95 protein-coding genes, 1 tRNA gene and 1 other RNA gene (2 of these 97 cut by a window edge) are annotated in these 115,343 nt (G+C 36.9%); 38 read left to right on the top strand and 59 right to left on the bottom strand.

The features are described from left to right. Positions 1 to 1,606 carry the 5' portion of an arginine--tRNA ligase gene (argS, locus tag AN34_RS12860; RefSeq protein ID WP_029286042.1) on the bottom strand. Its footprint begins 167 nt before the window's first position, so only the first 1,606 of its 1,773 coding nucleotides appear in the window; it begins with the start codon at positions 1,604 to 1,606; its stop codon lies beyond the left edge, outside the window. Between the two features lie 176 nt (positions 1,607 to 1,782). Between argS and AN34_RS12855 the strand changes: the two genes are divergently transcribed. From AN34_RS12855 to AN34_RS12845, 3 genes are all read left to right on the top strand, one after another. Further along, complete coding sequence (locus tag AN34_RS12855; RefSeq protein WP_029286040.1) at positions 1,783 to 3,234, top strand: arginine deiminase family protein; 1,452 nt, start codon at positions 1,783 to 1,785, stop codon at positions 3,232 to 3,234. Positions 3,235 to 3,425: 191 nt separating this feature from the next. Further along, on the top strand, positions 3,426 to 4,340 hold the full coding sequence (ctlX, locus tag AN34_RS12850; RefSeq protein WP_029286038.1) for a citrulline utilization hydrolase CtlX: 915 nt from the start codon (positions 3,426 to 3,428) through the stop codon (positions 4,338 to 4,340). Positions 4,341 to 4,443: 103 nt separating this feature from the next. Then, the gene (locus tag AN34_RS12845; RefSeq protein ID WP_029286036.1) at positions 4,444 to 5,022 is read left to right on the top strand and encodes an alkylphosphonate utilization protein; all 579 of its coding nucleotides are present in this window, start codon (positions 4,444 to 4,446) and stop codon (positions 5,020 to 5,022) included. Between the two features lie 409 nt (positions 5,023 to 5,431). Here the strand turns inward: AN34_RS12845 and AN34_RS12840 are convergent, their stop codons facing one another. Continuing rightward, a complete protein-coding gene (locus AN34_RS12840; protein ID WP_051666515.1) occupies positions 5,432 to 5,665 on the bottom strand; it encodes a hypothetical protein in 234 nt (77 codons plus the stop codon). A gap of 199 nt (positions 5,666 to 5,864) precedes the next feature. Here AN34_RS12840 and AN34_RS12835 point away from each other — a divergent pair, with 199 nt between their 5' ends. From AN34_RS12835 to AN34_RS12820, 5 genes are all read left to right on the top strand, one after another. Then, a complete protein-coding gene (locus tag AN34_RS12835; RefSeq protein WP_029286032.1) occupies positions 5,865 to 6,218 on the top strand; it encodes a hypothetical protein in 354 nt (117 codons plus the stop codon). Between the two features lie 424 nt (positions 6,219 to 6,642). After that, entirely contained in the window at positions 6,643 to 8,031 is a 1,389-nt protein-coding gene (locus AN34_RS12830) for an arginine decarboxylase (RefSeq protein WP_029286030.1), read from the top strand. 114 nt (positions 8,032 to 8,145) lie between these two features. Beyond that, positions 8,146 to 8,382: a DUF433 domain-containing protein gene (locus tag AN34_RS12825; protein ID WP_029286028.1), complete on the top strand. Its 237-nt coding sequence runs from the start codon at positions 8,146 to 8,148 to the stop codon at positions 8,380 to 8,382. Between the two features lie 130 nt (positions 8,383 to 8,512). Then, a complete protein-coding gene (locus AN34_RS22130) occupies positions 8,513 to 8,722 on the top strand; it encodes a DUF5615 family PIN-like protein (RefSeq protein ID WP_369818093.1) in 210 nt (69 codons plus the stop codon). A gap of 8 nt (positions 8,723 to 8,730) precedes the next feature. Further along, positions 8,731 to 9,627, top strand: a complete 897-nt coding sequence (locus AN34_RS12820) for a DUF72 domain-containing protein (protein ID WP_029286026.1) — start codon at positions 8,731 to 8,733, stop codon at positions 9,625 to 9,627. 39 nt (positions 9,628 to 9,666) lie between these two features. Here the strand turns inward: AN34_RS12820 and AN34_RS12815 are convergent, their stop codons facing one another. After that, positions 9,667 to 10,164, bottom strand: coding sequence for a DUF1579 domain-containing protein (locus AN34_RS12815; protein WP_029286023.1), 498 nt, complete (start codon positions 10,162 to 10,164; stop codon positions 9,667 to 9,669). 103 nt (positions 10,165 to 10,267) lie between these two features. On the opposite strand from AN34_RS12815, the gene AN34_RS12810 reads away from it, so the two are divergent. The 6 genes from AN34_RS12810 (at position 10,268) to AN34_RS12785 (ending at position 18,159) form a co-directional block, all read left to right on the top strand. Further along, positions 10,268 to 10,981, top strand: a complete 714-nt coding sequence (locus AN34_RS12810) for a 3'-5' exonuclease (protein WP_029286021.1) — start codon at positions 10,268 to 10,270, stop codon at positions 10,979 to 10,981. Continuing rightward, positions 10,981 to 12,684, top strand: coding sequence for an ABC transporter ATP-binding protein (locus AN34_RS12805; RefSeq protein WP_029286019.1), 1,704 nt, complete (start codon positions 10,981 to 10,983; stop codon positions 12,682 to 12,684). Before AN34_RS12810 ends, AN34_RS12805 begins: the two co-directional genes overlap by 1 nt. Positions 12,685 to 12,759: 75 nt before the next feature. Further along, on the top strand, positions 12,760 to 13,788 hold the full coding sequence (locus AN34_RS12800) for an exo-alpha-sialidase (protein ID WP_036677147.1): 1,029 nt from the start codon (positions 12,760 to 12,762) through the stop codon (positions 13,786 to 13,788). A gap of 105 nt (positions 13,789 to 13,893) precedes the next feature. Continuing rightward, on the top strand, positions 13,894 to 16,026 hold the full coding sequence (gene rnr / locus AN34_RS12795) for a ribonuclease R (RefSeq protein WP_029286014.1): 2,133 nt from the start codon (positions 13,894 to 13,896) through the stop codon (positions 16,024 to 16,026). A 6-nt stretch (positions 16,027 to 16,032) separates the two neighbouring features. Beyond that, the gene (locus tag AN34_RS12790; RefSeq protein WP_029286012.1) at positions 16,033 to 17,181 is read left to right on the top strand and encodes a carboxypeptidase-like regulatory domain-containing protein; all 1,149 of its coding nucleotides are present in this window, start codon (positions 16,033 to 16,035) and stop codon (positions 17,179 to 17,181) included. Positions 17,182 to 17,184: 3 nt separating this feature from the next. Further along, a complete protein-coding gene (locus AN34_RS12785) occupies positions 17,185 to 18,159 on the top strand; it encodes a polyprenyl synthetase family protein (protein ID WP_029286011.1) in 975 nt (324 codons plus the stop codon). A 50-nt stretch (positions 18,160 to 18,209) separates the two neighbouring features. Here AN34_RS12785 and AN34_RS12780 read toward each other — a convergent pair whose 3' ends face one another. The 5 genes from AN34_RS12780 to AN34_RS12760 all read right to left on the bottom strand — a co-directional run bounded on the left by AN34_RS12780 (position 18,210) and on the right by AN34_RS12760 (position 22,090). Further along, positions 18,210 to 19,016 carry a hypothetical protein gene (locus tag AN34_RS12780; RefSeq protein ID WP_029286010.1) on the bottom strand — a complete coding sequence of 269 codons (807 nt, stop codon included), beginning with the start codon at positions 19,014 to 19,016 and terminating at the stop codon, positions 18,210 to 18,212. 136 nt (positions 19,017 to 19,152) lie between these two features. Continuing rightward, positions 19,153 to 19,560, bottom strand: coding sequence for a 50S ribosomal protein L27 (rpmA, locus tag AN34_RS21435; RefSeq protein ID WP_082468395.1), 408 nt, complete (start codon positions 19,558 to 19,560; stop codon positions 19,153 to 19,155). 51 nt (positions 19,561 to 19,611) lie between these two features. Next, a complete protein-coding gene (gene rplU, locus AN34_RS12770) occupies positions 19,612 to 19,923 on the bottom strand; it encodes a 50S ribosomal protein L21 (RefSeq protein WP_029286008.1) in 312 nt (103 codons plus the stop codon). Positions 19,924 to 20,053: 130 nt separating this feature from the next. After that, the gene (locus AN34_RS12765; protein WP_029286007.1) at positions 20,054 to 20,554 is read right to left on the bottom strand and encodes a hypothetical protein; all 501 of its coding nucleotides are present in this window, start codon (positions 20,552 to 20,554) and stop codon (positions 20,054 to 20,056) included. Between the two features lie 159 nt (positions 20,555 to 20,713). After that, positions 20,714 to 22,090, bottom strand: coding sequence for a dicarboxylate/amino acid:cation symporter (locus AN34_RS12760; protein ID WP_029286006.1), 1,377 nt, complete (start codon positions 22,088 to 22,090; stop codon positions 20,714 to 20,716). A gap of 158 nt (positions 22,091 to 22,248) precedes the next feature. Between AN34_RS12760 and AN34_RS12755 the strand changes: the two genes are divergently transcribed. The 3 genes from AN34_RS12755 to AN34_RS12745 are packed head-to-tail and all read left to right on the top strand — an operon-like array spanning position 22,249 to position 23,934. After that, complete coding sequence (locus tag AN34_RS12755) at positions 22,249 to 22,746, top strand: RNA polymerase sigma factor (RefSeq protein ID WP_029286005.1); 498 nt, start codon at positions 22,249 to 22,251, stop codon at positions 22,744 to 22,746. After that, the gene (locus AN34_RS12750; protein WP_029286004.1) at positions 22,733 to 23,329 is read left to right on the top strand and encodes a hypothetical protein; all 597 of its coding nucleotides are present in this window, start codon (positions 22,733 to 22,735) and stop codon (positions 23,327 to 23,329) included. Before AN34_RS12755 ends, AN34_RS12750 begins: the two co-directional genes overlap by 14 nt. 35 nt (positions 23,330 to 23,364) lie before the next feature. Further along, a complete protein-coding gene (locus tag AN34_RS12745; RefSeq protein WP_029286003.1) occupies positions 23,365 to 23,934 on the top strand; it encodes a DUF922 domain-containing protein in 570 nt (189 codons plus the stop codon). On the opposite strand, the gene AN34_RS12740 is transcribed toward AN34_RS12745, so the two are convergent. The 13 genes from AN34_RS12740 to AN34_RS12680 form a co-directional block, all read right to left on the bottom strand. Continuing rightward, complete coding sequence (locus AN34_RS12740) at positions 23,914 to 24,297, bottom strand: diacylglycerol kinase family protein (protein ID WP_051666513.1); 384 nt, start codon at positions 24,295 to 24,297, stop codon at positions 23,914 to 23,916. The genes AN34_RS12745 and AN34_RS12740 overlap by 21 nt on opposite strands. 127 nt (positions 24,298 to 24,424) lie before the next feature. Next, a complete protein-coding gene (locus tag AN34_RS12735) occupies positions 24,425 to 26,335 on the bottom strand; it encodes a beta-N-acetylhexosaminidase (RefSeq protein WP_029286000.1) in 1,911 nt (636 codons plus the stop codon). Between the two features lie 143 nt (positions 26,336 to 26,478). After that, a complete protein-coding gene (gene trxB / locus AN34_RS12730) occupies positions 26,479 to 27,435 on the bottom strand; it encodes a thioredoxin-disulfide reductase (protein ID WP_029285998.1) in 957 nt (318 codons plus the stop codon). A gap of 164 nt (positions 27,436 to 27,599) precedes the next feature. After that, on the bottom strand, positions 27,600 to 27,989 hold the full coding sequence (locus AN34_RS12725) for a DUF3060 domain-containing protein (RefSeq protein ID WP_029285996.1): 390 nt from the start codon (positions 27,987 to 27,989) through the stop codon (positions 27,600 to 27,602). A gap of 57 nt (positions 27,990 to 28,046) precedes the next feature. After that, positions 28,047 to 29,675 carry an acyl-CoA carboxylase subunit beta gene (locus tag AN34_RS12720; protein ID WP_029285994.1) on the bottom strand — a complete coding sequence of 543 codons (1,629 nt, stop codon included), beginning with the start codon at positions 29,673 to 29,675 and terminating at the stop codon, positions 28,047 to 28,049. Positions 29,676 to 30,087: 412 nt separating this feature from the next. Beyond that, on the bottom strand, positions 30,088 to 30,549 hold the full coding sequence (locus tag AN34_RS12715) for a MaoC family dehydratase (RefSeq protein WP_029285992.1): 462 nt from the start codon (positions 30,547 to 30,549) through the stop codon (positions 30,088 to 30,090). 60 nt (positions 30,550 to 30,609) lie between these two features. Further along, positions 30,610 to 31,203, bottom strand: coding sequence for a TIGR00730 family Rossman fold protein (locus AN34_RS12710; protein WP_029285990.1), 594 nt, complete (start codon positions 31,201 to 31,203; stop codon positions 30,610 to 30,612). Positions 31,204 to 31,503: 300 nt separating this feature from the next. After that, positions 31,504 to 34,083: a TonB-dependent receptor gene (locus AN34_RS12705; RefSeq protein WP_029285988.1), complete on the bottom strand. Its 2,580-nt coding sequence runs from the start codon at positions 34,081 to 34,083 to the stop codon at positions 31,504 to 31,506. A 450-nt stretch (positions 34,084 to 34,533) separates the two neighbouring features. Continuing rightward, positions 34,534 to 36,003: an IMP dehydrogenase gene (gene guaB / locus AN34_RS12700; protein ID WP_029285986.1), complete on the bottom strand. Its 1,470-nt coding sequence runs from the start codon at positions 36,001 to 36,003 to the stop codon at positions 34,534 to 34,536. 622 nt (positions 36,004 to 36,625) lie between these two features. After that, positions 36,626 to 36,805: a hypothetical protein gene (locus AN34_RS12695; protein WP_029285984.1), complete on the bottom strand. Its 180-nt coding sequence runs from the start codon at positions 36,803 to 36,805 to the stop codon at positions 36,626 to 36,628. Positions 36,806 to 36,988: 183 nt separating this feature from the next. Continuing rightward, positions 36,989 to 37,573, bottom strand: coding sequence for a biliverdin-producing heme oxygenase (locus AN34_RS12690; RefSeq protein WP_051666511.1), 585 nt, complete (start codon positions 37,571 to 37,573; stop codon positions 36,989 to 36,991). Between the two features lie 79 nt (positions 37,574 to 37,652). Then, positions 37,653 to 38,072 (bottom strand): response regulator, encoded by a 420-nt coding sequence (locus AN34_RS12685; RefSeq protein WP_029285980.1) that lies wholly within the window; start codon positions 38,070 to 38,072, stop codon positions 37,653 to 37,655. Beyond that, a complete protein-coding gene (locus AN34_RS12680) occupies positions 38,072 to 40,288 on the bottom strand; it encodes an ATP-binding protein (protein WP_029285977.1) in 2,217 nt (738 codons plus the stop codon). The genes AN34_RS12685 and AN34_RS12680 overlap by 1 nt, the downstream gene beginning before the upstream one ends. 154 nt (positions 40,289 to 40,442) lie before the next feature. On the opposite strand from AN34_RS12680, the gene AN34_RS12675 reads away from it, so the two are divergent. After that, the gene (locus AN34_RS12675) at positions 40,443 to 40,817 is read left to right on the top strand and encodes a response regulator transcription factor (protein WP_029285975.1); all 375 of its coding nucleotides are present in this window, start codon (positions 40,443 to 40,445) and stop codon (positions 40,815 to 40,817) included. Between the two features lie 163 nt (positions 40,818 to 40,980). On the opposite strand, the gene AN34_RS21665 is transcribed toward AN34_RS12675, so the two are convergent. Together AN34_RS21665 and AN34_RS12670 are read right to left on the bottom strand one after the other, a co-directional pair. Further along, complete coding sequence (locus AN34_RS21665; protein WP_157263304.1) at positions 40,981 to 41,121, bottom strand: hypothetical protein; 141 nt, start codon at positions 41,119 to 41,121, stop codon at positions 40,981 to 40,983. A 19-nt stretch (positions 41,122 to 41,140) separates the two neighbouring features. Further along, on the bottom strand, positions 41,141 to 41,509 hold the full coding sequence (locus tag AN34_RS12670) for an STAS/SEC14 domain-containing protein (RefSeq protein ID WP_029285973.1): 369 nt from the start codon (positions 41,507 to 41,509) through the stop codon (positions 41,141 to 41,143). A 145-nt stretch (positions 41,510 to 41,654) separates the two neighbouring features. Between AN34_RS12670 and AN34_RS12665 the strand changes: the two genes are divergently transcribed. After that, positions 41,655 to 42,773: an alpha/beta hydrolase gene (locus AN34_RS12665; protein ID WP_029285971.1), complete on the top strand. Its 1,119-nt coding sequence runs from the start codon at positions 41,655 to 41,657 to the stop codon at positions 42,771 to 42,773. A gap of 68 nt (positions 42,774 to 42,841) precedes the next feature. Here AN34_RS12665 and AN34_RS12660 read toward each other — a convergent pair whose 3' ends face one another. Then, positions 42,842 to 43,612 carry a Ku protein gene (locus AN34_RS12660; protein ID WP_029285969.1) on the bottom strand — a complete coding sequence of 257 codons (771 nt, stop codon included), beginning with the start codon at positions 43,610 to 43,612 and terminating at the stop codon, positions 42,842 to 42,844. A 137-nt stretch (positions 43,613 to 43,749) separates the two neighbouring features. Here AN34_RS12660 and AN34_RS12655 point away from each other — a divergent pair, with 137 nt between their 5' ends. Next, positions 43,750 to 46,038, top strand: a complete 2,289-nt coding sequence (locus tag AN34_RS12655) for a glycosyltransferase family 4 protein (protein WP_029285967.1) — start codon at positions 43,750 to 43,752, stop codon at positions 46,036 to 46,038. A gap of 122 nt (positions 46,039 to 46,160) precedes the next feature. On the opposite strand, the gene AN34_RS12650 is transcribed toward AN34_RS12655, so the two are convergent. After that, the gene (locus AN34_RS12650) at positions 46,161 to 47,633 is read right to left on the bottom strand and encodes a glycoside hydrolase family 130 protein (protein ID WP_029285965.1); all 1,473 of its coding nucleotides are present in this window, start codon (positions 47,631 to 47,633) and stop codon (positions 46,161 to 46,163) included. Positions 47,634 to 47,784: 151 nt separating this feature from the next. On the opposite strand from AN34_RS12650, the gene AN34_RS12645 reads away from it, so the two are divergent. Beyond that, positions 47,785 to 48,957 (top strand): HAMP domain-containing sensor histidine kinase, encoded by a 1,173-nt coding sequence (locus AN34_RS12645; protein WP_029285963.1) that lies wholly within the window; start codon positions 47,785 to 47,787, stop codon positions 48,955 to 48,957. Here AN34_RS12645 and AN34_RS12640 read toward each other — a convergent pair. Continuing rightward, positions 48,950 to 50,041 carry a metallophosphoesterase gene (locus AN34_RS12640; protein WP_029285961.1) on the bottom strand — a complete coding sequence of 364 codons (1,092 nt, stop codon included), beginning with the start codon at positions 50,039 to 50,041 and terminating at the stop codon, positions 48,950 to 48,952. The genes AN34_RS12645 and AN34_RS12640 overlap by 8 nt on opposite strands. A 77-nt stretch (positions 50,042 to 50,118) precedes the next feature. On the opposite strand from AN34_RS12640, the gene AN34_RS12635 reads away from it, so the two are divergent. Both AN34_RS12635 and AN34_RS12630 read left to right on the top strand, forming a co-directional pair. Further along, positions 50,119 to 51,087 carry an alpha/beta hydrolase gene (locus AN34_RS12635; RefSeq protein WP_036677142.1) on the top strand — a complete coding sequence of 323 codons (969 nt, stop codon included), beginning with the start codon at positions 50,119 to 50,121 and terminating at the stop codon, positions 51,085 to 51,087. Positions 51,088 to 51,152: 65 nt separating this feature from the next. After that, a complete protein-coding gene (locus tag AN34_RS12630) occupies positions 51,153 to 52,355 on the top strand; it encodes a DUF763 domain-containing protein (RefSeq protein WP_029285957.1) in 1,203 nt (400 codons plus the stop codon). 228 nt (positions 52,356 to 52,583) lie between these two features. Here the strand turns inward: AN34_RS12630 and AN34_RS12625 are convergent, their stop codons facing one another. Then, positions 52,584 to 54,050, bottom strand: a complete 1,467-nt coding sequence (locus tag AN34_RS12625; protein WP_029285955.1) for a glutamate synthase subunit beta — start codon at positions 54,048 to 54,050, stop codon at positions 52,584 to 52,586. 3 nt (positions 54,051 to 54,053) lie between these two features. Continuing rightward, positions 54,054 to 58,553: a glutamate synthase large subunit gene (gene gltB, locus AN34_RS12620; RefSeq protein ID WP_029285953.1), complete on the bottom strand. Its 4,500-nt coding sequence runs from the start codon at positions 58,551 to 58,553 to the stop codon at positions 54,054 to 54,056. A gap of 671 nt (positions 58,554 to 59,224) precedes the next feature. Between gltB and ffs the strand changes: the two genes are divergently transcribed. Together ffs and fsa are read left to right on the top strand one after the other, a co-directional pair. Then, positions 59,225 to 59,324: signal recognition particle sRNA small type (gene ffs, locus AN34_RS21430), an RNA gene on the top strand. Positions 59,325 to 59,437: 113 nt separating this feature from the next. Beyond that, entirely contained in the window at positions 59,438 to 60,097 is a 660-nt protein-coding gene (gene fsa, locus AN34_RS12610) for a fructose-6-phosphate aldolase (protein ID WP_029285949.1), read from the top strand. A 287-nt stretch (positions 60,098 to 60,384) separates the two neighbouring features. Here the strand turns inward: fsa and AN34_RS12605 are convergent, their stop codons facing one another. Beyond that, a complete protein-coding gene (locus AN34_RS12605; RefSeq protein ID WP_029285947.1) occupies positions 60,385 to 60,891 on the bottom strand; it encodes an HAD-IIIA family hydrolase in 507 nt (168 codons plus the stop codon). A gap of 147 nt (positions 60,892 to 61,038) precedes the next feature. Beyond that, the gene (locus AN34_RS12600) at positions 61,039 to 62,376 is read right to left on the bottom strand and encodes a sugar MFS transporter (RefSeq protein ID WP_029285945.1); all 1,338 of its coding nucleotides are present in this window, start codon (positions 62,374 to 62,376) and stop codon (positions 61,039 to 61,041) included. A gap of 445 nt (positions 62,377 to 62,821) precedes the next feature. Between AN34_RS12600 and AN34_RS12595 the strand changes: the two genes are divergently transcribed. Then, positions 62,822 to 62,894, top strand: a tRNA-Lys gene (locus AN34_RS12595). A 247-nt stretch (positions 62,895 to 63,141) separates the two neighbouring features. Here AN34_RS12595 and AN34_RS12590 read toward each other — a convergent pair. Beyond that, positions 63,142 to 64,782: a hypothetical protein gene (locus AN34_RS12590; RefSeq protein ID WP_029285943.1), complete on the bottom strand. Its 1,641-nt coding sequence runs from the start codon at positions 64,780 to 64,782 to the stop codon at positions 63,142 to 63,144. Between the two features lie 440 nt (positions 64,783 to 65,222). On the opposite strand from AN34_RS12590, the gene AN34_RS12585 reads away from it, so the two are divergent. From AN34_RS12585 to AN34_RS12570, 4 genes are all read left to right on the top strand, one after another. After that, entirely contained in the window at positions 65,223 to 65,891 is a 669-nt protein-coding gene (locus AN34_RS12585; RefSeq protein ID WP_157263303.1) for a hypothetical protein, read from the top strand. A 1-nt stretch (position 65,892) separates the two neighbouring features. Further along, entirely contained in the window at positions 65,893 to 67,077 is a 1,185-nt protein-coding gene (locus AN34_RS12580; RefSeq protein ID WP_029285939.1) for a hypothetical protein, read from the top strand. 93 nt (positions 67,078 to 67,170) lie between these two features. After that, the gene (locus AN34_RS12575) at positions 67,171 to 69,399 is read left to right on the top strand and encodes a peptidase domain-containing ABC transporter (RefSeq protein ID WP_157263302.1); all 2,229 of its coding nucleotides are present in this window, start codon (positions 67,171 to 67,173) and stop codon (positions 69,397 to 69,399) included. Positions 69,400 to 69,409: 10 nt separating this feature from the next. Then, positions 69,410 to 70,726 (top strand): HlyD family secretion protein, encoded by a 1,317-nt coding sequence (locus tag AN34_RS12570; RefSeq protein WP_029285935.1) that lies wholly within the window; start codon positions 69,410 to 69,412, stop codon positions 70,724 to 70,726. Positions 70,727 to 71,462: 736 nt separating this feature from the next. Here AN34_RS12570 and AN34_RS12565 read toward each other — a convergent pair. Then, the gene (locus AN34_RS12565) at positions 71,463 to 72,104 is read right to left on the bottom strand and encodes a hypothetical protein (protein ID WP_029285933.1); all 642 of its coding nucleotides are present in this window, start codon (positions 72,102 to 72,104) and stop codon (positions 71,463 to 71,465) included. Between the two features lie 100 nt (positions 72,105 to 72,204). Continuing rightward, positions 72,205 to 73,596: an HNH endonuclease gene (locus AN34_RS12560; protein ID WP_029285931.1), complete on the bottom strand. Its 1,392-nt coding sequence runs from the start codon at positions 73,594 to 73,596 to the stop codon at positions 72,205 to 72,207. Positions 73,597 to 74,292: 696 nt separating this feature from the next. Here AN34_RS12560 and AN34_RS12555 point away from each other — a divergent pair. The 3 genes from AN34_RS12555 to AN34_RS12545 are packed head-to-tail and all read left to right on the top strand — an operon-like array spanning position 74,293 to position 77,136. After that, entirely contained in the window at positions 74,293 to 75,189 is an 897-nt protein-coding gene (locus AN34_RS12555) for a hypothetical protein (protein ID WP_029285929.1), read from the top strand. Continuing rightward, on the top strand, positions 75,176 to 75,808 hold the full coding sequence (locus AN34_RS12550; RefSeq protein ID WP_029285927.1) for a hypothetical protein: 633 nt from the start codon (positions 75,176 to 75,178) through the stop codon (positions 75,806 to 75,808). The genes AN34_RS12555 and AN34_RS12550 overlap by 14 nt, the downstream gene beginning before the upstream one ends. 47 nt (positions 75,809 to 75,855) lie before the next feature. After that, entirely contained in the window at positions 75,856 to 77,136 is a 1,281-nt protein-coding gene (locus AN34_RS12545; protein WP_029285925.1) for a hypothetical protein, read from the top strand. Between the two features lie 104 nt (positions 77,137 to 77,240). Here AN34_RS12545 and AN34_RS12540 read toward each other — a convergent pair whose 3' ends face one another. The 7 genes from AN34_RS12540 to fumC all read right to left on the bottom strand — a co-directional run bounded on the left by AN34_RS12540 (position 77,241) and on the right by fumC (position 85,659). Continuing rightward, a complete protein-coding gene (locus AN34_RS12540) occupies positions 77,241 to 77,699 on the bottom strand; it encodes a hypothetical protein (RefSeq protein WP_029285922.1) in 459 nt (152 codons plus the stop codon). Positions 77,700 to 78,211: 512 nt separating this feature from the next. After that, complete coding sequence (locus AN34_RS12535) at positions 78,212 to 78,958, bottom strand: succinate dehydrogenase/fumarate reductase iron-sulfur subunit (protein WP_029285920.1); 747 nt, start codon at positions 78,956 to 78,958, stop codon at positions 78,212 to 78,214. Between the two features lie 18 nt (positions 78,959 to 78,976). Continuing rightward, a complete protein-coding gene (locus AN34_RS12530) occupies positions 78,977 to 80,887 on the bottom strand; it encodes a fumarate reductase/succinate dehydrogenase flavoprotein subunit (RefSeq protein WP_029285918.1) in 1,911 nt (636 codons plus the stop codon). Next, complete coding sequence (locus tag AN34_RS12525; protein ID WP_036677138.1) at positions 80,884 to 81,552, bottom strand: succinate dehydrogenase cytochrome b subunit; 669 nt, start codon at positions 81,550 to 81,552, stop codon at positions 80,884 to 80,886. Before AN34_RS12525 ends, AN34_RS12530 begins: the two co-directional genes overlap by 4 nt. Positions 81,553 to 81,589: 37 nt before the next feature. After that, positions 81,590 to 83,020, bottom strand: coding sequence for an anion permease (locus AN34_RS12520; protein WP_029285914.1), 1,431 nt, complete (start codon positions 83,018 to 83,020; stop codon positions 81,590 to 81,592). Between the two features lie 9 nt (positions 83,021 to 83,029). Further along, complete coding sequence (locus tag AN34_RS12515) at positions 83,030 to 84,181, bottom strand: porin (RefSeq protein WP_051666509.1); 1,152 nt, start codon at positions 84,179 to 84,181, stop codon at positions 83,030 to 83,032. Positions 84,182 to 84,225: 44 nt separating this feature from the next. Continuing rightward, positions 84,226 to 85,659 (bottom strand): class II fumarate hydratase, encoded by a 1,434-nt coding sequence (gene fumC / locus AN34_RS12510; protein WP_051666507.1) that lies wholly within the window; start codon positions 85,657 to 85,659, stop codon positions 84,226 to 84,228. A gap of 169 nt (positions 85,660 to 85,828) precedes the next feature. On the opposite strand from fumC, the gene AN34_RS12505 reads away from it, so the two are divergent. Then, positions 85,829 to 86,224: a hypothetical protein gene (locus tag AN34_RS12505; protein WP_029285907.1), complete on the top strand. Its 396-nt coding sequence runs from the start codon at positions 85,829 to 85,831 to the stop codon at positions 86,222 to 86,224. Here AN34_RS12505 and AN34_RS12500 read toward each other — a convergent pair. The 4 genes from AN34_RS12500 to AN34_RS21660 all read right to left on the bottom strand — a co-directional run bounded on the left by AN34_RS12500 (position 86,201) and on the right by AN34_RS21660 (position 89,421). Next, on the bottom strand, positions 86,201 to 87,742 hold the full coding sequence (locus AN34_RS12500) for a L,D-transpeptidase family protein (protein ID WP_051666505.1): 1,542 nt from the start codon (positions 87,740 to 87,742) through the stop codon (positions 86,201 to 86,203). The genes AN34_RS12505 and AN34_RS12500 overlap by 24 nt on opposite strands. 109 nt (positions 87,743 to 87,851) lie before the next feature. Next, on the bottom strand, positions 87,852 to 88,664 hold the full coding sequence (locus AN34_RS12495; protein WP_029285903.1) for a hypothetical protein: 813 nt from the start codon (positions 88,662 to 88,664) through the stop codon (positions 87,852 to 87,854). Between the two features lie 151 nt (positions 88,665 to 88,815). Then, positions 88,816 to 89,190: a BON domain-containing protein gene (locus AN34_RS12490; RefSeq protein WP_197285515.1), complete on the bottom strand. Its 375-nt coding sequence runs from the start codon at positions 89,188 to 89,190 to the stop codon at positions 88,816 to 88,818. An 81-nt stretch (positions 89,191 to 89,271) separates the two neighbouring features. Continuing rightward, positions 89,272 to 89,421 carry a hypothetical protein gene (locus AN34_RS21660; protein ID WP_157263301.1) on the bottom strand — a complete coding sequence of 50 codons (150 nt, stop codon included), beginning with the start codon at positions 89,419 to 89,421 and terminating at the stop codon, positions 89,272 to 89,274. Between the two features lie 406 nt (positions 89,422 to 89,827). On the opposite strand from AN34_RS21660, the gene AN34_RS12485 reads away from it, so the two are divergent. Genes AN34_RS12485 through AN34_RS12480 form a run of 4 tightly spaced genes read left to right on the top strand, consistent with a single transcriptional unit; the run spans position 89,828 to position 92,073 of the window. After that, positions 89,828 to 90,739 (top strand): PAS domain S-box protein, encoded by a 912-nt coding sequence (locus tag AN34_RS12485; RefSeq protein WP_369818090.1) that lies wholly within the window; start codon positions 89,828 to 89,830, stop codon positions 90,737 to 90,739. Continuing rightward, a complete protein-coding gene (locus AN34_RS22125; RefSeq protein ID WP_369818092.1) occupies positions 90,711 to 91,028 on the top strand; it encodes a sensor histidine kinase in 318 nt (105 codons plus the stop codon). The genes AN34_RS12485 and AN34_RS22125 overlap by 29 nt, the downstream gene beginning before the upstream one ends. Next, on the top strand, positions 91,021 to 91,326 hold the full coding sequence (locus tag AN34_RS22120) for a response regulator transcription factor (protein WP_369818089.1): 306 nt from the start codon (positions 91,021 to 91,023) through the stop codon (positions 91,324 to 91,326). The genes AN34_RS22125 and AN34_RS22120 overlap by 8 nt, the downstream gene beginning before the upstream one ends. Before the next feature lie 3 nt (positions 91,327 to 91,329). Continuing rightward, positions 91,330 to 92,073, top strand: a complete 744-nt coding sequence (locus AN34_RS12480) for a Crp/Fnr family transcriptional regulator (RefSeq protein ID WP_369818088.1) — start codon at positions 91,330 to 91,332, stop codon at positions 92,071 to 92,073. A 78-nt stretch (positions 92,074 to 92,151) separates the two neighbouring features. Here AN34_RS12480 and AN34_RS12475 read toward each other — a convergent pair whose 3' ends face one another. The 15 genes from AN34_RS12475 to AN34_RS12405 all read right to left on the bottom strand — a co-directional run. Further along, positions 92,152 to 93,969, bottom strand: a complete 1,818-nt coding sequence (locus AN34_RS12475; RefSeq protein ID WP_051666503.1) for a hypothetical protein — start codon at positions 93,967 to 93,969, stop codon at positions 92,152 to 92,154. Positions 93,970 to 93,984: 15 nt separating this feature from the next. Then, positions 93,985 to 95,334, bottom strand: a complete 1,350-nt coding sequence (locus tag AN34_RS12470; protein WP_029285896.1) for a PKD domain-containing protein — start codon at positions 95,332 to 95,334, stop codon at positions 93,985 to 93,987. 83 nt (positions 95,335 to 95,417) lie between these two features. Beyond that, the gene (locus AN34_RS12465) at positions 95,418 to 95,831 is read right to left on the bottom strand and encodes a hypothetical protein (RefSeq protein ID WP_029285894.1); all 414 of its coding nucleotides are present in this window, start codon (positions 95,829 to 95,831) and stop codon (positions 95,418 to 95,420) included. Between the two features lie 38 nt (positions 95,832 to 95,869). Beyond that, positions 95,870 to 97,054, bottom strand: coding sequence for a type IX secretion system outer membrane channel protein PorV (gene porV, locus AN34_RS12460; RefSeq protein ID WP_029285892.1), 1,185 nt, complete (start codon positions 97,052 to 97,054; stop codon positions 95,870 to 95,872). A 558-nt stretch (positions 97,055 to 97,612) separates the two neighbouring features. Next, entirely contained in the window at positions 97,613 to 98,218 is a 606-nt protein-coding gene (locus AN34_RS12455; RefSeq protein WP_157263300.1) for a hypothetical protein, read from the bottom strand. Positions 98,219 to 98,314: 96 nt separating this feature from the next. After that, entirely contained in the window at positions 98,315 to 99,001 is a 687-nt protein-coding gene (locus tag AN34_RS12450) for a hypothetical protein (RefSeq protein WP_157263299.1), read from the bottom strand. Continuing rightward, positions 98,998 to 104,100 carry a fibronectin type III domain-containing protein gene (locus AN34_RS12445; RefSeq protein WP_197285514.1) on the bottom strand — a complete coding sequence of 1,701 codons (5,103 nt, stop codon included), beginning with the start codon at positions 104,098 to 104,100 and terminating at the stop codon, positions 98,998 to 99,000. Before AN34_RS12445 ends, AN34_RS12450 begins: the two co-directional genes overlap by 4 nt. A gap of 425 nt (positions 104,101 to 104,525) precedes the next feature. Continuing rightward, entirely contained in the window at positions 104,526 to 108,596 is a 4,071-nt protein-coding gene (locus AN34_RS12440) for a T9SS type A sorting domain-containing protein (RefSeq protein WP_029285884.1), read from the bottom strand. 5 nt (positions 108,597 to 108,601) lie between these two features. After that, the gene (locus tag AN34_RS12435) at positions 108,602 to 110,698 is read right to left on the bottom strand and encodes a hypothetical protein (protein ID WP_029285882.1); all 2,097 of its coding nucleotides are present in this window, start codon (positions 110,696 to 110,698) and stop codon (positions 108,602 to 108,604) included. A gap of 398 nt (positions 110,699 to 111,096) precedes the next feature. Then, positions 111,097 to 111,357 carry a hypothetical protein gene (locus AN34_RS12430; protein WP_029285879.1) on the bottom strand — a complete coding sequence of 87 codons (261 nt, stop codon included), beginning with the start codon at positions 111,355 to 111,357 and terminating at the stop codon, positions 111,097 to 111,099. Between the two features lies 1 nt (position 111,358). Continuing rightward, positions 111,359 to 111,883 (bottom strand): hypothetical protein, encoded by a 525-nt coding sequence (locus AN34_RS12425; RefSeq protein WP_029285877.1) that lies wholly within the window; start codon positions 111,881 to 111,883, stop codon positions 111,359 to 111,361. Between the two features lie 67 nt (positions 111,884 to 111,950). After that, positions 111,951 to 112,652: a hypothetical protein gene (locus AN34_RS12420; protein WP_029285875.1), complete on the bottom strand. Its 702-nt coding sequence runs from the start codon at positions 112,650 to 112,652 to the stop codon at positions 111,951 to 111,953. Positions 112,653 to 112,758: 106 nt separating this feature from the next. Continuing rightward, a complete protein-coding gene (locus AN34_RS12415) occupies positions 112,759 to 113,196 on the bottom strand; it encodes a hypothetical protein (protein WP_029285872.1) in 438 nt (145 codons plus the stop codon). A 120-nt stretch (positions 113,197 to 113,316) separates the two neighbouring features. Then, on the bottom strand, positions 113,317 to 113,757 hold the full coding sequence (locus AN34_RS12410; RefSeq protein ID WP_029285870.1) for a hypothetical protein: 441 nt from the start codon (positions 113,755 to 113,757) through the stop codon (positions 113,317 to 113,319). Positions 113,758 to 113,761: 4 nt separating this feature from the next. Continuing rightward, positions 113,762 to 115,343, bottom strand: partial view of a hypothetical protein gene (locus tag AN34_RS12405; protein WP_029285868.1) — the 3' portion only. It continues 347 nt past the right edge of the window; 1,582 of the gene's 1,929 nt are visible here — the last part of the coding sequence; the start codon falls outside the window, past its right edge — the gene reads right to left on this strand; its stop codon occupies positions 113,762 to 113,764.

Here is a 115,343-nt window from a genome sequence, read left to right as displayed (position 1 = left end):
AAAGATAGTTTGCCAAACTTGCCGGGCTATAAGCCTTGGCCGCAATGGCAATTTCTGATGGGTATTTAGCCAGTTGAAGAATCATTTCCAGCTCTACGTCTGATATTCCTGCAAACTGATCATTACCTACCGCAAACTGATAATCAGACTTTTTCAAAAGTGATTTTATTCTGGCATGCGTATACTGAATAAAAGGCCCGGTGTTACCTTGAAAATCGATACTTTCTGCAGGATTAAATAACAAACGTTTTTTAGGCTCTACCTTCAGCAAAAAATATTTCAAGGCTCCTAAACCGATATTTTTATACAGCTCTGCTTTATCTTCTTCAGGAAAATCATTTGTTTTACCGAGTTCTTCCGTTTTTTCCCGGGCAGTTGCAACCATGCTTTCAATTAATTCATCAGCATCTACCACTGTTCCTTCACGACTTTTCATCTTTCCGTTTGGTAAATCCACCATCCCGTAAGATAAATGGTATAAACCTTTAGCCCAGCTTTTTCCTAGTTTTTCAAGGATTAAAAATAACACTTTAAAATGGTAATCCTGCTCATTTCCCACCACATAAATCGACTCATCCATATGGAAATCATCATGTTTCATTTCGGCAGTTCCTAAATCCTGGGTAATGTAAACTGAAGTTCCATCAGCACGTAAAACCAGTTTTTCATCCAGGCCATCAGCAGTTAAATCAATCCAAACCGAACCATCTTCCTTTTTGAAGAAAACGCCTTTCGCCAAACCTTCATCAACAGTATCCTTACCCAGTAAATAAGTGTTACTTTCGTAATAAAACTTATCAAAATCTACACCCAGGTTTTTGTAAGTAACATTAAAACCTGCGTAAACCCATTCATTCATGGTTTTCCAAAGCGATACTACTGCTTCATCTCCTTGTTCCCAAGCGAGTAGCATTTGTTGGGCTTCCTTAATTAAAGGTGCATTTTTCTTTGCCACTTCTTCGGTTTCACCTTGAGCCTTTAATGCTTCGATTTCTTTTTTAAATTCCTTATCAAAAATCACATAGTATTTACCAACCAGGTGATCACCTTTTAAGCCTGAGCTTTCTGGTGTTTCTCCATTGCCCCATTTTTGCCAGGCCAGCATCGATTTACAAATATGAATTCCACGATCATTTACCAGGTTAACCTTTACCACATCATAACCGTAAGCCTTTAACAATTCGGAAACCGAATAGCCCAACAGATTATTACGAACATGGCCTAAATGAAGTGGTTTGTTGGTATTTGGAGAAGAATATTCTACCATTACCTTTTTGCCATTGGATGGGTAAACGCCAAAATCATCAGATAAAATTTCATAATTAAACTGATTTAAGAAATAACTTTCAGCGATACTTAAATTCAAAAAGCCTTTAACAACATTAAATTTGGTTACATTTTCAATATTTGCTACCAAATAATTACCAATTTCATTAGCGGTTTGCTCTGGCGATTTCTTAGAAAGCTTGGTAATTGGAAAAACGACTAGCGTTACCTGTCCTTCAAATTCTTTACGGGTTTCCTGTATATTGATCACACTTTCAGCAATTTCTTCCTGATAAAGCTCAAAAATAGCTTTCTGTGTTTCAGTAATAATAAAATTCATGCGGTAAAAATAGTTATTAAAGAGGAAAGCGAAAAGACCAAAGCGAAAAGACTAAAGCAGAAAGCGAAAAAAACAAGGCGATTAAAATAAAGATGAAGCTTACTCAATCTTGATACTCGATACTTACTACTTGTTACTATTCTAAAATTAAATAGCTTTGCATCAACTAAATATTCATGAGCGTAGAAAATCAAAATTTCGAAGTGAGCGTAAACACCGAAATCGGTCGGTTGCGTAAATTATTAATTCATAGTCCAGATAGTGGCCTGGGGAAAGTAGTTCCTTCAAAAGCGCAGGATTGGCTTTTTGAAGATATTGTGCATTTGGATACGATCCGTAAGGATGAATACGATTATTACATCAAGCTATTAATGTATTTCCTTGATCCTGAAAAAATAAAAGGAAAACTTGCTCATATAGATTCAGAAGAAGGCAATAGAAATTTCTATAAACCGAATCATCCCGATTTTCACAACTCTACAGCGGTCATTGAAATTCAGAATTTATTAAGTGAGATGCTGGAGAATGAATCAATCCGTAAAAAATTAGTGGCTGCCGTTTGTGCCATTGAAGGATGTACATATAAGGTTCAAATTGAATTGGGTAATACCGATCCGAAAGAGCTTGCCGAAATCTTTATTTCAGGAACTTTGGCGAATGATACTATGATTTTTGCACCCATTCCAAACTTAATTTTCACCAGAGATGTGGGTACTACAATCAATAATTATATTTTATTAAATAAGCCCGCTAAAAAAGCTCGTGTTCGTGAAACGCTTTTAATGCGTTATATCTTTTTCAATCACCCTTTGTTTGCCGATTATCAAAAGAATGTACTTGAAATCCCGGATGTGACCATGCACTTTTTGCGCCCGGGTGATGAACCAGCATTTAGCACAACATTGGAAGGTGGCGATGTCATGATGGTAAGCCCAAACCATGTGTTAATTGGTTGCAGCGAAAGAACTTCGGAACATGGTGCCAATGAGGCGATTAAATTATTGTTTGATCATGATGTGGTGGAGAAGGTAACGGTAGTTAAAATACCTAGCAAGCGCGATTATATGCACCTGGATACCGTTTTTACCCAAGTTAAACGCAACACCTGGGTGATCTTAAATTCTATTGCGCATTCGCCAAAATACAATCCGTACGAACCAATTAACTTTTTAAAAGAGCCTGAAGCATTAGAATCTACAACTGCCATTCAGTTTACTAAAGCAAATCCACAGGAGCCTAAGCATTTCGAACATGTAGAGGCTTTGTTAAATGACATCAGTCAGAATGATTTAAAAAGCACTGAACCAACCAAAATCATTTACAGTGGAAATAACCAGTTTCCATACGATTCCAGAGAACAATGGACAGATTCCTGTAATCTCCTGGCCATAAAAGAAGGTGTAGTTTTAGGTTACGACAGAAACGACAAAACCGTAGAGGCGTTTAAAGCAGCGGGATTTGATGTGGTTGATGTAAAAGATTTAATTCAGGACCTGGAAAGTGGCAAAGCTGATGCTGAAACCATTACAGATACTTTGATTTTGATGCCTTCAGCAGAATTATCACGTGCCCGTGGAGGTTTCCATTGCATGAGTTTACCCATTTTAAGAGACAATCTGGTTTATTAGTCATTGGTTTATTTGGATATTAGTGCACGGTATATAACCTTTGCGTAATAAAATTAATGGTTAGTCAATATTTTATTGACTAATGAACGATTTGACAAGTGAACTAATGTACTTATAACTATTGAATCAATAAACAATGAACGATTTGACTATTAAACTAATGTACTGATGACTATTGAACCAAATAACCAATGAACCAAATAACCAACCACCTTTTAATGATCCGCCCGGTTGACTTTAAATTCAACGAGCAAACAGCTGCAAATAACAAATTTCAGGAGGCATCAGTAGAAAGCGACGTTCAAAATCAGGCTTTAAAAGAATTTGATGGTTTTGTTGAATTGCTTAGAAAAAATGATGTTGATGTTACGGTTGTTGATGATACCTTAAATCCTGAAACTCCGGATTCTATTTTTCCAAACAACTGGGTTTCCTTTCATGAAGATGGTTCTGTATATCTATATCCAATGTTCTCCGAAAATCGCCGTTTGGAGCGCCGAAAAGATATTTTAGAGGGACTAAAAGAAAAGTTTGAAGTAAATCATATAAGCGACTTAAGTTTCTATGAAATGCAATACGCCTTTTTAGAAGGAACCGGAAGCATGGTGCTTGATCGCGTAAACAAGATTGCATATGCTTGCTTGAGTGTGCGCACCGACCAAGAAGTATTGGATAACTTTTGTATGTTAACTGGTTACGAAGCCGTTTCATTTCAAGCGGTAGACCGTACAAACTTCCCGATTTACCACACCAATGTGATGATGTGCATAGGTGATCGCTTTGCAGTCATCTGTCTGGATTCAATCAAGAATGAAGCAGAAAAGCTGGCTGTTATGCTTAAGCTCACAAACAGTGGGAAGACGATTATTGAAATTACCCTAGATCAAATGAATCACTTTGCAGGCAACATGTTGCAGGTAACCAACAAAAATAATGAAAGCCTACTTGTAATGTCTGAACAGGCATATTTATCCCTTCATGATGAACAGATTACCGCACTTAAACATTATTGTCGCTTAATTTATGTTCCAATTTACACCATAGAAAAAAATGGCGGTGGTAGCGCAAGGTGTATGTTAGCTGAGATTCATTTGCCCAAAAAGTAGAGAGCTATTCGGCAACAAGTGATTTTTATCATATTGGTTTGATAAACTCATCTCATATTATTCCAAATAGTTTTAGTACTTTCGCCGAAAATTTAGGTTCAATATGTCTTTAGCACAACAATTACAAACCCGTTCAGGTAACAAATGTGAATTATGCAATCAGGAAATTGCTTTGAGTGTTTACGAAGTTCCACCAACCAGCAATGCCAATAGTGATAACAGTATTTTGGTTTGTAAAACTTGCTTAGATCAGATTGAAAAAACAGAACAACTTGATGTAGCACATTGGAAAATCCTGACTGAAACCATGTGGTCTGAATTTCCTCCGGTACAGGTAGTAGCATGGAGAATGCTGAGCAGATTGAGAAATGAAGGCTGGGCATCAGACAGCCTGGATATTCTTTATCTTAATGAGGAAACACTTGATTGGGCTAAAAAAACCGGTGATCATGAATCAGATGGAACGGTAGAATTTCATCAGGATAGCAATGGCACCCGTCTATATGAAGGAGATACCGTTGTATTGGTTAAAACACTGGATGTAAAGGGTTCGACATTGAGCGCTAAATTAGGCACAGTAGTTAAAAATATCCGTTTGGTACATGATAATACTGAACAAATTGAAGGTAAAGTGGAAGGGCAAACGATTGTGATTTTAACTAAATACTTAAGAAAAGGTTAAGCTACTAAACATTGTGTAGGTTAATGCTATAATTATTCTTATTGAACTTCCTTTCCGCGAACATGCTGTGATCATTCTTTGGTAATAGTTTTGGCAAGATCATCTTAACTTAGGTTTTCACTTTTTAAGCGCCGAGCAATGACGATAAATCAACTGACGAAGTTTAATTGGCCTTCGCGGATGAAAACTTTGCCAGTTTAAAAGAGAAAGCGTTTTCTAGGATTAATAGTTTTATCTTCATTGAGATGAGGCACGACGAAGCAATCTCCTTTTGATATACTACATCATAGCTATATTTACACACACATTAGCGAAGTAGATAACTTTATAACTTCACAAGCAACAATGAGGTTGCCACAGCCAATATGGATCTGGCTAAACGATGACGGTTGGCTGTCTGCTATCTAAATTACCAAACTGGTGGTGCATAAAAATTTTGCAAATTTTCACAATTATATCCAAATTTAGTTAACAAAGAAACCGCATCGCTGATTTTATCTAAGCTCGAATCAATTCTTAAAATTTTATCAGAATCAGATAAATCTACACTCCAGGTTGCACCAGAGAGTAAATTGTTTAAATGTTGTGTAATTTTATTCAGTTCAACTCCTGTCTGAATATTAGTTTTAAAGATCGAGATCATAATTGGGACGATTACAAATAAGTATTACTTAAATATTGACTTATTACTTAATAGCGTAGACGATCTAAATTTAAAATTACTTTAAAAAAATTTAAAATAATATATTAAACACTGATTAATAGCTCATTAAAATTAAAGTCTGGACTTATCCAATGTAGCGTTAAGATAGAAGCATTCGTTTACTTAAGAAACTCAAAACATGAAATCTAAATTAATCTTTGTGAAAACACGTATCAGCCTGGTTTTAGTTATGATGCTGATATTAAATGCCTGTAAGAAAGATCAATTAACCGTAGATCATGAAAAAGAATTTGTAGAAGTTGGGTATGTTCGCCAATCAGGCAACTTTTACAACAATCCTTTCACGCTTACCTTAATGACAGATAATAAAGCCGATATTTTACCAGGTGGAGATATTGTTTCGAGAGGAACCTATAAAATTAATGGTAAAAACTTAACTGTAAAGGCAGATAATCAAACCTTTAAATTCGATATCCTGTCTGAAAATGAAATTAAGATAAAAGGATCTGAAACTATACTCAGGCTGCAATAGACAAAATAGTAAGATTCGCTATTCAAACGTTAATAGTAGCACAAACCTGATTAATTTAAACCTGATCTTAGTGAGCACGAATCCCGATTTTTCTATCAGGAGAAGTAAAACGGAGAGCAGGATAAACATTTAATTGAAACACTGGTTTTGCTTTTATAACCTAAAAAAATATTTTCCAGCGATTTATATGTTTAAATAATATACACAGATTACCATATTATGATCTGCTAAAATTGGAAATAGCTAAGTGAAATATTCCGCTTAATCAGATATAAACTACCCTCACCCGCCCTATCCATGTTCAAAAATGTGATGTGCTTACATACTGTGTAAAACTAATGCGTTTCTCTACAGTAAAAATATTTTTAATAAAGATTAATTCTCGATTTAAAATTACATTTTTGCAAAAATTATTTAAGATTAAATGCAGAGTTATTCAGAATTTCTCGATCTAAGCGTTGGCTTTCCACAAGAAGGCTTTGATGTAATAGATGATGAATTATATTTTCAGGATTTAAACCTGATGGAAATGATTGAAACTTATGGTACTCCCCTACGTTTCACCTATTTACCGCTGGTAAGTAAGAAGATTCAACAGGCGAAGATTCTTTTCCAGACTGCCATTTTAAAAAACAATTATCGTGGTGATTATAAATACTGCTATTGCACAAAAAGCTCACACTTTAAGCATATTGTAGAAGAGGCATTAAAGAATAACATTCACCTGGAAACTTCTTCAGCTTTTGATATGCCAATGGTTGATGCTTTAGAGAAAAAAGGACATTTAACCAAGGATACTACGATTATATGTAATGGTTTCAAAACCTATCAATACAAGCAATATATTATTGATATGTTGCATGACGGATATACCAACATTATCCCGGTATTAGATAACAAAGAAGAATTTAATCTTTTTGACGATGAAGTTGACATCGAGACACCATGTAATTTAGGGATCCGGATTGCAGCAGAAGAGCAACCAGATTCACAGTTCTATACCTCTCGTTTAGGTGTACGTATGGAAGATATTATTGATTTCTATAACAATAAAATCGTTCACAATCCAAACTTCCGTGTTAAGTTATTGCACTTCTTTATTAATTCTGGGATCACTGATTCACCTTATTATTGGAATGAGTTAGAGAAATATGTAACACTTTATTGTAAGTTCAAAAAAATAAATCCTGATTTAGATACCCTTGATATTGGTGGTGGAATGCCATTTAAAGATTCACTGGTTTTCGATTTCGATTACGAATATATGGTAAATGAAATTGTAAAGAGGATTAAAGAAATTTGTGCTATACATGATGTGATGGAACCAGACATCATTACAGAATTTGGAAAATATACGGTTGCTGAAGCTTCAGGAATTTTGTACAAAGTTTTAGGTAGAAAACAACAAAATGATCGTGAACGTTGGTTAATGTTAGATGGTTCTTTCATCACCAACTTACCTGATGTTTGGGCATTAAACCAAAAGTACATTTTATTGCCAATTAACAACTGGGATGCAGAATATGAGCGGGTTAATTTAGGAGGTATCACCTGCGACGGTCAGGATTACTATAACCAGGAAGCACATATGAACAGTGTGTTTATGCCTAAAACCCGTAAGGTGCAGTATTTAGGCTTCTTCCATACTGGTGCTTACCAGGAAGTATTAAGTGGCTATGGAGGTATCCATCATTGCTTGCTACCAAGTCCGAAACATGTATTGATCCGCCGAAACCGGGATGAAAGCTTTAATTTTGAAGTTTTTGGCGAGGAACAAAATAGTAAGCAGGTTTTGAAGATTCTAGGTTACTAATAAGTTTGAAGTTTTTCGTTTGGAATTCTAAGTTCCAGACCACTAAAAATATGAGAAGCGCTAAGTATTTACTTAGTGCTTTTTTTATGGATTAATTTTTGTTATATTTAGTTTATGAAAAGTCAGGAAAGTAAATTAATTGAAAGAATTACGATCATCCCTGGACTAATGGGCGGTAAGCCTACAATTAGAGGCAATCGATTTACTGTAATTGATATACTCGAACTTTTGTCATCAGGTATGACTAATGAACAAATCTTAGAAGAGCATCCCATCCTCGAAAACGAAGACATTACAGCTGCATTGCTGTTTAGCGCTAAACAAATACGGGATGAATACAGCTACGAATGATTGGGAATTTTGGCTGGATGAAAATATTTCTCCCATAATTTCAAAATGGTTAATGGATGAAATCAGTATCAAGTGTACATCATTTCATTTACTTTAATATAATCAGACTCCTGAACTAACAACCTATCACCTGGCCCGTAAAAAAAAGAAAATTATTATTATTTCGAAAGACAGTGATTTTAGAGAATTAGTAGCATGGAAAGGCACTCCTCCAAAATTAATTTCACTAGAATTTGGTAATTGTTCAAACAAAGAATTATGGTTTAAGCTTAAGGCTAAAATTTATGATGCTATTGATCAGTTAATCTTTGGAGATTTGGATATATTTGACATAAATTAAATTTAGATATGCAATTTGGTAAAGTAGACGAACCCACCACTATAGATTATACCCTCCCAGCTGATGCTCCCGAAACAGCGGCGATCTTGAAGGCAAATAAATCGAAGCAGGATTTTAAGGCTTACGTAGGTTGTGCCAAATGGAATAAAGCAGATTTAAAAGGTTTTTATCCAAAGGGAACAAAAGATGAGTTAACCTATTATTCTACCCAATTCAATTCCATTGAATTAAACGCCACCTTTTATGGTATGCCAAGCAGTGAGCAAGTCGTTACCTGGACACAAAAAACGCCGGCTGATTTTAAGTTTTTTCCAAAATTGACCAATACCATCAGCCATTTTAAAAGGTTAATCAATGTTAAAGAACCTGTAGAGCAATATTGTGACGCTATCAGCAATTTTGAAGACAAGTTAGGAATGGCATTTCTTCAACTTCACGATAACTTTAAACCTAAAGATTTTGAGAGATTAAAAATCGTAATCAGAGAATTTCCAAAGGTAATTCCTTTAGGTGTAGAAGTGAGAAATTCAGAATGGTTTTCTAATCCCTCCATTGCCAATGAATTTGCTAAATTATTTGAAGATAATGGTATCGCGAATATTATTGTTGATACAGCAGGACGCAGAGATATGCTTCATATGCGTTTGACTACACCAACGGCTTTTATCAGGTTTGTAGGGGCGAATGTAGATGAAATTGATAAAAAACGTTTGGATGACTGGATAGAAAGAATTGTAGAATGGAAAAAACAAGGATTGGAAAATCTGTACTTTTTTGTTCACCAAAATGTAGAACTATCATCTCCATTATTCTCTGCCTACTTTACAGAAAAATTAAATAAGGCACTTGGAACTGACTTGAAAATTCCGGTAATGGCTAATCAAACTTCGCCTTCACTATTCTAAATCTTAAAACCCTCGTATTTTTCATCAAAACTGCGAGGGTTATATACGTTTATAAACCGCTTCAATTGCTTTCGTTTCTTCCTCTCCTGGCATGATATTGTAAGCTGAAAAAATGATTTCGTCAGCATTGATAATTTCAAGTTCGGTACGCCAGCCAAATAATTGATCCCCATATTCCGGATTTCCGTAAGCACCAAGTATGGAAAATCCTTTTTCTGTAGCTTCGCCCGTAGCGTGCATCATTTGTGTACCCATGTGAAAACTATCTATCCAGCTAAAGGTAAATTTCTGATATGGGATATCGAAACCAATAATCATTTTTCCTATTAAAGGTTTTCCTTCCAAACTACTTTGATAATCATATGAAATGAAACGGCCATCTAAGATTGATGTGATTTCTGCTGTTGATAGGCATTCATCAACTAAAACATCTTTTTCAAACCATGTTTTTGTGATTCCTGTCCAATTACCAACTAAATTTTGAAGTTTTTGATGAGCTCCATCTGCCAGAGATTGCTCTAATTTATGTTGTGCCATACTCAAACTTAAATAATATTGCTGAATATTGAATGATAATTGTAAATTGTAATGGATGACATAACGACCATTTATCAGAATAAGATTATTCAACATTAACTCCATGCTCAAAACACTAGATTTAAGTCAAGTGATCATACTTGATATAGAAACCGTTCCACAATACCAATCTTATGATGATGTTCCGCCGCATATGCAGGAGCTCTGGGAAAATAAAACCAGTCATCAGAGAAAACCAGATCAAAGCGCCGCTGATTTTTATGAAAGAGCAGGAATTTTAGCTGAATTTGGAAAGATTATTTGCATTAGCCTTGGAATTTTTAGCTTTCAAAATAAATCCTATTCCTTACGACTCAAGTCCTTTGCAGGTGACAATGAAAAAGAAATTCTCGAACAATTTTCCTTATTAATTGAAAAACAGTCTGCTTCCCTTAAGTTTTGTGCGCATAATGGAAAGGAGTTTGATTATCCTTATATCTGTAGACGACTTTTAGTAAACAGCCTTGAAATCCCAGTACAATTGGATATATCCGGTAAAAAGCCATGGGAAGTGAATCATTTAGATACAATGGAAATGTGGAAATTTGGCGATTACAAACACTTTACCTCCTTAAATTTGTTGGCTACTATATTGAATATCCCAACCCCTAAAGATGATATCGATGGCAGTCAGGTAAGACAGGTGTATTACGAAGAAAAAAATCTAGATCGGATAGTAGCTTACTGTCAAAAAGATGTGGTAACCACAGCTCAAGTTCTTTTAAAATTTAAAGGGATGGATATTATTCCGGATGAAAATATTACTATTGTATCTTGATGCTAAACGTTGAAAATTTAACTATTGATTTTTATAACCAGGATGAAAAAAACTGGTTCAGGGCCGTTAAAACCATAAGTTTTAAGGTAAAAAAAGGAACTGTATTAGGCATTGTAGGAGAATCCGGTTCAGGTAAATCCGTTACCTCATTTTCCATAATGCGGCTGCATGATGAAAAATCAGCCAAAATTATCGGTGATATTGATTTTGATCAGATCAGCTTGCTCAATTTAAGTTCAAACGAAATCCGCCAGATTAGAGGCAACCAGATTTCGATGATTTTTCAGGAACCAATGACTTCATTGAATCCGGTATTTACCTGTGGCGAACAGGTTGCAGAGGCCATTATTTTGCATCAAAAAGTAAATAAGATCACTGCTAAACAACTTACTATAAATCTCTTTAATGAAGTTCAGCTTCCCAGGCCTGAGAAGATTTTCGACAGCTATCCACATCAAATCTCTGGCGGCCAAAAACAAAGAGTAATGATTGCAATGGCTTTGAGCTGTAATCCAAAATTACTGATTGCCGATGAACCTACCACAGCACTAGATGTAACTGTACAAAAAACCATTCTCCAATTGCTATTAAAGCTTAAAAAAGAACGAGACATGGCCATGATTTTCATCTCGCATGATTTAGGCGTGGTAAATGAAATTGCAGATGAAGTTGCGGTGATGTATAAAGGTGAAATTGTAGAGCAAGGGCCAGCAGAAATGATATTTAAAAACCCTCAACATCCTTATACGAAAGGCTTATTAGCCTGTCGCCCGTCACCTGCCCTACAGTTAAAAAAGCTTCCGGTGGTTGCAGATTTTATGACCGGCCAACTTGATGATGCAAATGCACATTTACAAACTTCAAATCAGTTAACCGAAAAAGAAATCAATATACGCAGAGCAAGCCTATATATTCAAAAACCTTTGCTTGAGATAAAAGAGCTTTGTACCTGGTATCCAATACATAATGGTTTATTCGGTAAAGCCACAGATTACGTAAAAGCAGTTGATGAAATCAGCTTCGATGTTTTTCCGGGTGAAACTGTGGGGTTAGTTGGGGAATCTGGCTGCGGCAAAACAACACTTGGACGAACCATTCTAAGGTTAATTCAGCCAACTTCAGGCCAAATTATCTTTAACGGAATGGACATTACAAACATCAGCAAATCCGAATTAAGAAAGTTGCGTAAAGATATTCAAATCGTATTTCAAGATCCTTATGCCTCACTAAACCCGAAATTAAGTATCGGGCAATCCATTCTGGAACCGCTACAAGTGCATAAACTTTATGAAAATAATGCCGCCCGAAAACAGAAGGTTTTGGAATTATTAAATAAAGTTGGACTAAAGGAAGAACACTTTAATCGTTATCCACACGAATTTAGCGGAGGTCAGCGACAACGTGTAGTGATTGCCAGAGCATTGGCTTTAGAACCTAAATTTATTATCTGTGATGAATCTGTTTCTGCACTTGATGTATCGGTACAGGCACAAGTTTTAAATCTGATCAGAGATTTACAACGGGAATTTGGATTAACTTACATTTTTATCTCACATGATCTTGCGGTAGTAAAACACATTTCCGATCGGATTCTGGTCATGAATAAAGGCAAAATAGAAGAAGAAGGATTTCCAGAACAGATTTTCTATGCCCCAAAGGCAGCATACACCAAAAAATTGATTGACGCCATTCCAGGAAATTAAATTTGATCAAATTAAAGTATTCGGAGGTGCTGAATTCAGTTCAGCTTCTGCTATGAAATTAATGTTACCACCACTATGTTAAAATACATCTTTATTGCACTATGTTTTGTAAGTATAACGGCAAGGGCACAAAAAGTTCAAATTATTGATTCAACTGCTATTTTCATTGATGCACCTTTTGAAGCCTGTCACGCTTCAACCCTTGTTGAATTAAGCAACGGAAAAATTATGGCTGCGTGGTTCGGCGGAAAGCATGAAGGTGATCCATATGTGAAAATTTGGATATCAACTAAGACGGGAAAAAACTGGAGTAAACCTGTCCCTGTTGCAGATGGAAAAATGAATGATTCCGTTAGCTTTGCCTGCTGGAATCCGGTGCTGTTTAAAGCAAAAAATGGCCTTTTAACTTTACATTACAAAGTTGGCCCAAATCCAAGAGCATGGTGGGCCATGTACAAAACTTCGAAAGATGATGGGAAAACGTGGTCTGATGCTGTCAGGCTAGCCAATGGTTACTTTGGCCCCATTAAAAATAAGCCTGTACAACTTAGCGATGCAACCATTCTTTATCCGTCCAGCACCGAAAGTTTAGATGAAAAAACCTGGAAAGTTCATTTAGAAAAATCAGATGATCAAAATAATAACTGGAGGAAAATTGAAATAGATTGCGATACTTTTGGTGTGATTCAGCCATCAATCCTTAATTACCCAAATGGAAAACTGCAGCTATTATGTAGAAGCCGGCAAAATGTAATTACAGAAAGCTGGTCGGAAGATAATGGAGAAACATGGTCTAAGATCCAAGCCACTCAACTTCCTAATCCTAATTCTGGTAGTGATGCTGTCACTTCGAAAGATGGAAGACAACTACTTATTTATAACCCTCTAAGTGCAGGTAAAAACTGGTGGGAAGGCCGATCAGTCTTAAAGCTGGCCATTTCTAATGACGGTAAAAAATGGAAGGATATTCATACTTTCGAAAACCACCTCACAGGTGAATATAGTTATCCAGCTATCATTCAGGATAAAAATGGAAAAGTACATGTAAGCTATACGGATAAGCGAAAGAAAATCACATATATGGCAATTAAGATCCTAAATTGAGTATCAAAAACAAAGTTAAACGCTATAGCTTTTAACAATTTACAGCTCAAAAATGACCGCTTAAGCATCTTTTCTGTATCTTCGATAAATTCAGTTTTTTAAAATATGGCAAAGAAAAAATCAGCAAATATAAAATTGGTTCTGAATCAATTGGTTAGTGATGTTTTTGAAAAGAATAATAATCAGCTCCTTAATTATAAACAAGTTTCAGCAAAGTTAAACCTTAATGATCAGGAATCCAGGGAGACCATTCTGGAAATTTTGAAAGAAGGAAAAGGCACCGGTGTTTTTCTTGAACCAGAAAAAGGAAAATTCAGGCTTAAAGATCTTCAAAACTTTATTATTGGTACGGTAGACATGACCGCTGATGGTTCAGCCTATATTGTACCTGAAGATGAATTTGAAAAAGACATTTTTGTAGCACCTAAAAAACTTAAAAATGCCTTACACGGCGATACGGTGAAGGCTTATGTTTTCGCTAAAAAAAGCGGTCGTAAAAATGATGGAGAGGTTGTCGAAATTATTAAACGGGCTAAATCTGATTTTACAGGTGTGATTAAAATTTCAGATCGCTTTGCTTTTGTAATTGCTGATGATAAGAAAATGATGCACGATATTTTTGTGCCACTCGCAGATATTCTCGAAGCTAAAAATGGCCAGCGGGTATTAGTATCTTTATCTGATTGGCCAGAAAGTGCTAAAAATCCGATTGGTATTGTAAAACATGTATTAGGCAACCAAGGTGAGAATAATACGGAAATGAATGCCATTCTTGCCCAATATGGCTTTCCACTAGAATTTCCGCCACAAGTGGAAAAAGAAGCAAACGCCATACCTGAGGAAATTCCTGCTGCTGAAATTGCAAAACGGAAAGACTTTAGAAATATACTCACCTTCACCATTGATCCGGCTGATGCCAAGGATTTTGATGATGCCATTTCTTACCAGAAACTGCCAAATGGCAACCATGAAATTGGTGTACACATTGCTGATGTTTCGCATTATGTAATTCAGGGAACTGATTTGGATAAAGAAGCTTATAGTCGTGCAACGTCTGTTTATTTGGTTGATCGTGTGATTCCGATGTTGCCTGAACGTTTGAGTAATGGTGTATGTTCCCTTCGTCCGAATGAAGATAAATTATGCTTCGCTGCCGTTTTTGAATTGGACGAACAAGCAAACATTCAAAATGAATGGTATGGCAGAACAGTAATTCATTCGGATAGACGATTCAGCTACGAAGAAGCCCAGGAAGTGATTGAAAATAAGGCTGGTGATCATGCCGAAGAAATCCTTAAGCTTAACGAACTGGCTTACATCCTACGCGATCGGAAGTTTAAAAATGGTGCCATCAGTTTTGAAAGCACAGAAGTTAAATTTAAACTGGATGAATCAGGAAAACCAATCGGCGTTTATGTGAAAGAGCGTAAAGATGCGCACAAGCTGATTGAAGATTACATGCTTTTAGCTAATAGAAAAGTAGCCGAATATGTAGCAAAAAAACAAAAGGGAGAGAAAAAACTGACCTTTGTTTACCGTGTGCACGATTCTCCAAATATGGAAACCTTAAATACTTTCGCCACTTTTGCATCCCGGTTCGGCTATAAAATTAATACCAAATCTGATAAAGAAATTGCAAAATCTCTTAATCACTTAATGGCTGATGTGGAGGGTAAAAAAGAGCAAAATATCTTAACTTCTCTAGCTATCCGCTCCATGGCAAAAGCCATCTACTCTACAAAAAAAACCAGTCATTATGGATTGGCTTTCGAATATTATACGCATTTCACCTCGCCTATCAGACGTTATCCTGATGTGATGTCGCACAGACTGTTGCAAACTTATTTGGATGGTGGAAAATCTGCAGATGCAGAATTTTATGAAGTGGCCTGCGTACATTCATCTGCCATGGAAAAAAGAGCAGCTGATGCTGAAAGAGCTTCTATAAAATACAAACAGGCAGAATATCTTGAAGATAATATTGGTACAGAATACAAAGGAATTATTTCCGGCGTTACCGAATGGGGAATGTACGTAGAGATTGAAGAAAATAAATGTGAAGGTATGATTCGCTTACGTGATATTTCTGACGATTTTTATGTTTTGGATGAGAAAAATTACTGTATTGTAGGTCAACGTAAAAAGAAAAAATACCAGCTTGGAGATGAAGTAATGATTCGTGTAAAAAAGGTGGACCTGGCCAAACGTCAGATTGATTTTACGCTTATTGCTGATTAGTCTTTTATGAAAATAAAGCTTCTCATTATTTTTTTCTTTCTGACTTCTAATATACTCCTTGCACAGACGATTAAGGGTAAAATCATAGACGAGGATGCTCATAACGTGATTGCCTACGTAACCATTCAGGTCGATGAGAATCATAAAACCATTAGTAATGAAAATGGGGAGTTTGAACTTTTAGTTAATTCATTACCTTGCGAACTTTACATTTCGCATATCAGCTATCAGTCGGTTAAAATTAAGGCATCTGATCAGTTTTTACTTCTAAAGTTAAAGCCTATTGCTCAAAATTTGAATGAAGTAGTTGTTGGTAATTACGCGCTTTCAATCATGAAGAGCACCTATGACAAAGCTTTAATTAATGTAGAAGAGTCATTTTTTGCAAAAGCTTTTTTACGACAAATCGCTTACGAAACAGATAGGCCAACTTATTTGAATGAGATATTTTTTAATGCAGATTGGAAATGTTATGGGCTTTTGAAATGGCTACCTACAGAAAGTAGATTTCTACAAAATGATAGTCATGTTTCTTACACAAATATTAGTGTTTCCGCATTCGAACTTTCTGGTTTTCTTGCAAATAATCATGTCATGAAACCCCTCTCTTCAAAATTAGACTCATTGTATTCCTTTAAAATTAAAAGCACTTATCAGCTGGATGGAAGCGAGGTTGCAATCATCAGCTGTCAGCTTAAAGTTAAAACAGAAAAACCATATTTTGATGGCGATTATTATATCAATACAGATACCTATCAAGTGCTTAAGCTTGATGGAAAGATTAAAAACTTTAGTTTAACCAGTAATGGTATACTTCGCGCAAAAGCCAAGGAAATTAATTTGATGTCACAATATCACCTAAATAACGATCGAAAAAATGTATTAGACTTCTCAGTATTTAACATAAAAAGTAAGATGACCGTTCTAGGGATTGGGACAAAAGAACTGGAGTTATACAACACCCTATATATGATTGATTATAACAACAGTTACAACAATAATCTAAAAGCACTCCAAAGCAAAACCAATGACGTAAAAACAACACAAAATATGGTTTATAATTCCGATTTTTGGAAGTCAAATCTCATCATCAAGAGAACAATAAAAGAAGAAGAGGCAATAAAAAATTTAGAGAAGTCCTCAATAATAAAATAGTGCATGCATACAACAGAGCAATTACAACAAATTTTAGAAACAGCAATACAAAATTTAAAGTTCCCTGATCATCCCAAACAGCTTTATGATCCAATCACCTACATTATTAATCTTGGTGGTAAACGCATTCGTCCGCTATTGGTTTTAATGGGCACTGAGTTATTTGGAAAAGATGCACATGATTCCATTCATGCAGCAATGGCCATTGAGGTTTTCCACAACTTTACACTTGTGCATGATGACATTATGGACAATGCGCCTTTACGCAGGGGAAAAGCAACCGTACATGAAAAATGGAGCACCAACACGGCAATTTTAAGCGGAGATGTGATGATGGTTGAAGCCAATAAAAATCTGGCTAAGGTTAATCCCATTTTCTTAAAAGATGTTCTGGACACTTTCAACGCGACAGCTCAGGGTGTTTGCGAAGGGCAGCAGCTCGACATGGAATTTGAAAGTCGAGATGATGTTAGTATTGAAGAGTATATCAATATGATCAGATTAAAAACAGCTGTTTTATTGGGTGGTGCATTAAAATTAGGTGCCATTATCGCTGGTGCATCAGAGAAAGATGCTGATCTCATTTATCAGTTCGGCGAAAATATCGGTATCGCATTTCAGCTACAGGATGATATTTTAGATGTATATGCAGATCCAGAAAAATTTGGTAAGCAGGTTGGTGGAGATATTATCGCCAATAAAAAGACATTTTTATTATTAAAAGCTTTCGAATTAGCTGATGGCGAAATAAGAGAGTCATTAGACACCTGGACTGGCTATAAAGATTTTGACAATAAAGAAAAAGTCGAAACGGTAAGATTAGTTTATGACACACTGGATATTCAAAATATCGCAAAAGAAAGCATGAATAAATATTTAGAAAAAGCACTCTATTTATTTAATCAAATTAACGTTGGTGATGCACAAAAATCAAACTTGTTAACTTTAACGAATCAGTTAATGGCAAGAGAATATTAAAAGAGCTGGTTCCAAATACGGAACCAGCTTTATCATGTTGTTTTTCGGGATTAAGATTTTACAAGTTTATATTTTATCCAGAAATCTGAGGACTTTGATCCAGAAGCCCCACCTTCAAATCCTTCAGGCGGCCTTTGCCCGCCAGCACCTCGACCTCCTCCCATGCCACCTTTTTCTCCTCTACCTCCTGGTCTACCCTCGCCCATTGGTTTGTTACCATCTTTCTTGAAACCTGATTGACCGGGCTGGTTAATTTTCACATTATACACCAGCGGTTTCTTAAAATCTAAACTTACCTGTAATTGCGCTAAAGGAATACTTAATTCATAAATGAGATCTCTATTAGGATGTATACTCATCCCAGTTGTAATTCCACTTTGATTAATGGCTGGTAAATTACCATCAGCTATATTTTTAAATCCCGATATCCTAATACTTTTATTCATTGAATTAGGATCATGAATTTCACTGCTTTCATTCGGCCATGGTTTATCTTTTCCTTCAGTATCTTTAGGTATCGGAGGTTTATCCATCAAAGGAAAAATTAATTTTATCCCGTCCTTTTTCTTCCCCTCAGTGTTGATATTCAAGGTAATTCCACCACGTAAAATACTAAAAGTTGTTTGGGGATCTAAAGATTCTATAATGATATAAAGATTTTGATCATCGTTGGCCAGCGCAAAAGCGAGTTTGGTGGCATCATTATATTGATTAAGGGGTTCATTCCATTCGCTTGATACTCCGTCAGCCTTAAAGGTTTTATTCATCCGGATATTTTCTTCTACCTCTTGGGCGCTTAGCGAATAACAGCAAAAAATAAAGGAAAAGAGCAATAAGGTAATTAACTTAACATTCATCGTATATAATTTACTGGCTAATTTACACTGATGCTTTGTTAAAATGTGTTATTTAACAGCGTTTAACATTGTTAAATGGCTTAAACGCAAAAAGTCCCGATTTTCATCGAGACTTTTTTTATAAGTGGTGTACTAATTATTCTGCTGGTGCAGCTTCTTCAGTAGCTTCTTCTTTTTTTGCAGATGCTTTTTTAGCTTTTGCCGGAGCTGGAACAGCTTCAACTTCTACTGCAGCAACTTCTTTTTTTGCTAATGGTTTTTTAGCTAATGCTTCTTCAATTTCTACATCTGATATAGGAAGAATAGAAACATAAGATTTGTTATCTTGTTTTTTTCTAAAAACAACTGTACCATCAATCAAAGCGAATAATGTATGGTCTTTTCCTAAACCAACATTTTTATCTGGATGGTGTTTTGTACCACGTTGACGTACTAAAATGTTTCCAGCGATCGCTAACTGACCACCGAAAATTTTAATACCTAAACGCTTACTATGCGATTCACGTCCGTTTTTCGAACTACCGGCTCCTTTTTTGTGTGCCATGATTTTATATTTTGTAACTCGCTAAAAGCGAATTATTGGGTTAACAATTAATTATAACGTGATATCAGAGATCTGAATCTTTGTGAAAAACTGACGGTGACCGTTTTTCTTTTTATAACCTTTTCTACGTTTTTTGTGGAAAACGATTACTTTATCACCTTTTAAATGAGATACGATCTTAGCTGAAACAACAGCACCTTTAACCGCAGGAGCACCTACAGTAATTGCACCACCATTATCAACCAACAATACATTATCAAATTCAATACTAGCGCCTTCATCTCCTTGCAATCTGTGTACAAAAAGGTGCTGGTCTTTAGCAACTTTAAATTGCTGCCCTGCTATATTTACTATTGCGTACATTGTTTAAATATTAGTTTTTTAATTTTTATTTAACGAGGTGCAAATATAGAATAAATTCAATTAACACACAAACACATATCAAAAATATTTTCAATTTAATAAACAGGAAAATATTTTTACTTACGCTCTCTTATTTACCAGATCTTCTTTCTGCCTGTAATAATGTTTCCTGAATGATCTTTCTCATTTGAACGGCTGCATCCAATAGCTTCGGATTACCATCAAAATCACCATAAACAGTTACATGTTTTGATTTCTCTTTGTAATTAAAGGTTATATCGTAACGAGGAATAGAAATAGATTTATTGCTCTTTTTACCAATGGTATCTGGAAAATTCCACAAACCTATTTCATTTGCCTTCCGGTGCATATACAAAATATCATCACTCTTTAAAAAAAACTTTTTAGTGATCACAGAATCTTTATTATTTACATAACGATACACTCCTGTTTTAGAATCATACGTATTTTCTAATGGATCTTTTACGCCATAACTAAATTGCATCGACACAAAATCATCCTTACGGAAAGGTGCATTTTGGATAATGGGCTTATAATAGATATAACAGTAAATGATCATCGGAACGATGATGGTAATGGCTAAGAATATTTTTTTTCCTCTACTTGACACAATATGAATGATTGAATGAATGAATTATTGAATTATAAATGGATTGAGTGAATGTATACAGGATTTCAAAACGCTGCAAAGTTTGCATTTTTTTTCTGAAAGATCTGCTCATTCCAAAATCATTTAATAACTATTAATAAATAAAAGTGGACTCCCGACTTAAGAGTCCTTCAACTCCCCTTCCCACTTGCTTACTACCGCTGTGGCAATACTATTTCCAACAACATTGGTTGCAGAACGTCCCATATCTAACAAAGGATCAATACCAATCAGCAATGCTAAACCTGCCTCCGGAATATTAAAACTGGCGATGGTACCTGCGATAACCACGAGTGAAGCTCTTGGTACACCAGCAATTCCTTTACTGGTTAACATCAATATTAATAACATGGAAATTTGTTGCTCGAAACCTAAATGTATTCCATAGGCCTGAGCAATAAACAAGGAAGCAAAGGTCATGTACATCATTGAACCATCCAGATTAAACGAATAACCTAATGGAAGTACAAAACTTACAATCTTATCTTTACAGCCGAAACGTTCTAACAACAACATCGTTTTTGGATATGCGGCCTCACTGCTAGCCGTACTAAAAGCCAGAATTGCAGGTTCTTTCATATCATTAACCAACCTAAACACCCGCTTTTTCAGGATTAGAAATCCTATAAAGATCAAAACCGCCCATAGTAGCGCCAATCCAAAATAAAATTCTCCAATAAATATAGCATAGGTATTTAACACATTTAAGCCTTGCTTGGCAACAATAGCAGTCATGGCACCAAAAACAGCAAGCGGAGCGAAATTCATCACATACCCGGTCATCTTCAAAATGACATGTGCAATAGCATCAAAGGCTTTAATCACCACCTGACCTAAATCGCCTATGGCTGCTGTAGCTACACCAAAGAATAACGAGAATACAACAATCTGTAAAATTTCATTAGTCGCCATAGATTCTGCAATGCTTTTTGGAAACACATGTGCAATAAAATCTTTTACACTCATCGAAGCTTTTTGAATACCTGTATTTACCAATTCATCAGGTAAAGTAAGTTTCATATGTTTACCCGGCTCAAACAGGTTAACCAGAATTAGTCCTAACACAAGCGACATTAACGACATGGCCATAAACCAACCCAATGTTTTACCGCCAATACGCCCTACAGCTTTTATATCACCAACTTTTGCTACACCAACCACAAGTGTAGTAAATACGAGTGGTGCCACGATCATCTTAATAAGGCGAAGAAAGATATCGCTCAACAAAGTAAAATACTCCAGTTTTTTCTCGCGAATTTCTTCGTTATCCCTTTTAATATTTACATTAAGCTTCCGTTCAGCCCTAAGCTGTGTATAAGCTGAAGATGAAGTATCGTTAGTTTTAGCGATATTAACTTCTATACTTTTAACCTTGGCATCTGCATTTAGAATATTTTGATTGTAAACATCAATAGAGTTAACGTTTAAAATGTATCCTAAGCCAATACCGGCAATCAGCGCAATAAAAATAAAAAGCGTGAGTTTGTTTTTCTTCATGAATAAAAAAGTTTGTGGCTTTATTAATTTGGTAAAACTACGATATTTAGGTGGTGTAACAAATTTTGATTTTCTACACTGGTAAAAAGCGCATTATTTTTACCTTCGTTGTAACATTATCACCTAAATTAAATCTAAAAACCATTACACGCCCTTAAATGGAACAAAAAGACAAACTATTTAAAGAAATCTTTGATTCTAATTCCAAAAAAATATTCCATTTGTGTTATGGTTATACTGGAGATACTGATGCGGCAAATGATCTTCTACAGGAAACATTCTTAAAAGTATGGCAGAATTTAGATAAGTTCAGAAATAAATCTTTAATCTCTACCTGGATTTACAGAATTGCCGTAAATACTTGCCTCACCTATTTAAGATCAGAAAAAAGGCAGGCTAAAGATGAACTAACAGATAATATTATTGAAAATAAAATCGAAGAATTTTCTGAGAAAAATGAGCAGGTTGCACTTTTATATAAATGCATTTCGAAACTCGAAGAAAACGATCGTTTGATTATTACAATGGTACTTGATGAATTGCCCTATCATGAAATTGCTGATATATCTGGCATTAGCGAAGGCAATCTTCGGGTAAAAATTCACCGCATTAAACAAAAATTAACAGAACTATACAACCAATATGCAAGCGTTTGATCAAATACAGGAGTTGTGGCAAAAGCACGAGGTAGAAGTTAAGTTTTCTGCTGATGAAATGTTGCAACAAGCTAAGAAAGAAGTAAATGGCTTAAAGTTAAAATCAGCTTTGAACATACTGGGCATGGCTGCCTCATTTATTGCCATTGTAGCATTATGGATTTTCTTTCATTTCAATTCATGGACAACGCATGTTGGCATTAGCATCACCATTATTACCATAGGTGTTTATACGATTATTCTTTACAGAGATTACCGGTTAATTGCCCGAACAGATTTTACAGCTCACCCGAATGAATATCTAAATAATTTAAAAACTTATCAAATTAATCGCTACAAGCTATACAACACCTTATATTGGTTTTATACCGTAGCACTTTCGATGGGGATTATATTTTATTTTATAGAAATTCTAAGTCTTTTTAGCTTGCTTCAAAAAGTAATTGCAATAGGCTTAACATTTCTTTGGATTTTATTTTGCTCAACCATTTTAAGAAAGGCCGTAATTAAAAGAGAAAAAGAAAGAATTGCATTACTAATTGAAAAATTCGAAAGGATTAGTCAGCAAATTTCTACACCATAAAATTTTAGGCACGGTTTTTTAGTGGTTAAATTTAAATGAAAAAACTGCTGATACCTATTATTTTTTTTCTGGCATTGCCACTTACATTTGGATTTAGACAGGATTCAATAACGCCTGTTCAAATAAACTGGGAAACTTACTACAAAGCAAAGGCTGATGAGCGCTCTCCATTTTTTGCCTTAACTGCAATGACATGGCAGTACAGCTATGAATCTACAGTGTATAGAAACCGGGTAGTTATTAAGCTTAAAAATGAAATAACTATCGATAAAAATCGTTCCTGGGTAAAGTTGGATAAAATTAAAAACCCTCAGGTTAGTGCAGACTTGTTACACCATGAACAAGGACATGTAAACATTCAATACATTTTGCTCTCCGAAGCAGAAAGGGTATTAAAAAACAGAACTTATTCTGTTAAAAATTATAAAGCGCAAATTTCGCAGTTGGCCAACGAAGTAAGTAGTTATTTTGACACCATGCAGCGTAATTATGATGAAGAAACGGAACACGGCAGTAATCATAAAATGCAGGCCCGCTGGGATCAGATTATTCAGGATAAAACAGAAGAATCCAGAGCAGCAAGTTTAGCTGATGCAGGAAAGTAGCTTTGGAATAAATATAATTCCACCAATAATCACTGCTAAAAATACGGTTACCAATACAGCTCCAGCTGCTATATCTTTAACAATTTTAATCTTAGGATGATATGACGGAGAAACTACATCAGCAAGTTTTTCGATAGCTGCATTAATCATTTCGGTAACGATAACGGCACCAATCAGGAGTAAAATTACCATCCATTCAAATGCTGAAAGATGAAGAAACCATGATAGCCCAATGGCTATAGTTGCAGCGATGAAATGCAAACGTCCATTATGATCATGAATAAAAAAAAACTTCAATCCACTAAAAGCATATTTAAAGCTTTTTAATCTATTTGTAATCGAAAATTTATTTTTTCCTTCCATGGAACATCAAAGGTACGATGATTACTTTTCGTTTAATAGAATAGATCTCCAATTAAAAGATTTTAAGCCTTGACAACTTGATCATAAAATAGCTGGTCGAGTTGCCAAAGCTTAAAATACAACTAATTTATTTTTTGGCTTCTGCTTTTACTTCAGGCGCTCCATTGTTTAATAATGTTTCAGTTACAACACTCCTTTTACCGCTAGGTGCAATTACTATAGTTTTTAACACTCTTTTCTCTCCCTTCGGAACCATTACTTTAACCGGTAAGGTATATAGAAATGCATTTTCAGACGGACGTGAAGAATCTAATGAATAGTAAATTTTACCTCCAATGATAGGCACTTTCAAATCGATGACAAAATCGCCACCATTAAGTGTTTTTTCACTTTGACCAATAGGTGTTGGTACCCAAAAATTAACGCCCATTTTATCTAAGCGGGCCAGGTGAACAGGTAAACGATCTTCTGAAAAGTTTTTTAAATCTTTGCGTTCGACCGGAGTCCATGCAATTTCAGAAAGTGCCATTAAACGTGGAAAAGCATGGTTTTCAATTTTGTTAGTGGTCTTAATATATTCTGTCCACATATTGGCTTGAACACCTTTAACATATTTTCTTTGATCAGCAGTTAAAACTTGTGGAATCGGGTCATAGCCATAAATTTTTTGGTAAGGCGCTAAGCCACCAATTGTTACGGGTTCATCAGGTGATTCAGATTGTTGATGATCAATATATAATCCCATTGAGCCTGGTGTCATAATCACATCATGATTTTGCTGGGCGGCAGCAATTCCACCAGCCTCTCCTCTCCAGCTCATTACTGTTGCGTTTGGCGCCAAACCACCTTCCAGAATTTCATCCCAACCAATGATAGAACGACCTTTTTCATTTACATGTTTTTCTATCGTCTGAATGAAATAACTTTGTAATTCATGCTCATCTTTCAAACCTTTTTCTTTCATCAAAGCCTGGCAAAATGGAGATTCTTTCCAATAGGTTTTAGGTGCCTCATCTCCTCCGATATGAATGTATTTAGAAGGAAATATAGCAATCACCTCATCCAAAACATCATTGAGCATATTAAATGTATTTTGTGAAGGAACAAAAATATCGTCAAAAACACCCCAGGTTTGCTGTACTTGCTTTCCTTTTCTAGATCCGGCCCATGCGGTTTTATCACTTATAAATGTATCTCGGTCAGGAAAACAGCTTAAGGAAGGATAAGCGGCAATCGCTGCAGATGCGTGGCCAGGTAACTCAATTTCCGGAATAACCGTAATGTAACGCTCGGCTGCATATTTTACAATTTCCTTCGCTTCATCCTGTGTATAAAAACCTTTAACCTCCGTCAGGTAATTTCCTGTTCCCGGATAACGACCAATGATTGAACCATTTCTAACAGCGCCTACTGAAGTTAACTTTGGATATTTTTTAATTTCCAGTCTCCATCCCTGATCATCTGTTAAATGCCAATGAAAAGTATTTATTTTATAATAGGCCAACTGATCAATATATTTTTTAATAAATGATATTGGAAAAAAATGACGAGATACGTCGAGCATTGTTCCGCGATAGCTGAAACGTGGATAGTCATTAATGGTAACCGCGGGTATCATGATTTTATCACCCGTCTTTTCGGGCATCATTTGCATCATAGATTGAACCGCATAAAATAAGCCTGCACCTCTACCTGTAATAACAATCTGATTAGAATTTACTTTGATAGTATATCCTTCATCAGGTAACTTATCTGCACCTGCCGAAGTTAAAAGTATACTTTTTTGATTAGGCTGACTGATTGTAGCTTCTCTAAGTGCAAAACCAGCTCTGCTTACGATGAATGCATTTAACAAATCATTTATCCTTGCTCCATCAATACTCTGATTGATAAGAATTGTTGTTTTATCTAGGATAAAATTTCCATTGGCTTTTGTAACGGAGACCGGTGCTGGAATGATCCCAAGGTTTGGATCGCTTTGTGCAAAGGCACTTATACTCATCAATACTCCAATAAAAACGTGTACAGCTTTGTTCATGTGTAAGTTTATTTTAAATAAAATTTTCATTAAATTAATCTAAGATATAAATAACAGAAAGATTCTTCATCACACTTTTTTGTTACGAACAAAAAAGAGAAACCTGATTGGGGTTTCTCTTCTTAAAATATTTATGAATAATCTTATGCTTCAACCGGATGTTCCTTTGCAGCCAGATATCTTTCGGCATCCAAAGCAGCCATACAACCAGAACCTGCAGCGGTAACCGCTTGCCTGTAATACATGTCCTGAACATCACCACAAGCAAAAACGCCTTCAACATTGGTTAAAGTAGATCCAGGTTTGGTTAATAAGTAACCTGTTTCATCCATATCCAATTGATCTTTAAAAATATCAGTGTTTGGTTTGTGTCCAATGGCTACGAAAAAACCTTCCACAGCAATTTCAGAAACTTCATTTGACTGATTATTGATTACTTTTACTGCGGTAACATTTTTACCATTTCCAAGAATTTCCTGAGTTTCGGTATTGTAATGAACCACAATATTAGGCGTTGCCAACACACGGCTCACCATTGCTTTAGATGCACGGAATTCATCTCTACGAACCAACAAGTGAACCGTTTTACAAAGCTTAGCTAAATATGTTGCCTCTTCTGCTGCTGTATCTCCGGCACCTACAATGGCAACATCTTGTCCTTTAAAGAAAAATCCATCGCAAACCGCACAGGCAGATACACCAAAACCATTATATTGTTGTTCACTCGGTAAGCCTAACCATTTTGCTGTTGCACCAGTAGCAATAATTACCGTGTCTGCCGTAATTATTTTGATCTCATCTACCACAATTTTATGAGGAGTTGATGAAAAGTCTACAGAACTGATATAACCAAAACGGATATCCGTACCAAAACGTTCTGCTTGCTTGCGGAAATCTTCCATCATTTCCGGCCCCATAATTCCTTGAGGATAACCTGGGAAATTTTCTACATCAGTGGTTTGCGTTAACTGACCACCCGCCTGCATACCAGTATACATAATTGGTTTTAAATCAGCTCTGGCAGCGTATATTGCTGCAGTATATCCTGCAGGACCAGAACCAATGATTAAACACTGAACGTGCTCGTTTTCTTGTGACATTATAGTGTGTGTTTGAAATTCTTAAACTAAAAAGCAAATTTAATGCTTTAAACATTTGTTAACAAATGTACATTGTCAACATAGTTTACTTATTAACATGCATTACAATTTAAAGGTCAAGACTTAGTATTTAAAAGTTTAAATCCCTGGTTTATAAGTTTTGACTATTTTACCATAGTTACATAGCTTGCTGCGCCTGATACGCTTGAAATTGCTTTACGATTCTTATTCGGACTGGAAGTATAAGTTACACTTGAATCAGCTCCCTGAATGCGAATCACTTTAACTCCCTGTGCTTTAACCTTGATCCCCGCTCCTGTTACCTTGATGCTGTTGCAGTTTCCGGTAATGACTACGTTGATACTACTGCCTTCAATATTAATATTTTCATTTCCGGTAGCTTCTATTGTTCTGTTTAGACTACTGCCTACAACACTAATAGTTTCACCGGTTTCCTGCGTTCCTACTTTTGAATTTTGAGCTTTTGTAATTATAGGCGTGACGAATAAAATGGTTAACGCAAATAAAGCAATCATTCTTTTTAAGTTTCTCATATCTGGTAAGTTTAAGTTTCTGAGCGAACAAAGATTATAACAGTGCGTATTTATACTTTAAGTTTGAATGATGCCTACATTAAATTTCCTGGTTATTGGTGATTGATTCGCGGCCTCGATGCCCATAGAAATTACTTTTCTGGTTTCCAGTGGATCAATAATACCATCTACCCATAGTCTTGATGCAGCATAGTAAGGTGTAGTCTGGCTATCGTATTTATCGGTAATTTCTTTCAATAGTTCCGCTTCTTTTTCTGGCGTAATCACTTCACCTTTAGCTTTTAAAGATGCTTCCTGAATCTGCAATAAAGTTTTCGCTGCCTGTGCGCCGCCCATTACGGCAATTTTAGCGGTTGGCCAGGCGTAAATTAATCTCGGATCATATGCTTTCCCACACATGGCATAGTTACCTGCACCATAGGAGTTACCAATTACAATGGTAAATTTCGGCACGACAGAATTAGCAACTGCATTAACCATTTTTGCACCATCTTTAATAATCCCACCATGTTCAGACCTGCTTCCAACCATAAAGCCGGTTACATCCTGTAAAAACACCAGGGGAATTTTCTTTTGATTACAATTCATGATAAACCGTGCAGCCTTATCCGCACTATCAGAATAAATCACACCACCGAATTGCATTTCCCCCTTTTTCGATTTGACTACCTTGCGTTGATTAGCAACAATGCCTACTGCCCAACCATCTATACGACCTAAACCACAAACGATACTTTGGCCATATCCTGCTTTATATTCTTCAAATTCAGAATTGTCAACCAAGCGGTTAATGATATCCATTATTTCGTATTGTTTATCTCTGTTTTCCGGGATAATGCCATAAAGCTCTGTTTCACTTTCTTTGGGTTTAGCAGATTTAATCCGGTCAAAGCCTGCATTTTGAGGCGCTCCTAACATGCTCATGATGTTCCGGATACTGTCTAGACAAGCTTGATCATTAAGATGCTTGTAATCGGTAACACCTGATATTTCACAGTGCGTAGTTGCTCCTCCCAAAGTTTCATTATCAACATCCTCTCCTATTGCAGATTTTACCAGATAGGAACCTGCTAAAAACACCGAACCGGTTTTATCAACAATCATGGCTTCATCACTCATGATGGGTAAATATGCTCCTCCAGCAACACAGGCTCCCATGATGGCAGAGATTTGTACGATTCCTTCTGCAGACATCATTGCGTTATTGCGGAACATTCTTCCGAAATGCTCCTTATCAGGAAAAATTTCATCCTGCATGGGCAGATAAACACCAGCGCTATCTACCAAATAAATCACTGGTAAGCGATTTTCCATGGCAATTTCCTGTGCCCTCAAATTCTTTTTGGCTGTCATTGGAAACCAGGCTCCGGCTTTTACCGTAGCATCGTTTGCTATGATCATACACTGCCTGCCGCTTACATAACCAATGCCACAAATTACACCAGCAGAAGGACAGCCACCCTGATCGGCATACATACCATCTGCCGTAAAGGCACCAACTTCTAAAAAATCGGCATCTTTATCTATCAGAAAATCAATCCTTTCACGAGCCAATAACTTTCCTTTTTCTTTTTGCCTGGCCGCATTTTTTTCGCCACCACCCAGATAGATTTTTTTCAGTTTAGTCTTCAGCTCGTAAACCAACTGCTTGTTTACATCTTCGTTCTTGTTGAATTCGATATCCATGCAGGCAATTTAAATCTTATTTTGCAATAAAGCATGGCGACCGAATTGGTTTCTGGTCTATACTGATTTTTTACTATTGAGGATACACAAAAAAGAATTTTAATGGGAATAAATAACTTCAGCCTGTGAAAGTTATTGTTAATTATTTCTTATTGCAATCCCTATCTTTGACGAAAGAAAAACAAAGAATATAGTTTAATAAAGAAATATTAAAATTACTTTATGCTACAATAAAAATTGTAAATCTGCTATGGTAATTTTTAAATATGCTAACGACCGAACGTTGTATTCTTTACGAAAACATCCCTTCTCTTTGAGATTGAAGCAAATAAATAAAGGGAATTATATACTATTAATAATTTGAGTAATAATCATTTGATAAATGCATTACAAATAGTTTAAGCTATTAAAGTTAGCTTACAAAGTGATACAAGAACACCACTTCACCTGTAAATGCAGGTTTCTTTTGGTTTTCAATTTCCATTTCTATTGCCATATGTACTTTAGTTACACCACGTAAATTCACAATAGATGCCAGTTTAGCTTTAAGCCTGATGTTGCTATTTACTAAAACGGGTTGTGCAAACCTTAAACTTTCAATGCCATAGTTAATTTCCATTTTAAGGTTTTGAATATCTACAATTTCTTTCCATAAATATGGGATCAATGAAAGGGTTAAATAACCATGTGCTATGGTAGAACCAAAAGGCCCTTCATTTTTTGCCTTTTCCTCGTTTATATGAATCCATTGATAATCAAGCGTAGCATTGGCAAACTGATTAATTTGCTCCTGTGTAATGGTGTGCCACGAAGAAACACCAAGTTCTTTACCTAAATGTTGTTCAAATTCTGCGTGAGAAGTAATGATTTGCATTTTTATAAATTATTTTATTGCTAAATTTTAATTGATTAACATTTTAAACTTAAAGCCCTATTAAATAAGGTCTCTTTCTTTGTACCAAACTTCATCGGGTACAGCAGAGAAATGATCCATTTTATCAATTAATATATTGGCATCAGCCTCATTAAAAACCAAATCCCGATTAGCAGGTTTTAAAAATTTGCTTTGCACCATCAATTCCATTTGTGCAAAAAGAGGATCGTAAAATCCGCCTACATTCAATACTCCTATAGGCTTATTATGCAAGCCAAGCTGCAACCAGGTAAGTACTTCGAAAAATTCTTCAAGGGTACCAAAACCTCCAGGAAGGATCACAAAACCATCACTCAGATCGGCCATCTTCTGCTTACGCTGATGCATATTTTCGGTTATGATCATTTCGGTAATCCCCTTATGCCCTACCTCTTTATCCATCAGAAATTGAGGAATTACACCAGTTACCTGTCCACCCAATTCTAATACATCATTGGCTAAAAGCCCCATTACACCTACACTTCCACCACCATATACCAGTTTGATATCTTCTTCAACCAATATTTCTGCCAACTTTTTAATGGCATTACGTAAATGTATATCACCATTAAAGTTTGAGCCACAGTATACACAAACCGCTTTAAGCTTATTCATTTGAATCAAAATTTTACCGAAGTTAAGAATTTTCTTATCGCTCAGTAAATTTTTATTCTACACAATGCTGTTACAGGTATATTTAAACTTACTCTTGGTAGTTGATATGCTCCTTATTACCATATAGGTGGAATTTAAGATCAATATAAGATCTGGTGTGATATGCAGGGTAGTTCCGAGTATATACTAATATTCTTTCGTGGTAAAGGTTCACGTAAAATCTTTACTTAATAGATATTTATTAAAAAAAGCGTCGAAAAAAAATCGACGCTCCTAACCAAATATAAAGAGAAAAAAAAATTAGAAACTATACCGGAAAGTTGCTCCATAAGTTCTTGGATCTCCAAGCACCCCGGCATATAAACCCGAATTACCAGCCGCGGCTTGTAATTGTTCATAATAATTTTTGTTGGTTAAATTTCTGCTCCACACAAAAACAGAGAATTTATCAGACTTAAACCCAAGCCTCGCATTTAATAGCGCATATCCCTGAACATTTAAAACACTGGATGGGGTTGGGTTTGATGAATAAGTAGAACGGTAACTGGCATCACCTGCGATAAAGTACCGCCCAGGTTTAGTGGCTAAATTACCTGGCGTACTAAATTCTGCACCGCCAGAAACATTCCACTTTGATATTCCGGGCAATCTACCACCTGAAGCATCCTTAAATGCTACCTGCGTGGCCACACCATTAACCAATTCGGTATGACCAGTTTCTTCCAATGGAAGCGGCGCATTGGTGAAAGTAATATATTTACCATCCAAATAAGCCAATGCTGCATTTAGTGTCAAAAATCTTTCCAGCTGGTAAGTTCCGTCAACCTCCAACCCCTTTACTTTAACTTTCTCGGCATTGGCTAAATATCCCCTGTTTACGCCTAATTGTGGCGATTGCACATTGGTTTGATAATCTTTAATATCAGTATTGAAAGCTGTAACATTTAATATGGCACCTTTAAAAGGTTTTGTTTTCAATCCTAACTCATAATGCTCCACATACTCTGGTTTTACTACGGCTAAAGATAAATCTGCCTGTCCATTCGCTGTAGTTGGCAATCCCCCAACATTAACTCCAACAGGCTTGTAAGCAGTAGAAAAGGTTCCGTAAATATTCAATTTGGGATTTGGCCTATATGATAAGGTGAGGTTTCCAGATAAATTATTATTGTTGGTACTGATATTGAACTGTTGATTACTATATACGGCAGCTTTAAGGGCCAATAATGCAGCGTCGTTAGTTTGTAAACCGCCATAAGTATTTCTATCATAATCTACATCTTTTTTATCATATGTAAATCTTAATCCTGGCAAAACATGTAAATTTTTAACCACTTCCCAATCTACTTGACCAAAAACTGCTGCACTTAAGGATTTAATGGTGGAATTTGTTTTAATACCAAAACCATCCAACAATCCTGGTGTAGCATATAAAGCCTGAGCGCCAGTATTAGCCGTTTGTACAAATCTCCACTGATCTTTACCCACCTCTTCTGTTTGACCCAGCCCCTGAAGGTTTTGACCCAATAAAAATACACCGATTACGCCACTTAACTTTTCATTGATATTGCCCGCATATCGAATTTCCTGCGAATACTGGTCGTGACGGGAATTCCCCTGAGATTTAGTAAGCGCAGCGAGTTCAGAAAAATCCCTGTCATTTGTTGGATCCCAGTTCCAAAACCTCCAGGCTGTAGTAGAAGTTAAAGTACCATTCCCCATTTTATAATCCACATTTAAAGAAATCCCACCAATTGATTGATTGTGTCTCCACGGTGTGTTTGTATTGATTTCTCTCGAAAACGGGTCGATTTTTGGTTGCTGGTAACCAAGATCTGAAACAATTCTGGCATATTGGCGATAGGCACTTCTTTCTGTCGTAGTTACACCAGCAATAACCAAAGGGTAACCAGCGGGGTGTTGAATACTCACATCACCACTTAACAGGATTTTTAATTTATCTGATGGTGTATAATACAATTGCCCTTTGAAACCTAGATTATTTTGGCCACTATACCTCCGCTCCTCTCTCGTATTGTAAATGGTACCATCACGCTGAGTACCAGAAATAGAAATTTTTGCAGCTAGATTTTTTGCTACTCCACCTGATACAGATGTTTTAGCTTGGATAAAATTATAATTCCCCACACTCATTTCCACTTTTGCAGTTGGTGTTTGTGTGGGTTTAGTAGTGGTGATATTGAAAGCGCCAGCAGTAGTGTTTTTTCCAAATAATGTCCCCTGGGGCCCACGAATGACTTCAATTTGTTCAATATCAAGAAAATCAGTTGAAGTAGCGGCCGGACGGGCATGATACACCCCATCTACATAAAAACCTACACCGGGATCAATCCCATCATTCGTTAAGCCGAATGTAGATCCCAAACCTCTGATATTGAGTGTTGTATTCCTAGCATTAGAAGCATACAACTGAACTGAGGGCACAAGTTCTTTTAAACGGTTAACATTAAAAGCACCTGCATTTTCTGCTGCCTGACCGCCAATCACCGTAATGGGAATAGGAACATCCTGTAATACTTCTGACCGTCTTCTGGAAGTTACCACAATTTCATCAAGTTGGGTATCTTCCACCAAAACCAGCTCTAGTGGTGTTTCCTGAATATTTAAAATCTGGAAATCCTGGGGTTTATAGCCTACATAACTGATTCGGATGTAAAATGGAGGCTGCTGTTTAGCATCGATATTGAATGCACCATTTGCATCCGTCAGTGTTGCAATTTTAGTTCCTCTAATGGTTACTGTCGCACCGGGTATGGTGATGTTATTAGCTCCTTTTACAATACCCTTTACCGCATTTTGAGCGAAAATAGTGCCTGTAAAAATGATTATGGTAAATAAAATAAGTAAACTTTGTTTCATAAGGGTGAATTGGTTTGGTTTAAATCAGAAGGTTATTTTTAGTGTTAAAAGTTTTAATTTTAGTATTGAGTATAGTAGTTTCAACCTACTATTTTGATTACAATAAAAGTTATTATATAATATCCATAGATTTAGTCGACAAATATATTAAAAAAAAGGATTTACCAAATTTTATTTTGTGAAAATTATTTTTAGCTGATTGTGTTTGAACATAACGCCAATGATAGAATTCATAGCTCGTTTTGGCCACAGATTCGCAGACAAGATTACTCATATCATTTATAAAAGTGAAGAAGCCACTACAAATTTGAACTTACCAAAGTAGGAGAAAAAAGGATAAAAAAATGGGGCTATCTTTAGGATGCCCCACAATGTACTGCAATGTTATTTTTTAAAGCTTTTTCGACGCGATTGAATAGACAACTGAATGGAAAGCTTAAGTCTTTCAGCTTATCTCGTATAATTTGGTGCTTCTTTGGTGATGGTAATATCATGTGGATGACTTTCACGCATACCAGCCGCAGTAATTTGTACAAACTGAGCTTCCTGTAATGCCTCAATATTCGCAGCACCACAGTAACCCATACTTGCACGAAGTCCGCCAATATACTGATACATCACTTCAGCTAGTGTTCCTTTAAAAGGCACTCGTCCAACAATTCCTTCAGGAACTAATTTTTTAATATCATCTTCTACATCCTGGAAGTAGCGATCTTTAGAACCTTGCTCCATGGCTTCAATAGAACCCATTCCGCGATATGATTTAAATTTACGGCCTTCATAAATGATGGTTTCACCTGGAGATTCTTCTACTCCTGCAAATAATGAACCTGCCATCACTGCACTGGCACCAGAAGCAATTGCTTTTGAGATATCGCCTGTGTGTTTAATACCTCCATCAGCAATAACTGGCACACCTGTACCTTTTAGTGCTTTCGCACATTCATAAACGGCATATAATTGAGGAACGCCTACACCAGCAATAATTCTGGTAGTACAAATAGATCCCGGACCAATCCCAACTTTAACAGCATCGGCACCAGCATCAGCTAAAAACTTAGCCGCTGCACCTGTAGCAATATTACCAACAATGACCTGAAGATCGGGATATTTAGCTTTTACTTCTTTTAATTTATCAACTACCCCTTTTGAATGACCGTGAGCGGTATCAATCGTAATTACATCAACACCTGCATGAACTAAAGCATCAACACGTTGCAAAGTATCAGCAGTTACACCTACTGCTGCACCTACACGTAACCGTCCACGCTCATCTTTACAGGCAGCAGGATAGTTTTTAACTTTTGAAATATCTTTAAAGGTAATCAGGCCACTTAAATAACCATCTTTGCTCACTACTGGTAGTTTTTCGATTTTATGGTTCTGAAGAATTTCTTCCGCCTGAACCAGGTTTGTACCTTCCGGAGCGGTAATCAGGTTTTCTTTGGTCATGACTTCTGCGATTGGTCTCGACATATTTTTCTGGAAACGTAAATCGCGATTGGTAATAATCCCTACCAATTTATTATCACTGCTTACTACGGGAATGCCACCAATTTTGTGTTCTTTCATAATCTTGAAAGCATCAGCAACAACAGCAGTTTCCAATAGTGTAACCGGATCCTGAATCATTCCGCTTTCTGAACGTTTAACTTTACGAACCTCTTCTGCTTGTCTGTCGATCGTCATGTTTTTATGCAACATCCCGATCCCTCCATTTTGGGCAATGGCAATGGCCAGTTCGGCTTCTGTTACGGTATCCATCGCGGCAGAAATCAATGGAACGTTAAGCTTTATTTTTTTGGTTAAGAAAGTTGTTGTATTTACATCACGGGGCAGAATTTCTGAATAAGCGGGTACTAAAAGTACGTCGTCATACGTTAAACCTGTTGCGATAAATTTTGTGGAGTCGAGTTGCATAGCAAATAAATTACGATTTATTATTTGCCAGGCAAAGATACGAAAACTTACTTGAAATTTAAAAGATATTGTGGTTTGGATGTAAATAGTTTTGAATGCTATTTAAGGTTAGGTTTTCAAATAATGGATAAGTTAAATCTGGATGAAAAGAATAACGACAAATGGTAAACATAATTTGCCTTACTTACTTTTTAACAATACCAGCTGCTTCTACTATTTTTAAAGATGCCTTAAAATGCGACTATCATGCCTTAGGACTCCAATGGAACCCCAATAGAACCAGGTGATAACCTGATATTCTTTTGCCTTGAAAATTAAGTGATGAAACCGACTTTATAGTTCTTCTACCTACTGGAAAACCAAACTGATATTACAAACATATTGAATGTTATTCTGATTTGTTGTAAATATCAGTAGTTCAAAGAATGAAAGCAAATCTCAGCCTTATGAGTTATCAAATGATTAAATTGTCTTTTCAAGCCAATTATAATTCTACCTCAAAATCTAACAAACTACCTCATAAACAGAATATAAGTATAAATAAAACTTAAAAAATAAGTTAATTAAACGCAAAAAGGGTTCGGCATTACCGAAACCCTTTTTGTTTCATACTCACGAAATATTATTTTTCAGAGTTTTTCTTTTCGGTTACTTCTGCACGGATTTCTTGTGCTAATACTTTAAGATCTTGCATTGCTTTACGCACACGAGTACCAGCAGCTGCATTGCCAGCATTATAAAATTTTTCTACATCTGCTTCAATCGCAGCAACAGCAGCTTTAACTTTTGAGAATTTTTCCATCGCTAATTGATGTTTTTAAGGTTTAAAAAAATTATTTATTTCCAATAATACATATTTACCTTGAATTAACAAGATAAAGCATATATTAATTTACAATAAGTTTTACACATATTCACAATCTAAAAAATGCCCTTACGCTCTTTCAGCTGTATTTTTAGCAAAAAAGTGAGAAAATATGTTCAATTAATTCAGCTGTTTAGAAAGCTTTATTAAATTGTCAAAGGTTTGATTTGCACTATTTATACAATCATCATAATCATCAGCTACAACACTTTCATTCAATACGTTAATGAAACTTTTCCATTTAGATCCCAATTCTGATCCATACACGCCATAATAATTCAATCCTCCTTCAGCATTTTTAAAATTCGGATTGGCTAAAATATGCTTTTTAATCACATTACCACCCAGTGTTGCTCCTTCCAAAACATATAATGCACCTAAAATTGATGCAGTATTTTGATCCGGAATAAACAATTCAAAATCTAAAGCCGGCAAAGTTAAACTATCAATTTGCCAGTATTCCAAGTCCTTTTCTAAGGCTTGCAATTTAAATCTGCTATTCATTTCTAATTTCTGTGCAAGATTATTCTCCAGCATATTGGCTAACCTATTTTCTAATTTTTGATGAATAATATAATTTATAGTCAGTAGCTTCTTATAATTATCTATACTCAAAGAATTATCCATGATGTGATTTACAAACATCATCGATTCTAACTCTTTATGTTTCTCTGCTGTTTTCGTTCTTAATAATTCGGAAATCATTATTTTTTGTTTAAAATAAGATATAAAAAAAAGATTCGAATAAAACATCCGAATCTTTTACATGTTAAATCGTGATGTATTAATTCATCCTCAGGTGCTGATTAAACCAAAAGTTGTGTACAGAATGTAAACACTTTACCAGATTATCATAACCATTTGGCTTTGTAAGATACGCATTAGCGCCAAATTCAATCGAAGCCTTTACATCATCTGGATTATCAGATGTTGAGAATAGAATTACTGGTGTCGATTTTAAATAAGGAATATCTCGTATAAATTTAAGTAAATCAAGTCCGGATAAACCTGGTAAATTTAAATCCAGTAAAATCAATCTTGGTTTAGTTTTTTGCGCTGCAAATTGCTGCAGTTTCATCAAAGCCTTGGCACCATCTTCTACAATGGCTAAATTTAAAGTATCACCAACCTCCTGTATAGCACTCTGCATGAAAAAAGCATAATCTTCATCATCTTCCACGTAAAATATATCTGGCGTATTCATTATTTTATATTTTTAAATGCTACATAAAACGTAGATCCTGCATTGAGTTTACTTTCAAACCATACCCTTCCCTGATGTTTTTCAACCACTCGTTTTACAATAGCCAGGCCAACTCCTGTACCTTCTATTTCTTTAACATTATCCATGCGCTTAAATAGCTCAAAAACCCTGTCATAGTATCGGTTATCAATTCCTATACCATTATCTTTAACTGCGTAAACTATTTCATCGCCTTCAATATCACCAGAAATCTCAATTGTTGGCTTTTCGATCATTGAAGAGTATTTAACACTATTACTAATCAAGTTTGTAAACACTTGAGCAATCATAGTCTTATCTCCTTTTAAGTCTGGCAATTGGCCTAAAATCAATTCGGCTTTGTCTGCTTTAAAAGCCGCCCAGACTTCTGATCCAATTTCATTTAGTAAGGTTCGCATGTTAATATGCTCAAAACTAATTTCTGACCGACCAACTCTTGCCAGGTTTAATATCTCCTTTATCAGAAAATTCATCTTATCTGCACCAACTAAAATCCGACTTAACATTTTAATTGCGGTATCGTCAAGACTCTTATTTTTGAGCATTAACTCTGCATAAGTTTTAATAGATGTAAGCGGTGTTCTTAAATCATGCGATATGGTATAACTAAAAGTATCCAGTTCCTCATAAGCAGATTGCAGTTTTTCATTTAACAACCTAACCTCATTTGCTTTCTTACTTACATCATTAATAATAATCTCCCGAATGCGTAAAACGGATGCTATCTCTTCTGTCTGCCATTTCTCCGAAGTGTTACTTACTTCTTCAGACCATGATTCAAACGATTTTCTTGGAGACAAACTGAGTAAGCCATTTTCGGAAGTTGTTACAGGTTTATCAGGATTACCAGCCCAGTTGATATTGGTGATCAGCTCTGGCTTAAACCAAATAATCATTTCGCCATGATCTTTACTAATATTGCATGCTAGAATTCCAGATGCAATACTTTTATATTTTTTTGCCGGAGAATGTATTTCTGATAAACGATGCGTGTAGTAAATCGATTCATCACTGATTGCTTTTAACCAATCTGACAATTCTATAATATCTTCCTGATCAGGTACAATACCAATGGTTTTTATTTTATCTTCAAAGATGACGGCAACTCCACTTGCATTGGTAACCTCTAAAATATTTCTTTCATGACTGGTAATGGCATCAAATAAATATTTATCGTGATTGAGATGCTCTGAAAGTATGGCTGCGGTATTTTTAAATTGCTCAACCATTTGAGCATCTTCCTCATCCTGACGATACTCTAAAGCTGATGAGAGTATCTGGCCAATCAGCTTTGCTCCTTCTCTTGCCTTATAATCAATAAATTTAGGAGAATAATTATGGCAGGCAATTAGCCCCCATAACGCTCCGTGTGAGATTAAAGAAATGCTAAAGCTTGAATCTACCCCCATATTTTTTAAATACTGAATATGAATTGGTGATACAGCCCTCAAACCAGACTTTGTTAAATCAAGTGGTTGATCGGCTAAAAAAGTAACAATAGGATCATCGGTCTGATTCACATCGGCAATAAGCCGTGTAAGGTTTAATCTATACAATTCCCTTGCCTGTTTAGGAATGTCTGACGCAGGATAGTGCAATCCGAGGAATGGTTCCAGATCATCATTTTTATCTTCGGCAATCACTTCACCATGGCCATCATCCAAAAATTTATAGATCATTACCCGATCATAATGTATTAGTTTTCTAACTTCACTGGCGGCACCATTTAACAGTGCAGAAATACTCCTGCCTTGTAGCATTACCGATGCAGAACGGCCGATTAAACCTTGTATATCATATTGTAGTGTTGCTGGTTCAAATTCAATGAGCCAGTTACTTTCTGATTCTGAAATAATAATATAAAAAGGATGCTTCTTGATATTTACAGGATGCGGATTGATTGCATCAAAACTTTTTCTAACAATACCTAGTTTTAATAAACCTTCAATACTAAATTCTGCTTCTTGTTGATTTAAAAAGCTATGAATTGATGAAAGTGGTTTCTCGAGAAGATCTCTAGCAGATTCATTCAAAAAGATACCAATATTATCACTAACATAAGTGATTAAAAAACTAACCTTATCTACGGCAATTAAAAAACCATGTGCCTGAACTTTACCCGGAATGTGGATGGGTTCTTTGTCACAGTTCGACAGATCTACAGAAAAATTATTCATATATAATTTAGATGCTACAAAAATATTAGAATTTTCTAATTAATTAATATACCTGCAACATCAGTTTAGTAAGGGATACAATTTAACAGATTAGTTTTAAGATTTATTTTTTATTTTATATTTGTTTGAAATTTAAAAAATCATCTTTCAAATCTTGGCTAAAAAAAATATATTGGTTGTAGAAGATAACCATGCAATATTAGATGTTATCACGCTCATTTTGGAAAGCGAAGCTTTCCATGTTGCTGGCTTAAACAATGGCACAAATTTCCTAAATTATGTTCAAGAATTCAGGCCTGACGTAATTGTGATGGACATTATGCTTCCGGATATTGATGGGAGAATACTATTAAAAGATTTGAAAAAAACAGCATCTACCAGTCACATTCCGGTATTGATGATCTCGGCAAGATACCATGCAGACAACTATGTTTTGAATGGAATTTCTGCAGATGATTTTATGGCAAAACCATTCAATATCGATGAATTAATGGACAAAATTTATGCTCTTCTTAAAAAAGAAGTTTAAATTTTATCTCTTAAAAGCATTACTTTACTCCTTCCAGTTTTAGTTTTTTTATTGCTAGAATAAGATCTGCTAATTGGAATGTTTAAAGATGCGCCATTACAATAAAAATAACGAGAACCAAATAGCGGGTACTTCTTATTCAATTCTAAGGATACCAATCAAACTATTTAACTTCGTTCTTTTTTGCGGTATTTACTTTTTTAGCATCTTTTGCTGAAGTTACTTTTTCTTCTGCACCTTTGGCCTTTCCATTATCTGGTGCAGTAGCTTTGCTTTTTTCTGCTGATGTTTTTGAATTCTTCATCGTATTTTGTTTTATAAATTTAATCTTCGGCAGTGAGCCATAATTTTGCTTCTTCTAATTCATCGGGCTTAAATCCCTTAGCACTTCCCGGCGTTAAAAATGTAAAAAAGTTGGAAAACCATTCTACACTTTTTTCAGAACTAACCACTGCAATCTTTTTCCATTTGGTAAAATTTTGCAATCCTGCCTTCACATCCTGAATCCACGCACCTGTTGTAAAGTTTTTCACCTCAGTTTCCAACAACAGTAAATACCTGATTTCTCCGAAACGATCAGACGTGCGGGTTAATCCAGGAAGCAAAACATCTTTCAAATCATTTGTAGTTACTTCTCCAGTAGCTCTTACACCAAAGATATGGTCGGGCAATCCTGTAATTTCTGTTAACATATGGTGCTGGTTTGATTTAGAACACTGTAAATACAAAAGATGTTTTGAAATAGATGAAATTCTAAAAAGTTGTGAATCATTTAAAACTCTTAACTGATTGATTACGTTTAAAAAATATCTCTTTTAAAAACGAGAAACTAAACTTATGAAAAGCAATTTAACAAAGCTATCAACTGCAGCACTTGCACTCACCTTTATGGTATCTGCATGTTCAAATGATTCGAAAACCTCAAACCATTCAGATTCTTTAAAAACTGATTCAACCGTTAACTCTTCTTTAAAACCGGCAGGTCCGCCACCAGAATGGGGACAAAGTATTAAGCCGGAAATGCAAGCCGTTATCGAAAAATTAGCAAGTTATGGTGATAAACCAATAGAGACTTTAGATGCTACCGCTGCGAGAAAGAACCATACTCCTACTGATGCCGTAATGGATTTAATTGCCGCGAATAAAATTGAAGTACCTGCACCAAAGGTAGATACAACCGGAAAAGATATTGATGTAGCTGGTGGAAAAGTTCACTTGCGTATTTACACTCCAAAATCAGGAAATGGCCCATTTCCGGTAATTGTTTACTATCATGGTGGTGGTTTTGTTATTGCAAATTTAGATGTATATAATGCATCGGCTCAGGGTTTGGCAGAACAGGTAAATGCGGTAGTGGTTTCAGTAGCTTATCGTTTAGCACCAGAAAACAAATTTCCTACTGCTCATAATGATGCGTTTGCTGCTTATGAATGGGTAGTTAAAAATACAACAAGCATAAAAGGAGACCCAGCGAAGATTGCTGTTGTTGGTGAAAGTGCCGGCGGAAATCTGGCGGCAAATGTTTCCATCATGGCCAGAGATAAAAACATTATGGTTCCTGTTCATGAAGTTTTAGTTTATCCAATTGCGCAGGCAAACATGAATACCGAATCTTATAAAATGTATGCGAATGCTAAACCCTTAAATAAAGCCATGATGGGTTGGTTTACTGAAAAATACGTAAATACCATGATTGAAGCTCAGGATCCAAGAATATCCTTAGTAAATGCAAAATTAAAAGGTTTGCCATCCACCACCATTATTACTGCAGAAATTGATCCATTACATGATGACGGAACAATGCTTGCTAATAAGCTGGCTGAAGCTGGTGTAAAGGTAACGAGTAGAAATTATGAAGGGGTTACGCATGAGTTCTTTGGCATGGCTGCAGTTGTTCCTGAAGCTAAAGCTGCACAAGCCTATGCTGCTGATCAGTTAAAAGCTGCCTTTAAATAAAAATAATTCATTCATCTGAATTGGCGGTAAATGTCCAATTCAGATGAATGATTACAATCATACTTAAATTAAGCGCCTTTCTTTGAGCCTAAACTCTGCATTAACTGATCGTATAAATCATCACTTGTGGCTTTCTGAGGCTTCATTTTCTTCACCGTAGCACGTTTGCCCTTTGCTTTGGCTTTAATAATTTTTAATAATTCATTACTATAGTCATCTTTAAAAGAACTTAAATCAAATTTTGAGCTATATTGCTTAATCAAGGCAAGCCCAACATCCATTTCTTTTTTTGTGATGGTAATATCATCTGCTTTGTTAAGCTCATCTAAACTTCTAATTTCCTGTTGAAATCTGATCTTTGTAATGACGATCACATTTTCCATGGGATGAATGACACAAAGATTTTCGGTATTTCTTAGCACGAAACGTCCAACACCAGCCTTACCTGATTTTTGAAGTGCTTTTAATAACAATGCATAAGCTTTTTTCCCTTGCTTTTCAGGTTCAGTATAATAAGATGTTTCGTAATATATAGGATTGATTTCCTTCATATCAACAAAATTCTCCAATTCTATAATTTTAGTTTTTTCTGGAGATGCCTCTTCAAAATCATGCTTTTCCAATATTACATATCGATCCTTTAAAAAATAACCTTTAACAATTTTATCAAAAGGAACTTCCTTATGCGTTTTATCATTTACACGCTGGTAGCGAATTTTTTCATGATCGCGTTCATCCAGCATATCCAAATCCAGGTGGGTGGTTTGCACACCAGAAAATAACTTAACAGGGATATTAACTAACCCAAATCCGATTGAACCTTTCCAAATCGATCTCATAGCAGTATTTTATAATTATTTGAAATGAACATTGTACTAATTGATATTGTTTTCTAAAAACTTTAGTAAATCTTGCTGAAATAAAACCATTTAGCTTGTTATTGTGTTGTATAATTACATTAATCTACAGTAATATTATGAAAATCGCATATATTTCAACTTATCCTCCACGCGAATGCGGTCTAGCTACCTTCAATCAAAACTTAGTAAATGCTTTAAGCATCAATCCATCTTATCATGCAGAGAAGAGTTTCGTCGTTGCAATGAATGAGTCTGATGATATCAATGAACATGCTTATCCAAAAGAAGTTAAATTTGTAATTAGACAGCAGAACCAACAGGATTATATTGAAGCTGCTCATTTCATTAATAACAGCGATATTGATACTTGCATTATTGAACATGAATTTGGAATTTATGGAGGCAACAGTGGTGTATTTCTTCTTTCCTTGATTAATAAACTGGAGAAACCTTTCATTACTATTTTACATACTGTATTGAAAGAACCAAATTTCATGCAACAAACCATTATTAAGGAGATTGCTTTAAAGTCTTCTAAAATTGTGGTGATGAGTAAGAAAGCGGTATTATTTTTAACCAGCATTTATCAAATTCCGAGTAATTCTATAAAATTGATTGAGCATGGCGTGCCAGATCTGGAGCCTATCGTTAACAATGAGGTTTCAAAAAGCGAATTATTCAGGAATAGAAAAGTTCTTTTTACGTTTGGCTTAATTAGCCGAAACAAAGGACTCGAAACCGTAATCAAAGCTTTGCCAAGCATTGTAGCGCAACACCCTGATGTGTTGTATGTTATTTTAGGCAACACTCATCCTGGTGTGGTGAAACATAACGGGGAAGAATACCGTGACAGTTTAAAAGCACTGGCTAAAGATTTAGGTGTAGAAAATAACATTGCCTTCGTTAATAAGTTTGTATCAGAAAGCGAGCTCCACCAATATTTAACCGCATGTCATTTATATATTACACCTTATTTAAATGAAGCTCAAATTACCAGTGGAACCTTATCATATGCCATTGGAGCCGGTGCAGCTGTAGTTTCTACTCCTTATTGGCATGCAGAAGAACTTCTAGCTGAGAAACGTGGAAGACTATTTGATTTTAAAAATGATGTTGCATTGGCAAGTATTGTTAATGAATTGCTTTCAGATGAAGATAAGTATCATGAACTTAAGACAAACGCTTTTCAATACGGACTAAAACTAAGATGGCCAGCTATTGGTAATGTGTATTTGAAAACCTTACAAGATGCAATAGATGCCGGAGAGAAACCTAAAAGGGTTACCCCTCCAATTATTGATGTAGAAAAAATGCCGGCGCTTAATCTTAGTCATATCAATTTGCTAACAGATGATACCGGTATCATTCAACATGCTCGTTTTGGCATTCCAAATCTTAAAGAGGGTTATTGCATAGATGATAATGCCAGGGCATTAATATTGGCCTTAATGGCTTACGAGCAAAATAAAAATCAGTCGGCTTTAAAATTAATGCCTATTTATCTGAGTTTTATTCAATATATGCATACAGATGACGGAAATTTCAGGAACTTTCTAAGTTTTAACCGTAATTATCTGGATGAGGTTGGTTCTGAAGATTCTTTTGGTAGAACCATATGGTCTTTAGGCTATTTGATAAATGTGGCACCAAATAATTCTTACCGTGAATTTGGAAGGGAACTTTTTTCAAATTCAGTTTCCCATTTTAAGGCATTAAAACATTTACGTGGCATGGCCAATACGCTTATAGGTGTTGCTCATTATTTAAATGTACATCCGGGTGATGAACTGATCGTAAAAGAAGCTAACCAGTTAGCCAATAGTTTGAAAAATGCTTACAAGGCTAATAAAGATGAAGACTGGCATTGGTTTGAAGATATACTAACTTATGATAATGCCATATTACCATTGGCACTATTACATCACTTTGAAGCAACAGGCAACATAGAATCTTACCAAATAGCAATGGAAAGTATTGATTTTTTAAATAGTTTCTCTTTTGAAAATGGCTATTTAAATCCTGTTGGAAATGCCGGCTGGATGAAGAAACATGGTAAAAATCCAATTTACGATCAGCAAGCTATTGAAACGATGGCGATGGTACTTTTATATGGTAAAACATACGACATTACTAAGGATAGTAAATACCTCAGTTTAATGTACACCAGTTATGAATGGTTTCTAGGTAAAAATAGTTTACACATACCATTATATGATTTTGAAACCCATGGTTGTGCAGATGGTTTGCAGTTTAATAGTGTAAATAGAAACCAGGGTGCCGAAAGTACACTGGCTTATTTTGTATCTCATTTAGCTGTGTTAAAAGCTGCCGAGGCTGAATATGAAACACTGCCTCCTCCCCTGTTTGAGGAAGATGAATATGTAAAACCTAAAAATGCTAAGTAAATGTAAGAAGGCTGATTCAATTAATGAATCAGCCTTTTTTGTTGTGATAAACTTTCTTAATTCTTAATATCAAACCTGATATAAACGAAATGAATACTGTCTAAATTCAGGCCATGACGATTTTATGCCTTTCCATTTTCTAATAATCGATTTAATAACAATTCCAGGTTAACCGTTGCAAAGGATGAACTATAATCTGATAATCCATAAGGAATAATAAGTTCGCCATTGCTTACGATAGAACCACAAGAATAAACCACGTTGGGTACATATCCTTCACGCTCATCATTATTTGGGATAATTAGCGGTTCTTTTAGGTGGCCAATTTCTTTACTAGGGTCATTCAGATCAAGTAAAACAACGCCGATACAATAGCGTCTCATTGGACCCACTCCATGTGTGATTACTAACCAACCTTTATCTGTTTCAATTGGTGAACCACAGTTACCTATTTGAACCAATTCCCAGTCATAACGAGGCTGTTTAAGTAAAATAGGGTTTTCCCAAACATTTACTTTATCAGAAAACATAAGGTAATTATTCCATCCGTCTATTCTACTCATCATCACATACTTTCCATTTATTTTACGTGGAAATAAAGCGAGGTTTTTATTTTGTGCCCCATCACCATATAATGGAATCACTTTAAACTCATAGAAATCTTCTGTCTGCACCAATTTTGGTATAATGAGCGAACCATCAAAAGCTGTATACGTAGCATAATATAAAACCTTTCCGTCATCCTTAACAAATTTTACAAAGCGGGCATCTTCAATTCCTTTTCGCTCAAATTCTGAAATCGGAAAAATAACACGATCTGATATATCCGTATCTTTAGAAAAGGAAATGGTATGGTAAGTATCTGATAACCAAAGCACTTTATCATACTCCATTAATCGGGATGCATTTTCAGTATGTAAACTCTTAGCGTCTTTAATGATATTACTTAAGCTTGTATATTCAAATTTATCATCAAGTTTGGCTTCTATCTCTTCCAATACTGAGGGATCAATTTGTGCATATGCTGCCTTTTTTAAGAATAACTTTTTAACGTAAATCGCATTTTTCACCACTTCTGCCTCATCCACATAATTCCCCACAGGCAAAACCTGTATGTTATTATTTTTATCAATTAGTGCACGGCGGAACACAATAGAAGAAATATGTCCTTCACCAACAGCCCTGAAACTGATAATCACTCGTTTCTCCCCTTCAACCAAATCAGTCTGATCAGGATCATCTACAATACTAGGATTAAAGAAGGCAGCAGATTCAATTGAATATTCATGCGTAAAGTAAGCACCAATAAGCAATCTGGTGTATTGATCCAGGTCTTCTATATCCTTACCCAGTGTGGTAAATTGTTTTTTAAGCTTTTTACAGTGTCGGTTTAAAATTTTAGTGATGTTTCGGTGTCGTTTAGAATATTCCTGTAGTATCGGCGAAATCAATGAAAATACCTTCTCATCAGAAAACTCTAAAACTTTTCGAATCACTTCAAGTGCTCTCTCTTCTCCGTTAAAAAAAAAACGGGCAATTACTCGTTTGGTATCCGGATTAACCTTAACAGGTTTACGTTCTATATATAATCTCATTATCTAATCAATGTTTTGAAAGTTATTGTTAATTTTTAACAATCTGCATGAAATATAACAACTAAAATTACAACTTAATTGTTTATATTATTTAACTTTTTGCTGATAATCTATACCTTTAACGTACAACCTTATTTTAAAAATCCCGCAAATGTATTCAGCAAAAATTTCGGCTTCCCATATTCCTGTTAATGAAGAATTACGCCTAGAAAAATTAAAGGAATATGAAATTTTAGATACGCCTGCAGAGAAAAGCTTTGATCATTTTGTACAACTGGCTGCAGATATTTTTGAAATGCAAAATGCTATTCTTGGATTCTTTGCTGAAGATGGGTTTTTTATAAAAGCTGCAATTGGCAATCCATTGGATTCAAATGGAAATCAGCATCTTTTTGATTTGCTAAAAGAGGCGGATGATGCTGATGTCATAGAAATTGCACAGCAATTTGCTAACATTAGCGAATCTCCTATTCCCTTTATTATAGCTGCTGGTATTAAATCAGCGGATGGTGTACATTTGGGGGCTTTAGTCGTATATGGAGATGATCCTCATACCACCATTCCAAGCCAGTTGAGCATGTTGAACAGGTTGGCAGAAATGATTGCTGATAAACTAGAAGTGAGAAAGGCTTTAAGAAAAACACTAAAGGCACAGGATGATCGCCTGCATGTGCTGATTCATGACCTTAAAAACCCTATGACGACCATTTCATTACAATCTGAATTGGTGGGTAGAATCCCTAATGCTGATGATAGAACTGTAAGCATCGCTGGAAAAATTAATCATCAATCGAAACGAATGGTAGACCACCTGAATCAGATTCTAAGCTCGGCCAGAAAAGAAAACGGGTCTTTTAAACCACAGAAAAATAAGATCGATCTTCGGGAACTTTTATCCAAAAGCATTAAGGATTTACAAATTATTACCAGAGATAAAAGACAGTTTTTTAACATTCGCATAGATACACCGGTAGAAATTTTTGGAGATGAAGTTAAACTCAGTGAACTTTTTTATCAATTACTCCATAATGCTAGTAAATTCTCGCATGCTGATAGTGAAATTCTGATCACGCATCAAATCACTGAAAATCTGGTAACCATTGCGATTAAAGACCATGGTGTTGGACTAAGTGCAGATGACCTCAACCTTTTATTCATCAAGTTTTCACGGTTAAGTTCAACACCAACTAACCACGAAAACTCAAACGGATTGGGTTTAATTGTAGCCAGAATGTTTACCGATATGCATAAGGGCAAACTGTGGGCAGAAAGTGAGGGAAAAGGAAAAGGCACAACCTTTTTTATCGCATTACCAATTAAGTAAGATCCAATAATTCTACTAATTTCATCTCTTCCAAAATACTTCTTTCAGGAGTGCCGGACCTTTGAAAAGACCATCTGATCAGTCGAATCAAACCGCCTTCTATTTCTATACCAGTAATATCACCATCACTAAAACAACAGCAACCACTGTTAAAATAACCTGGTTTGTATGCTTTAAATTCTGGTGCCTCATCGTCTTTTTTAACACGTTTCTTTAACTCTTCATTTAATTTGTCAATTTCGGGCTGTTGATGTTCAATCGTTGCATTTTTAAGTTTCAAATAAATCCGCTCCAGATGTGTAAGTGAGGCAAATACGGGCTGGTGAGTGTGCCCTGTAATTAATGCGGTATCTCTTTGATCTGCCTGCCAGCTGTACATCATACCATTATGTACTGTTTTCAGCTGATTATCATAGGCTGGGGTGTTGGGGTTAATCTGTAAATAAGATTGCAATGGTGCCCATACCGTACTTACAAACCACTTACTAAACCAATTCCCATCACTTTGTAAATCGCCCTGGTGGCCATGGGTAAGAAAAATATTCAGGAACTGATGTTGAAACTTCATTCTTAAAATCACACCTTCATAAATCGAAATTTTTTTTCCGTAAATGCGATTGAGGTTAAAACCAGCCAAAGGATCATTATCCCAGTAGAGGTCATGATTTCCAAAAATTTTTGTAAAAGCGTTGCGGTGGATAAATAACTTTTCCCGTTCGAAAGTTTGCTTATTATGTTTAATTACCGATTCCAATAAATTCTCCCACAGTTCCTCACTATCACCCAGATTAATGTAGTGGAACAGTTTGTTGTTATAATAATCCAGGGCTTGCAAATAATTACGTTCTGCCAGTATAAAATCATCTGCATCATCACGGGCACCTTTGTGCTGATCAGAAAAAATAATAAATTTATCTTTTTCGGTAATTTCAAATATTAAACCCCGTTTTCCCGGCTCTCTGGTAATGGTATTAAAAAGTTTGGTTAAAGCTTCATGAATACGTTTAAGATTTGGTCGTGATCCAAACCTGTTCGACATTTTAATTACCCAATTACCAAACAGACGTTGTAAAAATTTACGCATTAACACTTCACTATTAAAATTTAAACATAACAAAATTAAGGTTAAACGATGATCAACTATTCTATATATTTACAATAATGAAATTCTTTAGCCTTTTACTGTTATTTTTTTACTCGGGCGCTCAAGCTCAAAAAATACCGGCAGATACTTCTTTTAGTGTGTATACCACCTATTTAAAGGAGAAAAAAAAGCGTCCATATATCAGCATTGCACAACCGTTAGCCAAGGGTAATTTCAAAACTAAACGTAATATCACTTACGCAAAATATCCAACCGGAAATTTGTCACTTGATGTTATTTATCCAAAGCAAAACAACAAATTGTTACCAGCTGTACTATTTGTTTTTGGCGGTGGCTGGCGATCAGGTAATCGAACGCAAAACATACCACTTGCGCAAAAAATGGCTCAAAATGGTTATGTTGCCATCACTACTGATTATCGTTTATCCACTCATGCAAAGTTCCCAGCGGCAGTTTATGACCTTAAAAACACCATCCGGTGGATCAAAGCAAATGCAATAAGGTATCATATCGATACCACCAAGATTGCTATAATAGGGTTTTCTGCGGGTGGTCAGCTGGCTGCTTTAGTTGGGACTACGAATGACGATCCTGAATTTGAAAAAGAAAAAATAAACGATCATACGAGCAATGTTCAGGCAATCATTGATGTTGATGGTGTACTGGCTTTTGATCATCCCGAATCTGCGGAGGTAAGCACTGATCCCAACCGAAAATCTGTTGCAGCCATCTGGCTCGGAGCAGAATTAAATGAGAATCCAGCCTTGTGGCATCATGCATCTGCTCTTAATCACGCGGATAAACATACCGTTCCATTGCTGTTTATTAATAGTTCTACGCCACGTTTTCATGCAGGAAGAGATGATCTCATCGCTAAAATAAAACCTTTTGGCATTTATTCTGAAATCCATACCTTACCCGATACGCCTCATCCTTTTTGGCTATTCAACCCCTGGTTCGAACAGGTTTCTTCGATCATGTTGAATTTTTTAGATCTACAGTTTAAGAAAATTCAAATTAACTGACTTTTACACGGTAAATAAGGGATTCTATTCTGTTTTTAGAAATAATTTTACTAATTTCGTTAGCATTGAAACGATCAGGAAGCGCAGATTTACCTTTACATTATGGCCATGTTCCACCCTGGCTATCGCAGCGCATGGCAAAACTTGGTCTGGCCATAGTGGAGTCTATTCTAGTAGAATATGGTAAAGCTGAAGTTATCCGAAGGTTAAGTAGTCCGTTCTGGTTTCAAAGCCTGGGTGCGGTAATGGGTATGGATTGGCACTCATCAGGCATCACTACTTCTGTAATGGGTGCACTAAAAAAATCAATTAATCCTCTTTCTAAAGAGCTGGGCATTTATATTTGTGGGGGAAAGGGAAAATCCAGCAGGGAGACGCCAAATGAACTTTTTAAAATTGCAGATCAAACAGGTTTAAATGGAATTGAACTGGTAAAAGCCAGTAAATTGAGTGCAAAGGTAGATAATACGGCGATTCAGGATGGTTTTCAATTGTACCTTCATAGCTTTATACTCAGCAGCGATGGCGACTGGGCTGTTGTTCAGCAAGGTATGAGCGATGCCAGTTCTACAGCGAGAAGATATCACTGGCATTCTGAAAACTTAAAGTCATTTGTTGAGGAACCTCATACTGGTATTTGTGGCATTAATCAGGGTAAAATTCTTAACCTGACTTCAAATGAAGCTGATATTACCCGTAAAACCTTAATGGGGATGACAGCAGAATCACCAGATCGAATGATTTCTGAAATTCAAAGGATGGTTATGCCTAATCACCATGAAGTAAAATCGAAAGATGTTGACCTTAAACGTTTAGGCAGTATTTTATGGTTAGCCCACGATAAACAACCTGCAGATTTCGAATCTCTTTTATTATTGGAAGGCATGGGTCCAAGAACCTTACAATCTATGGCTTTAGTTAGTGAGGTTATTTATGGTACACCATCTCGTTTTTCTGATCCGGCGAGATATTCCTTTGCGCACGGTGGTAAAGACGGACATCCCTTTCCGGTACCTGAGCAGATCTACGATGAGACTATTTCCCAATTGCAAAAAGCTGTGGCAAAAGCTAAAATTGGTGAAACTGATAAGCAACAAGCAATAAAATCCCTTCATCAAATTGCTAAAAAAGCGGAACAGGATTTTATTCCAAACACGGATTTTGAAAAAGTGATTGAAAAGGAATGGGCTGAAAGTTGGAAATACGGTGGTAGAACTATTTTTGGAAAACAGAAGCCACCCAGAAATGAGCAGCTTAAATTGTTTTGAGAGGTTGTTATCATTTGTGAGGCGGCTTTTTCAATCAAGATGTTGTAGCGAATCAGATTGCTTCACGCCTCCGCTAAGCCCCACCCTTCGATTCGCAATGACGGATTTTTCGTGGCTACATTGCCTCCTCGTCATTGAAAGGATGACGATCGAGTTAGCTCCATGTATTACAAACAAAAAAGGTCGTGGCTTACGCCACGACCTTAAAAATATATAATTTAAACCTACTTAAGCATAAGCGACAGCATCTTTAGATGCCAGTTTAGTTACCCCCATTAAGTATTCATCCACTTTACGGGCGGCTTCCCTACCTTCAGAAATGGCCCAAACCACTAATGACTGTCCTCTTCTCACATCTCCTGCAGCGAAGATTTTACCAATATTGGTTTGATAAGTATGTTCTGAAGCTTTTACATTTCCACGATTGTCCAGTTCTACACCTAATTTTTCAATCAATCCTTCTTTTTGTGGATGTAAGAAACCCATTGCTAAAAACACCAGTTCGCAAGGTAGATCTCTTTCCGTACCAGCAACCTCTTTAAACGTTAGCGGTCTGCCAGATGGATCGATTTCCCATTCTACATCTACTACTTTTAATGCTTTTAAATTTCCATTTTCATCAGCAATAAAGTTTTTCGTATTCACAGACCAGGCTCTTTGAGCACCCTCTTCATGAGAAGAGGTATTTTTCAATAACATTGGATAAGTTGGCCATGGCATATTTTCAGTACGTGCCTGAGGTGGCATTGGCATAATCTCAAATTGAGTTACTGATTTAGCGCCATGGCGATTTGACGTTCCGATACAATCCGAGCCTGTATCACCACCACCAATTACGATTACATTTTTACCTGTTGCTAAAATATTTTCTGCAGCAATTTCTCTATTGGCTACACGTTTGTTCTGCTGTTTCAAGAAATCCATTGCAAAATGAACACCTTTAGCTGAGCGACCTTCAATAGGCAGATCACGCGGAATGGTTGATCCACCAGCTAAAACAATCGCATTGTAATCTCTTAATAAGGTACTGATTTCTACATTTTCTCCCACATTGGCATTGCATTTAAAAATGATGCCTTCTTCTTTCATTAAATCAATCCGGCGGTCAACTACATTTTTCTGCAATTTAAAATCCGGAATGCCATATCTTAATAGGCCACCTGGTGCATCATCCCGCTCGAAAACCGTTACTTCATGCCCAACTTTATTCAATTGAGCTGCAGCAGCTAATCCTGCGGGACCTGAACCAATAACAGCTACTTTTTTACCTGTCCTGATTAATGGCGCCTTTGCTTTAATAAAACCTTTGTCGAAAGCGATTTCTATAATATGCTTTTCAATTTCTTCAATCGCCACTGGTGGACGGTTGATCCCCAATACACAAGCTGATTCGCAAGGTGCAGGGCAAATTCTTCCTGTAAATTCGGGAAAGTTATTGGTGCTTAATAAAATATTGGCAGCAAGTTCCCATTTTGCCTGATAGACAGCGTCATTAAATTCTGGAATCACGTTACCTAAAGGGCAACCTGACTGACAAAAAGGGACGCCGCAATCCATACAGCGGGCTGCCTGATTATTTAATTCTTGTGCGGGCAATTCATTTAAAAATTCCCCGTAGTGTTTAACACGAGTTTTAGCCTCTTCTCTTGTGGGCGCAACTCTGTCGTATTCTTGAAATCCTGTTACTTTTCCCATGGCTTAGTGTGTTTTTACTTGTTGATTACGTTTTGCTAAAACCGCTTTGTATTCTTTAGGGAATACTTTTACGAAATGATTTGATTGTGTTTTCCAATCACTTAAGATAAATTCTGCAACCTTACTATCTGTTAAACGGATATGTGTTTTAAGTAGTGCTAAAATTCTTTGTTCATCTTCGGATTGTAATGGATCAAGATCTACCATTTCTTTATTGCATTTTCGTGCAAAAGTTCCATTGGCATCGTAAATCCAGGCTACACCACCACTCATTCCGGCGGCAAAATTACTTCCGGTATCTCCAAGAATCAATACTTCACCACCAGTCATATATTCGCATCCGTGATCACCAACACCTTCTACAACTGCTGTTGCACCAGAGTTACGTACCGCAAAACGTTCACCAGCTTTACCACGGGCAAATAATTCACCAGAGGTTGCACCGTAAAGCGCTACGTTACCAATAATGATATTTTGCTCTGGTACAAATGTACAGGCTGAGAAAGGATAAATAGCTAAACGAGCACCAGATAAACCTTTACCTACATAGTCATTTGCTTCGCCCTCTAATGATAAGGTTACACCTCTTGTATTAAATGCACCGAAACTTTGACCTGCAGAACCTACAAATTTAAAGTTGATGGTATCTGGAGGTAAACCAGCGCCCAAATGCACTTTTGAAATCTCATTGGATAACATGGTACCTAAAGAACGATCTGTATTTTTCACGTTGAAACTTGCGAAAACTGGCTCATTGTTAAGTATGGCTGGCTGTGCAGCTGCAATTAACTGGTGATCTAACACATGCGCTAAACCATGATCTTGGGCTTCTGTATTGTACAATGGCAAACCATTGTCTTCTGCTTTATAAAGAATTGCAGATAGGTCCAGGTGTTTTAGTTTCCAGTCTTCAGTTGGTAATTCACGCAATTTTAAAATATCAGCTTGTCCAACCATTTCGTGAATGGTTCTGAAACCAAGCTCAGCCATAATTTCCCTTAATTCTTCTGCCAGGAAATTAAATAAATTCACCACGTGATCTGCATCTCCGCTAAACAATTTCCTTAATTCAGGATCTTGTGTAGCCACACCAACCGGACAAGTATTTAAATGGCACTTGCGCATCATGATACAGCCAGCTGTAACTAAAGCAGCTGTAGCCACTCCCCATTCTTCAGCGCCTAAAAGTGCTGCAATGGCAATATCTCTTCCTGTTTTAAGTTGTCCATCTGTTTGCAGAACGATGCGATTGCGTAATTTATTCTTCACCAGCGTTTGGTGTGCTTCTGCCAATCCAAGTTCCCAAGGTAAGCCAGCGTGTTGAATGGATGTTAATGGCGATGCACCGGTACCTCCATCAAAACCTGATACCAAAATTACGTCTGCGTGCGCTTTAGCAACGCCGGCAGCAATTGTGCCTACGCCTGCTTTAGAAACCAGTTTTACATTGATTCTTGCTGCACGGTTGGCATTTTTCAAATCATATATTAGCTGTGCTAAATCTTCAATGGAATAGATGTCATGGTGTGGCGGAGGAGAAATTAGTCCTACGCCGGGTGTAGAGTGACGAACTTTTGCAATCCAATCGTCTACCTTGTGGCCAGGTAATTGCCCACCTTCACCTGGTTTGGCACCTTGAGCCATTTTAATCTGCAGCTCATCTGCATTGGTTAAATAGTAGCTGGTTACACCAAAACGAGCGGATGCTACTTGTTTAATGGCCGAACGCATACTGTCTCCATTTTCCATTTTGGTATAGCGCATTTCATCTTCGCCGCCTTCACCTGTATTGCTTTTTCCACCAATACGGTTCATTGCAATGGCTAAGGTAGAGTGTGCCTCATGAGAAATGGAACCGAATGACATGGCGCCTGTTGCAAATCTTTTTAGAATGGCCTCAGTAGATTCCACCTCATGTAAAGGAACTGCCGGACGGCTATAATTAAAATCAAACAATCCACGGATGGTATAAGCTTGTTGCGTTTGCTCATTAACCAATTTAGAGTATTGTTTAAAGATATTGTAATCGTTTTTGCGGGTTGCGTTTTGCAGTAAATGGATGGTTTGAGGATTAAATAAATGTGCCTCTCCTTTACGTCTGAATTTATAAGTACCACCTGCAGGCAATAAGTTTTCCGTTTGAGTGGTTGGTCCGAAGCTACGGTGATGTTTGATCAGTGTTTCTTTTGCAATTTCATCTAAGCCTAAACCGCCGATACGTGAAACGGCTCCTGTAAAGTAAGTGTTAACCACTTGTTTGTTCAATCCTAAAATTTCAAAAATCTGCGCACCCTGATAAGATTGTAGTGTAGAGATTCCCATTTTGGAGAAGATCTTCAACAAACCGCTGTTAACTGCATAGATGTAATTTTTGGTTAACTGTTCTGCCGATAAACCGGATTCGCTCTGGAAGCCATTAATGGTTTCTAAAGCCAGATAAGGGTTGATTGCTGTTACGCCAAAGCCCAGAAGGGTAGCAAAATGATGTACTTCCCAGATATCCCCGGCCTCGATTACTATACCTACAGCACCACGATAGCCTTTACGGATTAAGTGATGGTGTACCGCAGAAACGGCCAGCAAAGATGGCATCGCTGCATGTTCAGAATCAATTGCCCTATCCGTTAATACAATTACCTGAAAACCGTCTTCAACAGCATCTACGGCATAACGACATAAACGATCTAATGCTTTTGCCATTGCTCCTGGCTTACCATCTGCCCTGAAATAGGTTTGTAACGTTTTGGCCTGAAATACCCCAGTATCAATACTTCTGAGTTTTTCTAATTCCTGATTGGTTAAAATAGGATGTTTGATTGCCACGCAATGCGCTTGCAAAGGATTTTGCTCTAGCAGGTTTCCGTTACTGCCCATAAAACTGGCCAGACTCATCACTACTTTTTCGCGAATCGGATCGATTGGAGGATTGGTTACCTGTGCAAATAACTGCTTAAAATAATTTGATAAATGCTGTGGGCGTTTTGATAAAATGGCCAGTGGTGTATCTGTACCCATTGAACCAATAGGCTCTTTGGCTTCAATAGCCATTGGTTTTAGTAATAAATCTATATCTTCTCTACTGTAACCAAAAACCTGTTGATATTTAAAAATAGACTCTTCTGAAAGACCAGTAAACATGACGCGGGGATCAGGTAATTCTTCCAGGCGGATTTGATATTGATTGATCCAGTCTGCATAAGGACTGCCTCCACAAACCTTTGTTTTAATTTCCTCATCACTGATGATCCTGCCCTGCTCCATGTCTACTACAAACATTTTACCTGGCGTTAAGCGTCCTTTTTCGATGATGGTACTTTGATCAATGGCTAATGCGCCGGCTTCTGAACCCATGATTACGCGGTCATCAGAAGTAATGGCGTAGCGAGACGGACGTAAACCATTGCGGTCTAAAGTAGCGCCAATCAATTTACCATCTGTAAAGGCAATTGCTGCAGGCCCATCCCATGGCTCCATCAAAGTGGCGTGGAATTCATAGAAGGCTCTCTTCACCGGGTCCATATCTTCATTGCCATCCCATGCTTCGGGAACCAACATCATTAATACATGAGGTAGGGTTCTGCCAGCATGAAGCAGTAATTCAATTACATTATCTAAACATCCTGAATCAGAGTTGGTCTCATCGATTACTGGCAATAACATATCCAGTTCTTCTTTAGTAAAATAGGCAGATGCAAAAGATTTTACACCAGCCCTAAACCAGTTCAGGTTACCTTGCAGGGTATTAATTTCGCCATTGTGGGCGATAAAGCGGAAAGGTTGTGCTAACCGCCAAGAAGGAAAAGTATTGGTTGCAAAGCGAGAGTGTACCAAGCCTAAAGCAGAAACCATTCTTTTATCGCTCAGGTCTTTAAAATAAGTACGAACCTGTAAAGATGTTAACTGACCTTTATATATAATGGTTTGCGCGGATAGTGAAACGATGTAAAAATCCTTACCACCATTTACCGTATTGGCAATTAATTTAATCAGGTAATTTTTAAAAATATAAAGTTTGCGTTCGAAATCTGCACCTGGATTCACTGCATAAGGGCGGGCAATAAATACCTGCTCAATTTCCGGCTCTACTGAAAGTGCCATGTTGCCAATATCGGTGGTATCAACGTCAACCTTTCTGAAGCCTAAAATTTCTAATCCTAATTTTTCTGCAGCGCGATAAATCAGTTCTCTGCATTCTTCTCTTGATCTGATATCCTTCGGCATAAATAACATGCCCACACCATAATTATTGGTTTCGGGCAGGCTAAAGCCAGCTTTTAAACATTCGTCATAAAAAAATTCGTGAGGAATCTGAATCATGATACCCGCTCCATCGCCTGTATTTGGTTCTGCTCCACATGCCCCTCTATGATCTAGATTTTCTAAGATAGTAAGTGCATCGGAGATGATTTGATGCGATTTTCGCCCTTTCACATGTGCAACGAACCCGATACCGCAGGCATCGTGTTCAAATTGCGCGTCGTACAATCCACTGTTTGGTTCCATTCTTTGCTCGTTAGTTTGTTAGTGTATAGGAAACACTAAGATATAAAAAACGATTGTTAAATTACAGAGTTGTTACGATTTTTGGAATAATTTTAGTTTTTAAACAATTTTAACTGATAATATTAAAATATAGCTAAATATTGTTAAGGATAATTACAATTATAATAATGGCTCTTTATCTATAAAGATGCCTCTTCTGGATTTATTTTAAAAGGTATTTCAGTCAACTTAAGAAGTTTTTATGGTTGTGAGTAATGGGAAAACGTCGCCAGTTTTAATATGAGTTCATTGCAATACTAACAAACATTGCATATAATAAATGTATTAGAAGCTAAATCAGACTGACGAAGTTTCCCTTCACGCTATGCTATTGAAACTTCGTCAGTCGGGCTAATTAGCGAGGTTTCGAAGGCCAGAAACATGACAAAAACTTCGTAAGTTTAAATGTGAATTATTGGCAAGATTAACTACAGTAAACTCTTTAAAAGCTAAATCAGACTGACGAAGTTTCCTTCCCCGCTACCCCATTGAAACTTCGTAAGTCGGGTTAACGTAAGAACTATTCATCTCTTAACAATTTTATTATCGTATTAATCAGTTAGATAGCATATATCATTAAAAAATTCCAGAAATGCATTTTGCAAAACAACTTCTTTTTCTACCTTTGTGCCGGGCAAGTCTTTTACGACCAGCTCCCTTTGAACTCCCCCAGGATGGGAACATAGCAAGGGTAGAAGGTTGTAGCGGTGCGATAGAAGTTGCTTGCCCATTTTTTTCTTTTTCCCTTAATGCCTCCGATGTGAAATCGGAGTAAACTCTGAAGGGGCCATTAAATTCTTCAGGGTTCGAATCTGTAAAACTCAAATATTTAAGAATTTATAACCATGAAATTTTTTATCGACACAGCAAATCTTGATCAAATCAGAGAAGCTCATGATCTTGGCATTTTAGACGGCGTAACTACCAATCCTAGCTTAATGGCTAAAGAAGGTATCACTGGCGAAGAAAATGTAATTAACCATTATAAAGCCATTTGCGATATCGTTGAAGATAACGTAAGTGCAGAAGTGATTGCCACTACATTTGACGAGATTGTTAAAGAGGGTGAAGCTTTAGCTGCTTTAAACCCGAAAATCGTTGTTAAGGTACCAATGATTAAAGATGGTGTTAAAGCCATTAAACATTTCTCTTCAAAAGGAATTAAAACCAATTGTACGCTAATCTTTTCTGCCGGACAAGCATTACTTGCTGCTAAAGCCGGAGCAACATATGTTTCTCCTTTCTTAGGCCGTTTAGATGATATTTCAAGCGATGGCTTGGTTTTAATTGAAGACATCAGAACTATTTTTGATAATTACGGATATGAGACTCAAATTTTAGCAGCTTCAATTCGTGGACCTTTACATATCGTAAATTGTGCAAAGTTGGGTGCTGATGTAATCACCGCTCCTTTAGCTGCAATTGCTGGTTTATTAAAACACCCATTAACTGATTCAGGTTTAGCGACTTTCTTAGCAGATCATGCTAAGGCTGCAGGGAAGTAAGTTTGGATTTGTGAGTTCGGAGTTTTTAGTCCTAAGTCTGGAGTCTAAAAGTAAAGAGCTTACAGTATATAAAATTAGAAATCCTAAGTTTTGAGTAGAGACCTGCTTGAGACTTAGGATTTTTTTATTGAATGGGATTTTTTCAAGGAGTTGACTGGTTGGTGAGCTACCAAACCGGGAGGTAGTTGTATATAAGAGTTTGGAGTGGGGAGTTCCAAGCGTACAAAAGTCCTAAGTTATTATTGAACCTAAGACTTTTGTGTGTTAAAGAAATACGACTTAAGACTCTATACTAATGACTCGCGACTCAGCACTTCCTTCACCTTTTCATAATTAATCTGCTCATCGGGTGCAATTAGAATGCCCTTCACTCCTGCCCCATTCGCCGCTTCCACGTCTCTTGGTTTATCGCCAATCATAACAGACTGTGCCGGATCTATGTCATACATATCAATTGCATCTAATATCATTCCTGATGCTGGCTTCCGGCACTTGCATTCGCCACCCACTGTTGGGTGATGTGGGCAATAATAAAAGCCAGCAATATCAGCACCTTTTGCTACAAATGCATTCCTTAACATTTGGTGCATAATGGCGAGTTCCTGCTCTGTATATCGCTTCAAGGCGATACCGCCCTGATTGGTAATCACAATAAGCAAATAACCTTCATCATAAAACTTTTTTAAAACCGGAATCTGGTAGTCGAGAATTTTGAAGTCTTCAACCCGACAGATGTAATCGTATATTTCGTGATTAAGCACGCCATCACGATCAAGGAAAATTGCTTTATTCATTTAGGAATTATAAATTTTAGACTGTGTTTATAAGGATTCAGTCAAAGGTAAAATTGAGCATCAAAAATAAGGAAAAATTTATGGGATAAGAAAGATAAACGGAATAAGCTATTTTGTTATTTACGCAAATTAGTTAATGGCAAGCCGCTATTTTCTACCCAAACGATAACCGCTTAATGCAAAATATAGAATAAATAAATAAGCAGGAATCATCATTAAATATGCTGTTTGTGAATTCCCTGTTGTTTCAGAGATATAGCCATAAATTGGAGGAAGAATTGCCCCACCTACAATAGCCATAATCAGCAAGGCTGATCCCATCTTAGTAAATTTACCTAAGCCATCAATAGCCATTGGAAAAATAGCTGGCCACATTACTGAATTTGAAAAACCTAAGAGTGCAAAAATCCAGACAGCCGGGTGTGTAGGAAGATTTAAATCCTGACCAAATAAATGTAGAACAGCAATTCCGGGATTTGCTTTTATAAAAACCACTAATAAAACCAATAGCATGCTGAGGATACAGGAAATGACCAGGGCATTTCTTTGTGAAATAAATCTAGGAATAGAAATGATGCCAACGGTGTAACCCAGCAACAATCCGTAACCGGTGTAGGTAGCAAAGCTCTTGGACATGCCTAGCTTGTAACCTAAATGTGTACCTAGTCCGGCGAAGGTATCATAACTGATTACCTCCATTCCAACATAAAAAAACAAGGCTAAAACGCCAACTATCAGATGTGGAAAGTTGAAGATATTTTTATTCGCTGCAGCTACCTTTGAATCTTCAGGCAGCACATTTGAGTCTAGAATATCCTGTTCTTCTTCTACTTCGGGAAGCTGCACAAAAAATAGCAAAACACCTACTAAAGCAAATGAGATTGTAATGAATACATATGGCATAACCACTTTTTGAGCCAACGTATCCAAAGCCATATTTTTTCCTGCTTCATCCATCGTTTTTAAGCTGGCCTCGAAGGCATCACTATCTTTCAAAATGATACTGCCTAATACGTAAACAGCAAGAATACCAGCGATTTTATTACATATCCCCAAAATACTGATGCGCCTAGCGGCACTTTCTTTTGGGCCTAGCGCTGTCGCATAAGGATTGGAAGCTGTTTGAAGTAATGCTAAACCGCTTCCTATGATAAATAATCCGAGTAAAAATGTAGGAAAGCTTCTTGCATAGGCGGCGGGGATAAATACAGCAGCTCCTATGGCCATTACAAACAACCCTACAGACATCCCTTTTTTAAAACCTGTAAATTTTAAGACAAATGATGAGGGAATGGACATTACAAAATAAGCAGCAAAAAATGCGGAAGCGACATAATACGATTCGGTACTGGTGAGTTGACACGCAATCTTTAAATATGGAATGAGCTGACTATTTGCCCAGGTAATGAATCCAAAAATAAAAAAGAGGACACCAATAACGAACAATGCAAAACTATAATTTTGCTTTTGAGGTGAATTTAACATGTGTTTGGCTAATAATTGATTGATCCGACCAAATTAGCCAAATATTTTTATGTTTTACAAATCAATACCATTGAATATTATCAGAATCAAATAAAATTTAGATAGAATTGCAAAATATATCAACATTTTTAACTCAATAACCAGATATTTATCCAATTTAAATTAGCAATTTTAAAATCAAACTCTTATACTATCTAAATTATCATTTCGAAAATGATGATCTAATTTTTAATTGCAGGAAAAACTTTTAGAAATTATTTATGCTAAGCGTACTAAAGTACCATTACTCAAAAATACTTAAACGTGTTAAAAATGAACTGATGATAATTAATCGCCTTATAAATCAATACAGTAGCATATTTCACCTATTTTTATTTGCAACAGCGCTATCTGAATCCTATATTTGCAACACTTTAAAGAAAACGGCAATGTTTTAAACAAAGTAGATTCCGTAGCTCAGCTGGTAGAGCATTACACTTTTAATGTAGTGGTCCTGGGTTCGAATCCCAGCGGGATCACGAAAAGCCTCACAGAAATGTGGGGCTTTTTTGTTTTATACCATCTGGATTGGAACAGAAGCACTGGCCTTGGGTTCGATTTGTAAAAGGTTCAGGGCCGAGTTTGGGATAATGCGAGGCTGAACCAATCCCAGCGGGATCACGAGAAACAATATCAAAGTGAAATAAAACCCTGCAAAAATTTGGTTTTCAGGGCTTTAGCTTTTATTGGTTATACCAAAATATCCATGAAATGACCAATAATTTATCAGGTTACTTTATCTATTTGTTTCCTATGATAAATTTCAGATAATATAGTAAGTTGCAATGCAATTTGATTGCTGTTTAAAAGTAAAAGAGGCTGGATGTGTTGGAAGATCAAAATAAAATAAAGTACCTGATCTTCATATGAGTGCTTAACAATAGGCTTTAATACTTCTAAAGTCAGATTACATTCATTTAAAAGCTCCAAGCTTAGTTGATGTTTTTCCCCAAGAACATTTTTTATTTCTTCAATTACATCCTCATATAATTTCCCTGACATTGAGGCGCTATCCCTAGCAATTAATTTGCCTTTTTCACAGGCTTCCTTTAATACATCTTCATTTTCCAAATAAAATTTATGAAACTGCTTATACTTATTCTTCTTAAACTCATTAATAGTGTTTGGATTCAGTTGTTTTTGTTCACTGACATTTAATAAATACCTACTTGATAAATAATAGAAGATATTTATATAATCTTGTTGGTCTATTTTTAGATATTCAAGTAAGAAAGAGTCAATTAATATTGCAATTATCAAATGACGTTTTACCTCATATTTCTCATATTTCGAAATCAATTGTTCCATTAAAATGGAGATTTTTATTGAACAGTTTTCGAATCCTTTAACAAATTTATTGAGTGCATTGATCTCGTTTAGTTCAAAGCTAGGTATTTTAGAACTGCGATATGCAGTGCCTATATCTGCGTGAAGAATATTCGTCAATTGGGAAAAAATGATTTCCTGCCAATCATTATCATTAGTTAAATTTAATCTTTCGAAGCAAATTGAGATCTTATTTTTATACACTCTCGGCTTTGTAGTATCAGATACGTAAAAATATCGGTAATGGTCCCTTAAGATGTGATCTTGTTTGATTCTTTGGAGTAGCATAGTTATAAAGTGTTCAATATTCAGATTTTCATAATCTAGATCCACAATTAAATATTTATTTTCAAACACTCTATTACTTTCAAAAGTTGATGAAATGGAAATATAGTCCTCAATAAACATCCCGATTTTTCTATAGTAATCATATCCTTCTTCTTCGATCCCACCCTTAGTTAGTGTAATTAACCGATCGATCAACGAAGCTTCGCTTTCATAAAGAAAGTCTGCTTTATGCCTGCCACTCATCCTCCAGTTAGTAGTCTTTATAAGTTCAACCTGTGTAATCAAACTAAAAAATTCATTTATAAGAAAAATCTTCTGATAAGGTTTTGAATCCTTTAAGAATTCCTTCCTTATTTTGGTAAGACCTTTGATAAGTGCTTTATAGGTTTCAATATTATTATGTATACCGCAGACAAATAACTGTTTGGCTTTCTGCTGTACTTTAGAAACTAGACCGGTTTCATTATCTTTTATAATTGTTCCCTTCACAATCATCGTCAATAAAATACCCCGCTGATCAAACTGTTCATTTCTAAGCATATTATCAAGATTGTTTGCCGGAATCTGTGTAATATCAATACGAACGCCTTCAAACATTAACCCTTGTGGAGATATTGTACTAAAACAAGAATCAAAAATTAAAATATCTATGTCACTAAGTGAGGTAGCATAATCATTGTTTAGGTATGATCCAGCCAAGATCGCACCTGATGCGTTAGGATACTGTTCATTAATAAGTTTCAAAATATTCATATTGATATATATTAATTATTATTTGTAAATATTGATTTTGAATTAAATAATTATATTTTTGGTTGTAATATTAATTATTATCTTTTTGTAGACAAAAATTATATTTTAATACCTGAATCTGCCTATTCATACCAAAAAAAAGCAGCATTAAAATTGTAGCTTCCAAATTATGAAATAACAACAAATTAGATTTATATTTAATTAATAAAATAGAAACATGTTAATGACCCGTTCCTCTACTAACATCAGTAACACTGGTTTTTACGCTTGCACCATAGTTATGCTAAGGATAGAGTATTGAGAATACTATACATATTAAAAATAATATAATAATGCCGTATCATCAATAATGAAAGGTGTTCAAAATTGATACATTTAAGAATATAGCATCAATCAGTTAAAAATTATAATCAATTAAATTATAGCATATCGACTTTTTTATGAAAATGAGAACTCTTAGTATCTATCTTATATTATCTAGTATATTCTTAACTCATTTAGTTTCTGCTCAGGTCACTTTAAATTGTAATAATCAAGATATCTCTAAAACGATTTTTAAACAAGACTCAACTCAGCGGTTTAATAACTATTTCAACATTGAACAAACAGATTTTAAAGGTATAAAAGAAAGCAAAAATCAAATTGAACTTAGGTTCTATACTCCATACGCTTTAACCACAAAAGCAATTGATATTTACATTCTTAAATCCAACCCGGACAGTAGTACAATTACTAGAATTCGAACTTTAGTTATGGAGGGAACTACTAAAGGGTTTAAAATTGTTCGGGTGATCAAACCAAAAGAAAACAAGAAAAAACTAGACCTTAATTTACTGTATCAAGAAAAAAGTGTGACATTAAAAGATAGCTTTTGTACGATATATAAATTTTTGCTGGACAATAATATCTTCACCCTTTCGGGTAATAAGAGCATAAAATTTATAACATCAAATGAAGATTCGATGAGTGGTATCTATTTTGAAGTTAAACTTAAAAATAAAAGTAGAAATTTTAATTATATAAGTGGCGGCAATTATATAGATACAGTACCCAAAAGAAAAGACAACATAAATAGCATAGTAACATACTTAAAAGATAAATTTAATTAATATGACAAGAAACGGTTTAGCTAATTTCAATGATTTATCAAAGGATTTTGAAATTATATCAAAGTTAGAAAATGCAAATATAATAGGTGGTGGAGTAGATTTAGATGCTTTATTCACTCAAATATTTGATTTTTCGGCCACAAACTTAAATGCAGCAACAATTGCAATGTTTAAAAAAGAAGTTACAGATTTAGCAAGTACCACTGTTGGCGACAATCTTTTACAATCATTACTTACTGCAGGCAATAAAATATTTGTAACGAATGAAAAACCGACTGAGGCGGGAGCTTTTGGGGGATACGGCTTCTCAAACAATACATTACAGCTTGGCAGCCTTGATCCTGACACCAATACCGAAGTTTTAAATAGTTTGGCATTTTCTTCGATTGCTCATGAATTATATCATGCTTATCAAGATAATGTTACTTATGGGAACAATCAAAGTGCAGCCTCTGAAGCATATAGAACTGATGCAAAAACTGAAATTGATGCTGGTATTTTCTCTTACATGGCAGCAATCGAATATGACATAAATCATAATCTAGCGTATGATAGCGGTGAATCTCATGCTAGGCAATCTTTTAGCTTAGAAAGCGGAAATCCAAATACAGCTGCTAAAGCTGCTTTTGATAAAGCTTGGCAAGAAACTTTTCTTCAAGGTTTCACAAAGGAAAACTATAATGCCCTTATAAGGAATTTCAAAGAAGGCTCATCTTATACTGTCTCAAAAACAACGAGTACTGAAGTTCAGGACCTAAACGAAACCTTTATTGACAATTTATTCAACACGGGCTTTTCTAGTGAAATTAAGCTTTGGAAAGCAATTAATGATAATACGGGAGCTACTCCAAATCAACTAATTTCAGCGGATTCCACTTTGCATGCCCCTATAAATGTAGGAACTGATTCCGGTAGTAATGGAAGCAATGGAAGCGGAGATGGCGGCGATCCTTACAATGGTTCAGGATCAGGAGGAATGGATAGTGGATATTCCCCATGGATTACTTCGGGTTCCTATGATCCCAATTATGGTTATTCATCAAATAATGGTGACTATTGGTTTACAAGTCCAGCTACTGGTATGCCCCAAAACTCAGGTTGGGAAAGCGGTAATAACGGAGGGCCAGTTGGACCAAATAACATACCATGGTGGTATTACTTGTCTAATGATTCTTCATCTTGGTAGGTTTCCTTATAAGTATAATGAAATAAATAAAATAGCATATTATTCTAATTGATATATTCACTCATTAAATTTCCAAACGATAGACAATTAGACATGATGGATTGCGGTCCTGCATGTTTAAAAATGATTTCTAAATACTACGGAAAATTTTATTCCTTACAATATCTCCGAGATAAATGTGGCATAACAAAAGAGGGAGTATCGTTTTTAGATATTAGCCATACGGCTGAAGAGATTGGACTACGTTCGCTTTCCATAAAGTGTACAGTAGAAGACCTATTGATTAAAATTCCTTTGCCTGCAATTATTCACTGGGATAACAGCCACTTTGTAGTCGTCTATAAGGTTAAAGCAGAACGTGTAAAGACTAAAAGTTATAGTGAAAGTAGTAAAATTGCTAAAGGTACAATTTATGTCTCCGACCCACTCAAGGGATATGTAAGATACAACGCAGAGGAATTTGCAAATAAATGGATTAAACATGGTACCGAAAAAGGTGTATTAATGGCCATAGAGCCTCAGGCAGACTTTTACCAACGTGAGGCATACGAAAAGATAGAAAGGTCTAAAACTTTTGAAAATTTCCTAGGCTATTTTATACCCTATAAAAAGAGTTTCATTAACTTGTTTGTGGTTATGCTTCTGGTTACGATACTCCAAGGTTTTTTACCATTTATAAGCAAAGCAGTAATTGATGTTGGCATTCAAACTCATGATGTGGATTTTATCAATATTGTACTCATCGCTAATGTTACCATCATTATCAGCGTTTTGTTAAGTAATCTGGTGCGTGACTGGATATTATTACATGTAACATCCAGGGTTAATATTGCATTGATCTCTGATTACCTAATAAAGCTCATGCGCTTACCCATTACCTTCTTTGAGAACAAAATGACTGGTGATATTTTACAGCGTGCCCAGGATCATGAGCGTATCAGATCGTTTATAATGAACAATTCTTTAAACATGATCTTCTCGACGCTCACTTTTGTCGTTTTCGGAATTATTATGTTCATTTATAATCCCATAATATTTTATATTTTTTTGCTAGGTAGTATACTTTATGTAGTATGGGTAATGGCATTTCTTAATGTCAGGAAAAAGTTAGACTGGGAGTATTTTGATTTGGTTAGTAAGAATCAGAGTTATTGGGTAGAAACGGTTGCAAGTATTCAGGATATTAAGATTAACAATTACGAAAAACAAAAACGTTGGAAGTGGGAAAATATTCAAGCCAGACTTTATAAAGTAAATTTGAAAGTGCTCAGTGTAACCAATACTCAAAACCTTGGCGCACAATTTATAGATAGTCTTAAAAATCTATTCATAACTTTTTTTTGTGCCAAAGCAGTGATTAATGGAGAAATCACTTTTGGGGTAATGATTTCTACTCAATTTATTATTGGTATGCTAAATGCCCCTGTTGTCCAATTTATACAGTTCATTATTTCTTTTCAATTCGCAAAACTCAGCTTTTTAAGGTTAAATGAAATTCACCAACTGGAGGATGAGCATGAATCTATCGGCAATAATAGTGTTGAACTTCCTAGCGACAAGAGCCTTATAATAAATAATGTGAGCTTTCAGTATAATCCAAATGGGCAAGTAGTATTAAAAGGCGTAAAGTTGGTCATTCCGGAAGGCAGGATAACTGCTATTGTAGGAGATAGTGGCAGCGGCAAATCAACTTTATTAAAATTGCTACTCCGATTGTACAACCCGTCATATGGTGAGATCATGATCGGTAATATGAATATTAGTAACATAAGCCTGAGACAATGGAGAGATAAGTGCGGTGCTGTGATGCAGGATGGTAAAATATTTAATGACACCATTATGAATAACATAGTATTAGACGATGAAAGAATTGATTATGTTAAAATGAAAAATGCGTTAGAAACAGCCAATATTGCCAAAGAAATTGAAGCACTCCCTTTAGGATATCAGACGGTGATGGGTGAACAAGGCCGAGGGTTGAGTGGAGGACAAAAACAACGAATTCTAATTGCCAGAGCATTATATAAAAATCCAGATTATCTCTTTTTTGACGAAGCCACTAACAGCCTGGATTCTATTAATGAACAAAAGATCGTGGCTGCTTTAGATAATGTATTCAAAGATAAGACAGTAATTGTTGTTGCCCACAGGCTTAGTACGATACAAAAAGCTGATCAAATCATCGTTATGCAGAATGGAATGGTCTCAGAAATAGGGAACCACGATTCTTTAATGGTAAAAAAAGGCAGATACTATCAGTTGGTTCAATCGCAGGTCGATTTCTCGCCCAAAAATCAGGTTGACATTACGGGCCTTATATAAGAACTGAGGGATGGAAAAAGATAAACTATTGTCCATTGATCCTAGGACTGAGGAAGTACAACATATTATAGACAGGATGCCAACACGATTTGGCTTTTGGGTTTCAGCAATTGTGGTGTTTCTGTTTATACTTTTGTTTGTTTTTGGCTGGTTGGTTCGTTATCCTGATATGATAAAAGGCCAGATTAATATTAATGCAAATAGTGCTCCATTAAAACTCATTGCTAGTTTCAATGGTAAACTAAAGCTCAATGGGATTAAGTCTATGGACGAAGTAAATGAGGGACAGGTGCTTGCCTACATAGAAAACCCGACTAATCCAACCAGCGTAATTTATATTGATAGTTTACTTAAATTGTTTAATCCAAACACGGATAAAATTTTAGACATCAGAAAGGAATTACCTCACAATTTTTCATTAGGTGAATTAAACGCTAAATATTATGCATTTGTTAACAGTCTTCAGGATTTCATCAACTATAAAGAAGACAAGCTTTTAGATAAGCAGGCACAAAACTTCCTCGTTCTATTAAATGAGCAGCGGAATTCGATATCCACTGCCAACAAAAGGGTAGAAATGGCTAAAAACAGTTTAATTTATGTTCATAAGTTTTATAGCCGGGATTCTACATTATTTACAAAAAAAGTAATTAGCGAATCTGAGCTGGATAAAACACAAATGAGTTATTTATCTAGTAAGGATGGCTTACAAAATGCCATTAACAATTTAATTAATGCCAAACAGGCTGCGCAGCAAACGGAAAGTAAGATTCAGGAATTAGGTATACAAAAGCCTGAGAAGGAAAAAGGATTGCAAATCGCCCTGATCTCAGCGTATAATGATTTAGTTGATAATATTAAAAGTTGGGAACAGAAGTATGTTTTTATAGCTCCATTTAACGGAAAGGTTCAATTTCTAAAATTTTATAATGAGAACCAATTTGTACAGGCCGGTGAACAGGTATTTACGATCGTACCAGCTGCAGAGAAAGCATTTGGACAGCTCGTTTTACCAGCACAAGGTAGTGGTAAAATTAAGACAGGTCAGGAAGTAATCGTTAAACTGGATAACTATCCTTATTTGGAATACGGCTCGATAACAGGTCGAATTAAGTCAATCTCACTAACCACTAATACCACCAAAACAGAAAAAGCAGATGTAGAAACCTATATGGTGTTGGTTGACTTTCCTAATCAGTTAAAAACCAATTATGGAACGAAACTTGATTTTAAGGCGGAGGCAAAAGGGTCAGCAGAGATCATCACCAATGACAGGCGTTTAATCCAGCGCTTATTTGATAACCTCAAATATATAATGAGAAAATAATCCGATGCTTTACTTTCCTGGTGTTTTCATTTTAATAAAGTATACGCTATTGACATCTTATAATTACTGCTGAAGTGGTACTTTCTTTCGCATACGCAGGGCTTCTATAATCCTTTTTTATTCCTTATCCTTGGGCATTATTATTTGGTATCGCTCCTATATGCTTTCTTTCAATAGCACCAATCCACTTTTCGCTATTTCCAATCCCTGAAGATCACAATAAGAATAAGATCAGTGTACTAATGGCCTGCGGTAGTTCTTCGAATGTGTACTTCATTGGCGGTATCTTTTGTTTTGATACCGCAATGTTAGTGGCTTGTTTTGTAGGGTTACAACAAGTTAAACCGCATCCTTACCGTTTCTCTACTAATATTTACTGTTTTTTTTGTTTCGAACTGTTGGAACCAGAAAAGGAACTTTGTCTTTCATCCTTACCTCTAAAATTGGTGATTTGCAGGCCCTGGTATCGGATGATATAATCGCACTTAGCCAGCCCTCCGAGTATTCGTTTACTTTATCTCCATTGCTATTTAGGAAGTTTTTTAGAATCCATTTTTCGAGTTCCGCTTTTCATTGCATCCAACAATCAGGTTTGCTTCATAGAATTGCTTAAAAGCATTGGCAAGCTTATTACTGTTTCCGTTGAAGATCATCTGGTTTGCAGGTTGTTCGTCCGCTTTTATTAGGGCGTCAAGCTGGCTGAAATGTTCTTCTGAAAAATAAGTCTTTATCAGTTTCAGAAAATCACCTGTAAACTGATGATTGAATTTTGGCCGACTCGCATCGGGATTATATGGGATTTTGTGGGCTGCTCAGGCTTGAAATCTTCAGTTTGTTGCGGGCTTTTTTGTTTGGCCGTCCATTTCTCGAAAGTTTCACGGGGATGTAGAATTTCATCGATTTCACTAACCAGCTCACTTAAGAACTTGTCCCTGATCTTTAAAGTATCGTGCAGACATTCTACAAGCTCATCGCCTATATAAATATCCTTGTAGTCTGATTGTAGGTTGTTAACTATGAACAAATAATCTAGTTGGATTGAAAATATTAGGTTGCTGGGATATTCAGTTCTAAGCTCACTATAATGCTGGTTGAAATTTGTCCATATGAGTTTAAACCTTTCCTTTAATTTTTTGAGCTGTTCAAATTCTCTTTTTAAACTGGTGTCGTTAAGGGACAACAGATCAATTAAAGCCATGTCTTTTAATACCCTGATTTCACTCTTATAAGTGAACGAATCATAATAGTGGGTTTCGTGGGCAAGACTATAAGCTCGTTTCTGCCCATCTTCTTTTATGGAGCTCTTTAATTCGCTTTTGGTAACAAGGTGCAGGTTAAAAATCTGCAATCGAGTAAGAAAGTTGGCTAGGTTCTGCATATTTCGACGGTTTAATAGGAATTAAACAAACATAAAAAAAAGGTGGCTAACGCCAGTTTCTGTTTGAAGAACAAACTACTATCGGTTCATAATCATTGCGTTAAAGCCATACGAAATAATCCGGCAGAAACGGAACACCTGTAAATTTAAATACATCTGTGGCAGGCCAATATTCTTTGGAGCCATCTTTTTCAGAAACGAAACAGCAGTATACCTTCAACATATGCACATCATTCCTAGGCCTATGCCTAGCAAATACAAAATTTTCCATTTTATAAATGCTTTCATTCCCTTCAAATGTAAATTCGTGCCCAATAAATTGATGATAAAAAAATTTAAACTCCTCAATTTTATCTGCTTTAATCAATGAATGTATATAGTTAATCTCTTTTAATTCTTTTAAATTGAAGTCTTCCACCGCATCAGGAAAAACGAACACCATCATATGAGCAATCATTTTTGTGGCCCTTTCTACATATTTTTTTTCGTGTTCATCTTCTGTTATAGCACCTCTCTCCAATTCGATATCTAGTTCATCTTTAATATCTTTACACATCAAGCTAACCTGTTCATAGATATGCCTGTCCTCATGCCTATCAAAAAGGGCATTGATGTTATGTTCAAATTCCGCAGGTTGTTCTTCAATGTTATCTATCTTAACGTCAATTTCCATTTCCAAAATCTCCTTTGTAATAGCATCCTGATGGTAGACAAAATCTACTTTTTCACCCTCATAATTTTCAACTAAAATTACATACCCACATATTACTGTGAATATTTCAATATATGCATATATGATTTTCTTAACTTCATCCGATCTAATAACAATGAGGTGAGATATTTCAGTGCTTTCCGGTTTCCTGATATTATGAGAGGTGTTACATATTTGGATATTAGAAAAGTTTTCCTGTAGCTTAGCAATAGAACTAATGAGTGGTTCTATCCATTCTTGATTAAGATTACAGTAACAATAATATTCAACGATAATTTTGTTTAATGCCAACAGAAATTTTCCGTCAATTTTTATTTCTGCGTCAGCCGATAGACTGATATTTATTTTTTGGGACTTACTAGTAGAAAATTCGCCCTTAAGTGCCGCCATTCCAACTGTACGGACAGCTTTGGTTGCCATCGCTTTATAAGTGCTAATTTCGTCTGGGCCAATTACATTAATTTGAATTTTACCATCATCGCGTTTTATGGTTGTAACCTGTGGTTTTATTTGCTTTAATTTACCGGACGTATTATCAATTAGATAAGGTGTACCTTCCTCGTCCTTAACAACAAGGTTTTTAGAATTACCAATTTTTAAGACGTGTAATAAAACACCCAATGTCTCTTTCAAAATAGGGTCTACCTTTACCCCAAATAGATTATTGCAATTTGAACAAATTAGTTCTTTGGAATGTAATTGCCCATTTATACTTTGAGGAATTATATGTTCATCGGAACCATCTAAAACATTTTTGCAGAAAACACATATATCTCTCATAAGCTGCAGTAAAATAAATTACTCAACTAAAGGTAAGATAATTACTTTTATAGTGAGAAAAGCCCTCAAAGGAGTTATATAATGTGAATCCCAACGAGATCACAAGAAACAACATCAAACACGACTAAAATTATGAAAATGAAGCTAATGAATAGTTTTTTATTCTAAGAAATTACCAAAATTCGCATATTTTATAATATAAAAAGTGAGTAATTAGGTGCGTAATTTTGAAATCTGTCCTACTCACCGAATAAATTGCAACTTATTGTATGACAACTATTTTAATCACTAGACATCTTGTATACGTCTTACTGTAAAGATTATTTTGTTTAATCCTTAATGTGCAAAATTATGACAACTAAGTTTAACCTACTTTTTTATTTGAAAAAGCAAAAGAACTACATCCGCAAAGTAATTAAGATGCTTCCCTAAAACAATACCAAGGCTCTTTGGATGACAAAACAGCAATCCAAAAGGCCTTTTTAAAAAAGATAAGCAATAATGGTCATTGGGAAATGACCGAAATGGAATTGATCTTGAACCAGTTCTTCAAAGCATTTCAACCTAAATAACGCACAGGAACCATTAAGACAAACCTACTCTATTGTGATTATGGAATTAGACCTCTAGCAGGCATGGCCAAGCTTTTAGCTATTGTTTATTTTTTTTTAAATTAGCAATCTAAACTAACGTTTGATGGCTACCGCAATCCCCGATATTGTAGACGACCTCTACAAAAATAGCAATTATGAAATTACGGACGATGCATTAACTCAGGAGATACTGAATAATAAGGAACTTTCAATTAGGGACTTATGGCTTTTGCCTCAATACCCTTTTGATGAATGGAGAAAAAAGCACGACTATCCCAGGATTTTAGAAAATCTGAAAAAAAGCCAGATGCGTTTCTCCGAATGGATGGAACAATATAACTTATCAGATGAAGTGCTGATGGATGGCTATATCAGTTCCTTTCTAAACTATAAGTATAAGGAAAATAAAAAGGCAAACCTCAAGTTAAAGACAATCTTCACACGCCATTCAAAAGAAATAAAAAGTCTCAAATTAGAAGAGAAGCGTAAACTGGCAATTAGAAAAGTATATCGGAAAAAAGGCGATTACCACTTAATAAAAGTTAGTTACGAAGGAAAAACCAAACATCAGGTTTGGGACGATTATGATGGTGAAACACAAACGGAAGGCGATGGCGAGCCTGTAATCTACGAATATATTCTCTCCTTTGTCTCCTATTCAGATTGGTGTATTGCCAATAATCTGGAAAATAAAATTCTAGATAGAATGAATAAGATTTATAAGAACACAAAGGAGGAACAGGTCTATCTTAACGGGAATATACGTTTGTTGAAAATGGGTGGCATTGCGCCACCTGCAAATGGATTAGGTATCCTTTTACGGGGAAAAAACCTCGAATTTATAAATGTGAGTGGACTGATCCTAAAGGATACTATTCATTTTTCAGATTTAGGCAATTTGGAATTTAATTATTGTACTGTCGATAATCTCAATTGTTCGGAATTAAACATGCCACATCTTTCGTTCCATAATTGCAGTGCGCAATATGCAGATCAATAATTCGGAGTTACAGAATTGGAAGTTTATTAACTCCTATGCGTCCGGAAAGATATCCAATAGCCTCTTACAGTATTTTCGAGTATGGGGTGGCTTTTTTAATCCGGTTTTTGAAAATTCAGAGCCTGATCATTTTGGTATCTGGCATAAACCTATGAAACATTCGCCTGATTTCGACCGTACCTACAGAACACTTTTCAGAGCGAATACAGATTTAGGAAACCATAAAGAAGCCACTAAATTCAAATTGATGGAGCTGGATTTTATAGGGGAAAAGCAAAAAGGCCTGCAATATTATTTGTGGTGGATTAATAAACACTATTGGGGTTATGGATGGGCACCATTGAAAATAATCCGGTTTACATTGTTAGCTATTCTTTTCTTTGGCATCATCTTTTCTTTTGCCCCTGGTCTAATCATTATCGGCAATACGGAAACAATGAGTCTAGCCGAAAAAACGGGAAACAGCCTATATGGTAGTATCTGTACCTTTGTCACCCTTGGATATAGCGGAAACATAGCACCGCAAGGTTTTTTCAAAGTAATCGCATCTATTGAAGCAATCCTTGGTGCTATCACTATGGGTTTTCTCGTAGTATCCTTAACTAAAACAAAAGAGTAGATGCTCATCGTCGCTATAACCAATTACCTATTAAAATTAATTTTGAAATGAAAGCAGTGTTAGTATTACCCGAAGCAAACAGACAAGGAAACCTGCTATGGATGCCCCCTTACTTATATCCTACTTACGATTTGGATGAAGGGATCAACCGCCTTAAAGAAAATGGGTACTTTGTCGAAGTTATTGAAGACGGTTTTGGTCTGGCTTTCCACTGCGAGCATACATTTGATGAGGTGAAATTCAACTTTGAAGTTACCTTCCCCTGGATCAATATAACTGCTTATCAAAAGGAAGAGGAAATTGATTTTCAAACTGCCATTTTTGATTATTGCTTGATTGTCCTTCCAATCTCCAGGTTGTCAATTTCCAGTTCCATTATCAGCGAAACGGTATGTCTTTTTCCTGCTGGTGAGTTCCAGGTGGAGCAGATCAATATTCAAACATTGGATGGCAAAGATTTTCTGTCTAAGAATACCAAAACGCTCAGGGACCATGTTACCAATATAACGGAGGTATCTCCGGAAGTATTCGCCAACCTACCACTGCTTGTATTTACCAAAAAGCTTTCCTTTGAAAGCTATGGTAAGCTTACACAGCAAGAGGATAGTCACCTGATAAAAGAATGCGCCAATTATGCAGACCGGATGATGGATTTATTAAGATATTACAATGGTGATTATCATTTACCGGAAGCCCTTCCTGCAAAACCAGGTGTTTGGTCTGACCGCTATTCGGCTATGCTTTGCTATTTCCCTGGTCAGAAATTTGGTAATGTCCAGGCGAGAGAAGTAGAGTTGAAGGCCTTTTCAAAAGGCATTGGCATGGATGCTACAATAACAGATCAATTAGGCTTTCGTCTGTTGCTTGGCAATGAATACAACGAATTACAGAATATTGCCAAACATGCTTTAAAATTACACTCCGCAATTCAGGAATCCGATAATGAAACCATGAAATTTGCCCATATCATGGTTCTGTTTGATTACATTGGAGATCCGTTCAGCTTTGGGAGATTTCAAGACCTTAAAGAAAAGTTCATACCCTGTTTAACTACTGATAAAGCGAAATATGAAGAACTGACGGAACGATTCAAAGAACTTACAGGAGGCGAAGGAAAACACAATCCTGGATTAAGAACAAAGATTGTCCACATGGGAAAGAGCATTGAAGAGCTGATCCCTATCCATGCTGAGCGGGAGAAACTTTTTAAAGAATTGCACAATCATATTTATGCGTTGATCCGCCACATAATCTACAGTCCTGCCAAAACATGGACAGAATATGATATAGAGCGCAAGGCATTAAGAAAGCTTATTTTTTCGGTTTAATCTGATTACGAAACGCTTTATCTCTTCAACAAATCGTTATTATAAGGATTATACATTTTATTCTAATTGATGATATAACTTGATGAGAATTTAGGTTTCAAGGTCTAATCTTGATGTAGTTCCTTAAAAATTTGAATTATAGCCTCTGCTGTAGCCCGATCAAAGTAGGGCCTTTCAGTGAGCTTATCACTTCCTCCTACCAAAGTAAATCGAAGTGGAGGTGTGTTATAATTTAAAAAGTCCAGCAATACAACAAATACTTCTATTTCTTTAATTATCATTTGCTCATAGTGCTTCGGTATCGGCGTGTAACCATCACTGAATAATTCATGGCTGTTAATTTCCCATTTATAATTATACTTATTTAGTGAGCCATAAAAGTCCCCTTCTGTCTCCAAATCTAGCCTTATTATTACATGTCCATATCTATCAGCACTTGGTTTAAATATTTTACTCTCCCCAACTATCGGTAACAGTGAGACATTTGAAGGTTTTTTTAAAATGTCCTTAATTTGTTTGTACATCTCTATATTATAGGATAATGGCGAAATAGCTTTTCTCATTTACGAAGGTTTTGCATGATTAGCACTTGGGTCAAAAGTATTTGGTTAAATTCATATTGAGATTTAAATTTAAAAGTAACAATACTGGTTGTATTTAGCATGATATCATTATAGTCTCTTACAATTTGAATTAATCTTAACTGCCTTTTGCAGGTCAATTTGAAGTGAACATTGCTGCTAAAATGGGCTCATCGTAAAAATAGAATTATTATTTCTTTAATATTAATTAGACAACATGAATCTACCAAATATACGTAACTAACCATGGTTTCAAAATTTTAAGAACCGTAAAAATTGTCATATCATTTGATTTTATAGGAGAATAGTTGTATATTTAGATGTAGCAATTGCAGCTAAAACGTATTAAAAAAATAGTGAGTAATTCAATGAGTAGAATTACAAAACAGCCTAAAATACTATTTAAACGCAGATTTTAGCACTAGGTGCAAATCCCAGCGGGATCACAGAAAGCCTCACAGAAATGTGCGGCTTTTTTTGTCCAATGTCCCCTCCTATTTTCTGAGTATCAAAGCCTTATTGTACTGATAATTCATCCTACCAATATGCAGTACTGAAATTTCCTGGGGGCATTCTACCTCACAGGCTTCTGTATTGGAGCAGTGGCCAAAACCTTCGGCATCCATTTGGCTTACCATTTTGATTACCCTGTCTGCTGCTTCCAGCTTTCCCTGTGGCAATAGTATCAGGTGAGAAATTTTGGCAGAGGTAAACAGTGCCGCACTTGAATTTTTACAGGTAGCTACACAGGCACCGCAACCGATACAGGCTGCCGCATCAAATGCAGCTTCAGTTGTTTCATGGGCAATGGGAATGCTATTGGATTCTGGTGCCTGACCAGTGGAGGCCGAGATATATCCTCCCGATTGGATGATGTGATCAAAACCAGAGCGATCGATTTTCAGATCGCGAAGCACAGGAAAAGCAGCAGCCCTAAAAGGCTCGATATAAACCGTTTCGCCATCTTTAAAACTCCTCATGTGCAGCTGGCAGGTGGTTGTTCCACTTAAAGGACCGTGCGCCCGGCCGTTGATCATCATTCCGCATGCTCCGCAAATCCCTTCGCCGCAATCGTGATCAAATTCAATTACCCTTTCCCCTTTTTGGATCAGCCGTTCATTCAGCAGATCGAGCATTTCTAAAAAGGACATGTGTTCGGAAATGCCTTCAACCACATAGCTTACCATATCACCCTTAGATGCTCTGTTTTCCTGGCGCCACACTTTCAAATATAATTTCATAATCAATCTAATCAATACTTATTTATAACTTCTTACAATCAGTTTCACGGTATCGAAAACCAGTGGCTCCTTATGCAGTTCAGGTTGCTCCCCTTCACCTTTCCATTCCCAGGCAGATACATAGCAGAAATCTTCGTCATTCCGAACGGCTTCGCCATCGGCAGTTTGATATTCTTCTCTAAAATGCGCACCGCATGATTCTTCCCTTTGCAAGGCATCATAACACATCAGCTCACCCAGTTTCAGAAAATCGGAAACCCTTCCTGCCTTTTCAAGTTCGGAGTTTACCTGGTCATCACCGGTAATTTTCAATTCATAGTCAAATGACCTTTTAAGTGCTTTGATTTCGACAATGGCTTGTTCTAAACTTTCTTTTGTTCTGGATAGTCCACATTTATCATAGAGCAGCTTGCCAAGGGTTTTATGAAAATGATCGGCAGAGATACGTCCTTTCAGGTTTAAAAACCTTTCCAATTGCTCACGGACAACCTTTTCTGCTTCGGCAAATGCCGGATGATCAGTGGTTACCTTTTCTGCCTTTATCTCTCCGGAAAGGTAATTGGGAATGGTATATGGCGCAATAAAATAACCATCTACGCATGATTGAAGCAGTGAATTGGCACCAAGGCGGTTCGCTCCATGATCAGAAAAATTGGCTTCTCCTAAAGCAAATAGCCCGGGTATGGTGGTCATCAGGTTATAATCTACCCAAAGCCCACCCATGGTAAAATGGGCTGCCGGAGAAATTAGCATGGGTTCTTTATACGCATCTACGCCGTTAATTTTATCGTACATCCGAAAAAGGTTGCCATATTTCTCTTCAATTTTAGCTAAGCTCTGCTCTTTAATGGCTTTTGAAAAATCGAGGCAAACGGCATTTTTCATCGGGCCAACACCACAACCTGCATCGATCCTTTCTTTGGCTGCCCTGGAAGAAATATCCCTTGGCGAAAGGTTTCCGAAAGTAGGATAACGTCTTTCCAGGTAATAATCTCTTTCCTCCTCGGGTATATCATTCAGCACCCTGTCGTCTCCCGCTTTTTTAGGCACCCAGATTCGGCCATCATTCCGGAGGGATTCAGACATTAGGGTGAGTTTAGACTGGGTTTCTCCAATTTGTGGCAAACAGGTGGGGTGAAACTGAATCCAGCTTACACCAGACATTAATGCACCCTTTTTATGCGCCCGCCAAATGGCTGAAGTATTGCAGCCCATGGCGAGGGTAGAGAGGTAATATACCTTTCCATAGCCGCCAGTTGCCAGTACCACAGCATTGGCTGAATGCCGTTCAATTTCGCCGGTTTCGAGGTTGCGGGCAATGATGCCACGTGCCTTTCCATCCACCATCACCAGATCTAGCATTTCATGGCGGGTATAGGTTTTTACTTTACCTGCCGAAACCTGCCGCATTAATGCCTGGTAAGCACCAATCATAAGCTGCTGCCCGGTTTGACCGCGTGCATAAAAAGTTCGTGATACCTGAACCCCTCCAAAAGAACGGTTATTTAAATATCCGCCATACTCCCTGGCAAAAGGAACGCCTTGCGCCACGGCCTGATCAATCAAGGCCAGGGAGCATTCTGCCAGGCGGTACACATTGGCTTCACGCGAGCGGAAATCGCCACCTTTAATAGTATCGTAAAACATCCGGTATACACTGTCGCCATCATTTTTATAATTTTTGGCTGCATTTACTCCACCCTGGGCGGCCACCGAGTGTGCCCTCCTTGCTGAATCCTGAAAACAGAAGGATTTTATATTGTAGCCCTGTTCTGCCAGTGTAGCAGCACAAGACGAACCTGCAAGTCCGGTTCCCACCACAATAACATCCAGTTTTTTTCGGTTGGCAGGATTGATGAGTTTTGAGCTATCCTTGTAATTGCTCCATTTTTCTGCAAGATTTCCCTCAGGAATTTTAGCGTCTATCATTGAGAATTAAAATTAAAATATACATAAAGGGGAATCAGCATAAAACCAAAGGTGATCAGCAGCGAATATGCCCATCCAAAAACACGCATGACTTTGGCATATTTGGGGTGATAAAGCCCCAGCGTTCTAGAAGCACTGAAAAAACCGTGCAGGAGGTGTAACCCAAGGGCGATGAAAGAAAGTTCATAAAGGATAACATACCAGCCCTGCTGAAATGAGCTGATGACAATGGAGTAAAGATCTTTATTTCCTTTTGCATCCAACGGAAGATGGCCAAATTTGTACACATACCAGTAATCTTTAAAGTGGATGACCAGAAAAATGAGGATAATGGTACCCAGTATACCCATATTCCGGCTGTTCCATGAACTGACCTGGCCACGTTTATCATAAACATATTGGCTACCCTGCGCTTTAATATTTAACCGCGTAAGGATTAGTGCATATACGGCATGTGCTATGATGGAGAGGTATAGTACATAGGAAATGATCTTGATCAGGATGTTTCCGGATAGTAAATGGGAATACCAGTTGAACTGTTCTCTTGCAATAGCAGGTGGCGATAGCAACTGGAGATTCCCCAGTAAGTGAATGATGAGAAAGAAGCAGAGGAAAAGCCCCGTAGTAGCCATCACCAGTTTATACATTAATGTTGTTTGTTTCATAGTTGATTTGTTTTCAAAAATTTAGAAAGGTATTTGCCTACCAAAGGCCGATCACTTTCCACCACATCCCACCCACGATAAACCAAACCAACAGGAAGAGTACACTCATGAAAAAACCTTGTTTCCACCAGTCTTTCAGATCTACATAAGTACTCCCGAAAAATATTGGTGCCGGGCCGTGGCCATAGTGGGTAAGCGATCCCATCAGTGATGCGCAGGCCCCTAAAAAGATAGCAAGCATGGTTCCCGGTACACCAACGGCAATACCCACCGCCAGGAACACCGAGTACATGGCTGCAACCTGTGCGGTGGCACTGGCAAACATATAGTGGCAATAAGCGTACACCAGAATGATGACCGGAAAAGCTAATTGCCAGCTTAAATGTGCCATCTGGCTACCTACCAGTTGTCCAAACCAGCCAATAAAACCTAAGGAGTTCAGGAAAGAGCCCATCATTACCAATGATGAAAACCATACAATGGTATCCCAGGCCCCTTTTTCAGATTTTACATCTTCCCAGGTGAGTACGCCACATAGAAGCAGGATACAAAGGCCAATCAATGCGCCAGTGGTAGCATCGATGGCAAATAAGTTTCCAAAAATCCAGAGTACGAGCAAAATAATAAAGGTGGCGACCATCAACCATTCTTTAATGGTAATCGGCCCCATTTCTTTTAATTGTTTGGCTGCAATGGCAGGTGCTTCTTTGGTTTCTTTTAATTCTGGCGGAAAAACTTTATACAGGAATATGGGAACCAGCAGAAAGCAAACCAATCCCGGAACAAGTGCTGCTATGGCCCAGCTTCCCCAGGTGATGGTTACACCCAAATCTTTTGCAAATTTCTGTGCCATGGGATTACTGGCAGTGGCGGTTAAAAACATCACCGACGTAATCATGTTTGCATTATAACTACTTAGGGTTAGAAATGCGCCAATTTTCCGGTGTGTTTCGGCTTTTTCAGGAATCGATCCCATGTTCACCGCAATGGATTTCATAATTGGAAAGATTACCCCTCCTGCCCTTGCGGTATTACTTGGAATGGCTGGAGCGAGAATAAGATCGGCAGTGTTTAGCCCGTAAGCTAATCCTAGCGGGCTTTTGCCAAAAACTTTAATGAAACTGTAAGCAATTCTCGTTCCCAAACCCGTTTTGATAAATCCCCTGGCAATAAAGAAAGCAAGACCAATTAACCAGATGGTTGAATTACCAAAGCCACTTAATGCATTGAGGATGGATTTGGTTGGATCGCCGGGGGCGAGTACTTGTGTAGCAGCACAAAGGGTAATCCCAATAATTGCCATAGTACCCATAGATGCGGCTTTAGAAATAATCCCCACTATGGTAGCCACAAAAATGGCAAGCAAATGCCAGGCGTTGGGCTTTACTCCATTGGGCACCGGAATAAACCAGATGACTACACCAACAACAAGGGTGATGATGAGTGATTTAAAATTGATCTCTTTCATAATATTTTTTTAAAAGCGTATTTGTAACTGAACATAGCCCAGATTGTGGTTGTAGGTGGTGCTTAAGGGAATTTCATTTTTAAATTTGTCGATGGCTACGCCCAGTTGTACAGCTGCATAAAAATCATCGGCAAAAATCAGCGAGACATTTGGAATAAGGGTTTGGCGGGGATTGCTGGCTAGCTTATAGTTTTCATCGAAATATTCATACCTGCAAGAAAATTCTACAGCCCGCAATCGCCTGCTTTCGTGATTGTAACGAAGGGTTGGAAAAAAATAAAATCCCTGCATCTGGTATTCATCAAGATCTGGACGGATAAGCTGCTTATCTGCATTATAGGCTAGAAAATTTGCTCCCCTTTTGTATTCGGCCATGAGTAACAAGTCGAACTTTAGAGAAAGCGGAATCTTTGCAGTTGCATCCGCACCATAGGCCTGGCCAATGCCACTACTTGCCTGGCTACCTGACCCTGCATTTATACCGATGGTAAAGTCTTTTAAAAAGTCGGCTTCCAATCGTCCGTAAAGATTCTTGGTATTGTTGTCGTCAGCAGACTGGTTCTTATTGTTTCCATTATAAGCACCTGCAAAATAGCGGAGCTTACCTCCGGGTATTACATTACCCAAAATGGAGAGACCAGTCTGAAAACTCTGCCAGCCATTTTTTCCAAAAGCATAGTATTGATTTGAAAAATCGAGCGTTCGGATGATATCCACTGCCATTGCATCTTCAATTCCAAAAAAGGGCCGGAACTGGCCTGCCTGAATATGAAAATACGGATTGAGCGAATATTTGATGTAGGCGTTTTCCAGTACTTTATTGGTCGGATCGCTATTAAATTCAGCGAGGTTAGCCAGGATATTGGCCGAGAAATGATCGTTGATATCGCCTTTTAACATTACCCTTGCCCGTTTTACGAGAAAAGTATTGGAGATGGCTTTCGACGTTGACGGATCAAAGTTTTTGCCGTTGATATCTACATTTTTATCTAAAGCGAGTACATACCGGGTTTGCAGCACTCCTGCAAATGTGAGCTTTCTTTTATAGGCGGAGTAGTTTTTAATCGTATCGGTGAGCCTGGTACGGTCTTTCTGTTGCGAACTGGCAAAAAACGGGCTGCCGAAGAAACATGTGATCAAAAATAAATAGCAGTATTTCACGATGTGATGGAGTTAGGTATGATTTATATAGTTTAAAAAAAAAGCTATTTGATACTTCCGATCATATCTTCAGGACGGACCCACTCATCAAACTGCTGATTGGTTACCAGACCCAAACTGATGGCAGCTTCTCTTAATGATTGATTGTTTTTAAGTGCTGCTTTGGCAATTTTTTCCGAATTATCGTATCCAATATGTGGGTTTAATGCCGTTACAAGCATGAGGGAAGTTTCCAGGTGTTTTTTAATCCCATCATAATTGGGTTCAATGCCCATGGCGCAGTTTTCATTAAATGAGCAGCAGGCATCGCCAATTAACCTGGCCGACTGCAGAAAATTAGCCGCCATAACGGGTTTAAATACATTGAGCTGAAATTGTCCGTTTGATCCGGCCATGGTAATGGCTACATCATTCCCCATTACCTGGGCTGCAACCATGGTTACAGCTTCATTTTGGGTAGGGTTTACTTTACCGGGCATAATGGAAGAGCCTGGCTCATTTTCTGGCAGGTGAATTTCACCAATACTACATCTCGGCCCGGAAGCTAACATGCGGATATTGTTTGCAATATGCATCAGCGAAACGGCAATCTGTTTTAATGCACCATGGCTTTCTACAATGGCATCATGAGCAGAAAGGGCTTCGAATTTATTCTCTGCCGTACGGAATGGAAAGCCCGTAAACTCAGCAATGTATTTGGCAACCAGCACATCATACCCTGACGGCGTATTCATTCCCGTACCTACCGCTGTGCCACCCAATGCCAGTTCAGAAAGGTGATCTAAGGTGTGGTACAAGGCTTTCAATCCGTGATCCAACTGAGAAACATAACCGGAAATTTCCTGGCCGAGTGTTAGTGGCGTGGCATCCATTAAGTGGGTACGGCCAATCTTCACCACATTCATAAAGTCATCAGACTTAACCCTTAAGGTGTCTCTCAACTTTTCCAGCCCCGGAATGGTCACATCTACCAGCATTTTATAGGCTGCAATATGCATAGCCGTTGGAAAGGTATCATTTGAAGACTGCGATTTATTTACATCATCGTTAGGGTGAACATATGGCATGCCTTTCCCCATTTCATTCCCCTGCAGCACATGAATCCGGTTGGAAATGACTTCATTGGCATTCATATTCGACTGCGTTCCAGAGCCGGTTTGCCAGATCACCAATGGAAATGCTCCATAAAGCTGTCCATCTATAATTTCATCACAAACTTTTGCAATCAGATCTCTTTTATCTCGTGGCAGTACCTTTAGATCTTTGTTGGCAAAGGCCGCTGCTTTTTTCAAATACCCAAATGCCTCTATAATTTCTTCGGGCATGGATGCTCTCGGGCCGATCTTGAAATTGTTTCTTGAACGCTCCGTTTGCGCACCCCAATAAGCATTTAATGGTACCTGGACATCGCCCATACTATCGTGTTCAGTTCTTGATGCAGCAAGATTTGCAGTATTGATCTCTTTTAGGCCTGGCATATTACTTTATTTAGGATTTATGTAAAGATGGGCAGCTTTCAATGCGTATACCATGATGTTAATCAAGCCAGATCATGATGTGGATCAGCCAGAAATAGCGATAAATAAGTCTAATTTGTATCTTGTGTTTACTCTTTTGGTATCCGCATTTTTTTTAAACAGAATCGTTATGCCTTATTTACAACTTGAAGTGATTAGAAATTATCCCTACGCCACGAAAAAACTCCTGGCTAAGCGCATTGGCGAAACTTATTCCAGCATCATGAAAGCTGATGCGAACCGAATTACCGTAAGCATCAGTGAACTGGGAGAAGGCGCAATCTGGAGGTGTGGTGATGGAGAACCCATGCCTGCTGCAATTATGATGTGCGACATTCGCCAGGGCCGTGATGCCCATACCAGAACGGCACTTTCCAGGGCCTTAATTGATATGTGCAATGAGGTGCTAGGACTGGAGACTGGCCAGCTTAACATCGAATTTACACAGCACAGCGGGGATGAAATGTATCATCAGCGCCTGGGAAGCTTTAGTTCAGAGTGGTCACCAGATGAAGGCTCTTTGTAATGAAGGAACTGAATTTAGCGCTTTCAAACTGATCCGCAAATCAGAGGCGAGTAGCCTTGGAGCGCCAAACATGGCCATTTCCAATGCCCGATCCCGGGCGTAAAAATCATTATAAATTACCAGCTGGCTATCAATCATTTCACATGTAATGTAATTTATGCATAATGGCAATGGGGTTTTGAGTACAAAATCCTTTTTTTGATCGGTTGCTAATGCTTTTCGCATGATGGGTATTTGGGCTGTGCTGCCATCTGCAGATAAAATAAGTGAAGCCAGCCTTTCTATTTTTTCAACCGAGATAGATCCGTGACTCAATGCCCTTTTTTCAGATAGGAACAATTTGGGCTGTGGGGTATCATGCAACAAAACCAGAGCGGGATTGTTAAATCTAAATACTAGTTTGCCCATTGCATCATCACATCCGGTTGATTGCCTTGCAAAGTAATTCTTTGGGTGCGCTTTAATATAATGTAGCTTTTTAGCACTCACTGCAACATAGTTCCCTCTTGCATCATAGATGGCGAAATGATTGTTCTCCAGATAATTTTCATCTTTGATTGCTTTAGGCAATAATTCATTAACGAAAATAGTATAAGGTATTTTCCGTTCAGGAGCGGTAGTAAAATGTGTAATGGAACTTTCTAAATTAGGTGTTGGTGATGAGGCTTTACCTACTATGGTTCTGAATATATATACCGAGTCTGCAACATATAGCCTGGCGATTTGTGCGGGAATGTTGATCATTAAAGATGGCCCAGGCTTATTAGCGTTCCAACGCAAACGTTCCATATTGATCGTCATCGTCCGAACGCTTTTTTCAGGGAACTCATAGCTGTCTTCCAGGTATTGTCCCCGAACCAGGTGCAGGTATTTTTGCAGGTCGGCGTATGCTTTACTGATGGGTTGAACGCTGGAGATTTCATTGTAAAAATCTTTGCTTTCCATGAGTTGAGCTAATTTAAGAACGGCATTAAATTCTTCTATATCGCCTTCATCAACTTTGGCAGGAGTTAATGAAATATTAAACTTCCCGTAATGCAAGTGGTTCATAAAGGTGATCATCGCATCAGTCATTAATACATCAAAGATTGCCCTTTGCCCGTCGCTAAGCATATCAGGTTGCTCAGCGAGCACTTCAATCTGGTTATAAACAAGTTCATTGGAATGAAAATCCTGACGTTTCAAACCATATTGTGAAATACAATCCAGGATCAGCATGGCTGGTGCCAGCTGTCTGTTATGATTAAGCTTAGTTACCCATGATAGCCGATAAGATGTAGCCTTGTAAAATCTTTCCACTGATTTAGGATAGTTAAGCATATTCTTACATTCCAATAGCTGCGCTTTTGTTTCTTGAGAAATTAACGCTTCTACTTTTTCACCCTTCTTGGTAAAAGATATTACTGGGTTTTGTGCAAACACATTTAACGATACATGTACAAACAAGCAGACTAACCAAATGATAAATATTATCCTTTTATATTTTGGCTGATGATTGGATTTAAGGTAACTTTTCATTTGTAGTGATTGAGAAGGAGATGATATTAAAAGGAATTAAACCGGCATAGCTTTTCGCATGTGTTTTTGATATTCCTGATTAAATTAGATGACTAAATTGGTGCGTAAATTATGAGGGAAATATGAGTAGTGGAACGGGCTGGTATAGTGAGCACTTATCTTTGAAATATTGTTGCGTAATGAAATTAAAATGAAAATGCTGGTCAACCAGCACCAAAAGGTCAGCTTTCATTTCACTCACTACAACTTCCAGGGTATCGGTAGGTTTGCCTTGATCCAGCATATTTAGAAAAAGCTTCTCATAACCTATATGGCAACTCACTTCTTCATTAAATACTTCCTCTGCCTGATTGATGTCCATTAGGGGAAGACCACTGGCTGAGGCGTGTGCGATAACCAGACTGGCATCCCAACAGGCGGCCAGGTGCGCTAAAAACTTTACTGTGCACATGCCGCAGAAACGCAGGTCGGTTAGATACACGATCCTTTTAAATTCATTTTCAGACCAGGAAGAAGGAATGATGAGTAGCGGTACATGAATTTTATGCAACAAGTTATTAATGGCCAGATTTACATTGAGCAAAGCCTGGGGCAAAAATTCATCCAAACCCTTTACCACCATCAAAATCTCGTTTTCGCAGGCGAGCTTATACAAGTCTTCGCTTTCACAAGAAAGGGTTAACTCCTGAATCAGGGGTTTGAATCCTGGATGGATCATTTTTCTTTCCAAAAAATTCTTCGTCAGTTTAGCATCGACCGCTGGAAGTGTTTCTGTCCATCCATACTCTGCTGTAGTTAATTTTAGCACGGGTATATCAGCCAGAATAATATTTACCTCTAAATGTTGTGCCAAAATAAGTGCAAATACGGCAGCATGTTCTGCTTCTGTGCTCTGATCGTTAATGATGACAATGGATTTCATTTGATATTGGTTTAGCTATACGTTGATCATAAAGATCGGTATAGCTTGCAGCGAATGAAATGATGGCAATCACCTTATTAATTGCGGTTGGTCATGATCATAGCGTTTGGCAGAAAATCAAAGATCTTATCACCCACCTATTATTCACTTTTTACCACATTTCGTTGCATTTCCTTTCGATGTGAAAATCCGGCCGCAGGGGACCAATGAGATTCATAGGCTGGTTCGTATCATTTTTAAATAAACACTTACCATCCAAAACCAGGTTTATCCCCATGTAAACGACCAGGTTGCTCTTAAATAAAAACCTGACATCTATTTTCTGCATAACCTCTTTTACCCCTTTAACAGATTTGGCAGCATGTTCTGCAGCAAACTTTTTGGCGTAACTATCCACTGAACCTTTAAGGGTAACAAGACCATTCTCTACCACAATTTCTATTTTCTCTACATCAATAAGCGCATCATCATGAATGGCTGCTCTAACCTCCTGCTCTAATTTTTTATCTCTATTTTTCATCATCATTTCCATTATTATTGAGCTAAATACGCTCCTTCTTAACATCATATTTACTTTTATTTAGTGTACAAATAGCAAACAAAACAATTATCTGGCTCCTTTATATTTCCAGTTTTTGATTTCCGCGTTAAACATCAACGGGTTGGCTTGTAAATAAATCTGACCTGCAGATAAGTAATTTACCGCTTGCCAATATTGGCGTATTTTATCAGTTACTGCTTCTGAAATTTCTTGCATGGTATTTTGAATTAAGCATTAAAACAGGCACGCTGCGATAAGCTTGATGGATAATTATTCTAATGTTTTTAAATAGATCTTAAAATAAAGAGCAGCATCTTCATTAATACAAACTGCCTATCAAATCATTGTACCAATTTAAGCCCGGTATGATGGTTAAATATCCTCAACTATTTTTAGGATGGAAATGATGGTGATCACTTATAATAGAGATGTTAATCTTGTAAAGGAAACCATAGCAGATAAATCACCAAATTGATGATGCTCATCATAACGAGCAAACTATTTTACATTTTGAAAGACAAATTACAGTGCTGATATTATTCGACGGAATAAATTCAAACAATCTGCTTTAGGGAGGGTTCTACTAAAGCAGCTATAACATTTGACTGTTAATCAATAAATTATGGAAAATGCCGTATTGCTAAAAGCAATTATTGACAATGCAATAGACGGATTAATTACCATTAATGACCGGGGAGTAGTAGAATCAATTAATCCTTCTGCCTGCCGTTTATTTGACTATACTGCAGCGGAGGTAATTGGACAAAATGTATCCATTTTAATGCCCCAGCCAGACATGTCCAGACATAACCTCTACCTTAATGAATATAAAAAAACAGGCGAAGCCAATATCATCGGAATTGGCAGAGAACTCATTGGAATGAAAAAATGTGGGCGTTATTTCCCATTTCGTCTGGGGGTGAGCGAAGTAAAATATTCAGGCAGGATTGTTTATGCTGGCTTCATTCATGATTTGACCAAAGAAAAGGAGGCTGAACGGAAATTGCAGGATTATGCCGCACAGCTGGAAATTCTGGTTGAAGAAAGAACCCATTCATTAAGGATGAGTGTTGGTGTGTTACAGCAAACACAGGATGAGCTGAACCACTCCTTATACAAAGAAAAAGAACTTGGGCAGCTTAAAAGTCGGTTTGTTTCCATTGCTTCTCACGAATTTAGAACGCCTTTGAGTATGGTTCAGTTATCGGCTTCATTAATTAACCGGTATGCCGAAACTCATGATAGAGAAAATATAGGAAAGCATGTTGGTAAAATCAAAGATGCGGTACTGAATATTACTGCCATTCTTAATGACTTTTTATCTTTAGAGAAACTGGATTCGGGAATGGTGAAGCCCTCGATCAGCGATTTCAATCTATTTGATATGGCGGCGGAAATTACAAATGAGATGCAGGTGGCCTTAAGAGGAAAACAAAAGATTATCTTGAAACACAGGGGTAATAATCTAAAGATCAGACTTGATCAAAATCTTCTAAAAAAATTGCATTATTATTCTGATCGACAATGCCATTAAATATTCCGGTGAAGAGAGTCAGATTCAGTTTTATACCAAAATAAATGACCATAATTGTACCATCAGAATATGCGATGATGGAATTGGTATTCCGGAGAATGATCAAAAACATCTTTTCGAGGCCTTTTTCAGGGCACATAACACGGGCAACATCTCAGGAAACGGATTGGGCTTAAGCATCCTATCCAGATATACAGGCTTAATGGATGGGCATGTCAGTTTTAAAAGCAGGGTAAACAGGGGAACAATATTTACATTGACTTTTCCACAAACATATAAACATGAATAAAAAGGTATTGATTATTGAAGATCACGATGAAATCCGCGGGAATCTGGCTGAAATTCTTGAAATGGCCTGTTATGATGTTTACATGGCAGAAAATGGTAAAATCGGTGTGGATTTAGCCATTTTCCATAAACCAGACATCATCCTTTGTGATATTATGATGCCAGAGCTTGATGGTTATGGCGTTTTATATATGCTTAACAGGCACGAGGAAACAATTGGTATTCCATTTATTTTTTTAACTGCCAAAGCAGAACATGCAGATCTTAGAAAGGGCATGGAGCTCGGCGCAGATGACTAACTGATGAAACCTTTTGATGATATGGAATTGCTTAATGCCATTGATATCCGTTTAAGAAAAAAGGCCGCAAATGATCTATCTCACCAGAAAAAAACTGAGGAGTTTAAGGTCCTGGTTGAGAAAACAGATGGTCTTGCTGAGTTTAATAAGATAATTGAAGGAAAAAAAAGCCGGGATTTTAGAAAGAACCAGGTGATCTATTACGAAGATGACCATGGAAAAGGCTTGTATCTGGTTACAGAGGGAAGGGTTAAAACCATTAAACTTGCAGAGGATGGCAGAGAGCTGATGACGGGTATTTATGGTCAGGGCGATTATTTGGGAATTAATGCGGTGTTGAGTAACAGTTGTTACGCTGATACCGCAACAGCTTTAGAAGATAGTAGAATATGCCTCATCCCGTTGGAGCAAATGGAAACCATACTAAATTTATATCCTGAAGTGGCCAGAAAATTTATTCATATCCTCTCCAAAGATAATAGAGCAAAGGAAGACCAGCTTTTGGAGCTGGCATATCACTCTGTAAGAAAGAAAATGGCGGGCACATTGCTCCGCCTCTACGGCCAAAGAAAAGTAGATGACAATTTAATCCATATTTCCAGAGAAGATCTTGCCGCAATGGCATGCATGTCCACTGAAACGGTAAGCCGAACCTTATCTGATTTTAAGGATGAGCAGCTTATAGACAGAATCGGGACAAAAATTACCGTTATCAACCATGAAGGACTTTCCAAAATGAAAAATTAAGAATTTTACTGTACGGCGGTGTTCCTGATGATCATAAACCTTCAGTTTATTTATTGGAATTCTGCTGTTAAATCTTATTTATTTAAAACTATAACCGTACCCTAGCGTAGTCGTTAAATCATTTGTTTTTCCTTTCAATTGCATATTTCTGTTCTGGTTCATCAAACTAAAATTGAGGTTATGCTTCTTCAATAGTACATAAGATGCATTAGCCCTGATATTCAGCACACTGCTCTGCCTTACCCCTAGCGAATTGCTCAGGTTATAAGAGGTAGAAAAACTTGTATTCAATGTCTTTTTCAACAGTTTTGCATTAACTGAAAGTGTAGGGCCCATAGTTAAGAAATCATTTTTGCCAATGGTGTTATAACTGGTATTATAGGCTAATGTAATTCCAATTCCTTGTTTGATCAATACTACATTATAAGCGGCGGCCAGATTATAAAATTGTGAAGCATTTCCATTGGCCACAACCCCACCCTGCTGGTCTGTAGCATCCTGAAAACTCATGTTCAGATTTAGGGCCTGGGTTTGCTTTTCATTCTTTTGGGTCATCCAGTTAATATTTGCATTGGCATTTTGCGAAATCTGCACATAATTAAGGGTGTCGATATTCTGGAATTGAGATGCCTGATTAATATAATCGAACTGCGGCCTCATATTCATATAGGTTTGAAAATTAGAATAACTTACCGTGGTTTGTATCTTCTCATTTGGATTGTAGCCTAAATTTGCAGATCCGACAAAACGTCTGGTACCTGATGCTTTGCTATGGTCAAGATCATCGCGCTGGAAACCAACATTAACCGCAATATTTGCCTTATCCTTTAAAAATACCTGCGACATATTTACCGTTATATTCTCCAAATCACTGTTAAAGTAATAGGCACCTAAGGTTTCATATCCTGGATCAACCCGCTCATAGCCCACACCCAGCGTACTTTTTTGATAAGTATAATTCATTTGTGTTTTAAAGGCATTATAATATACAGTAGAGCCATTTACGCTTGAAAACCGGCTTAAAAAGGTATTCGCTCTATTGTGCCTCGTAGTTGTATCACGAAGATCTTTAGTCATACTGCTTGTAGCAAATTCTGTAGAAAGTTCTAAACCTTTTATAGGTTTAACTTTCGCCTCCCAACTCATTACCAGGTTTTGTTGGGGATATATCATCAGACTATCTGGCTTATTGGACAATGAATTTAATTCATCTTCAGCTTTAAACATGGTTAGCCCCAGCATATACTTTGCTTTTTCATAACCAACCTTTGCACCATACCCCATTCTTTTGTATCCGGGCTGAGTATAATTAACCAATGGATTATATTCAATAGCTTTATTCAATCTACCATACATTGCACTTAATTTCCATGGCCCATCTGGGGTGAGATCAAAACCTATTCCTCTAAATTGATGACCATTTAAGGTATAAGGTGAAAATGTCATTGCCACATCTCCAATATGCGCTGATATCCACTTATATGTGGGATTTAAACTTAACCGGTTAGGCAAGGTAGGATAACTGAAGCCGTGCCCGCTATTGGTCAGGTTAAATGAAAAGGGCAGATTGATCTGTCCGAATAGATTGGCATTCACATTTCCTTGTAAAAAATAGGTAAATGGATCACGTGTGGTGGGGCCATCTCCGGCAAACATTACACTATTGGCATTTATACCACCATTAATCCGTACAGGCTTTGCATTACCTATCCCCTTTAAACTTTCTAAATTGATATTCTGTGCTTTCAGGCTGAAAGCTGAAAACAAAAACACCAGGGAGAGCAATACCTTAAACCCAAAAGTAGAAAAAACAGGGTGCTTGTAGTTATTCAATTTAATACCTAAAGTGATGTTCTTCCCTTTTGGCCTTAAATAATTGTTTAAAATTTTTATCATAGCGCATTTATAGATTTAAGGCGTTTTTTGCACTTTAATATCCACCACGATATAAGATTGGGTAGCGTTGGATACATATTGTTTGATTTTGATGGCTCCCTTTCTTCCATCAGTAGTTTGGTACAGAATAATTCTTGGTATAGCGGTATTGGTAAATTGTTTCTTACCCGCAGCGGAGGGATTAACGGTATAATTCTGAAAGGTAGACCCATTGGTGATGGCATCAAAATCGGAACTGCTCATTATATTGCCACAACCACAGTTTTCCTGTGTGTTGATAACCTTGCTGTTCATTGCCTGTGGTATGGCATTAAAGGTATATGCTGATGCAGAATCTGGTGAAAGGAATTTATTGTAGTTGAAATTCTGGTTTAAACCAAAGTAAAGTACATCTATATATTTTCCATCGGTGGAAAGATCATCACCAGCTTTAAAGGTTTTACGTAAACTCGTAGAAAAGAAACTACCAATAGTACTATGAGCGGTATTTACCCCTAATTTCACATCAGTAAAAGTTCTTAAATTTTTATTTGGCAGTACCACGATGGTCTGTGTAACCTGTTTACTTTCTTTCCCATTCCCTGCCGTAAGTGTAACTGTATAGGTACCTGCGTGATCAAAATGTATGTTTGGATTTTCAGCTGTTGAATGATCGATCGTTCCTCCTGAAGTTGTCCAGGTATAGGTTAAACCGCTAACCGTTGCATTTTGTAAGGTTGCGTTTAAGGGTGCCTCGTTATCATTATCTTCAAACGATGGAACAATATTAAAAGATGGCGAAAGTGAAGCTGCTACATGGATTTTTTTTGTTCTGGAAAATGTTGATCTTCCATTGGTAACCGTAAGGACAATGTTGTGGTAACCTGTATCTACAAAATTAACCAAGGGTGGCTGCTGTACATTGGCGGTTGCGGGTGTTCCACCTTCAAAAATCCAGCTATAAGTACTTGCACCGATCGTTTTGTTATTCAGTTTGACTTTTACTGGAGAAAATTCATTGGTTTGGATAATCGGGTCAAAATCTACGGTTACTGCACTATCCAATTGCAAACTGATTTCTTTAACACTTTCATTATCTTCATTCCATGCCCGGAGTTTTACTTTATAAGTACCAGCATGGTCGAACTGTACAATCCCAGGGTCTTTTTTATTAGAAACATTTGGACTACCGCCCTCAAAAGTCCATTCGTAGTTTTGTGCACCCGTTGTGGTATTTACAAAACTTACCTTAACAGGAACCGTGAAATTTTGATTGATGATCTCGTAATTGAACCCTGCTTTGGCTTCGGTAATGGTTTCTTTTTTACAGCCAACAAATAATGTGTAGCAGATCAGTAGAAATATAATGTAATGATTTATCTTCATGGTTTATTGAGCGCTTAACGTTGTTTTAAATTAAATATTAAAAGAATGCATCCGTCAAATCGACCGCAATGCATTCTTTTAATTTACTTTGTAAGGTTATAGGTATCTTCTGTATAACTGATGTCATCTTTAAGAAGCTGTTTAAAATACAGTTTAAGATTATGGTCTTCCAATTTTTGGATCGAAAACATCATATCACCTATAAGAATCTGAGTATCACTTTCAATTGTATAATCCATAACTTCTTCAGGATTTGTACCTTGCTTGATGTAGACCTTACCATTTGCTCTGAAGTCAAAATAATCAGCAGAATTACCATGGTAGGTTGTAGTTAATTTTTCAGCAGGTGGTACATATTCCGTATTTGTTGAAGTTTCAATACCCCATTTGGCTTGGATTTTTTGTGCTGTTGTTTGTACAACAACCTCATCCTTTTTACAGCTTACTAAACTGAATAGGGCAACGAACATCATAATTGTGCTTTTGATTGTTTTCATTTTGTTTTCTGATTTTTAATTGATTATTATTTAATTGATTAGTTTTTCTTCATTTTATCTTCAGCACCAAAGCTGGCCTGCAGGCTGAACCGCAAAGTATTTGCCATGGGACTTTTTTGCGTACTGCCTACCAGGTAGGCAAAGTCTATTTTAAAAACATTGTATTTAAAACCGGCACCCAGGGTTAGATACCTGCTGTTTCCCTTATCTGGATTTTGGTAGTTATAACCAGCCCGTAAGGCAAATTTTTCCTGATAACCGTACTCAATTCCGGTTGAAACACCTATTTCCTTAAATTCTTCTCCAATTCCTCCAGGTGCATCGCCGAATGAGCCAAAAATACCTGCCGGAACTGAACGGTTCGGATCGGCCCCTTTTGATATTTTTCCGTTCCCGTCATAAACAGGCTGGGTTGGAGCCATGAGTTTGTTCAGATCTATCGCAATGATAAACCTGTTGCCATTGCCCGGTATCAAAGTAGCCGCTGTACCTAACTTAAAATTGGCCGGTAGAAAATAAGCTGCGCCACCAGTATTGTAACTGACCTTGGTACCAATATTAGAAAGGTTTATTCCGGCAGACCATATTGCAGATTGGCCAAAAAGCTCCGTTTCTTTTTTATATAGTGCCGAAACATCGGCGGCAATAGCTTTGCCTGCCTGTACTTGCGATCCGGTGGCAAACTGCCCACTATATAGATTACTATAGATAAAACGAAGCGTGCTGCCCATTGCAAAATCTGGCCCAAAACTTCGGGTATAACTTACATCAAAGGCGAGCTCATTTGGGTTGTAGGTACCCAAATTTTGAAAATAGTTATCCGTAAACTGTACACTCCCCAAAGAAAAGTACCGAAAGGAAGCGGCAATGGTATTTCTGTCATCCAAACGGAGATAACCACTCAGGTAAGCCAGGCTCATATCGGGTACTAAACTTTTTAACCAGGGGCTATAAGATACCGAAGCTCCTGAACTGCCGACAGACAAAAACGCAAGAGCCGAAACGTTCAAAGCTGAAGCATTTGCATCCGCATCAACCGCTACCCCAGCATTGCCCATGGCGCCGGCTCTGGCCTGAGGTACAATAGAAAGGAAAGGAACCGCTGTTACAATATTGTTCTGCCTGCTCCCATCCGTCTGTATGCCTGAAATGGTTTGAGCACAAAGGGGCACCACCGCTAAAAGCAGTGCCATTAATATTAATCCGTTTTTTTTACTATTCATTAATCCCTTTAGCATTTAAACAGCGTCTGCTGTGTTTACCTATAAGCTTAGGGATGTTTGCTTTTACAGGTTATTGTTATTCCATTGCTTTTGGGATGTGCAATGATTTTATTTTTTGACCAAACATATAGGGGAAGTTTCGTCCTTTTTACAATCAGGGATGATTGTTTATTTCTTAAATTTTATGCAATTGCCTCTGTATTAATTTTGTCTTAATAGAGCTTACCCTCAGGTTTAAGTGTTCCAAAGGACCACTTAAATCCCTCTTGAAAACCCAGGTCTCCAGACCGCAATAGCTTTCTGCATTAAATTATTTCAAAGAACGACCACTCATTAGTGGTTCTATTTTTATGGCTTTGTCAATGCTTTATTCACTGACAAAGTCTTCGGTTTCAATCTGGGTTTAAGTGACCGCTGAAAGAGCGAACACTTAAACCAGTGGGGTCTCCAGACCGAAATACCTTGCTGTATAAAATTATTTCAAAGAACGCCTACCTTTTGTGGTTCTGTATTTCATTTGTTTAGTCTGTGCTTTATTCCCAGACAAAGTCTTCGGTTTCAATCTGGATTTAAGTGACCGCTGAAAAAGCGAACACTTAAACCAGTTGGGGGATTATTGCACAGCTTATAAATCAATGCCTTTGAAAGTACTCCCTCATTAATATAATTCTGTACTTCCATTTGTGGTACAGTATCCAAAAATTTATCCACCACTCGTAAATCACTCCATTTTTCAAAAAAAGGCTCTGCTACTTCCTCAGTATATTGCTTTAAATCATTCATTAACTCTAAAAAATCTTGTTCGGTTGCTATCGTTTTTGGATAGCTAGGGTTTAAGTTTATCTCAAATAATTCGGGTTCTAACTTGTTTAATGATGATGTTACCATAAGCTCATCATCAGCCCCTCCAATTAGTCCATTCTTTCTTAATATTGGCGTTACAACATTCTCTATTTCCAAAATAGTAATCAATGTAAAAAAATCTTCAACTTTAAAATCATCGTATATAATTACTCCGAATTCCTTTATTATTGTGTCATTTCTTTCATTTTTTTCAATTACGATAGTATTCCTTTGACCAATGGCAACTTCGAAACCGAAAGGTAATATTCCATTTCTTAGCTCTCTTTTAATAATCTCTAAAACTTCTGCTTGTTTCATCATTCTTTGAATTTAATATCGTTCATTCGTATGCTTTTACCAAAGTTACCACTACCATCACTAATACTTTTATAAACATCTTGTCGGTATAATCCAACTTCAAAGATTATAAATAGGTGCAGTATTATCCAAAATCTCTTTAAAATCTATCATAAAATCGTGCTTTTGTTTTATTGCAATATCGGCATTGGGGTTTTCTTCATATCTATTTATGGCAAATGAATACATCATGTCAAAATATTCTTGATAATTGGGATTGTTACACAACTTGTAGATTAATATCTTAGAAAATACTCCGTAACCACCTAAATAATTATGCACTTCCATCTGCGGAACAGTATCTAAAAATTTATCCAGCATCCGCAAATCACTCCATTTTTCGAAAAAAGGCTCGGCTACATTTTCAGCATACTCCTTTAAATCGTTCAATAAATCTAAAACATCTTGTTCGGTTGCTATCGTTTTTGGATAGCTAGGGTTTAAGTTTTTCTCAAATAATTCGGGTTCTAACTTGTTTAATGATGATGTTACCATAAGCTCATCATCAGCCCCTCCAATTAGTCCATTCTTTCTTAATATTGGCGTTACAACATTCTCTATTTCCAAAATAGTAATCAATGTAAAAAAATCTTCAACTTTAAAATCATCGTATATAATTTTTTTTCTTTCATTTTTTTCAATTACGATAGTATTCCTTTGACCAATGGCAACTTCGAAACCGAAAGGTAATATTCCATTTCTTAGCTCTCTTTTAATAATCTCTAAAACTTCTGCTTGTTTCATCATTCTTTGAATTTAATATCGTTCATTCGTATGCTTTTACCAAAGTTACCATTTCCATCACTAATTGTTTTAAATACATCCTGACGATACAACCTAATTTGATTTGTCTTTTGGATAGGGACATTTTGTAAAAATTTATTATCTGTTCTCACTTCCATGACAATAAACTCCTTATCAGGATTATCTCTAAAAAATTTAATAATCTCTGTATTTTGGTTTTTAGACCAGGCTGTACCTATATTAAGTTTGCTATCGTTATAAATTACTTTGGTGTAGTCCAATGAACCATCAATGGCATAAACTTGTTTAACAAAGCCATTATCCATAATTACCAGGTTGCCTTTTGGCCCCATTACATAAAGTTGGTTTACTTGTGTGGTACCTGTTAAATCTACACCAATATTGGTTAGATCTGCTCTAATCCTTGGATCCATATATTTCTCAAACCTATTTCCTTTAATAATATTTTCAAGCCATTTGGTATCTTTTAATACACTTGCATCTTCTGCAACTTCAGCTATTACTTCTTCTTTTGCCGCTCTTAACAGCTCTGGGTCGGTTATTTCTTTTTCAAGTATTTTAACGGCATCATCAATACTTTCTACACCTTCTTTAATCACAACCGTACCCGATTCCTTTACAACCGTATGAACCTCATCACCACTTTTTATTATAATTTTTTCAGATTCTGCTATAATGGTTGTCCCATCTTCAGCTTTTGAAAGTAGATTTATTACTTCAACCTCTCGCCCTAGCGTACTGATGGTTTTTAAGCGTCCAACTAATGCACTGCCTTTTGCAATGGCCCACTCGCCAGCGGTAAATACAATTGGTACCACCATTACGGTTACCTGCCCATAGCGGTAAGCACAGATATCGCCAGTCTGCCCATTTTTAAACTTGTAGGTATCGCACTTGGTAAAGTAAAATTCCGAAAACTGCTTGGCTACTTTAACAACCGTATTCATCAGTTTAATATCATTGCGCATACCAGGTGGCAATAATCTTTGCATCAGAACGGCATTATCTATTGTTTTACCGGCATGGATATCCAAGAAAGTCTGTTTAATATCTTGGTAAAACTCCAGGTTGCTTTTAACCGTTGCCGTTGCGGCTTCGGTACCTATTTTTACCAGGCCTTTAACCAGTTCTTTAACATCAACAGTTACAATAATCTCGTGCAAGGCACCTGCTAAATATTTGGTTGTTGCGCTTGCATTTTGTACGCTTTCCTCATTGGTGGCGCACAATAAAATCCCAAACAAACCGCGATAGGTAACCACATTAATTTCTTGGAGGGCCTTATCAAAATCTAAGGAGACCTGATAAACAGGGTCGTTATGCAATTCTTTAAGCCCTTCGTTCACATACTCGGTAATACATGCATCTGCATCCACATTTGGCATAACATCAGTAAGCCATTTTGGGGCAGATAAATGATGTTGCAAATCAAGTTTCTTGCTCTGCTGGTTATAGGTAACAATAAATTTGTTTGGTGCTTTATCGTGATCTGCCTCAGCCTTTTGGCTGGCGTAATTTGGATTGCCCGTATTTAAAAGATAAACTTTTAAGGTTTCCAAACCATTGTTAATGCCGGTAATTGTTTTATTCAGGCTATCCTTTTGTCCTGCTGTAAAAGGTGATTTACCATCGCTTCCAATAGAATAGTCAATGAACACGATGTTACCATCAGCACCTTGTCCAGTTGTATTTTTAATCTTACCGCCTGCAATAAAATCAGTTTTATCTTTCGAATAATTAATGATAAAACCACAGTTGCAAGGCAATATTTTTTGCCCATTGAAAATGCAATTGTTATCTATTTTAACCAATTGGGCATTAGTACCTCCTTTGGCAAGTTGTTTCCCTTTAATAGTTTGATCGAAATTACCCCAATTGCCAGCGTAAGTTCTGTCAGCTGTTTTGATATAGTAAATAAAGGTGTCATTATTCTCTTTATAGGCTGCCAATCTACCATACAGTTCACCCTCGTCTTGTCCGAAAAACGCAAATGGGGTTTGATTTGCAGTAAGTGTAACAACATTGCCATCGGGATCTCTGAATACCTTTCCAAGATTCGAGGCGTCGGCTATACATCTTAATTGAGGCTGTTCGATACTCTGCCCATCCTCATCCTTTTCAAAAACCCCAACCACTATCCCAGGCGCATGTATGGCATCCCATTGGAACTTTGTCAACTTTTCTCCCGGTGGATAATTCATCATATTCCCCACCAAATCGTTTTGAGTAAAGCCGTATTTACTAAATGTATGTTCCAGCTTGAACACGCCATGGCCAATCTCGTGTGCCGCAACTTTACCGTCAGCACCCGTAAACAGGTAGCCAAACTGTTTGCCACGAGGCATATCGCCTGCAAGGTTAGCCGTACTATCAGAACTGTTCAGCATAAAGAGCACTGCTACATCTTTAGCCAAACTTGGATTAGTGGCTTTGTACGCATTGTTCAGTGCCTTCATTTCTGCAGTTTGGGTAGCAAGCAAGCCGCTGCCACTTACCGCCAGTTTACCATCTTTGTTCAAATCCCAATCGGTATTAACGAAGTTATTGGCTTGGTTCACTTCAAAACTAACCCCAATAGGGTTATAGGTTTTGTTCAGCTGTGCGGTAATGGCATTTTTATCTAGTGTATTTCCGTTAACGGGCACCAGTTGCACCTTAACCGTTTTTGGTTGGTATGAGGAAATAAGCAGTTTACCCAAGCTCAGGTATTTTCCATTGCCCAACGGGTAAACGGCAAAAAGCTCCTGCGCATCATTTGCAGGACCACCTACAACCGAAATCTCATAGCTATTATCTTCAAGTTTATTTTTGGTTAGCTTAACTCCTTTTCCAGTAACAAATTGTACACTATCAGCTTTTAGGCTGTTATCCTTTAAGGCAATGGTAGCCTTTATAAAATCTGTTTTACCTGGTAATATGGCTTTCGCATTCACATAGTAATCGCCATTCAGCTTTTCGTAAACATCTACACCAAATACCTTGCTCTTCCCATATTCAGCCTGATACTCATCAAAAGCATATTGCTGTTTGGGGTGCGCACTGAAATAAACAGTACCCTTTTCGGTATTCAGCTTGTTCAGCTCGGCAAGGGTCATCTGCATCGGCACGCTTTCGCTTACCTTGGTTACCTTTGGTTTGCCGTCTGTGCCTTGCTCTACTTTATAAATAGTGCCATCGCTGTCTTTTAAGGTTGTTGGTATCTTATCGGCCTCAATGGTTTTGGTTTTGTCTCCCTCCCCTTTTACGGTTATGCTGGCCGAAGTTGCCTGTGCTGTACTGCCTTCGGGTATAACCTGTCCATCTTTATCCTTGAATATTGGCTTGATGTTATCTACACCTTTAATAGGAAAATCTACCTCGTAATCTGCATAATCTTTACCAGTAACCACTATACCTGTTCCATCTCCTCCCTCAATAATCTTGTCCAGGTTGGCTATCTGTTTCTCATTCGGGTCATAAGTCGTCTCAATCACCCCTCCAAACAGCTGCCTTTCGGTGTTTACCTGTATGCCCGAAAAGCGTACTTTCACATTCACCTGTCCCAGCATCGGGATGGTAACGTATCCCTCGCCACTAAAACTTCCACCACCGGTTACTTTGGTCAGCTTTACCGGAAAACCACCAGCCATAATTAAATCGCCCTGGTTTAACGCCTGTATGGGTGTTCGATTGGTAATCGAAATCTCCGGACTAATCATCCCACAGTTTACCGTAGCTGTATCTTTCGGGTTGCCGTTGATTTCAAGGGTAAGAATATCTGAGTATGTTGCCTGATCTATCCCGATGCCGATGTTACCCGCTACGCAGCTACTGCCCACGCGGTATTCGTAAGTGCTTCCCGGCTTAAGATCGTAGAGCGTGGCCCTGTTTTCAAGCGTATTTACGCTGTACCATTTCGAGCCGCTTAAACTGCGTTCACGGTATTGCAGGGTATACCCGCCTGCAGGAATGCCTCCGTTTGATGGATCGGCTGTCCAGTTAACAGTCGCCCGCCCACTGCTTACACTCGAATTAATAGCTAGTGGCGGTTTACAATCACTTTGGTAGGTAAACCAGTAGATTTCGCTAAAACCGTTGTTTCTATAACTGTCGGCCTGCTCGCCTGTTGGCGAAGTGCTTACCGCCCTTACCCGCCAGGCATAGCGCTTGCCCGGAATCAGCTGCGGTTCAGCTGGTCCCATCAGTAAGGTGGTTGGTCTAACCGTAACCTGGTAAAGGGGCTGTGTGCTTTCGAAAGCAGCTTCGGGTGCAATGCCCGTATCCCAAAGCTCTTTTAATGTAAATTCATATTCGGTATTAAAAGCGCCGTTCGGGCTACCCAAATTTCTTGGCGTCCACTGGAAAATGATGTTTTGGACTGCTCTGCTGGCTATGCTTTCACCCTTCAAAGGCAAGTTTAACAGTGGCGGGTCTGATAGTGTAATGTAGGCCATGCTGCAGCTTTTACGGCTTAACACCTTACCTGTATTAACCTCTATCACTTCAAAACAGAAGGAATAGAACCCCTCCGGCAGCTTGCCGTTCTGGGCGTACATGGCCCGGGTTATACCTGAGAAGTTGAGGTTATCGATATTGAAATAGGGAGCCAAATCGCCGAGGCTGATACGCTGTGGAATTCCCGCATCCAGTGTGATGGTTGGATAATAAACTCCGTCTCTACTCTGTAATTTGGCATTTTGCCCTTCTATGTACATCCGCAGTCGCACATTTAATACGGGCTTCTGCAAATCGGTATTGGTGAGCACAACGGCCAGGCGTTCCGAAGTACCGTTATAGTAATCGCTGGTATTTAAAGAGTATGGTGGCACCAGCACGGGCATCACCTGTACCGGATAAATTTGGGCTTTTGAGCTGAAAGCGAAAAGCAGAAAGAATAAAGTAAGATGTAGCGCTTTTAGGCGGAAGGTAGAGGGTGTAAGGTTTAGGATTCGGGAGACTAAAGAACTGAAATTCTTCCACCAAGACAGATTGCTATGCCCATTTAAAACCGGAACAGGCTGGCTCGCTTTTGCCAAGGCTTCGCAATGACGATTTATCGAGTGACTTCCAACTTCTAACCTACTTTTATTTTTTCTACTCATTTTATATATCATGTTGAGAGTATGATTAACACTCGTATTTTTTATTTTTTTGCCAACCAATACTGTTTGATATGACCACCCCGCCTTGCAGGCACCCCTCAAGAGGGGAATTTTCCCTCATAGCTTTTAAATACAGTAACCTCGCCTCGCTCTCAACCAAGTCCCGCAATGCATGTAGCAAGTATGATTAATACTCGTATTCCTTTTTTTGCCAACCAATACTGTTTGATATGACCACCCCGCCTTGCAGGCACCCCTCAAGAGGGGAATTTTCACTCATAGCTTTCTAAAAATTCAAGCTTCATTTTTTTACTTTCAGCTTTAATCTTTTTGCTATTTATGCCTCCTTCGACAAGCTCAGGATGAACATAGTTGATATAAATTTCCAATCCAGAGCCTTCAACTCTCTACCTTCCAACCCTCCGTTATTGTATCACCACCTTGTAAACCATATTTCCTTTTGGCGTTTCCAAAACCATTACGTAAACTCCTGTTGAAAGCGTTAAGGAATAGGGCAGATTGTAACTGCTGTTGCCACTCTCCTCACGGGTATCAATCAATTGACCGGTAATGGTATTTAGTAAGCGTAACTTAATTTTTGTACTTTCCTGAAGCTCAATTTTTGCATTAAAATTTCCATTACTGGGATTCGGCGCAATGATGAATGATTTAATAAACGGATCTTTCACTGTTCCAGGGTCATTGAAGGACGTACCCTCAATTACGGTAACCTGCTTGGTAAAAATCTTAAAGCAATCGCCTACCGTAGCCTTTAGTCCGATGCTATAGGTACCTGTTGCCGAAAAACTCAGCTGCAGATCATCATCGGTTTTAGAAAGCACCTTAATGTTGGCATTGACTGGGATTAACCATTCTACCTTTTGTGGTTTCGGACTACTTATGTTTACCAGATGGATGGTTTCGTTCTTAAAGGTTTGTGTGGTGACCACAAATTCTGATGCAATTACAGCGCTACTCTTTTTAATTTCAATGGTATCTCTGCCTACACAGCCTTTATCGGTTAAAGCCTCCACATAATAAATACCCGATGTACTTAAACTTACCTTAGCGGTATTGGCCGCAAAGCCATTGTTACTGGTCCATTTGTAAACAGCACCATTTGGAATGGTGGCATCTGCCTCATGTACCTGATCTACACAAAGGGTAATATCAGGACCTAGATCTATTTTAACGGCTTCGGGCTGCGTTAAGTTATAGCTGATGGTTTTGCTACAGCCCTTACTTTCTGTAACCGTTAAGGTATAAGTGCCAGCAAGAAGATTGCTTAGGTTTTGGGTAGTTGAGCCATTACTCCATAGGTATTGGTAAGGCGGTATCCCACCGGTTACGGTATGATTAATGGCTCCATCGTTACTACCAAAACAGGTTGGATTTTTAACAAGATCAGCAGTAATTAACAATGCATTTGGCGCAGCCACGTTCACCTGTGTCTGAATTTGGCAACCATGGCCATCGGTAACAAAAACAAGATAGTTTCCATCGGTTAGGTTTTTGATATTGGTGGTGGTATCCCCAGTGCTCCATTCAATATGGTAAGGTAATGTTCCGCCTGTTACGGTAACATTTGCTGTGCCATTGCTATCACCGCTGCAAATTAATTGCGTAGAAGAAACGGTTACCGCAAGCGCAACAGGCTCTGTTAAATTAAATGGGATAGATTCTTTAGTAATGTTGTTCTGATCGGTAATTTTCACTTTAAAAATCCCAGCATTGGCATTTATGAAAATGCTATCGGTTTGCGTTAATGGAGTATAAGTACCATCGGTTTGTTTAAACCATTCGTATTTATATTTCAATCCTGGTATAACGATACCGCCTGCTGCTTTTGCATAAAGCTTTCCATCGGCATCGCCTTTGCAAGAAATGTACTTCAACTCTTCAATTTCTACCTTTAAGGGTGGTGGTTGTTTTAATGTAATGGTATCAATCAATATACAACTTGAGGCATTGGCGGTTTGTGCCAGGGCATAATTGCTATCTGTTACCCTCAAAATGTACTTGCCATCTGCGGCATCATTTAAAACTGTTTTAAAAGGATTGGTGGTATTGATCACATTAGAAAGTGGGTTTCCATTTATATCTGTCCATTGAACATTATAACTCCCAGCGGTAGGTGTCCCGCCAGAAATACTGATTTCTGCACGGCCGTCATTAGCGCCAAAAGCGGTTGGGTTAACGATATTCCTTGCATCAATTTTTAACGGCCCTGCTGGTTGAGTAATGGTTATGGTTTGAATAACCTCTGCTCCGTTTGCATCTTTTTGATAGCAACCGGAGCTATCCGCTACCCGAATGATATAGTTGCCAGTATCCAGATTTGTGAGCTGATGTTGACCACTGGATGCAATGGCAACCGTGGTATAATTTACATCAGTCTGATTTTTATATAAAAGCTTGTAAGCGCCATTTGCACCTGTCGCATTGATGGTAATCGTACCGTCTTTACCGCCAAAGCAGTAGATATCTCTTTTACTTACCTTAAAATTTAGTGTTGAAGGTTCTGTGAGTGTAAAAGGTTCAGACGTGGCGGAGACCTGATTATTATCTTTAACGTTAACCTTGTAAATACCTGCACCTACAGCGGTGAGTATGCTATCCGTTTGTGTTAAGGTGGTAAATGTTCCATCAACTTCTTTTAGCCATTGGTAAACATATTTTTGTCCGGATATTTGAACTCCACCCATTACTTTAGCATAGAGTTCACCATTTAGATTACCATTACAATCAATATTTTTTTGTTTTTCGATTACTACACTTAACGGTTTAGGCTGCGTCAGTGTAAAAGTGTCTATCGCGATACAACCTTTTGCATTTTCACTTTTTGCAAGGTTGTGGTTGTTGTCTGTTACTCTTAAAATATATTTTCCATCACCGGCATTATTTAAGGTAGTCTTAAACGGGTTGTTGGTATTGGTAAAATTTGATAAGACATTGCCTTTAGCATCTGTCCATTGTACATTGTAATTTCCGGCATTGGGTGTACCTCCTGTAATTATCGCTTCGGCTTTCCCATCAGTTGCACCAAAAGCCGTAGGATGCGTAACTTGCTTATTGTCAATCTTCAAAGCCTCATCAGGTTGATTGATTACTATCGTGGAGATCACTTCATTGCCATTGCTGTCTTTTTTATAACATCCGTTCTGATCTAGCACACGGACTTTATAAGTACCAACATCCAATCCATTTATGATGTGCTGACCTGCAGTGGCAAAAGTAATTTCGGTATAAACTGCTTCCTCCTGTTTCTTATACAAAACCTTATAACCTCCATTACCACCACTGGCATTTATGGTAATGGTTCCGTCTTTCCCGTCGCGGCATAAAATATCACTTTTACTGGTAGAAAAATCTACAGCACCAGGCCCGGTAAAACTCGCCGTACCGGTATGATTTGGCGCATCAGAATAACCAGCAGTGCCGTTATAAGTATCAATGAGTTCTATTTTATAGTTTCCTGGCGGGAAGTTTAATGGAGTGGTAATTACATTACCATCTTCCAGACTTGTAACATTTGAAACATTCTGAATATCACCTGTTGTAGTTTCGGTGATAACTAAATTAAGTGATTCTCCTGAAATTAAAGCCCTGTCAAAATAGACCTTAAAACCTCTGTTTGATTCGCCAAAACAATTGTTCGGTAAAGCAGTGATGGAATTGATATGAGGTGCGGAGATTCTTGCACTTAATGTTAATATCTGATCACTATAAATATTTTTATTTAACCTTATCCTGAAATAGATATTTTGCCCTATAAAACGCTGAAAATCGGGACCAACTACATCTACTAGAGAAATATTAATTGAATGTTGACCTTGCGTATTTAAGTTACCTGGCAAGTCCATCCATTTTGTGCCATCAGTAGAATATTCCCAGTTGTATAAATCTGAAGGGAGTCCTGAGGGAACTGAAAGATTAGTCTTATCATCATGCGGCAAAAGGTCTGAACTTGCAGTAATCTTCTTTATAAAGGGCTTCTGAACAAATTCATAATTCCCAAGTACGCCCCTACCCGTATTAGCATTGCCATCGAACCAATTTCTACTAATGGAATCACCGCTTATCTGAATATTATGATTGTAAGGATCCCATGGAGGTGTCTCGTAAGTTATACCGTTACAGATGTTACAAGACCCGCTATTTGTAGTTTGTGTTCTGATAAAATAGGACATGCGGATATTCTTTATTTGCTTATCCACTGGCAGTATCATGGTATCGGCCTGGTTGATCTTAAAGTAGACATTGCATTTTATCTGTCCCTGGATCCAGTCAACGGGTTTGTAAACTTTGCCATCATTACCCGTCAGGTAAAAGCGAACATAATCTCCACAGGGCCAGTTTGCTCTATGTTCAAAATAAAACTTGTAAGAAACCCTATACCCAGCTTCCTGTGCATGAATGGTCTGATTTGCAAAGAACAGAAATGCAGATACGCATAATACACACTTGTAAATAGCGATTATTTTTTTAAATCCCATATCCTTTAATATTTTACCGTTACTGTTTTCATCTCACTATATGCACCACTCTGTAGGACTGCTATCACTCCATATTCATAACTCGTGTTTATCATTGGCGCTGTATCAAACAGTCCTTTTTCTTTTGCACTTAAAACCTTCCAAAGGCTTAAACTAGCGCCAGTTTGTGCTTTGTATATTTGATAGCTTTTTACATTTGCCAGTTTATCATCCCATACTATTTCTATTCGATGTTCATCTGTATGGGGATAAGCATATAATCTGGTTAATGTTAGTTTACCAGTTGCTAAAGCAGTAGTTTGAATCATTAAGATTTCAGATCTTGTTTCAAGATTACCTTCATTTTTTACCTCAATTACATACTGATAGTTTTGTTCTGCTTTGAGCTTTTCATCTGTAAAACTATTGGTGGTATCCGTAAAAGCTTTAACCACTACCCAGGCACTATCCGGATGGGTACGCCTAAGAATGGTGTGGCTCACCACATCACTATCGCTACTATTTACCCAGTTCAGCATCACTTTATCTCCTGTAGTTTTATATTTGGTAATCACTGCCGGCGATGGTGGAATTACAGCTGGTTTCTTCAATTCAACCAGTTCGGATATTTTTGACTGGTTAAAGCGTTTATCTATAGCGCTTACTCCATACCAGGCCTTTTTATTTGTCATCTTTAGGCTCAGCACATCTTTATAACTGTTTACATACCATACAGAATCTATTAATGGTACCGCCTCTTCTCCCTTGCTTAAGGCCCTGAATATTTTATACCCGAGTAAATCAGTTTCTTTATTGGAATCCCATTTTAGTGTTACTTTACCCGTGGTATCTACTTTTGCAACAAGACCGCTTGGTATGGCAGGTGGAACAGAATCTATTGGTTGCACCAAAACAGGATAAGAGGTTCTTGCCTCGCTTTCTTTTCCCACGGCTGTAATGGTAAAATAATTGGATCCATCTAGATTATCGTAACTCAGGTTCCTACTTTCGGGTGAGATATTTTTTATCACTTCCAGATATGGTCCTTCAGACTTTGTGGCCTTGTTCAGGATAAAACCGCTGATTTGGTTATTGCCTGCTTCGTCAAATTCCCATTGCATTTGCAATACGCCCTTATCATCAATTCTGTTCTTTTTGATATTGGGCACGAATGCCAACAAGCTTTTACCCTTTCCTTCTGCTACATCCGTATAAGGGCTTAGTTCGCCAAACGGGTTAATCCCTGCGATGCGGTATTGATATTTAGTGAGGTTGTTATTAAGGGAATCGATATAATACATTCGGTTAGCGCCTGCCCTTTCTTTTTCATTTAAGTTGGTCATAGGCAATTCACTTACTTTTTTAAAGGTTGTACCACCGTCAATGGATTTCTCGATATAGTAAGCATTATAAATGTTCTTCAAACGGGCGTAATCCCAGCTTATTACTACACTTTTATCGCCAAAATTGGTGGCTACCTCTTCTATCTTAGGCAAAGGTTCGTAATCCTCCATTCCAATGTAGGCACCTGCTGAATCGATTTTTAAAAGACCTGAAGGTATCGCCGATTTAATGCGGTAAAAATACTTTTCGTTGCTTTTGATATCTGTATCCGTATAACCCCAACCCGCCATTTTTGCACCGGCAAAGCTCATATCAGCTGCATAAAGCGAAAAACCAAACCGCTGGTCAAGGTCTTGAGATTGCGCCATGATTTTGGCCACACCATTGGATGCAGTTCCGTTCATTTCAAATTTGTCCCCATAAATGGCCTGGACAATAACAGCTGCATAATTATCGTTTTTAGCCAATGTCTCCCAATCATTCAATGGTTTTGGTTTTAATGCCGTAGCAATCAATTTCCGCTCGGGTTGAGCTAACATTTTTTTATCGCGTAAAATGGTAAACCTTTCTACATTAAAGCCGTATTTATTGCTGAGTTTCCAGGCCTGTGCATCACTGGTGCCCCAGCGTATATTAATCAGGTTATCTTTTTTTGATACACGAGCCATCACCATAATCTGTGATTTTGGCTTTTGACTTTGTTTGGTTTTTTGCTGTGCAAATAAAGATGTTGAACAAAGAGTTAAAAGGAAAAAGGTGTAAGTAAGTTTTTTAATCATCCCGTTTTGTTATAAAATATCATCAGTCGTAATTAAGATCACAACTAAATTGAATAAATAATATATTTAAGTAATACTGTGGTTCAGGGATGATGACACAGTTTCGAAACCTTTGTTTCTTTAATAATTTAACCTATTTAGGGAACTAGGTTTTGTGATTAATCGATCTAAAAATGCAAGTTATGCGACCTACGTAAGCACTTTTTTTCAAAATCAACACATCTGGAAAAAGAAGTGTAAATTCAATTATTTTAAACCGTTTTAATGGGTTTAAATTGTTTGTTTGATATATTTTATTGTCAATTTCTCTTTCAAATCAAAAATTAATTATTTCAATAATTATTGATTATCAATTAGTTAAATGTTTAAATTTCAAAATCCATACATTTGAAACACTATCAGGATAAGTCAAAATCCTTTCTAAATTGATTAAACTCATTTTTATCATAAACAACATTGCCAGATTTTATTTCTAATACATTTAGAGAAAGAATAATTTCTAAAAATTCTTGCCATAGTATCTTCATCTCTGTATTTTGGAAATCAAAAGATATTTCTATAAAACCATTTTCCTCAATAATATTACAAATATTAATACCTAAACTATCTTGAAGATGGTTTACTTTAGGATAGTCTTGGCAAATACTTAATCCAAACAAATCATCTATATTCTTTATTTTTTGATAAATTTACTTGCTTGCCAAAATATTCTCTTAATGAGACCACGATATTTCTCTCTTGAAATTTACTCTTTAATGTTTCATAATTAAAACCGTCAACTTCCATCCTAATTGTGACACTATTTCGTTTAACTCTCAAAGGTGGTTTATAGGGTATTCGGTAAGGATTATGAAAATGATAAACCTTTGAAATTACAAGCAAGACATTTTCAGAACCATAAAAAGTTATCTTTAAATATGCTTCTTTGTGATCAATTACAATTATTTCATTAACCCAATTATTGTAACTAATAAAATCAACTTCCTTATTATTTACGAGTAACTTATAAGAATGTAATTCAATGGGGTAGTAAATTTCCTCGTATTTATTATCCTCGAAAGAGTAACTAATCTTCCTAATTTTTAAAATACCATTGTTTTTTGAACCACCAATTGATATTCGGGTATCAATGCTAAAATCATGCTTTGAAAACCAATCTTTCAAATCTTTATAGTTATTTCCCATATTGTTTAATCATTTTTTCAATCCATTTTTCTGCTCTATCAAACAGCAACACAAAACCTAAATTTTATTATTCCTTAATAATTTCTTTCTTCTGTACATTAAAAATATATTTATCATCTCCCCACATCATTACAAATTCATTATTAGCCCAACCAGTAACTTTAATTGTACGGGGGGTATTTAGCCATTTCATATAATCGTTTTTCATTAGTTCATCATCTTTGAAATACTTTTTGTTACAGATAAAATATCGCTCTATTTGTTTTAGATTATTATCTACAAATTTCAATCTATAACTTGTTGAATCATACTCATATCTAATTTCAATTGAACAAATATATCTTCTGTTTTTTGATGTATATTTTTTAGCTTTTTCTGAAAAGTACTCATCCCCTATTATTTTTTGATTTGCAACATGGATTGGTTCTACTGGGAGATTAAATTTCATTGCCCACTGTAACAACCCCTTATAGATGCATTTACAAGTAAATTTTATCTTTTCATAGCTAATTAAGCTTTCAAAATATTTTTCAGAAATACCGACATGCATATAGTATAAATTATATGTAGAGTTATTGTTAAAAGAAATATCAGCTGAATCACCTATCAATTCTTTAAAATTGAATTGAATTCCTAAAATATTAACATCATTAGCCATGCTATAATTCCCCATATGTTTTAGAAATAAAACTCCTAAATTAGGTCCTATATATGCTATAGGAGAATCATCTGAACTACCTAATACTCTTATTTCTTCTATTTTTTTCATTTTGAACCGTATTCTTTAATTTTTTCTTTTATCCACTTTTCTGCCCTATCAATTTTAACGCATTATCATCAATTCCGTCAAGGGCATGCCATTCTATTTTCGAAAATTACTCAGATTTATCTTTTAGGTTTCTTAAAATAGTTTCACTTAATTTTTTACTTAATCTTCCAGTTTCTATTCTCTCAATCCATGCATCAATTGAAATAGCAACCCATGGATAATTTTCAACACCATATTTAATTATAATTGTTTCCCCATAATTAATACTTCGTTTATTTGTATCGAGAATTAACTCACCTCCATTAGAACTTATAAAAGCATTACTACAATAAGCAAAGAATAAACTTTTTAATTGTGATAATGACAATCCCAATTTTTCAGGATTTTTAAAATTAGTTTTGTAAAATTCGCATACTTGCTCTACTTCCTTTTCATCAAATATAAAATTGCCTACAGCCAGTATCTTTTTTAACTTTTCTAAATCTGTTGCCAGAGAACTAATTCTTTCTTGGTGTTTAATTCTCAATTCTTTTAAATTTTCCATTTTAATAAATTATAATTTTTAATTTATCCGAACTACTCTTTTCAAAACCGTTTCTGCTTTAATGAATTTTAATGCACCATCGTCAATTCCATCTAAAGCATGCCATTCTATTTTCGAAAATTATTCAGATTTATTTTTTAGATTTCTTAATATAGTTTCATTTAATGGTTTACTTAACCCTCCTTCTTTCTCAATAATTCTCATCCATCCAAACACCGAAATTGCTACCCAAGGATATCCTGGTCCCCCATAATTTATTATAATTGGTTCACCATATGAAGTAGTATTTTTTTTTGTATTTAAAACAATTTCACCACCATTAGACATTATAAATAAGGTACTACAATAAGAAAAAAACATTTTTTTAACATTAATCATTTCATCAACACTAATTTCTTTTTCACTAATTTTTACTTTAAACCAACTGTCAACCAATTCTACTTCTTTATTATCAAAATCGAAATCATTTAATTTCAACTGATTTTTTAATTGATTTAAAAAATCAGGGATTTTATTAATCAAATGGCTGAACTCATTTTTTAAATCTTTTACATTTTTCATATCTCTAATAAATTACAATTTTAAATCTTAAAGGATTTACTCCTTTACTGGTCATTTGTTCTCTTATGAATTTCAGTGCACTATCATCTATTCCATCTAAGGCGTGCCACTCAATCTTTCGAACAAGTTCATCGTCAGAAACTAATATCTCAATATCCTTTTTAACCTGTCTCTGGAATTCAGCTGTATTGGTAATCTTCCCTGATTTCAACTCTCGTGCTGTGCCATTTAGCAAATTATCGATATAACGAACTCCGTCACTCGTTTGAACACCAAAGTCAGGTTTCAACCCTTTTTCTAAATCTAGAAAAACACTTTCAGCAATTTTTCCCCTCATCCTATTGCCTGTAATTACTCTATGTTTGGTAGTATACTTAGCCAAATCCAACGCTCCACCTCTTGCTTGGTATTTAACAAAATCAGTTGATACTTTTGATGTGTATTCTGTACTAACCAAAAACTCATCTACATTTTTATATTTTAATGAAAGGGCTTCTACAACGCCTTTATTTCCATTTAAAATAATGTCATCCCAAACATTCTTTACTCCATTAACAACTCCTTCTCCCTTTAAAAACTTGCTCCATCCCGATAAGGTAGATGGTTTTACAATAAGCTCGGGCAACAGCAAACCTGCATAAAAAGAACGGATCTCATCAATTTTATCTGCTTTCGCAGTCTGCATAATCTGCCCTGCAATAAATGCGGGCAGGATAATTTTCTCTCCATTAATTTGGAGAATTACAGGTGCAGTACCGCTTAGGGTAAAGAGATCTACACAGTGGTCTTCAAATCTGAACAACTTGTTGCCAGGTGCATCGCCATTGCAAGGCGTATCACTGTATAATCCCCTACAAAAATAAAAGTAAGTATAGCCAAAGGTTAAATCATTATTCGTTATACCAAAACAGGAGATTTTATACTGCCCGTTCTCATTGCCCGGAATTTTTGTTTCCTGGGGATAAACGGTAGATAATTCTTCATTTCCTGTCCATGTTTCGCTTATTTTTTTGGTTATCGCTGTGGCAAATGGCAACTTATCAACCATTTTCAATTTTGCATAAACCGCCATTAGGGTTGCGGTTTCAGTGTTGATTTTGTCCTCTAGATAAGCCGTTGATACTCCCTTTATCAAATTATTGATTGCCTTACCCTCATCGGTACCAACTTTATCTACCCGACAGTTTAGAAGTGATTTTAAACTTGTCCATTTCTGCTCGTCGGTTATAACTGGTGTTACAAAACTTGGTATATTTTCATACAGATAATCAATTTTGTCGCAATCGGCACCGGCAAGTTTTAGTTCACTAATAAACTTATCGGTTACGGTTTTTTTGTACGGTTCTGTATAAGAAAAACCCTGCGCAATAAAGAGATACTCCATCTCTTCGGTATTGTTTGTTTCCAAACGGATAGCACGTTCATCACTATTTTCGTAATTGTAGTTCAAGGTATATTGTATCTTATCCTGGTTTGGCAGAATGCTTATCGATGAATAAACTTTATCGTTAGCACTTAAGTCTACATTGCCTTTTTTAATTGATAAATTACCCTTTAAGTGAAATGTTTTTTCAACACCATCGATA

Origin of the sequence: Pedobacter sp. R20-19, assembly GCF_000708265.2 — a bacterium.
Lineage (GTDB): Bacteria > Bacteroidota > Bacteroidia > Sphingobacteriales > Sphingobacteriaceae > Pedobacter.
The sequence above is the reverse complement of the archived record's forward strand: the minus strand, read 5'-3'. Positions and strand labels throughout refer to the sequence as shown.

Excerpts from the sequence above, each read along its gene's own strand:
- AN34_RS12495 (WP_029285903.1), bottom strand. The coding sequence starts at position 88,664 with ATGAAATCCATTGTCATCATTAACGATCAGAGCACAGAAGCAGAACAT.
- AN34_RS12540 (WP_029285922.1), bottom strand. The coding sequence starts at position 77,699 with ATGAGAAAAGCTATTTCGCCATTATCCTATAATATAGAGATGTACAAA.
- AN34_RS12535 (WP_029285920.1), bottom strand. The coding sequence starts at position 78,958 with ATGAAATTATATTTGAAAGTGTGGCGCCAGGAAAACAGAGCATCTAAG.
- AN34_RS12475 (WP_051666503.1), bottom strand. The coding sequence starts at position 93,969 with ATGATAAAAATTTTAAACAATTATTTAAGGCCAAAAGGGAAGAACATC.
- AN34_RS12695 (WP_029285984.1), bottom strand. The coding sequence starts at position 36,805 with ATGGAAAAATTCTCAAAAGTTAAAGCTGCTGTTGCTGCGATTGAAGCA.
- fsa (WP_029285949.1), top strand. The coding sequence starts at position 59,438 with ATGAAATTTTTTATCGACACAGCAAATCTTGATCAAATCAGAGAAGCT.
- AN34_RS12680 (WP_029285977.1), bottom strand. The coding sequence starts at position 40,288 with ATGAATAATTTTTCTGTAGATCTGTCGAACTGTGACAAAGAACCCATC.
- AN34_RS12530 (WP_029285918.1), bottom strand. The coding sequence starts at position 80,887 with ATGATAGACGCTAAAATTCCTGAGGGAAATCTTGCAGAAAAATGGAGC.
- AN34_RS12655 (WP_029285967.1), top strand. The coding sequence starts at position 43,750 with ATGAAAATCGCATATATTTCAACTTATCCTCCACGCGAATGCGGTCTA.
- AN34_RS12830 (WP_029286030.1), top strand. The coding sequence starts at position 6,643 with ATGCAGAGTTATTCAGAATTTCTCGATCTAAGCGTTGGCTTTCCACAA.
- AN34_RS12455 (WP_157263300.1), bottom strand. The coding sequence starts at position 98,218 with ATGATGAAACAAGCAGAAGTTTTAGAGATTATTAAAAGAGAGCTAAGA.
- AN34_RS12725 (WP_029285996.1), bottom strand. The coding sequence starts at position 27,989 with ATGAGAAACTTAAAAAGAATGATTGCTTTATTTGCGTTAACCATTTTA.
- AN34_RS12755 (WP_029286005.1), top strand. The coding sequence starts at position 22,249 with ATGGAACAAAAAGACAAACTATTTAAAGAAATCTTTGATTCTAATTCC.
- AN34_RS12445 (WP_197285514.1), bottom strand. The coding sequence starts at position 104,100 with ATGAGTAGAAAAAATAAAAGTAGGTTAGAAGTTGGAAGTCACTCGATA.
- AN34_RS12560 (WP_029285931.1), bottom strand. The coding sequence starts at position 73,596 with ATGAGAGATATATGTGTTTTCTGCAAAAATGTTTTAGATGGTTCCGAT.
- guaB (WP_029285986.1), bottom strand. The coding sequence starts at position 36,003 with ATGCAACTCGACTCCACAAAATTTATCGCAACAGGTTTAACGTATGAC.
- AN34_RS12820 (WP_029286026.1), top strand. The coding sequence starts at position 8,731 with ATGCAATTTGGTAAAGTAGACGAACCCACCACTATAGATTATACCCTC.
- AN34_RS12685 (WP_029285980.1), bottom strand. The coding sequence starts at position 38,072 with ATGAATACGCCAGATATATTTTACGTGGAAGATGATGAAGATTATGCT.
- AN34_RS12670 (WP_029285973.1), bottom strand. The coding sequence starts at position 41,509 with ATGTTAACAGAAATTACAGGATTGCCCGACCATATCTTTGGTGTAAGA.
- AN34_RS12500 (WP_051666505.1), bottom strand. The coding sequence starts at position 87,742 with ATGAAAAGTTACCTTAAATCCAATCATCAGCCAAAATATAAAAGGATA.
- AN34_RS12450 (WP_157263299.1), bottom strand. The coding sequence starts at position 99,001 with ATGATGAAACAAGCAGAAGTTTTAGAGATTATTAAAAGAGAGCTAAGA.
- AN34_RS12805 (WP_029286019.1), top strand. The coding sequence starts at position 10,981 with ATGCTAAACGTTGAAAATTTAACTATTGATTTTTATAACCAGGATGAA.
- AN34_RS12580 (WP_029285939.1), top strand. The coding sequence starts at position 65,893 with ATGACAAGAAACGGTTTAGCTAATTTCAATGATTTATCAAAGGATTTT.
- AN34_RS12470 (WP_029285896.1), bottom strand. The coding sequence starts at position 95,334 with ATGAAGATAAATCATTACATTATATTTCTACTGATCTGCTACACATTA.
- AN34_RS12490 (WP_197285515.1), bottom strand. The coding sequence starts at position 89,190 with ATGATGATGAAAAATAGAGATAAAAAATTAGAGCAGGAGGTTAGAGCA.
- AN34_RS12745 (WP_029286003.1), top strand. The coding sequence starts at position 23,365 with ATGAAAAAACTGCTGATACCTATTATTTTTTTTCTGGCATTGCCACTT.
- AN34_RS12525 (WP_036677138.1), bottom strand. The coding sequence starts at position 81,552 with ATGAAACAAACAACATTAATGTATAAACTGGTGATGGCTACTACGGGG.
- AN34_RS12715 (WP_029285992.1), bottom strand. The coding sequence starts at position 30,549 with ATGCAAATCATTACTTCTCACGCAGAATTTGAACAACATTTAGGTAAA.
- AN34_RS21660 (WP_157263301.1), bottom strand. The coding sequence starts at position 89,421 with ATGCAAGAAATTTCAGAAGCAGTAACTGATAAAATACGCCAATATTGG.
- AN34_RS12480 (WP_369818088.1), top strand. The coding sequence starts at position 91,330 with ATGAAACCTTTTGATGATATGGAATTGCTTAATGCCATTGATATCCGT.
- AN34_RS12435 (WP_029285882.1), bottom strand. The coding sequence starts at position 110,698 with ATGATTAAAAAACTTACTTACACCTTTTTCCTTTTAACTCTTTGTTCA.
- AN34_RS12705 (WP_029285988.1), bottom strand. The coding sequence starts at position 34,083 with ATGAAACAAAGTTTACTTATTTTATTTACCATAATCATTTTTACAGGC.
- AN34_RS12800 (WP_036677147.1), top strand. The coding sequence starts at position 12,760 with ATGTTAAAATACATCTTTATTGCACTATGTTTTGTAAGTATAACGGCA.
- AN34_RS12545 (WP_029285925.1), top strand. The coding sequence starts at position 75,856 with ATGAAAGCAGTGTTAGTATTACCCGAAGCAAACAGACAAGGAAACCTG.
- AN34_RS12600 (WP_029285945.1), bottom strand. The coding sequence starts at position 62,376 with ATGTTAAATTCACCTCAAAAGCAAAATTATAGTTTTGCATTGTTCGTT.
- AN34_RS12555 (WP_029285929.1), top strand. The coding sequence starts at position 74,293 with ATGGCTACCGCAATCCCCGATATTGTAGACGACCTCTACAAAAATAGC.
- AN34_RS12750 (WP_029286004.1), top strand. The coding sequence starts at position 22,733 with ATGCAAGCGTTTGATCAAATACAGGAGTTGTGGCAAAAGCACGAGGTA.
- AN34_RS12785 (WP_029286011.1), top strand. The coding sequence starts at position 17,185 with ATGCATACAACAGAGCAATTACAACAAATTTTAGAAACAGCAATACAA.
- AN34_RS12815 (WP_029286023.1), bottom strand. The coding sequence starts at position 10,164 with ATGGCACAACATAAATTAGAGCAATCTCTGGCAGATGGAGCTCATCAA.
- AN34_RS12505 (WP_029285907.1), top strand. The coding sequence starts at position 85,829 with ATGCCTTATTTACAACTTGAAGTGATTAGAAATTATCCCTACGCCACG.
- AN34_RS12625 (WP_029285955.1), bottom strand. The coding sequence starts at position 54,050 with ATGGGAAAAGTAACAGGATTTCAAGAATACGACAGAGTTGCGCCCACA.
- AN34_RS12740 (WP_051666513.1), bottom strand. The coding sequence starts at position 24,297 with ATGGAAGGAAAAAATAAATTTTCGATTACAAATAGATTAAAAAGCTTT.
- AN34_RS12840 (WP_051666515.1), bottom strand. The coding sequence starts at position 5,665 with ATGATCTCGATCTTTAAAACTAATATTCAGACAGGAGTTGAACTGAAT.
- AN34_RS12835 (WP_029286032.1), top strand. The coding sequence starts at position 5,865 with ATGAAATCTAAATTAATCTTTGTGAAAACACGTATCAGCCTGGTTTTA.
- AN34_RS12420 (WP_029285875.1), bottom strand. The coding sequence starts at position 112,652 with ATGAAAAAAATAGAAGAAATAAGAGTATTAGGTAGTTCAGATGATTCT.
- AN34_RS12690 (WP_051666511.1), bottom strand. The coding sequence starts at position 37,573 with ATGATTTCCGAATTATTAAGAACGAAAACAGCAGAGAAACATAAAGAG.
- AN34_RS12550 (WP_029285927.1), top strand. The coding sequence starts at position 75,176 with ATGCAGATCAATAATTCGGAGTTACAGAATTGGAAGTTTATTAACTCC.
- fumC (WP_051666507.1), bottom strand. The coding sequence starts at position 85,659 with ATGCCAGGCCTAAAAGAGATCAATACTGCAAATCTTGCTGCATCAAGA.
- AN34_RS12485 (WP_369818090.1), top strand. The coding sequence starts at position 89,828 with ATGGAAAATGCCGTATTGCTAAAAGCAATTATTGACAATGCAATAGAC.
- AN34_RS12720 (WP_029285994.1), bottom strand. The coding sequence starts at position 29,675 with ATGGATATCGAATTCAACAAGAACGAAGATGTAAACAAGCAGTTGGTT.
- AN34_RS12410 (WP_029285870.1), bottom strand. The coding sequence starts at position 113,757 with ATGAAAAATGTAAAAGATTTAAAAAATGAGTTCAGCCATTTGATTAAT.
- rnr (WP_029286014.1), top strand. The coding sequence starts at position 13,894 with ATGGCAAAGAAAAAATCAGCAAATATAAAATTGGTTCTGAATCAATTG.
- AN34_RS12710 (WP_029285990.1), bottom strand. The coding sequence starts at position 31,203 with ATGAATAAGCTTAAAGCGGTTTGTGTATACTGTGGCTCAAACTTTAAT.
- AN34_RS12425 (WP_029285877.1), bottom strand. The coding sequence starts at position 111,883 with ATGGGAAATAACTATAAAGATTTGAAAGATTGGTTTTCAAAGCATGAT.
- AN34_RS12855 (WP_029286040.1), top strand. The coding sequence starts at position 1,783 with ATGAGCGTAGAAAATCAAAATTTCGAAGTGAGCGTAAACACCGAAATC.
- AN34_RS12790 (WP_029286012.1), top strand. The coding sequence starts at position 16,033 with ATGAAAATAAAGCTTCTCATTATTTTTTTCTTTCTGACTTCTAATATA.
- AN34_RS12465 (WP_029285894.1), bottom strand. The coding sequence starts at position 95,831 with ATGAAAACAATCAAAAGCACAATTATGATGTTCGTTGCCCTATTCAGT.
- AN34_RS12585 (WP_157263303.1), top strand. The coding sequence starts at position 65,223 with ATGAAAATGAGAACTCTTAGTATCTATCTTATATTATCTAGTATATTC.
- AN34_RS12565 (WP_029285933.1), bottom strand. The coding sequence starts at position 72,104 with ATGCAGAACCTAGCCAACTTTCTTACTCGATTGCAGATTTTTAACCTG.
- AN34_RS12845 (WP_029286036.1), top strand. The coding sequence starts at position 4,444 with ATGTCTTTAGCACAACAATTACAAACCCGTTCAGGTAACAAATGTGAA.
- AN34_RS12415 (WP_029285872.1), bottom strand. The coding sequence starts at position 113,196 with ATGGAAAATTTAAAAGAATTGAGAATTAAACACCAAGAAAGAATTAGT.
- AN34_RS12575 (WP_157263302.1), top strand. The coding sequence starts at position 67,171 with ATGATGGATTGCGGTCCTGCATGTTTAAAAATGATTTCTAAATACTAC.
- ctlX (WP_029286038.1), top strand. The coding sequence starts at position 3,426 with ATGAACCAAATAACCAACCACCTTTTAATGATCCGCCCGGTTGACTTT.
- AN34_RS12665 (WP_029285971.1), top strand. The coding sequence starts at position 41,655 with ATGAAAAGCAATTTAACAAAGCTATCAACTGCAGCACTTGCACTCACC.
- AN34_RS12660 (WP_029285969.1), bottom strand. The coding sequence starts at position 43,612 with ATGAGATCGATTTGGAAAGGTTCAATCGGATTTGGGTTAGTTAATATC.
- AN34_RS12440 (WP_029285884.1), bottom strand. The coding sequence starts at position 108,596 with ATGGGATTTAAAAAAATAATCGCTATTTACAAGTGTGTATTATGCGTA.
- AN34_RS12640 (WP_029285961.1), bottom strand. The coding sequence starts at position 50,041 with ATGCGTAAATTTTTACAACGTCTGTTTGGTAATTGGGTAATTAAAATG.
- AN34_RS12605 (WP_029285947.1), bottom strand. The coding sequence starts at position 60,891 with ATGAATAAAGCAATTTTCCTTGATCGTGATGGCGTGCTTAATCACGAA.
- AN34_RS12735 (WP_029286000.1), bottom strand. The coding sequence starts at position 26,335 with ATGAACAAAGCTGTACACGTTTTTATTGGAGTATTGATGAGTATAAGT.
- rpmA (WP_082468395.1), bottom strand. The coding sequence starts at position 19,560 with ATGGCACACAAAAAAGGAGCCGGTAGTTCGAAAAACGGACGTGAATCG.
- AN34_RS12635 (WP_036677142.1), top strand. The coding sequence starts at position 50,119 with ATGAAATTCTTTAGCCTTTTACTGTTATTTTTTTACTCGGGCGCTCAA.
- AN34_RS22120 (WP_369818089.1), top strand. The coding sequence starts at position 91,021 with ATGAATAAAAAGGTATTGATTATTGAAGATCACGATGAAATCCGCGGG.
- AN34_RS21665 (WP_157263304.1), bottom strand. The coding sequence starts at position 41,121 with ATGAAGAATTCAAAAACATCAGCAGAAAAAAGCAAAGCTACTGCACCA.
- porV (WP_029285892.1), bottom strand. The coding sequence starts at position 97,054 with ATGAATAGTAAAAAAAACGGATTAATATTAATGGCACTGCTTTTAGCG.
- AN34_RS12520 (WP_029285914.1), bottom strand. The coding sequence starts at position 83,020 with ATGAAAGAGATCAATTTTAAATCACTCATCATCACCCTTGTTGTTGGT.
- AN34_RS12570 (WP_029285935.1), top strand. The coding sequence starts at position 69,410 with ATGGAAAAAGATAAACTATTGTCCATTGATCCTAGGACTGAGGAAGTA.
- gltB (WP_029285953.1), bottom strand. The coding sequence starts at position 58,553 with ATGGAACCAAACAGTGGATTGTACGACGCGCAATTTGAACACGATGCC.
- AN34_RS12650 (WP_029285965.1), bottom strand. The coding sequence starts at position 47,633 with ATGAGATTATATATAGAACGTAAACCTGTTAAGGTTAATCCGGATACC.
- AN34_RS12760 (WP_029286006.1), bottom strand. The coding sequence starts at position 22,090 with ATGAAGAAAAACAAACTCACGCTTTTTATTTTTATTGCGCTGATTGCC.
- AN34_RS12780 (WP_029286010.1), bottom strand. The coding sequence starts at position 19,016 with ATGAATGTTAAGTTAATTACCTTATTGCTCTTTTCCTTTATTTTTTGC.
- AN34_RS12590 (WP_029285943.1), bottom strand. The coding sequence starts at position 64,782 with ATGAATATTTTGAAACTTATTAATGAACAGTATCCTAACGCATCAGGT.
- AN34_RS12645 (WP_029285963.1), top strand. The coding sequence starts at position 47,785 with ATGTATTCAGCAAAAATTTCGGCTTCCCATATTCCTGTTAATGAAGAA.
- AN34_RS12810 (WP_029286021.1), top strand. The coding sequence starts at position 10,268 with ATGCTCAAAACACTAGATTTAAGTCAAGTGATCATACTTGATATAGAA.
- AN34_RS12825 (WP_029286028.1), top strand. The coding sequence starts at position 8,146 with ATGAAAAGTCAGGAAAGTAAATTAATTGAAAGAATTACGATCATCCCT.
- rplU (WP_029286008.1), bottom strand. The coding sequence starts at position 19,923 with ATGTACGCAATAGTAAATATAGCAGGGCAGCAATTTAAAGTTGCTAAA.
- trxB (WP_029285998.1), bottom strand. The coding sequence starts at position 27,435 with ATGTCACAAGAAAACGAGCACGTTCAGTGTTTAATCATTGGTTCTGGT.